Below are 109,538 nucleotides of genomic sequence, written 5' to 3'. Positions count from 1 at the left end.
CCGGTGATGCCGAGATCGTTGGCCAGCGTGTAGACTTCCTTGACGGCATCGTCCTGGGTATTTTCCGCCATCTTCTTGCGCAGATCGGCCTCGGGAACGCCGAGGCCCGTGGCAACGGCCATGGCCGTCTCTTCATTGGCACGGTCCTCGCCGCCGAGCAGGGCGCGGTGGAAATCACCGTATTTTTCCGGCGCGATCGCGCGGAATGCCGTGCTGACCTTATGGGCGGCCATCGAATCCGGTCCGAGGATCGGCAGTTCCTTGAGGACGAAGCGGACGTTCTTGTCCTTTTCCAAAATGGTTTCCATGTCCGACAGGGCGCGTTTGCAATAGCCGCAATTGTAGTCATAGAACTCGACGATGGTCACATCGCCTTTGGGGTTTCCCAGCGTCACGTCATAGGGCGACTGGAAGATCGCCTTTTCATTGTCGGTAATGGCGGCCTGCGCCTGCGCCGATTGTTCGTCGGCCTGCTTCTGCTTTAGCGCCTTTTGGGCTTCCAGCAGGATTTCCGGATTGGCGACGAGGTATTCCTTGATGAAATCGCCGATTTCCTGCTTCTGCTTGGCATCGAGCGCGTATGCGGGCGAAATGGCGGCACCCGCTGTCAAAAGGATGAGCGAAGCGGCGATGATCTTGCGGGCGTTGAATGCCATGATGGTCCTCGTTGTCTTTCGTTGCTGCAGTCTGTCGTTCAAGTGCTAAGGCTGCGTCAACAGGCTTGTTTGAAGGACAACAGAATATCCTTGCCGACCATAGGGCGGCGCGGTGCCAAACGAAACCGCAAAATCGGCGGAAATGCGGCGTTCGTGCACTTGTGAAGCCCTTTGCGATCAGGCACATGCCTGTCACGTCAAAAATATCGAGGATGTGCCGTTGAAGCCCCTTTCCGTTCGCAGCGCCGTCGAGCCCTTCCATGCCATGGACGTTCTGGCCGAAGCCACCAAGCGGCGCGAAGCCGGCTATCCGGTGATCTCGATGGCTGTGGGCCAGCCGAGCCATCCTGCACCGGAGGCGGCTCTCAAGGCCGCCCGGTCGGCGCTTGACCACGGCCGCCTCGGCTATACCGACGCACTCGGAACTGCGTCCCTCAGGATCGCGATCGCCCGGCACTATCGCACACGCTATGGCGTCGAGATCGATCCCAGGCGCGTTGCCGTGACGACGGGGTCGTCGGCCGGTTTCAATCTGGCATTTCTCGCGCTGTTTGATCCCGGCGATTGCGTTGCCATTGCCCGGCCCGGCTATCCCGCTTATCGCAACATTCTTTCAGCCCTCGGCCTGACGGTCGTCGAGGTCGAGGCGGACGCCGAAAGCGGTTTCACGCTGACGCCGCAAAGCCTGGAAGCTGCCGCTGTCAAAGCGGGCAGGCGGCTCGACGGCGTTCTGCTCGCAAGCCCCGCCAACCCGACCGGCACAGTCACGGGACGGGCAGGGCTGAAGGCGCTCGCCGATTATTGCCACGCCAACGATATCGCCTTCATCTCGGATGAAATCTACCACGGGCTGACATTTGCCGGCGACGAGACAACGGCGCTTGCCGTGACCGATGAAGCCGTGATCATCAATTCGTTCTCGAAATATTATTGCATGACCGGCTGGCGGATCGGCTGGATGGTGCTGCCGGAAGACCAGGTGCGGGCTTTCGAGCGGATCGCCCAGAGCCTCTATATCTCGCCGCCGGAACTGTCGCAGATCGCCGCAGAAGCAGCGCTCGGCTGCGAGGCGGAGCTGGATGTCTACAAGGCGTCCTATGCCGCCAATCGCGACCTTCTGCTCAAGCGTCTGCCCGAAATCGGCTTCACCATCGCCTCGCCGATGGACGGCGCCTTCTATGCCTATGCCGATGTCAGCCGCTTCACCAATGACAGCATGGATTTCGCCCGCACGATGCTGGCGCAGATCAATGTCGCGGCCACACCGGGGCTCGATTTCGACCCGCTTGAAGGACATCGCATGATGCGGTTTTCCTATGCCGGCGCGCCGGACGACATAGCCGAGGCGATGGATCGCATTGCCCGTTGGCTTGCGTGATCCTGTAACGATTTTAGGACGTTAACAGGTTTTCCAGATTCAGTTCGTCACAACCTCGAATCAGCTTGGCAACGGGACCGGCGACGCTTTCATGCGCGCCCGGCGGACGCGCATGGCTTGATCGCATGCCAAATTCCCTGGCTCTAGCGGCAGATTCGGATTGTCTCGACGACCGGGTTGCCGTCCGCATCCGTCTTGCGGACCGTCTTGACCACACAGACCGGTGCAAAGGCGGTGTCATAGCGTCCGTAGTAGAAGTCGTTATAGCGCTGGCGGCTCTTGCCGTCGGCCTGTGATGTTGCAAGCGAAATCGTGGGAATGGCGACGAGCGCGGCGGCGGTAAGGAAAGGCCGCATGTTTGCCTCCTCTGGTTCACGCCGGACAAGCCCATCCCGTCCGGCTGCGCACACTCTGCAGCTGTCGCGATATTTTCACAGTTCCTCATGGAACAAGGCCGCAAAAACGAAAAAACCGGCCAATCGCTTGGCCGGTTTTTTCATGTCTCAAGTATCAGAAGCGGCTCAGAAGAAGCCGCGCTTCTGCCACCAGCCGCCCTTCTTGGGCTTGGCCGGATCGGCGTCGCCATCGTCCTTCTTGACGGTGGACGACTTGACCACCGGCTCGCTGGCAATCGTGTCGATGTCGCGATTGGCGCGCACCGGCTTCGTGTCGTCGAGCTTGGTTTCCTCAAGATCCGCAGCCGCTTCTTCGACGGCCGGTTCCTCGGCGGGAACAACCGCTTCCGGCTGTGCTTCGACGGCAGCCTGGGCGTCCGCATCGGCGGTCGTAACAGGTGCAGCCTCGGCAGGGGCCTCTTCGACGGCGGCAACGGCCTTCTTGCGGCTGCGCTTCGGCTTGGCCGGCTTCACATCTTCCTCGGCAGCAACCGGGGCTTCGGTGATATCGTCAGCAGCAACTTCCGAAACAATGGCTTCAATCGAAACCTCAGCAGCAGCCTCGGCCTCCGGCGCGTCGGCTGCGGCATCTTCACCAGCGCTTTCGCCGTCGGCTGCAAGGTTTTCACCCTCTGCCTCGTCCGGACGATTGCGGCGGCCGCCACGCTTGCCACGGCGGCGGCGCTTGCGCTTCTGGCGTTCTTCTTCGCTCAGGCCCGCGTCCTGTGCATCGTCGGAACCAGCCTGTGCTGCAACGTCCTCGGCCTCGTCCTCGTCGCCATCCTCATCGGAGGCATCGTCGGAACGGACACCGGCTTCAGCACCCTGTTCGCTACCCGGACGGCCACCGCGCCGGCGCCGGCGGCGCTTGCGCTTGCGGTTGCCCTGTTCGTCACTCTGTTCGGCAGGTGCGCGTTCGCTGCGCTCGGTCCGCTCAGTACGTTCCGGCTTGGCGTCCGCCACAACCTCTTCTTCGTCCTCGATATCCTCTTCGATAACGATATCGTCGTCCTCATCGATTTCCGGCTCGAATTGGATGATCTGCTCGATCTTGACCGGGTTCTCGACGGCTTCGCCGCGATCGATGGCGAAATGCTGGGCGCCGACATGGGCGTCCGCTTCGATGATGATCTGGACGCCAAAGCGTTCTTCATAATCGATGATCGTGCCGCGCTTGTGGTTGAGAAGGTAGAGCGCGATATCCGGTGTCGTGCGCACGGTGATGTTGTGCGTGGTGTTCTTCAACAGGTATTCTTCGACGCCGCGCAGCACATGCAGGGCGACAGAAGACTGCGAGCGCACATGGCCCGTGCCGTTGCAATGCGAGCAGATCTGCATCGTCGATTCGAGAACCGAGGCGCGGATACGCTGGCGCGACATTTCGAGCAGGCCGAAATGCGAGATGCGGCCGACCTGGATGCGGGCGCGGTCGTTCTTGAGGTGATCCTTCAAGCGCTTTTCAACCGAACGGTTGTTGCGCTTTTCTTCCATGTCGATGAAGTCGACGACCACGAGACCGGCAAGGTCGCGCAGGCGCAACTGGCGGGCAACTTCTTCGGCCGCTTCCAGGTTGGTCTGGAGTGCGGTGTCTTCGATCGAGTGTTCGCGGGTCGAACGGCCCGAGTTGACGTCGATGGCAACAAGCGCTTCGGTCTGGTTGATGATGATGTAGCCGCCGGACTTCAGCGTCACCTGCGGTACCAGCATCCGGTCGAGCTGGGCTTCGATGCCCGAGCGCGAGAAGATCGGGTGCACGTCGCGGTAAGGCTGAACCACCTTGGCGTGGCTCGGCATCAGCATCTTCATGAAGCCCTTGGCTTCCTTGTAGCCTTCCTCGCCGGCAACGATGATCTCGCTGATATCCTTGTTGTAAAGGTCGCGGATCGAGCGCTTGATCAGGGAGCCTTCCTCATAAACGAGGCAAGGGGCCGTGGAAGACAGTGTCAGCGTGCGAACATTTTCCCACAGGCGCATCAGGTATTCGAAGTCGCGCTTGACTTCGACCTTGGTGCGGTTGGCACCGGCGGTGCGCAGGATGACGCCCATGCCCTGCGGCACGTCGAGCGCGCGGGCAATTTCCTTCAGGCGCTTGCGGTCAGGCAGGTTGGTGATCTTGCGGGAGATACCGCCGCCACGCGCCGTGTTCGGCATCAGGACCGAATAGCGGCCGGCGAGCGAAAGGTACGTGGTGAGCGCTGCACCCTTGTTGCCGCGTTCTTCCTTGGCCACCTGCACCAGCAGGATCTGCCGGCGCTTGATGACTTCCTGGATGCGGTACTGCTTGCGCGGACGGCGGTTGACCTGCCGGTCCGGCACTTCTTCCATCGCATCTTCGGCGCCGACGGATTCGATGACTTCCTTTTCTTCATGATGACCATCGTCATCATCGTCGTCATCATTGTTGCGGCGTCCGCCGCGTGTGTCTTCGGAAATGCTGTCGGTATCGACCATGGCGGCCATTTCGCCGCTATTGCCTTCGTCGCTGTCCGTATCTGTGGCAGCTTCAGCGGCTGCAGCCTTCTTGGTGCGGCGCGGACGCTTGGCCTTTGCTTTCGGCTTTTCGTCCGCCTCGGCAACGAGATCCGGAGTGGTTGCGGGTTCCAGCGTCTCGACAGCGTCTTCGGCAGTCTCGATCACTTCGACCACGGTTTCTTCCGTGGTCTCTACCGTTTCCTCATCCGAATCGGGACCGAGATCCGTGCCGGTCTCGACATGCTCGATGTCGTCGTCACGGCGCGCCTCTTCAGCTTCCTGCCGCAACAGCGCCTGCCGGTCGGCCAGCGGGATCTGGTAGTAGTCGGGATGAATTTCGGCGAAGGCCAGGAAGCCGTGGCGGTTGCCGCCGTAATCGACGAAGGCGGCCTGCAGCGACGGCTCGACGCGTGTCACTTTCGCAAGATAGATATTGCCGCGGATCTGTTTCTTGTGTTCGGATTCGAAGTCGAATTCTTCTATGCGGTTTCCGCGTACGACAACGACGCGCGTCTCTTCAGCGTGAGACGCATCGATAAGCATTTTCTCTGCCATGTAGGTGGTGCTCCTCGGCGCACCCTGGAAACGGCAGGAAAATAGCGTCCCGGAGGAGACTTTCCATGCAGCTCAGGTTTTTCGCCGGATGTGAATGTTCCTGTAAGGTAGGGGAGATGGTCCAACAGCCAGACGGCAGCCGGAACTAGTCTGTTCCGGGGCCTGTTTACTTCTGACCGATACTGCTGGGACAACGTTAATGACCAAACAAGAATGCCAATGTAGTAGGCCTTGACGGCCCGATGAATGTGCCCGGTCACGGGCCTGCGGTGATCGTCACCATAAACGCTCCGGCCACCGCCGGAATTTCTCGATTCAGCATGCTAAGACAAAGTGGAGCGACGGCGGATGAAGCGCGACTGCTTGTGCGAGACGTGATCTGCGTTGAAGCGGTTTTACCCGTCCCGATCACGCTCTGGCGCCAAGGCTTAAAAAACCCTTTGGCTGCCGGTCGTCGATTCTATCCCGTCAACACTTTCTCCCTGAAAGGCTTTTATGTTTTCTATGTCACAATGGCAAGGGAAAAGCCGAAACCGCCATAATATTGATTGATTCGCTTGTCGGGGTGTGTACTGCCGGGTCGTCGCTTTCGTGCCGCTTGGCCGCGCCCTGGAGACGCTGTAATAGCGTGGGAAGAGGGTGGTTCGCACATCGGAAAATGCCGGAAAGCAAGGTTTGGTTAACCATATCGCGTCATGGATGGTACAGGCAAACACACATGCTGCAGGCTCTGTGCCGGAATGAGACGTCGCGGCCAGATCGCGGAAGACGTCGTGACAGTCTTTTTCGGATGTGTGCAATGAAGGAAAAGCGGATTTGATCCTGTCAGCGATGATACGACGGTGCCTGCTCGGCCTCATGCTTGTTTCTGCAGCCTCTGCCGTGCATGCAGCCGATGAGCCATTGCTTGCCTATAACGCCCGCATTGCCGGCGACGATGCCCGCACGCGGGTTGTGATCGATTTCGACCGCAAGCCGATTTTTCTCGTCCACTACCTCGCCAATCCGCCCCGTGTCATCGTTGATCTGCCGGAAACCTCCTTCGGCCTGAAGCCGGAAGACCTGAAGGCGCGCGGCCTGTTCACCGAGATCCGCTACGGCGCCATGGGGCCTGGAAGTGCCCGCGTGGTGCTGACGGCAACCAAGCCTGTTGCGGTCACCGTCGCCGATGTGAAGGCGGACGAGGAGGGCAGGGGGTTTCGCCTTGTGCTCGATGCGGAACGGGTGAGCGCGGAACGGTTTTCCAGCTTGATGGAAGATCAGAAATGGACTGGCACCGTCGCCACCGCAAAGACCGACCGGCTGGTCGAGCCGGCGGCACCCGGCGCCTTTGTCGTTGCTGTCGATGCAGGCCATGGCGGTATCGATACCGGCGCCATCGGCAGCGAGACGAAGATGGAAGAAAAGAGCGTCACGCTTGCCTTCGCCGCCCAGCTTGTCGAGACGCTCAACAAGGAAAAAGGCGTGAAGGCCTTCCTGACGCGTGACAAGGATGAGTTTCTCTCGCTGCCGGAACGCGTCCAGGTCGCCCGCCAGCACAGCGCCAACCTGTTCATCTCCATCCATGCCGATACGCTGAAGCAGCGCGATATTCGCGGCGCAACCGTCTATACCATCTCCGACAAGGCCTCCGATCACCTGGCAGCCAACCTTGCCGCCCGCGAAAACCTCTCGGACGAGATCGCCGGCGTCACCTTCAAGAGCGAACCGGCCGAGGTCGCCGATATCCTGATCGATCTGACGCGCCGCGAAACGCAGGCGTTTTCCGTCAATCTGGCCCGCTCCGTCGTGTCGTCCTTCGAGGGGCAGATCAACCTGATCAACAATCCCCACCGCTATGCCGGGTTCCGCGTTCTGCAGGCGCCGGATGTGCCGTCGATCCTTCTGGAACTCGGATTTCTCTCCAACAAGGAAGACGAAAAGCTCCTCGTCGATCCCGTTTGGCGCGCCAAGGTTTCCGGTCTACTGGCCGTCGCCCTGCGCAGCTATCGCGGCGAGGCAGTGGCAAATGGCGGCTGACCCCCGGTGGAACGGGGTTTGATTCACTGGAATTCCGTGATTTGATCAGCAAATAACATCTGTTGTGATTTGTGTCGCCGGGGTAACAGCGATATGCTTTTCAACGGGATGACCTATGTTTAATCGGCGATAAGCCCTATTTTGCTCACAATCCGGTCGCTATCGGAAAGCCTGAATTGCGCGGCAGGTGATCTTCAAGAGAATCGCCAGCCGTAAACATGCAACGTCGGGAGCGTGACCGTCATCCGGAGCGCGTTCATTCGTTGTTTCATACGCTGGCGTGATTGCATTCGGACAAGGTGCGGGTTAGGCCCACCTCCAACATGTGCATCCGCATAGATAAACGATAACTGGATACCGGTACCTGGCTGATGATCAGACTGATTGGATATTTCTTCGGCATTGGCGCATTCATGGTGCTCGGCGTTGCCGCAGCGGCTGCCATTTATCTTGGCCATGTGACCAAGGACCTGCCAGATTATGAGGTCTTGAACAGCTACGCGCCGCCGGTAACGACGCGCGTGCATGCCGGCAACGGCGCGCTGATGGCCGAATATGCCCGCGAGCGCCGCCTCTATCTGCCGATCCAGGCCATTCCGGACCGTGTCAAGGCGGCCTTCATTTCGGCCGAAGACAAGAATTTCTACCAGCATCCCGGCGTCGATATCACGGGTCTCGGCCGCGCCATCTTCGTCAACCTGCAGAATTTCGGTTCCGGCCGCCGCCCGGTCGGCGCCTCGACGATCACCCAGCAGGTGGCCAAGAACTTCCTCCTGTCCGCCGACCAGACGATCGACCGCAAGGTCAAGGAAGCGATCCTGTCCTTCCGCATCGAGCAGGCCTACAGCAAGGACCGCATTCTCGAACTGTATCTCAACGAGATTTTCTTCGGCCTGAATTCCTACGGGATCGCGGGCGCAGCACTCACCTATTTCGACAAATCCGTGACCGAACTGACGATCGCCGAGACGGCCTATCTTGCCGCATTGCCGAAGGGTCCGGCAAACTATCATCCGTTCCGCAGGGCCGAAGCGGCCATCGAGCGCCGCAACTGGGTAATCGACCGCATGGTCGAGAATGGCTATGTCGCCAAGAGCGATGGCGAGGAAGCCAAGAAGCAGCCGCTCGGCGTCAGCGTCCGCCGTGGCGGTTCGCATCTGTTTGCCTCCGATTATTTCGCTGAGGAAGTCCGCCGCCAGATCATCCAGCGCTATGGCGACAATGCTCTCTACGAAGGCGGCCTGTCGGTTCGCACGTCGCTCGACCCGCGCATTCAGGTGGAAGCGCGCCGCGCGCTGCAGAACGCGCTGGTGTCCTATGACGAGCGCCGCGGGTTCCATGGTCCGATGAAGTCGATCGAGATCGGTGGCGACTGGGGCGAGCCGCTGGGCAAGCTGAATGCGCTGTCGGATGTTCCCGAGTGGAAACTGGCTGTTGTCCTGTCGGTTGATGGCAATGGCGCCGATATCGGCATCCAGCCGGACAAGGATGCAGGCGGCAAGGTCGGCGCCGATCGCGTCACCGGCCGTATCAGCGCCAAGAATATGCAATGGGCCTACCGTTCATCGACCGGCGATCGCAAGACGGCCCGGTCTCCGGAAGGTGTCGTTGGGCCGGGCGATGTCGTCTATGTCGAACCGACCGATGCAGCCGGCGAGTTTCGCCTGCGCCAGCCGCCGAAAGTGCAGGGCGGCCTTGTCGCCATGGACCCGCATACGGGCCGCGTTCTGGCCATGGCCGGTGGCTTCTCCTATGGCCAGTCGGAATTCAACCGGGCAACGCAGGCCATGCGCCAGCCGGGATCGTCCTTCAAGCCCTTCGTCTACGCGGCAGCGCTCGACAACGGCTATACGCCGGCGTCGGTCATCCTCGATGCGCCGTTCGAACTCGTCACCGGCGGCCAGGTCTGGCGTCCGGAAAACTACGGCGGCGGTTCGGCCGGTCCTTCGACGCTGCGGCTCGGCATCGAAAAGTCCCGTAACCTGATGACCGTCCGGCTCGCCAACGATATGGGCATGAACCTCGTTGCCGAATATGCCGAACGTTTCGGCATCTATGACAAGATGCTGCCGGTTCTCGCCATGTCGCTCGGCTCGGGCGAAACGACCGTGCTGCGCATGGTCTCGGCCTATTCGGTGCTCGCCAATGGCGGCAAGCAGATCAAGCCGTCGATGATCGACCGTATCCAGGACCGGTACGGCAAGACGATTTTCCGTCATGAAGAGCGCACCTGCGACAATTGCAATGCTGCCGATTGGGAAGACCAGGAAGAGCCGGTGCTCACCGACAACCGCGAGCAGGTGCTTGACCCGATGACCGCCTACCAGATCACCTCGATGATGGAAGGCGTGGTTACGCGCGGAACCGCGGCCGGCAAGATCAAGCTCGACCGCCCGGTTGCCGGCAAGACCGGCACGACCAATGACGAAAAGGATGCCTGGTTCGTTGGCTATACGCCGGACATGGTGGCAGGCCTCTATCTCGGCTTCGACAGTCCGGCACCGCTTGGCCGTGGCGGCACGGGCGGCAGTCTTGCAGCACCGGTCTTCAACGATTTCATGCAGGCGGCCATTGTCGGCACGCGCCCGAGCAAGTTCGTGGTTCCGGAGGGCATGAGCCTCATCCCCGTCAACCGCAAGACCGGCATGGCGGCGGCCGATGGCGATCCCGACACGATCATTGAGGCTTTCAAGCCCGGCACCGGCCCGGCCGAGACCTTCTCGGTCATCGGTGGCGCCGATCAATATATCCCGCCGGAAGAAATCCTGAAGGCATCGCCGCAGGCAAACGACGCCATCAACCGTGGCTCCAGCGGACTGTTTTAACCCCATCCTTCCCCTTTGCTGACGCCTGCCGGTCTTTACATAACCGGCAGGCGTCGCTATTCACGGCGCACATTCCATAAAGAGCGCAAGAAGCAGGATCATGCGGACCGAAATCGAGAATATTGTCGACGAAATCAAGCAGGCCATAAGCCTGCTGAGGAGGCATCTTTGACTGGGATCAGGCGGTAAGACGGCTGGACTGGTTGAACAACAAATCCGAGGACCCAAACCTCTGGAACGATGCGGCCGAAGCGCAGAAACTGATGCGGGAACGCCAGCATCTCGATGACGGCATCACCAGCGTGCGCGCTTTCGAGCAGCAGATGCAGGATGCGATCGATCTCATCGAACTGGGTGAGGAAGAGGGCGACGGCGATATTGTCAAGGAAGCCGAGGACGCCTTGCGGGTCCTGCGCACCGAGGCCGCCCGCCGCCAGGTAGAAGCGATGCTGTCCGGCGAGGCCGACAGCAACGACACCTATCTCGAAGTCCATTCCGGCGCCGGCGGCACAGAGAGCCAGGACTGGGCCAATATCCTCTTGCGCATGTACACGCGCTGGGCGGAACGCCAGGGCTACAAGGTCGAACTGCTCGAAGTTCACGACGGCGAAGAAGCCGGCATCAAGTCGGCGACCCTTCTGGTCAAAGGACACAATGCGTATGGCTGGCTGAAGACCGAATCGGGCGTTCACCGCCTGGTGCGCATCTCGCCTTTCGACAGCAACGCGCGCCGCCACACCTCGTTCTCGTCAATCTGGGTCTATCCCGTCATCGACGATTCCATCCAGATCGATATCAACGAGAGCGATTGCCGCATCGACACCTACCGGTCGTCGGGCGCCGGCGGTCAGCACGTCAACACCACCGATTCGGCCGTGCGCATCACGCATATGCCGTCCGGCATCGTCGTGCAGTGCCAGCAGGAGCGCTCGCAGCACAAGAACAAGGCCAAGGCCTGGGACATGCTGCGCGCCCGTCTTTACGAAGCCGAACTGAAGAAGCGCGAAGACGCCGCCAATGCCGAGGCGGCCTCCAAGAGCGATATCGGCTGGGGCCACCAGATCCGCTCCTACGTGCTGCAGCCCTACCAGCTGGTCAAGGACCTGCGCACCGGCGTTGCAAGCACCGCACCCGACGATGTGCTCGACGGCGACCTCAACGAGTTCATGGAAGCCGCACTCGCCCACCGCGTCAACGGCGGCGCCGATGCCGTGGTCGATGATCTGGCGTAAGCCGGGTTTTCCATCGTGTAAAAATCAGAAAAGCCGGGCGCAAACCATCGCCCGGCTTTTCTTTTTGATCTGTAAGGATCAGTTGGTTGCGCGCTCGACCTTGATATCACCGACATCGTCGATCAGCACCGTCCAGCTCTCCGGTTCGCTCGCCGCCGGGTCCGTCTTCAGATAGACCGTGGCAAACAGTCCCGGCTGGGCGGCAAGGCCGTCCGATGTATCCGGCCTGATATCGGTGACATAGGCTTTCATCGCGGAAAATTCCTCAAGCTCTGCCGACGAAACCACTTTCGGACCGGACGCATCCAGCGACACCTGCTGCAGAAAGATGTGGGCGTTACCCTCCGGCTGGCGCACCGCAACCAACTTGTAATAGCCACGCTGGGCCGCAGGCGCGGCTTCAGGCTGATTGCCCGGCGCCGTGCCTGCCTGTTGATCGGGGACGCCGAGCGGATCGCCGCTTTCCTCCCAGAACCCGGTGCTGGTCACGAAAATGATGTTGGCAGGCATCAGCACGGTCTCGTCTGCGCGGGCAGGCGATCCCGCAGCCAGAGGCAGCGCCAGAGCAAGGGCAGCCAGGCAGCAAAGGGAAAGCGGGGCTGCGCGCCGTCTATCTTGCCGGGGCGAAAGCACGCTGGAGCGTTGAATGGGGAGCATCGTGAGGCCTTCGGTAAACGCGTGTAACAGCTGGATGCTCTGGTGCCCCGATCCGTTGCAGGCTTCAAGGCACATACAACTCTGCCACAGTTTCAGGCGGGAATCGATTCGAAATCAAGGCATTGCAGCGGGGAGCGAAAACCCTGCCTGAGAAACCGAGACGTACTTCAGTTTGAAAACTGTTCTGCAAGAATGCGGTCCGACCAGGAATAATCCGGGTCCGAAAGGATGTGCGCCGTCTTGTTTTCCGATTCGGCGATGCGAACCTTCACCACTGACTTGACCTCGATATGATCGGCGACCGCGTTGACCGGGCGTTTTTCCGGCTCGAGAATTTCGATATCGACGGTCACTTTATTGGGGAGCAGCGCACCACGCCAGCGCCTCGGCCGGAAGGGGCTGACCGGCGTTAGCGCCAGAAGCGGAGCCTCAAGCGGCAGGATCGGGCCATGCGCGGACAGATTATAGGCCGTCGATCCGGCCGGCGTGGAGAGCAGCACCCCGTCGCAGATCAGTTCCTCCAGCCGCACCCGGTCATCGACGACCACGCGCAGCTTCGCCGCCTGATAGGATTGGCGGAAAAGATAGACTTCGTTGATCGCCAGCGCCCTAAAACTGTTGCCGTCCGTGTCGACCGTCTGCATCTCCAGCGGCCGGAATGTGTTCTCGACCGCTTCTGCCAGGCGTTTGTGCAGGTTTTCGGTGCTGTAGCGGTTCATCAGAAAGCCGATCGAGCCACGGTTCATGCCGTAGATCAGCTTGCCGGAATTCATCGTCTTGTGCAGCGTCTGCAACATGAACCCGTCGCCGCCGAGTGCCACGATCACATCGGCCCCGTCCGGATCTTCCTGGCCGTAAAGCGCAATCAACTCCGCCGCCGCCGCCTGGGCTTCATCGGTTGCGGAAGCGGCAAAGGCGATGGTTTTAAACGTGCGAGCCATGAAATGCCTGTCTGCTTTAGGAAAAAGGACCGTTACATACGCAAAGGCCCCGAATATGCATCATCTCCATGTCCGGCAGAAGACGCCGCTGGACGGGATGCAAAGACACATCATGCACAAAAGCCCATGCCTTGAAAGGAAAGAGTGAAGGTCATTCCCGCCAGCGCTCCGGGACATCACGCACCATCATCGAATATGGCCGGCTGATAACCGGCGCGCCGTGATTCGCGCGGCAATTCGGGTTGATTCTCAATGGGATTGCAAAGGGTTTTGGGGCCATAAACGCATCTGGCACCACCAATTGGCAAGCCAGCAAAACATCCAGTAAATCTGGATTGTGTCGAGGAAAAATGGTGCCCCCACCAGGACTCGAACCCGGGACCCCCTGATTACAAATCAGGTGCTCTACCAACTGAGCTATAAGGGCAGCACTTGCGGCAGGGAGTTACCATATTCTGATCGCGTGTAAAGCAAAAATGCGATTGTGCGGCTGCTTTTTCGTGGAGACGGCGGCTGCATAGGCGCGGAGCGTTATTCTGCGGCTTCGAGCATGGCTGCCGGCGGGTCGATTTCGGTGCAGCGCGACATGGCGCTTGGCAGGTGGTCGGCAATGAAATCGATGAGGGCGCGGACCGAGGGCAGCATGCCGTGGCGCGAGGTGAACACCAGATGCGCAATGGTGGTGTTCGAGCACCAGTCCGGCAGCACCGGCATCAGAACCCCGGTGCGGATGCCCCGGTTGCAGAGATGATCGGGAAGAAGGGCGATGCCGATGCCCTCGATGGCGGCCCGCTCCAGAATGCCGAAATCGCCGCAACCGATCACCGGCTGATGGGCGATGTCGCGTTTCGTTCCGTCGGTATGGTTCAATTGCCAAGTATCAGTCAGATGCTGTTCGTTCATCGACAGCGTCGGCAGGGTACCGAGCGTATCGATCGTCACATTGCCGATCCGCGCCATCAAGGCGGGGCTTGCGACGAGAAACTGGCGGGCCTCGCCGAGCTTGCGCACGATCAGATTGTTGTCGGTATCCAGCTGGTCGCGGGCCCGCAGCGCAACGTCGATGCGCTCCTCGACCAGATCGATCCGCCGGTTGGTCGCGGTGATCAGCAGGCGCACGCCGGGATAGCGGCGGTGAAAGGCCGGCAGGATATGGCCGACAATCGGCGCAAAACCGATCGGGCACGCCAGCCGCACGACGCCGGTAGGCTCGCTCTTGGCGGCGGCGACCACGGCTTCGGCGGCCTCGACGCCCGACAGGATCGTCTCGCAGCGCTCGTAGAAGGCCTGGCCGATATCGGTGACCCGCAGCTTGCGGGTGGACCGTTCGAGCAGGCGCACATCCAGCTGCTGCTCCAGCCGGGCGACATGCTTGCTGAGCTTGGATTTCGGAATATTGAGGACACGGGCGGCGGAGGAAAAGCCCTTGTGTTTCACCACGGCGGCAAAGAGCGCGAGATCGTTCAGGTCCTGCATGTCACACCTTCATGTCCATTAAGGATTGGTTCCATTGTTTCTATCAGGAAACGGCTTGTCGAAAAAGGGGCGGCTTATCGGCCGATTGTTTTAAATTCATATGTGATGCACCCAAACGCCACGCAAGCACACACAAGCCATAAGGTGCCCGCCATGAACATTCTGCATCTCGACTCCGGCATTCTCGGAGACCATTCCGTGTCGCGCCGCCTGACGGCATCGATCGTCGCGCGCATCAAGGCCGAACGCCCCGGCGATAGCGTCACCTACCGCGATCTGGCCGCCGCGCCGCTCGCCCATCTCAACGGCTCGCACCTGATGGCGGCATCCGCCAATCCGGAGGGCCTGGATGCCACGCTTGTGTCCGAGCTGGATGCCGGCCGCGCCTCGCTCAACGAGTTTCTCGCTGCCGATGTCGTCGTCATCGGTGCGCCGATGTACAATTTTGCCATTCCGAGCCAGCTGAAGACCTGGATCGACCGTATCCTGGTTGCCGGAACGACGTTCCGCTACACCGAAGCCGGCGTTGAAGGTCTGGCCAAGGGCAAGAAGATCATCGTCGCCTCGACCCGTGGCGGCCATTATTCCGGCGCGTCCCCGATCAGCGCCATGGACCACCAGGAAACCTATCTCTCCACCGTGTTCGGTTTCATCGGCATCACCAATGTCGAATTCGTGCGCGCCGAAGGCCTGGCCATCAGCCCCGATTCCAAGGAAGCGGCCATCACGGAAGCGGAAAAGGCCATTGCCGGCCGCGGCCATTTCGATATCGCTGCGTAACCATCCGCTTCGCTTGCTTCAATGAAAAGCCGGGTACACGCTGCCCGGCTTTTCCGCGTCCCGCCGCTTCAGCGCGGACTGGACACGTCTGCCCCGAGCGGATAGAGCCCGGGTGACACGGCGCAAGCCGGAAAAAGAGAGATGGGAATGACAGATGACGGATGTCCGCGACAGCAACGGCACGATCCTGAATGATGGGGACAATGTTACCCTGATCAAGGATCTCAAGGTCAAGGGCACGTCGGAGACCCTGAAGCGCGGCACGATGATCAAGGGTATCCAGCTGACCGGCAATCCCGACGAGGTCGATTGCCGCCATGCCAAGATCAAGGGGCTGGTGCTGCGCACGGAATTCCTGAAAAAGGCCTGATTCCGGGATCGGCTGACCGTCATAAATCCGATAACCGGCATGCCGGGGTGGGACTCGACGCTCTAAATTTTTGTATTACACTCTGCTTATGAAAACCGTTTCGGCATCGCGGATGATTGCGGTTGTTTCGGTCCTTGCCGGACTGATGCCGGCTGTGTCTCTCGCCGCACCGCCGGATGCCGCCTGCACCTGCCGCAACCGGGAGGGCTCCAAGCTCGAACTCGGCCAGACCGCCTGTATCCGGGTTGGCGATGCCGCCTATCTGGCGCGCTGCGAAAAAGAACTCAATGTCACCACATGGCGAAAGCTTCGGGACGGGTGCCCCGAAGCGCGCTCATCTGTTGCTCTCAAGCCGTTGACAAACGAGCGGATCAGGCTTTCGCCAGATGGCTTCGCGCGGCATACATGGCGATCGCGGCGGCATTGGAGACATTCAGCGACTTGATCGCGCCGGGCATGTCGAGGCGGGCCAGTGCGCTGACCGTCTGGCGCGTCTTCTGCCGCAAGCCTTTGCCCTCGGCCCCCAGAACAAGTGCGATCTTTGCGCCCGACAGCGTCTCTTCCAGTGGCGCCGGACCTTCCGAATCAAGCCCGATCGAGACGAAGCCGAGCTTGTGCAGCTCTTCCAGTGCGTCGGCAAGATTGGTGATCTGGATGTAGGGGATCATTTCGAGGGCGCCGGAAGCGGACTTGGCCATGACGCCCGATTCGGTGGGGCTGTGACGCTGCGTGGTGATCAGCGCGCCGGCATTGAAGGCGACGGCGGAGCGCATGATGGCGCCGACATTGTGCGGATCGGTCACCTGGTCGATGACGAGGATCAGCGGGCTGTCATTGAGCGCCGAAAGCCGGCGCACGGGCAGGGGGACCGTTTCCAGCATCGCACCCTGATGGATGGCGTCAGGCCCGAGGATCTTGTCGAGGTCCTGCGGCGTGACGATCTCGACTGGAAATCCGAGCTCTTCGACCGGGCCGGTTTCAAGCCTGACCAGCGCGTTCTGGGTCACCGAAAGCTTGGTGATCTTGCGCTCGGGATTGTCGAGGGCGGCGCGCACCGTGTGGATGCCGTAGAGCAGCACCTGATCAGGCGCCAGTTGCGGTGCCTTCCAGTCGGGTGCGGCACTCCTCTTGCGCTTGTCCTGCACGGGCGTTGGAATTTCGCCGCGCTCGCGTTTGCCATCGCGATGGGCGCGGCGAAGAGTGGCGTAATGGGTGTCTTTGGCGTTCTTGTCGCCCGGATTATCTTTGCTCATGCCCGTCTTATACTGACGATGCGGTTCGCGTGGAACCGTTTTTCGCGAAATCGGCGGCTCACGATCTTTATCGCGATTTTCCCAACTTTTTCTGAGGCGCCGTGTTGACAGGATGAAACGGGGCCGTCATATACCCGGCGCAGATTGAGGCGACGGCTTGCCCCGGCAAACAACACCTTGATCTGCAAAGCTTGGTCGCTTGATCCCGACAGAATAATGGAGGGATGCCCGAGTGGTTAAAGGGGACGGACTGTAAATCCGTTGGCTCAGCCTACGTTGGTTCAAATCCAACTCCCTCCACCATTCTGTCACACGGATCTTGACCCGCGGGTATAGCTCAATGGTAGAGCAGCAGCCTTCCAAGCTGAATACGCGGGTTCGATTCCCGCTACCCGCTCCATCAAAATGCCTCCCCCATTCACTTCGCCTGTTGTGCTGCTTTAACAAAGTTCCGCAAATTGTTGATTTGCGTCCGCTTCCACGTTTGATGCCGACGCCATTGGAATTGTGCGGGGTCGTCCCTACATAGGCATCATCAAGGCCTCAAGGGCTTGACAGCGCGCAAAATAATTAAGTCTTGCGCATTCCGCCTGAAACCCTTAAACGCCTCCCCAAACCGGCGCCGCCGGTATGGTGCATTCTCATTGATCACAGGAAACTTGACCCCATGGCAAAGAGCAAATTTGAGCGCAATAAGCCGCACGTTAACATTGGCACGATCGGCCACGTCGACCATGGCAAGACGTCGCTGACGGCAGCGATCACGAAGTATTTCGGCGAATACAAGGCGTATGACCAGATCGACGCAGCGCCGGAAGAAAAGGCCCGCGGCATCACCATCTCGACGGCGCACGTCGAATATGAAACGCCTGCCCGTCACTACGCCCACGTCGACTGCCCCGGCCACGCCGACTACGTCAAGAACATGATCACCGGTGCTGCCCAGATGGACGGCGCGATCCTGGTTTGCTCGGCTGCCGACGGCCCGATGCCGCAGACCCGCGAGCACATCCTGCTTGCCCGTCAGGTTGGCGTTCCGGCGATCGTCGTGTTCTTGAACAAGGTCGACCAGGTCGACGACGCTGAACTGCTCGAGCTCGTTGAGCTGGAAGTTCGCGAACTGCTGTCGATGTACGACTTCCCCGGCGACGACATCCCGATCATCAAGGGTTCGGCTCTGGCCGCTCTTGACGATTCCGACAAGAAGATCGGCGAAGACGCTATCCGCGAGCTGATGGCTGCTGTTGACGCCTACATCCCGACGCCTGAGCGTCCGATCAACATGCCGTTCCTGATGCCGATCGAAGACGTATTCTCGATCTCGGGCCGTGGTACGGTTGTGACCGGCCGCGTCGAGCGTGGTATCGTCAAGGTTGGCGAAGAAGTCGAAATCGTCGGCATCCGCGCCACATCCAAGACGACCGTGACCGGCGTTGAAATGTTCCGCAAGCTGCTCGATCAGGGCCAGGCCGGCGACAACATCGGTGCTCTCGTTCGCGGCGTTACCCGTGACGGCGTTGAGCGTGGCCAGATTCTCTGCAAGCCGGGTTCGGTCAAGCCGCACAAGAAGTTCATGGCTGAAGCCTACATCCTGACGAAGGAAGAAGGCGGCCGTCATACACCGTTCTTCACCAACTACCGTCCGCAGTTCTACTTCCGTACAACGGACGTGACCGGCATCGTGTCGCTTCCGGAAGGCACGGAAATGGTTATGCCTGGCGACAACGTCACCGTTGCCGTTGAGCTGATCGTTCCGATCGCGATGGAAGAAAAGCTGCGCTTCGCGATCCGCGAAGGCGGCCGCACCGTCGGCGCCGGTATCGTAGCGTCGATCGTCGAGTAATCGACGATAGCGAAGATGCCGAAAGCTGCCGACGGCAGCAAAGTTGGTGCAAATGGCGCGCAAGCGCGATTTGCACGCGGCGCCGGCATCGTAGCGTCGATCGTCGAGTAATCGACGATAGCGAAGATGCCGAAAGCTGCCGACGGCAGCAAAGTTGGTGCAAATGGCGCGCAAGCGCGATTTGCACGCGGCGCCGGCATCGTCGCGTCTATTCTACGATTTGAATTGAAAAGGGCCTCGCCGGAAACGGCGGGGCCTTTTTGCGGTGCGGCCAGTGCGCAAACCGGCTGAGGCGTAACCCTATTGCGCGGATAACGCGGCAACGGTCAGGCGGGGGACGGCCGGACTTTTGGCATGCCTGTCCGAACCGAAATCCTGTTGCGGCGTTGTCAGGGGCGGGGCATACGGGTCGGCAGAGGAATTGCCGGTGTCCGTTGAGGCGGCACCCGCGCGGAGGATATCATGAAGAAGCGAATTCTGTTCACCGGCGGTGCGGGCAAGGCCGGGCGGCATGCGGTGCCCTATCTGGTTGCGGCTGGATACGAGGTGCACAATATCGATCTGACGCCGCTGGAAAGCCCCGACGTGACCAATCTCATTGCCGATATCACCGATAGCGGACAGATGTTCAACGTCATGTCGATGCACCGGGATTTTCCGGATCTCGAACACGGGCAGGGGCCGCAGCCTTTCGATGCGGTGGTGCATTTTGCCGCCGTGCCGCGCATCCTGATCAAGCCGGATAACGAGACCTTCCGCATCAACACGATGGGCACATACAATGTCATCGAGGCGGCGGTGAAGTCCGGCATCCGCAAGATCATCGTTGCGTCCAGCGAGACGACCTATGGCGTCTGCTTTGCCGAAGGTCACCGCGATTTCCACCAGTTTCCGCTGGATGAAGACTATGATGTCAATCCGATGGATTCCTATGGGCTCTCCAAGGTGGTGAACGAGAAGACGGCGCGTGCCTTTGCCGAGCGGTCTGGCGCCGATATCTATGCGCTGCGAATCGGCAATGTCATCGAACCGCATGAATACGAAAACTTTCCGGCCTATTTCGCCAATCCGGAAATCCGCAAGCGCATTGCCTGGAGCTATATCGATGCGCGCGATCTCGGTCAGATCGTCAAGCTCTGCATCGAGAAGGATGGGCTGGGCTTCCAGGTCTTCAATGCGGCCAACGACACCGTGTCGGCCAACACGCCGTCCAGGGAACTGGCGGCCCGCTATTTTCCGGATGTGCCGTTTACACGGGAAATCAGCGCCTACGAGGGGCTGCTTTCCAACCGGAAGATCCGCGAAGTGCTCGGCTTCAAGGAAGACCATGACTGGCGCAAATATGTGGCGCTGTGAACCGCAGATATCGATGCGGGAAAAACGTGCCCGGATGCGGAATTCTTTCTTTTTTCGCGCAAAGGCGCTTGTCAATTCCGGCCAAACTGAATAATAACCCGCTGACTTCATGTGGCGCTTTGCTTTTGGCACAAGCACCGGTGATGTAGGGGTATAGCTCAGTTGGTAGAGCGGCGGTCTCCAAAACCGCAGGTCGTAAGTTCGAGCCTTACTGCCCCTGCCATTCATTTCGGCGCATTTTCTGCCGCAAAGAGCTGGTACACTATACAGGGAGAGGGCTTGCCTTTTCCGGCTAATTTCGCAAAAAGACCGTTGACCTCTTGTGATTTATAGAATCGGTCTTTATGTAGGGTTCAAACAGACACGCGGCGCGTGGGGCTGATCGTCAGCTTTACGGGCCGTTAAGGCGTGAGCATTCAATGGCATCCAAAACAAATCCATTTACGTTTCTGCAGCAGGTACGTGCTGAGACGGCGAAAGTCACATGGCCTTCACGGCGCGAGACGATGATCTCGACGCTGATGGTATTCGTCATGGTGTTCTTTGCGGCTATCTTCTTTTTTGCTGCGGACCAACTGATGGGCTGGCTGATTGGCCTCGTCCTGAATGCTGGCGTTTGAACGGTTGGGGATGAATATGGCAGCGCGTTGGTACATCGTTCACGCCTACTCGAATTTCGAGAAGAAGGTGGCTGAATCGATCGAGGAGAAAGCCAAACAGAAGGGCCTGAGCCATCTGTTTGAAAAGATTCTCGTTCCGACCGAAAAGGTCGTCGAAGTTCGCCGTGGCCGCAAGGTCGATGCCGAGCGCAAGTTTTTCCCAGGTTACGTGCTGGTGCGCGCCAACCTGACGGATGAGGCCTATCACCTCATCAAGAATACACCCAAGGTCACGGGTTTCCTCGGTTCCGACAACAAGCCGGTTCCGATCCCTGACTTTGAAGCAGAGCGCATTCTCGGCCAGGTTCAGGATGGTGTCGATCGTCCCAAGCCCTCGATCTCGTTTGAGGTCGGCGAGCAGGTGCGTGTTTCCGACGGTCCGTTTGCGTCGTTCAACGGTATCGTGCAGGACGTTGACGAGGAGCGGTCGCGCCTCAAGGTTGAAGTGTCCATCTTCGGCCGCGCAACGCCTGTAGATCTTGAGTACGCTCAGGTCGAGAAAGTCTGATTTCTGAAGGCTGCAGCGCCGGATTCATTCGGTCGCGCGGCTTTCTTTTGGTTTTGCCGGATCATGCATCCGGCAAATGCGGGGTTAACCCGCAAAGCGCGTGGAAGGACACCGGTCTTAGCCGGACCGGTCAAGTCCGCACCACGCAACCGCAGCCGCCGTTCTTTCAAGAGGGACGGCATGAGAAGCCGGGAAACCGGTTGTAACGTTTCCGGGTCCGGTTCGCATATTGGCGGGCAGGGACACCGGGAAAACCATAAAGGCAGAGAGAAATGGCTAAGAAAGTTGCAGGCCAGCTCAAGCTTCAGGTCAAGGCAGGATCGGCAAACCCGTCCCCGCCAATCGGCCCGGCGCTTGGTCAGCGTGGCGTAAACATCATGGAATTCTGCAAGGCGTTCAATGCCGCCACGCAGGAACTGGAAAAGGGCATGCCGATCCCGGTCGTCATCACCTACTACCAGGACAAGTCCTTCACCTTCATCATGAAGCAGCCGCCAGTCAGCTACTTCCTGAAGAAGGAAGCAAAGCTGACATCCGGTTCCAAGACGCCTGGCAAGGGCGCCAAGGCCGGTACCCTCACCAAGGATCAGGTTCGCAAGATCGCTGAAGCCAAGATGAAGGATCTGAACGCGGCTGATATCGAAGGCGCAATGGCAATGGTTGAGGGCTCGGCCCGCTCCATGGGCCTGGAAGTGGCAGGTTGAGACCATGACAAAGATTGCAAAGCGCGTACAGAAGACCCGCGAAGGCATTGATCCGACGAAGCTCGTTGCTTTGTCCGAAGCCATCACCCTGGTGAAGGCTCGCGCCATCGCCAAGTTCGACGAGACCATCGAAGTTGCGATGAACCTCGGCGTTGACCCGCGCCACGCCGACCAGATGGTCCGCGGCGTTGTCAACCTGCCGAACGGCACAGGCCGCGACGTTCGCGTTGCCGTGTTCGCACGTGGCGCCAAGGCTGATGAAGCCAAGGCTGCTGGCGCAGACATCGTCGGCGCGGAAGACCTGGTCGATATCGTTCAGAGCGGCAAGATCGATTTCGATCGCTGCATCGCCACTCCGGACATGATGCCGCTCGTCGGCCGTCTCGGCAAGGTCCTCGGCCCGCGCGGCATGATGCCGAACCCGAAGGTCGGAACCGTCACCATGGACGTCGCCGGTGCTGTCAAGGCATCGAAGGGCGGCGCTGTCGAGTTCCGCGTCGAAAAGGCCGGTATCGTTCACGCCGGCATCGGCAAGGCATCGTTTGATGCTGCTGCTCTTGAAGAAAACATCCGCGCTTTCGCTGATGCGGTCATCAAGGCAAAGCCGGCTGGCGCCAAGGGCAACTACGTCAAGCGTGTCGCGATTTCCTCGACCATGGGTCCGGGCGTCAAGATCGATCCGTCGACGGTTAGCGCAGCTTAAAATTTATCCGGACTTTTGTCCGGTCACAGATTTCCGGCTCTTTGGAGCCGGAAATTCCGGGATCAAACCCGGAACTCCTGTCCGAGATTGCAGGTGGTTATCCCTTAATCACTTAAGCCTGCATGAGATGGGTGAGTCCCGAATTTCATTTGACGCACGCAAGTGTGGAAATTCGGTTCGAACCTCGGCTTGCCTTGTGCCGGACCCGGTTAAACGGGAACGCGCAGGGGACAGGATCCTCGAGCGTCGCTTGGGATCAGCTTTGATCCCTTGTGGCAAAGGCAAACCGACTGGTCCCGTATTTTACGGTCCAGTCAACTGGAGATAGGCAGTGGAAAGAGCGGAAAAACGCGAATTCGTCACGGAGCTGAACGAGTCCTTCAAGGGCGCCGGTTCGGTTGTCGTGGCCCACTATGCTGGTGTCACAGTCGCACAGATGAACGACTTCCGTTCGAAGATGCGCGCTGCTGGCGGCACCGTCAAAGTCGCGAAGAACCGCCTGGCCAAGATCGCCCTTCAGGGTACGGAAGCCGAAGGGATGTCCAATCTCTTCAAGGGTCAGACGCTGGTAGCATTCAGCGCCGACCCGATCACGGCTCCAAAGGTTCTCATGGACTTCGCCAAGACCAACGACAAGATCGTTGTTCTGGGTGGCGCCATGGGCGCAACCACGCTGTCCGCGGATGCAGTCAAGTCGCTTGCGACCCTGCCGTCGCTGGACGAGCTGCGTGCAAAGCTGCTGGGTATGATTCAGACCCCGGCAACGCGTATCGCATCGGTTGTTGCAGCACCGGCAAGCCAGCTTGCCCGCGTGTTCGCGGCCTACGCCAAGAAGGACGAAGAAGCCGCATAAGGCGGTTTTTCGTTGTTGTATCAAACCAAGTTCGAACCGAATAAAAGGAACTAAAAAATGGCTGATCTCTCTAAGATCGTTGAAGACCTCTCCTCGTTGACCGTTCTGGAAGCTGCAGAACTGTCGAAGCTTCTTGAAGAAAAGTGGGGCGTTTCCGCTGCTGCACCGGTCGCTGTTGCTGCTGCCGGCGGCGCTGGCGCTGCTGCTGCTGTTGAAGAAGAAAAGACCGAGTTCGACGTCATCCTCGCAGATGCCGGCGCAAACAAGATCAACGTCATCAAGGAAGTCCGCGCGATCACAGGCCTCGGCCTGAAGGAAGCCAAGGACCTCGTTGAAGCCGCTCCGAAGGCTGTCAAGGAAGGCGTTTCCAAGGCTGAAGCCGCTGATCTCAAGAAGAAGCTCGAAGACGCTGGCGCCAAGGTTGACGTCAAGTAATTCTGCTTGTTTTTAAAGGGGAGGTGGCCGTGAAAATGGCCGCCTCTCTTTGACCGCTTTCTGAACATATTACCCAAAAGCCCATTGAAAACGGCTTTTGGGTAATGGGTTCTTCAAGAGGATAGTCCCGAACCAGGAACAGCACAGCAATCCGCGCTGAGCGTTTTTGGGGGTTGGACGAGATTGAACAACCCATTGATTGACGGGATCGACTGGCCATCGGTTCCCGTCCGTTGCAGGCCCGGATGCAAAATTTGAAGGAGCGACGATGGCTCAGACCCTTTCTTTCAATGGTCGTAGGCGCGTACGCAAGTTTTTTGGTAAAATTCCCGAAGTCGCAGAAATGCCGAACCTCATCGAGGTTCAAAAGGCATCCTACGACCAGTTCCTCATGGTTGACGAGCCGCAGGGCGGCCGTCCAGATGAGGGTCTCCAGTCTGTTTTCAAGTCGGTTTTCCCGATCACCGATTTCTCCGGCGCTTCCATGCTCGAATTCGTGTCCTACGAGTTCGAACAGCCGAAGTTCGACGTTGAAGAATGCCGTCAGCGCGATCTGACCTACGCAGCGCCGCTGAAGGTGACGCTGCGCCTGATCGTGTTCGATATTGATGAGGATACGGGCGCCAAGTCCATCAAGGACATCAAGGAACAGAACGTTTACATGGGCGACATGCCGCTCATGACCAATAACGGGACGTTCATCGTCAACGGCACGGAACGCGTTATCGTTTCGCAGATGCACCGTTCGCCGGGCGTGTTCTTCGACCATGACAAGGGCAAGAGCCATTCCTCGGGCAAGCTTCTGTTTGCTGCCCGTGTCATCCCGTATCGCGGTTCCTGGCTCGACATCGAATTCGATGCCAAGGACGTTGTGCACGCCCGTATCGACCGCCGCCGCAAGATCCCGGTGACGTCGCTTCTGATGGCGCTCGGCATGGACGGTGAGGAAATCCTCGAGACCTTCTACACGAAGTCGCTCTATCAGCGCGACGGCAAGGGCTGGCGGATTCCGTTCCAGCCGGACGTTCTCAAGGGCCAGAAGGCTCTGTCCGACCTGATCGACGCCGACACCGGCGAAGTGGTCGTTGAATCCGGCAAGAAGCTGACGCCGCGCCTGTTGAAGACGCTGACGGAAAAGGGCCTCAAGGCCATCAAGGCGACCGACGACGAACTCTACGGCAACTTCCTTGCCGAAGATCTGGTCAATCCGACGACGGGGGAAATCTTCCTCGAAGCAGGCGATGAAATCGACGAGAAGACGCTGGGCGTCATCCTGACGGCTGGCTTCGACGAAATCCCGATCCTCGATATCGACCATATCAATGTCGGCGCCTACATCCGCAACACGCTTTCGGTCGACAAGAACGAAAACCGTCAGGATGCGCTGTTCGACATCTACCGCGTCATGCGTCCCGGCGAGCCGCCGACCATGGATTCGGCTGAAGCCATGTTCAACACGCTGTTCTTCGATGCGGAGCGTTACGACCTCTCGGCCGTTGGCCGCGTCAAGATGAACATGCGTCTGGATGTGGATGCTGCCGATACCGTTCGTATCCTGCGCAAGGAAGACATCCTGGCTGTCGTCCGGATGCTCGTTGACCTGCGCGACGGCAAGGGCGAAATCGACGATATCGACAACCTTGGCAACCGCCGTGTGCGCTCCGTCGGCGAACTGATGGAAAATCAGTACCGCCTCGGCTTGCTGCGCATGGAGCGTGCGATCAAGGAACGCATGTCGTCGATCGAAATCGACACCGTCATGCCGCAGGACCTGATCAACGCCAAGCCGGCTGCCGCCGCTGTTCGCGAGTTCTTCGGTTCCTCGCAGCTGTCGCAGTTCATGGACCAGGTCAATCCGCTGTCGGAAATCACCCACAAGCGCCGTCTTTCGGCTCTTGGACCGGGCGGTCTGACGCGCGAACGCGCAGGCTTCGAAGTCCGCGACGTTCACCCGACCCATTACGGCCGTATCTGCCCGATCGAAACGCCGGAAGGCCCGAACATCGGTCTGATCAACTCGCTGGCGACCTTTGCCCGCGTCAACAAGTACGGCTTCATCGAAAGCCCTTACCGTAAGATCATCGACGGTAAGGTGACCAAGGATGTCGTCTATCTGTCGGCGATGGAAGAGGCCAAGTATCACGTGGCGCAGGCCAACTCCGAACTTAACGAGGACCAGTCCTTCGTCGAGGAATTCGTTGTTTGCCGTCACGCTGGCGACGTTATGCTCGCACCGCGCGACATCGTGAACCTGATGGACGTTTCGCCAAAGCAGCTCGTGTCTGTGGCGGCAGCGCTCATCCCGTTCCTGGAAAACGACGACGCCAACCGCGCGCTCATGGGCTCCAACATGCAGCGTCAGGCCGTGCCTCTGCTGCGTGCGGAAGCCCCGTTCGTCGGAACCGGCATGGAACCGATCGTTGCCCGCGATTCCGGCGCTGCTATTGCAGCCCGCCGTGGCGGCGTGGTCGACCAGGTCGACGCGACCCGTATCGTTATCCGTGCGACGGAAGATCTCCAGGCCGGCAAGTCCGGCGTTGACATCTACCGCCTGCAGAAGTTCCAGCGTTCCAACCAGAACACCTGCGTCAACCAGCGCCCGCTGGTCACCGTCGGTGACATTCTGAACAAGGGCGACATCATCGCTGACGGTCCTTCGACCGATCTCGGTGACCTGGCTCTCGGCCGCAACGCGCTTGTCGCGTTCATGCCGTGGAACGGCTACAACTACGAGGACTCGATCCTTCTGTCCGAGCGCATCGTTCGCGATGACGTGTTCACCTCCATCCACATCGAAGAATTCGAAGTGATGGCGCGCGACACCAAGCTTGGTCCGGAAGAAATCACCCGCGATATTCCAAACGTTTCGGAAGAAGCGCTGAAGAACCTCGACGAAGCCGGTATCGTCTATATCGGTGCGGAAGTGGCTCCTGGCGACATTCTGGTCGGCAAGATCACGCCGAAGGGCGAAAGCCCGATGACGCCGGAAGAAAAGCTTCTGCGCGCCATCTTCGGTGAAAAGGCCTCCGACGTTCGCGACACCTCCATGCGCATGCCTCCGGGCACCTTCGGCACCATCGTCGAAGTGCGCGTCTTCAACCGCCATGGCGTGGAAAAAGACGAGCGTGCGATGGCGATCGAGCGGGAAGAGATCGAGCGTCTTGCCAAGGACCGCGACGACGAACAGGCGATCCTCGATCGCAACGTCTACTCGCGTCTCCTCGACATGCTGCGCGGTCAGGTCGCCGTTGCCGGCCCCAAGGGCTTCAAGAAGGGCACCGAGCTTTCCAACGCCGTCATCTCCGAATATCCCCGCTCGCAGTGGTGGATGTTTGCGACGGAAGACGAAAAGGCTCAGGGCGAAGTCGAAGCTCTGCGTGGCCAGTACGACGAATCCAAGTCGCTGCTTGAGCATCGCTTCATGGACAAGGTCGAAAAGGTCCAGCGCGGCGATGAAATGCCTCCGGGCGTCATGAAGATGGTCAAGGTCTTCGTCGCTGTGAAGCGCAAGATCCAGCCAGGCGACAAGATGGCCGGCCGTCACGGCAACAAGGGTGTGGTTTCACGCATCGTGCCGATCGAAGACATGCCGTTCCTGGAAGACGGTACGCATGTTGACGTCGTCTTGAACCCGCTCGGCGTGCCCTCGCGCATGAACGTCGGCCAGATCCTGGAAACCCATCTGGGTTGGGCCTGCGCCGGCATGGGCAAGAAGATCGGTGCCATGCTCGATGCCTACAAGGCAGGGTCCGAGATCCAGCCGCTGCGCGATGTCATCGACAGCGTCATCGGTTCCGGTCCGAAGGGCGAGCCGATCAAGGACTATGACGACGAATCGATCGTCCGTCTGGCCGAGCAGACCCGCCGCGGCGTGTCGATCGCAACGCCGGTCTTTGACGGTGCTGTCGAAGCCGACGTCAACGAGATGCTGGAACAGGCAGGCCTGAAGGTCACCGGTCAATCGACGCTCTATGATGGCCGTACAGGCGATCAGTTCGACCGCCAGGTCACGGTTGGCTACATCTACATGCTGAAGCTGAACCACCTTGTGGACGACAAGATCCACGCCCGTTCGATCGGTCCTTACTCGCTCGTCACCCAGCAGCCGCTCGGTGGTAAGGCGCAGTTCGGCGGTCAGCGCTTCGGGGAAATGGAAGTCTGGGCTCTGGAAGCTTACGGCGCCGCCTACACCCTGCAGGAAATGCTGACGGTGAAGTCCGACGACGTGGCCGGGCGTACCAAGGTCTATGAGGCGATCGTCCGTGGCGACGACACTTTCGAGGCGGGTATTCCCGAGAGCTTCAACGTTCTCGTCAAGGAAATGCGCTCGTTGGGTCTCTCCGTCGAACTGGAGAATTCCAAGCTCGACGAACTCAATGCGGCAAACCAGCAGCTGCCGGACGCGGCCGAGTAAACATCAAGGTGCGTGCCGCTTGAAAAGGCGGCGCGCACCGTTTCCACCCGGTCTCGCGTTGATGAGACAGGGTAGGAAATGCGGCCGCATTTTATGCGGTTTTATCCGTTTCGTGCAGAAAGCCGGCGCCCGGGATTGCCGTGCTCTCTGCCAAGCTCAGGGCGATAGCCCATAAAGGAGATAGGCATGAACCAAGAGGTCATGAACCTTTTCAATCCGCAGGTGCCTGCGCAGACCTTCGATTCCATCCGGATTTCGATTGCGTCGCCGGAGAAGATTCTCTCCTGGTCCTACGGTGAGATCAAGAAGCCGGAAACCATCAACTACCGTACGTTCAAGCCGGAACGCGACGGCCTGTTCTGCGCGCGCATCTTTGGCCCGATCAAGGACTATGAGTGCCTGTGCGGCAAGTACAAGCGTATGAAGTACAAGGGCATCATCTGCGAAAAGTGCGGCGTCGAAGTGACGTTGTCGCGCGTTCGCCGTGAGCGCATGGGCCATATCGAGCTTGCAGCTCCCGTCGCCCATATCTGGTTCCTGAAGTCCCTGCCGAGCCGCATCGCAACGCTGCTCGACATGACGCTGAAGGATATCGAGCGCGTCCTCTATTTCGAAAACTACATCGTCACCGAGCCGGGCCTGACTTCCCTCAAGGAAAATCAGCTTCTCTCGGAAGAGGAATACATGATCGCCGTCGACGAGTTCGGCGAAGATCAGTTCACAGCGATGATCGGTGCTGAAGCCATCTACGAGATGCTGGCTTCGATGAACCTCGAGAAGATCGCCGGCGATCTGCGCGCGGAAATGGCTGATACCACGTCCGAGCTGAAGCAGAAGAAGCTGATGAAGCGCCTGAAGATCGTCGAGAACTTCATGGAATCCGGCAACCGCCCGGAATGGATGATCATGAAGGTCGTTCCCGTGATCCCGCCGGACCTGCGTCCGCTGGTTCCGCTGGATGGCGGCCGTTTCGCGACGTCCGACCTCAACGATCTCTATCGCCGCGTCATCAACCGGAACAACCGTTTGAAGCGCCTGATCGAGCTGCGTGCGCCTGGCATTATTATCCGCAATGAAAAGCGCATGCTGCAGGAATCCGTTGACGCCCTGTTCGACAACGGCCGCCGTGGCCGCGTCATCACCGGTGCCAACAAGCGTCCGCTGAAGTCGCTGTCCGACATGCTCAAGGGCAAGCAGGGCCGCTTCCGTCAGAACCTTCTCGGCAAGCGCGTCGACTATTCCGGCCGTTCGGTCATCGTGACCGGTCCGGAACTGAAGCTGCACCAGTGCGGCCTGCCGAAGAAAATGGCGCTCGAACTGTTCAAGCCGTTCATCTACGCCCGCCTCGACGCCAAGGGTTATTCCTCGACCGTCAAGCAGGCCAAGAAGCTGGTTGAAAAGGAAAAGCCGGAAGTCTGGGATATCCTCGACGAGGTCATCCGCGAGCATCCGGTTCTCCTGAACCGTGCGCCGACGCTCCACCGCCTGGGCATCCAGGCCTTCGAACCGACCCTGGTCGAAGGCAAGGCTATCCAGCTGCATCCGCTCGTCTGCACGGCCTTCAACGCCGACTTCGACGGTGACCAGATGGCCGTTCACGTTCCGCTGTCGCTGGAAGCGCAGCTGGAAGCCCGCGTCCTGATGATGTCGACCAACAACATCCTGCACCCGGCAAACGGCGCACCGATCATCGTTCCCTCGCAGGACATGGTTCTGGGTCTCTACTATCTGTCGATCCTGAACCAGAACGAGCCGGGCGAAGGCATGGCCTTCTCCGATCTCGGCGAGTTGCATCACGCGCTTGAAACCAAGTCGGTGACGCTGCATGCCAAGATCCGTGGCCGCTTCAAGACCGTCGATGCCGAAGGCAAGCCGGTTTCGAAGATCTATGAAACCACGCCTGGCCGTATGCTCATCGGCGAACTTCTGCCGAAGAACGCCAACGTGCCGTTCGACGTCTGCAACCAGGAACTGACCAAGAAGAACATCTCCAAGATGATCGACACGGTCTACCGTCACTGCGGCCAGAAGGACACGGTCATTTTCTGCGACCGTATCATGCAGCTCGGCTTTGCCCATGCCTGCCGCGCCGGCATTTCGTTCGGCAAGGACGACATGGTCATTCCGGATACCAAGGCCAAGATCGTCGGTGACACCGAAAGCCTGGTGAAGGAATACGAACAGCAGTACAATGACGGCCTGATCACCCAGGGCGAAAAGTACAACAAGGTTGTCGACGCCTGGGGCAAGGCAACCGACAAGGTCGCCGAAGACATGATGGCCCGCATTAAGGCTGTCGAGTTCGACGATAACGGCCGTCAAAAGCCGATGAACGCCATCTACATGATGTCGCACTCCGGCGCCCGTGGTTCTCCGAACCAGATGCGTCAGCTGGGCGGCATGCGCGGCCTGATGGCCAAGCCGTCGGGTGAAATCATCGAGACGCCGATCATCTCGAACTTCAAGGAAGGCCTGACCGTTAACGAGTACTTCAACTCGACCCACGGTGCCCGTAAGGGTCTCGCAGACACCGCCTTGAAGACGGCCAACTCCGGTTACCTGACACGCCGTCTCGTTGACGTCGCGCAGGATTGCATCGTCAACTCGGTGGATTGCGGTACCGAAACCGGCCTCACCATGACCGCCATCGTCGATGCCGGTCAGGTCGTTGCCTCCATCGGTGCCCGTGTTCTCGGCCGAACGGCTCTCGACCATATCGATCACCCGATCACCGGTGACCGTATCGTCGATGCCGGCCGGATGATCCTCGAGGCCGATGTCGTCGAAATCGAAAAGGCTGGCATCCAGTCGATCCGTATTCGCTCGGCACTGACCTGCGAAATCCAGACCGGTGTCTGCGGCGTCTGCTACGGCCGTGACCTTGCCCGCGGTACCCCTGTCAACATGGGTGAAGCGGTCGGCGTTATCGCTGCGCAGTCGATCGGTGAACCGGGCACGCAGCTTACCATGCGTACGTTCCACTTGGGTGGCACGGCAACTGTGGTGGACAGCTCGTTCCTGGAAGCGTCGTATGAAGGTACGATCCAGATCAAGAACCGCAACATGCTGCGCAACTCGGAAAATGTTCTCGTCGCAATGGGCCGTAACATGGCGGTCCAGATCCTCGACGAACGTGGTGTCGAGCGTTCCTCGCAGCGTGTCGCCTATGGTTCGAAGATCTTCGTCGATGACGGTGACAAGGTAAAGCGCGGCCAGCGTCTGGCCGAGTGGGACCCCTACACACGCCCGATGATGACGGAAGTCGAAGGTACGGTTCATTTCGAAGATATCGTCGATGGTATCTCCGTTCTGGAAGCGACCGACGAAGCGACCGGCATCACCAAGCGTCAGGTTATCGATTGGCGTTCAACGCCGCGCGGTATCGACCTGAAGCCGGCAATCGTCATCAAGGACAAGAACGGCGCAGTCATGAAGCTGTCGCGTGGTGGCGACGCCCGCTTCATGCTTTCGGTCGATGCCATTCTGTCGGTCGAGCCGGGCACCAAGGTCTCCCAGGGTGACGTGCTTGCCCGTTCGCCGCTGGAAAGCGCCAAGACGAAGGACATCACCGGTGGTCTGCCGCGCGTTGCCGAACTCTTCGAAGCGCGCCGTCCGAAGGATCACGCGATCATCGCCGAAATCGATGGTACGATCCGGTTTGGCCGCGACTACAAGAACAAGCGCCGCGTGCTGATCGAGCCTGCGGAAGACGGTGTGGAGCCGGTCGAGTACCTGATCCCGAAGGGCAAGCCCTTCCATCTTCAGGATGGCGACTATATCGAAAAGGGTGACTACATCCTCGACGGTAACCCGGCACCGCACGACATCCTGGCGATCAAGGGCGTGGAGGCACTCGCTTCCTACCTGGTGAACGAAATCCAGGAAGTCTACCGTCTGCAGGGCGTTGTGATCAACGACAAGCACATCGAGGTGATCGTTCGCCAGATGCTGCAGAAGGTGGAAGTCACCGACGCCGGTGACAGTACCTATATCGTTGGCGACAGTGTCGACCGTATCGAACTGGAAGATGTCAACGATCAGCTGATCGAACAGGGCAAGAAGCCGGCTTACGGCGATCCGGTCCTGCTCGGCATCACCAAGGCATCGCTGCAGACACCGTCCTTCATCTCGGCCGCATCCTTCCAGGAAACGACCAAGGTGCTGACGGAAGCTGCGATCGCCGGCAAGACCGACGGTCTGCAGGGTCTGAAGGAAAATGTCATCGTCGGCCGCTTGATCCCGGCCGGTACCGGTGGCACGATGACCCAGATCCGCCGCATTGCGACCGCGCGCGACGAGATGATCCTCGAAGAGCGCCGCAAGGGAACGGGTGCAGATTCTGCTACACCGATGCTTGCCGACATGGCAGCCAAGGAAGAAGCAGCAGCCGAATAAGGCTGAAGAGGCGAGGGCGGTTCTGCCGCCCCCGTCCTGCCACTGATTTGGCCTGCTCTTGAATTGGCCTCCCATAGAAAAAGCCGCCCGGATCGATCCGGGCGGCTTTTTGCATTGTGTTTTCAGCCAGGTTTACCCTGTCAGCCGTGTTCAGCCGAACTTGATGATCGCCACTTCGCCGCTAAGCGCTCCCTGGTAGGCGGAGGCATGCGGCTCGTCGTTGGGCACATCGGTCAGCGTGCCGATCTGGTCGAGGTCGGCTTCCAGGAAACCTTCTTCGGCGAGCGCGTTCAAGGCTTCGCGCACGGCGGTGTCGTCATCGGGTGCGCGCAGCATCACGTGGATATCGACGCCTTCTTCATCGCCATCCTTCTCATAGGCCTTGCCGATGATGATGAAGATCATCGGTCCGTCGAGATTGTTGTCATTGTCGGGGATGGCAGTCATGGCTATTTCCTCTTTCGAAAGATAAGTGAAAACGACTTTACAGCGGATTGCAGCGGAGCGCGCCGGAAAAAACACCGCTCCACGACGAATCGTCACGGGCAGGGGAGGCGATTCCCGATGTGCCTTGCCCAATTGTGGAATTGCTTTATGATTCTTTAAGTTGAAGGGGACGCTCTGACGATTCCGGCCCGCGCCAGCCGCAGCCGGTAGCCGTTTGGCCGCAAAAGCCTTGTTTTGCAGGCATGTCAGCCTTGCCGGCCCAAGAATAATTGTTAACTCCCCTTGACGCGACACCCCGAAATCAGTACACCCCGCCCCATCGGAGCCTATGTGAGGCTGGCTGGTTCGGAACGTCTCGTTCTGGAGTTCGCCTCAAACAAGGTTCGAAACGCACGCTGAAGACCAAAATGCTGCACGCAAGACGCTGAAAATACTGGTGTCCTCTGCTTTTTGCGGGCCATCTGCCGAAAGGCGGATCGGTCCTCGTTTTGCGCATTTATAGCGTTCGAAACCGCCGGCGACGGCATTGATCCGCCCGCAAGGGTATTGAGACAGAATTTGTAAGGGATGGTTATATGCCTACCGTAAACCAGCTGATCCGCAAGCCGCGTCAGGCACAGGTAAAGCGCAACAAGGTTCCTGCCCTGCAGGAAAACCCGCAGAAGCGTGGCGTTTGCACACGCGTTTACACGACGACCCCGAAGAAGCCGAACTCGGCTCTGCGTAAGGTTGCCAAGATCCGCCTCACCAACGGCTTCGAAGTCATCGGCTACATTCCGGGCGAAGGTCACAACCTTCAGGAACACTCCGTGGTCATGATCCGCGGCGGCCGCGTCAAGGACTTGCCGGGCGTTCGCTACCACATCATCCGTGGCGTTCTCGATACCCAGGGTGTCAAGAACCGTAAGCAGCGCCGTTCGAAGTATGGTGCAAAGCGTCCGAAGTAATTCGGGTTCCACAATTTAAGGCGCTGCGCGAGGTTCTCCGCGTGTTAAGGCGCCCGTTCAAAGTTGAGAGACAAAAGTATGTCACGTCGTCATAGTGCAGAAAAGCGCGAGATCAATCCGGACCCGAAGTTCGGCGATCTGGTCGTCACCAAGTTCATGAATGCTATCATGCTTCATGGTAAGAAGTCGGTTGCTGAAAACATCGTTTACGGTGCGTTCGATCTGGTCCAGGGCAAGCTGAAGCAGGAGCCGGTCACCGTGTTCCATTCCGCTCTCGACAACATCGCTCCGCACGTCGAAGTTCGTTCGCGCCGCGTCGGTGGTGCAACCTACCAGGTTCCGGTCGATGTCCGTCCCGAGCGCCGTCAGGCTCTTGCCATCCGCTGGCTGATCGCTGCTGCCCGCAAGCGCAACGAAACCACCATGATCGATCGCCTCTGCGGCGAACTCATGGACGCTGCAAACAACCGTGGCAGTGCCGTGAAGAAGCGCGAAGACACGCACAAGATGGCTGACGCCAACCGTGCATTCTCGCATTATCGCTGGTAATCGACGTACAATTTTCGAAAGGCAGTCATTATGGCTCGCGAATATAAAATCGAAGACTACCGCAATTTTGGTATCATGGCGCATATCGACGCCGGCAAGACCACGACCACCGAGCGGATTCTCTACTACACCGGCAAGTCGCACAAGATCGGTGAAGTTCATGACGGCGCTGCCACCATGGACTGGATGGAGCAGGAGCAGGAACGCGGTATCACCATCACGTCCGCTGCCACGACGACCTACTGGAAGGGTCGCGATGGCAAGATGCGCCGCTTCAACATCATCGACACTCCCGGCCACGTTGACTTCACCATCGAAGTCGAGCGTTCGCTGCGCGTTCTCGACGGTGCGATCGCTCTGCTCGACGCCAATGCCGGTGTTGAGCCGCAGACGGAAACCGTCTGGCGTCAGGCTGAAAAGTACAACGTTCCGCGGATGATCTTCTGCAACAAGATGGACAAGACCGGCGCGGACTTCTACCGCTCGGTCGAGATGATCAAGACCCGTCTTGGTGCCATCGCTGTTGTCATGCAGCTGCCGATCGGCGCTGAAAGCGACTTCAAGGGTGTTATCGATCTGATCGAGATGAACGCGCTCATCTGGCGCGACGAATCGCTCGGCGCACAGTGGGACGTTGTCGAAATCCCGGATGACATGAAGGAAAAGGCGGACCAGTACCGCGAACTCCTCATCGAGACCGTTGTCGATATCGACGAAGTCGCCATGGAAAACTACTTGAACGGCGTCATGCCCGACAATGATCAGATCCGTGCACTGGTTCGCCGCGGCACTATCGACGTGAAGTTCCACCCGATGTTCTGCGGTACGGCCTTCAAGAACAAGGGCGTTCAGCCGTTGCTCGACGCCGTCTGCGATTACCTGCCGTCGCCGCTCGACATTCCGTCGATCAAGGGCATCGACGTCAAGACCGAAGCTGAAATCGAGCGTCATCCGTCCGATGAAGAGCCGCTTTCGATGCTTGCGTTCAAGATCATGAACGACCCCTTCGTCGGTTCGCTCACCTTCGCCCGCATCTATTCCGGCAAGCTCACCAAGGGCACGTCGGTCATGAACACGGTCAAGGAAAAGCGCGAACGCGTCGGCCGCATGCTGCAGATGCATTCCAACTCGCGTGAAGACATCGAAGAAGCCTTTGCCGGCGACATCGTGGCTCTCGCAGGCCTCAAGGAAACCACCACCGGCGACACGCTCTGCGATCCGCTGAACCAGGTTATCCTCGAGCGCATGGAATTCCCCGAGCCGGTCATCCAGATCGCCATCGAGCCGAAGACCAAGGGCGACCAGGAAAAGATGGGCCTCGCGCTCAACCGCCTGGCTGCTGAAGATCCTTCGTTCCGCGTCAAGACGGATGAAGAATCCGGTCAGACGATCATCGCCGGCATGGGTGAACTCCACCTCGACATTCTCGTCGACCGCATGCGCCGCGAATTCAAGGTTGAAGCCACCGTCGGCGCGCCGCAGGTTGCTTACCGTGAGTCGATCACGAAGCGTCACGAAGAAGACTACACGCACAAGAAGCAGTCCGGTGGTACCGGCCAGTTCGCGCGCGTCAAGATCATCTTCGAACCGAACGAAGAAGGCGACGACTTCAAGTTCGAATCCAAGATCGTTGGCGGCTCGATCCCGAAGGAATACATCCCCGGCGTCCAGAAGGGCATCGAAAGTGTCCTGTCTTCCGGTCCGCTGGCTGGCTTCCCGATGCTCGGCGTCAAGGCAACCCTGATCGACGGCGCATTCCATGACGTCGACTCCTCGGTCCTCGCCTTCGAAATCGCTTCGCGTGCCTGCTTCCGTGAAGCAGCCAAGAAGGCCGGCGCTCAGTTGCTTGAGCCGATGATGAAGGTCGAAGTCGTGACGCCGGAAGATTACGTCGGTGACGTTATCGGCGATCTGAACTCGCGTCGCGGTCAGATCCAGGGCCAGGAATCGCGCGGCATCGCCGTCGTGATCAATGCCAACGTGCCGCTGGCCAACATGTTCAAGTACGTGGACAACCTGCGCTCGATGAGCCAGGGCCGTGCACAGTACACGATGACCTTCGATCACTATGCGCCGGTTCCTTCGAACGTGGCACAGGAAATCCAGGCGAAGTACTCCGGTCAGAAGTGACCGGAGCCTACGCTAGCTGACAGAAACAAGAGAATACCCCCTCGGGGTTACAAAACGGAGAGCCGGAAATGGCAAAGAGCAAATTTGAGCGCAATAAGCCGCACGTTAACATTGGCACGATCGGCCACGTCGACCATGGCAAGACGTCGCTGACGGCAGCGATCACGAAGTATTTCGGCGAATACAAGGCGTATGACCAGATCGACGCAGCGCCGGAAGAAAAGGCCCGCGGCATCACCATCTCGACGGCGCACGTCGAATATGAAACGCCTGCCCGTCACTATGCCCACGTTGACTGCCCCGGCCACGCCGACTACGTCAAGAACATGATCACCGGTGCTGCGCAGATGGACGGCGCGATCCTGGTTTGCTCGGCTGCCGACGGCCCGATGCCGCAGACCCGCGAGCACATCCTGCTTGCCCGTCAGGTTGGCGTTCCGGCGATCGTCGTGTTCTTGAACAAGGTCGACCAGGTTGACGACGCTGAACTGCTCGAGCTCGTTGAGCTGGAAGTTCGCGAGCTGCTGTCGATGTACGACTTCCCGGGCGACGACATCCCGATCATCAAGGGTTCGGCTCTGGCCGCACTTGAAGATTCCGACAAGAAGATCGGCGAAGACGCGATCCGCGAGCTGATGGCTGCTGTTGACGCCTACATCCCGACGCCTGAGCGTCCGATCAACATGCCGTTCCTGATGCCAATCGAAGACGTATTCTCGATCTCGGGCCGTGGTACGGTTGTGACCGGCCGCGTCGAGCGTGGTATTGTCAAGGTTGGCGAAGAAGTCGAAATCGTCGGCATCCGCGCCACATCCAAGACGACCGTGACCGGCGTTGAAATGTTCCGCAAGCTGCTCGATCAGGGCCAGGCCGGCGACAACATCGGTGCTCTCGTTCGCGGCGTTACCCGTGACGGCGTTGAGCGTGGCCAGATCCTGTGCAAGCCGGGTTCGGTCAAGCCGCACAAGAAGTTCATGGCTGAAGCCTACATCCTGACGAAGGAAGAAGGCGGCCGTCATACACCGTTCTTCACCAACTACCGTCCGCAGTTCTACTTCCGCACGACGGACGTGACCGGCATCGTGTCGCTTCCGGAAGGCACGGAAATGGTTATGCCTGGCGACAACGTCACCGTTGCCGTTGAGCTGATCGTTCCGATCGCGATGGAAGAAAAGCTGCGCTTCGCGATCCGCGAAGGCGGCCGTACCGTCGGTGCTGGTATCGTAGCCTCGATCGTCGAGTAAGTTTTACTCGGTTGGAAAGCGGCACTTAGTGTGCCGCTTTCCTGAATATTTGCTGGTCGAAGCCTGCACCTGAAGGTGTATGCCTCTCGAATTGACGGAAGCGCGAAAAAACGTGCTTTCGTGGGCGTTCGGTCATTGTGTCGGACGCCGATTCCGTATATGTGGCGGGTCGAATTGCAGAAACGGACAGAGAGCGATTTGCTCTTTGGGCTCTTTGAAGCATCAGCACCCGGAAACGACTAACGAACTGCCTCATCTGTGGCATTCGCTAACAACAACAAGGATAACTCGAATGAACGGCCAGAATATCCGTATCCGCCTCAAGGCGTTTGATCACCGGATTCTTGATGCCTCCACGCGGGAAATCGTTTCGACGGCCAAGCGCACAGGCGCTTCGGTTCGTGGTCCGGTGCCGCTTCCTACCCGGATTGAAAAGTTTACTGTCAACCGCTCGCCCCACGTCGATAAGAAGAGCCGTGAACAGTTCGAGATGCGCACCCACAAGCGCCTTCTCGATATCGTCGATCCTACGCCCCAGACTGTTGACGCGCTGATGAAGCTCGACCTCGCTGCCGGCGTAGACGTGGAAATCAAGCTTTAAAAACAAGGAAGGTACGTGGATTTCGGTCCAACGGCTTCCAAAAACGGGCGACCCCAATCTTGCGGCCATAGGGCCGGGTGATGAGGGGAGACCTTAAACCAGAGATGCAACGGGGTCTTCTCCGTGGCTAACTCTTAAGAGGAATGAACCAATGCGTTCAGGTGTGATTGCACAGAAGATTGGGATGACCCGCGTCTATAACGACGCTGGTGAGCACATCCCAGTTACAGTATTGCGGATGGAAAACGTACAAGTTGTTGCCCATCGCACAGAAGACAAGAATGGCTACACCGCAGTTCAGCTCGGTGCTGGCCAGGCTAAAGTCAAGAACACGAGCAAGCCGTTGCGTGGCCAGTTCGCTGCCGCCAGCGTAGAGCCGAAGGCCAAGGTAGTTGAATTCCGCGTTTCGTCGGACAATCTGATCGACGTCGGCGCTGAGCTCACTGCAAACCATTTCGTCGCCGGCCAGCTGGTCGACGTTACCGGTACATCTGCCGGTAAGGGTTTTGCCGGTGCCATGAAGCGCCATAACTTCGGCGGTCTGCGTGCAACGCACGGCGTGTCCGTCTCGCACCGTTCGCATGGTTCGACTGGTTCCAACCAGGATCCGGGCCGCGTCTGGAAGGGTAAGCGCATGGCTGGCCACATGGGTCAGACACGCATCACCACCCAGAACCTGGAAGTGGTCTCCACCGATGAAGACCGCGGTCTGATCCTCGTCAAGGGCGCCGTACCCGGCTCCAAGGGCGCATGGATCGTCGTTCGCGACGCCATCAAGTCCGGCACTCCGGCTGACGCTCCGCGTCCTGCCGCTGTGCGCGCAGCCAAGTAAGGGGGCCAGATCATGGATCTCAACGTCACCACACTCGAGGGCAAAGAGGCCGGTAAGGTTTCCCTGTCCGACGCGATTTTCGGCCTCGAGCCGCGCGAAGATATCATTGCCCGCGTCGTTCGCTGGCAGCTTGCCAAGAAGCAGCAGGGTACGCACAAGGCCAAGGGTCGTGCAGAAATCGCACGCACCGGCGCCAAGATGTTCAAGCAGAAGGGTACGGGCCGCGCTCGTCACCATTCGGCTCGTGCTCCGCAGTTCCGCGGCGGTGGTAAGGCTCACGGCCCGGTTGTTCGCAGCCACGCCCATGACCTGCCCAAGAAGGTACGTGCTCTCGGCCTGCGCCATGCGCTGTCTGCCAAGCTGCGTGCCGAAGAGCTGATCATCGTTGACAGCCTGGTTGCAACCGAAGCCAAGACGAAGGTGCTGACCGGCGCATTCGCAACGCTCGGCCTGACCAACGTGCTGTTCATCGGCGGCGCCGAACTCGACAGCAATTTCAAGCTCGCAGCTCAGAACATCCCGAATGTGGACGTTCTGCCGGTGCAGGGCATCAACGTTTATGACATTCTGCGCCGCGGCAAGCTCGTCCTGTCCAAAGCAGCAGTTGAAGCTCTTGAGGAGCGGTTCAAATGACTGACCTTCGCCACTATGATGTGATCCTCGCTCCGTCGATCACCGAAAAGTCGTCGCTGGTTTCTGAACAGAACCAGGTCATCTTCAACGTCGCCAAGGGTGCGTCGAAGCCTGAAATCAAGGCTGCGATCGAAGCACTGTTCGGCGTCAAGGTTACGGCTGTGAACACGCTGGTCCGCAAGGGCAAGCTGAAGCGCTTCCGCGGCTTCGCGGGCCGGCAAAAGGACGTCAAGAAGGCTATCGTCACGCTCGCTGACGGTCAGACCATCGACGTCTCCACCGGACTCTGAGGAATAGAACAATGGCATTGAAAAGTTTCAATCCGACCACCCCGAGCCAGCGCCAGCTGGTCATCGTCGACCGGTCCGGCCTGCACAAGGGCAAGCCGGTCAAGTCGCTGACCGAAGGCCTGTCCTCCAAGGGCGGACGTAACAACACTGGCCGCATCACTGTGCGTTTCCAGGGCGGTGGTCACAAGCGTACCTACCGTCTGATCGACTTCAAGCGTCGCAAGTTCGACGTCGAAGGCACGGTTGCACGCCTCGAATACGACCCGAACCGCACGGCGTTCATCGCGCTGATCGACTATGCGGACGGCGAACAAGCCTATATCATCGCTCCGCAGCGCCTTGCTGCCGGCGACAAGGTGATCGCTTCGGAAAAGCAGGTTGACGTGAAGCCGGGCAACACCATGCCGCTTCAGTACATGCCGGTTGGTTCGATCGTTCACAACGTCGAGATGAAGCCGGGCAAGGGCGGTCAGATCGCTCGCTCTGCTGGCGCCTACGTTCAGCTGGTTGGCCGCGACCAGGGCATGGCGATCCTTCGCCTGTCGTCTGGCGAACAGCGCCTGGTGCACGGCTCCTGCCTTGCAACGGTCGGTGCAGTCTCCAATCCCGATCACGGCAACATCAACGACGGCAAGGCCGGTCGTTCGGTTTGGCGTGGCAAGCGTCCGCACGTTCGCGGCGTCGTCATGAACCCTGTTGACCATCCGCACGGCGGTGGTGAAGGCCGCACCTCGGGTGGCCGTCATCCAGTTTCGCCATGGGGTAAGCCCACCAAGGGCAAGCGTACGCGCTCGAACAAGTCGACCGACAAGTTCATCATGCGCTCGCGTCATCAGCGTAAGAAGTAAGAGAGGAAGTCTCCAATGACTCGTTCAGTATGGAAAGGTCCGTTTGTTGACGGCTATCTTCTCAAGAAGGCTGAGAAGGTTCGTGAAGGCGGCCGCAACGAAGTGATCAAGATGTGGAGCCGTCGCTCCACGATCCTGCCGCAGTTCGTCGGTCTCACGTTCGGCGTCTACAATGGCAGCAAGCATGTTCCGGTCAGTGTCAACGAAGACATGATCGGCCACAAGTTCGGTGAATTCTCTCCGACCCGGACCTATTACGGTCACGGTGCGGACAAGAAGGCAAAGAGGAAGTAATTATGGGCAAGGCAAAAGCCGAACGCCGGCTGAAGGATAACGAGGCGCAGGCAATCGCGCGCACGATCCGCGTCAGCCCCCAGAAGCTCAACCTGGTAGCTGCGATGATCCGCGGCAAGAAGGTCGACCGGGCTCTGGCCGAACTCGAGTTCTCGCGTAAGCGGATCTCGGACACTGTCAAGAAGACGTTGGAATCTGCGATCGCTAACGCAGAAAACAACCACGATCTCGACGTCGACAGCCTGATCGTTGCCGAAGCTTACGTTGGCAAGTCCATCGTCATGAAGCGTTTCCACGCTCGTGGCCGTGGCCGTGCATCGCGTATCGAAAAGCCTTTCGCGCATCTGACGATCGTTGTTCGCGAAGTCGAAGCTAAAGGGGAGGCCGCATAATGGGTCAGAAGATCAATCCAGTTGGCTTCCGCCTCGGCATCAACCGTACCTGGGATAGCCGTTGGTTCGCCGACAACGCAGAATACGGTCAGCTTCTTCACGAAGACCTGAAGATCCGTGCCTACGTTATGGAAGAGCTGAAGCAGGCCGGTATCGCCAAGGTGGTCATCGAGCGTCCGCACAAGAAGTGCCGCGTCACGATCCACTCGGCTCGCCCGGGCCTGATCATCGGCAAGAAGGGCGCAGACATCGAAAAGCTGCGCAAGAAGATCGGCGAGATGACCAAGTCGGAAACGCACCTCAACATCGTTGAAGTGCGCAAGCCGGAAGTTGACTCGACGCTCGTCGCCCAGTCGATCGCTCAGCAGCTCGAACGCCGCGTGGCTTTCCGCCGTGCGATGAAGCGTGCCGTTCAGTCCGCAATGCGTCTTGGCGCCGAAGGCATCAAGATCACCTGCGGTGGCCGTCTCGGCGGTGCTGAAATCGCGCGTACCGAATGGTATCGTGAAGGCCGCGTGCCGTTGCACACGCTTCGCGCCGACATCGACTACGGTGTGGCTGAAGCCAAGACCGCTTTCGGTATCTGCGGCATCAAGGTCTGGATCTTTAAGGGCGAAATCCTCGAACACGATCCGATGGCTTCCGAGCGTCGTTCGTCCGAGGCAGATGCCCAGGGCCCCAGCAGCAACAACCGTCGTCGCGAAAACGCGTAACAGTCGTTCCTGGCAGCTAATATCGGAGAATTAAAAAAATGTTGCAGCCAAAGCGCACTAAGTACCGCAAGCAGTTCAAGGGACGCATCAAGGGCGTTGCCAAGGGCGGTTCCGACCTTGCTTTCGGTGAATTCGGCCTGAAGTCTCAGGAGCCGAACCGCGTAAACGCACGCGAGATCGAAGCGGCCCGCCGCGCGATCACCCGTCACATGAAACGTGCCGGCCGCGTATGGATCCGCGTATTCCCAGACGTACCGGTCACGGCAAAGCCGACCGAAGTCCGCATGGGTAAAGGTAAGGGTTCGGTTGAATATTGGGCTTGCAAGGTCAAGCCCGGCCGAATGATGTTCGAAATCGACGGCGTCAGCGAAGAACTCGCCCGTGAGGCGCTTCGCCTTGGTGCTGCGAAACTCTCTGTCAAGACGCGCTTCGTTCAGCGCATTGCAGAGTAAGGAGTAAAGCCCAATGAAAGCCGATACCGTCCGCGCGCTCAGCGCCGATCAGCTCAACGAAGAGCTTGCCAAGCTGAAGAAAGAGCAGTTCAACCTGCGCTTCCAGAAGGCCACAGGCCAGCTCGAAAAGTCGTCGCGCATCAATGAAGTCCGCAAGGATATTGCGCGCGTCAAAACCATTGCCCGCCAGAAGGCGGCAGAAGCCAAGGCTTAAGGAACTAAGAATATGCCAAAACGCATTCTGCAGGGCACAGTCGTCAGCGACAAGAACGATAAGACCGTCGTGGTCCGTGTCGAACGTCGTTTCGCGCACCCGATCTTCCAGAAGACCGTTCGCCGGTCCAAGAAGTACAAGGCGCATGACGAGAACAACCAGTACAAGGTCGGCGATCAGGTTTCCATCGAGGAATGCGCGCCGATTTCCAAGGACAAGACCTGGACAGTGGTTACCGTTCAGGCCTAATTCTTAAGAGTTTCGCATCCGGCCCTTGCGTCGGCTGCGAAAATCTGTATGAAGCAGCGCAAGGACGCTCGACTACGAGCGTTCTTTTGCTTTGAGCGCACGGAAGGTCCTGTTTCAGGAAACCACCCTGGCAACGATCGATCCCGCGCGAGAACAGAAATTTAGAAGCTGGAACAGGGGGCCCTCAATCTGATGAGGTTGGCCCAACCGGTCCGGTCACAACAAGAAGGCGACCTGACATGATTCAGATGCAAACAAACCTCGACGTGGCGGATAATTCCGGCGCACGTCGTGTCATGTGCATCAAGGTGCTGGGCGGCTCCAAGCGCAAGTACGCTTCGGTCGGCGACATTATCGTCGTTTCGATCAAGGAAGCTATTCCGCGCGGCCGCGTCAAGAAGGGTGATGTGATGAAGGCGGTTGTCGTTCGCACAGCCAAGGACATCCGTCGTCCCGACGGCAGCGTCATCCGGTTCGATAACAACGCAGCTGTTCTTATCGACAACAAGAAAGAGCCGATCGGCACCCGTATCTTCGGACCGGTTCCGCGCGAACTTCGCGCCAAGAACCACATGAAGATCATCTCGCTGGCTCCAGAAGTACTGTAAGGAGCGATTGAGATGCAAAAGATTCGCAAGGGCGACAAAGTCGTCGTATTGACCGGCAAGGACAAGGGCCGTTCCGGAGAAGTTCTCCAGGTTCTGCCGAAGGAAGACCGGGCCGTTGTGCGTGGCGTGAACATGGTGAAGCGTCACCAGCGCCAGACCCAGGCCCAGGAAGCCGGTATCATCAACAAGGAAGCGTCGATTCATCTGTCGAATCTCGCGATCGCCGATCCGCAGGACGGCAAGCCGACCCGCGTCGGTTTCAAGATCGATGGCGACAAGAAGGTTCGCGTTGCAAAGCGTTCGGGAGTGTCGATCGATGGCTGACACCAAGAAGTATGAGCCGCGGCTCAAGACCGAATATGTCGAGCGTATCTCCAAGGCGATGCAGGAGAAGTTCTCCTACGCAAACGTCATGCAGATCCCGCGCCTCGACAAGATCGTGATCAACATGGGTGTTGGTGAATCGACGGCTGACTCGAAGAAGCCAACGGTTGCTGCAGCAGACCTCGCAGCGATTGCCGGCCAGAAGCCGGTCATCACCAAGGCCCGCACCTCCATCGCCGGCTTCAAGCTGCGCGAAGGCATGCCGATCGGCGCAAAGGTTACCCTGCGCGGCGTTCGCATGTACGAATTCCTGGACCGCCTGATCAACATCGCGCTGCCGCGCGTTCGAGATTTCCGCGGCCTGAATCCGAAGAGCTTTGACGGCCGTGGCAACTTCGCCATGGGTGTCAAGGAACACATTGTGTTCCCGGAGATCAACTACGACAAGGTTGATCAGATGTGGGGCATGGACATCATCGTTTGCACGACGGCAACGAACGACGACGAAGCACGCGCTCTGCTCACAGAGTTCAACTTCCCGTTTCGCCAGTAAGCCGTAACGACAAGCAGAAGGATTAAGTTGAATGGCGAAGACGAGCGCAATTGAAAAGAACAATCGCCGCCGTAAGTCGGTTGCCCAGGATGCGTCCAAGCGCGCAGCCCTGAAGGCCACCATCATGAACCAGTCTCTTCCGATCGAAGAGCGTTTCAAGGCTACTCTGAAGCTGGCCAGCCTCCCGCGTGACGGCTCCAAGACCCGCGTTCGCAACCGTTGCGAAGTGACAGGTCGTCCGCGCGCATATTATCGCAAACTCAAGATGTCGCGTATTGCGCTTCGTGAACTTGGCAATTTCGGCAAGGTGCCGGGCATTGTTAAGTCGAGCTGGTAAGGAGACGGGTACATGGCAATGACTGATCCGCTGGGCGATATGCTCACACGTATCCGCAACGGTGCTGCCCGCCGCAAGTCGAGCGTTTCCACGCCGGCTTCCAAGCTGCGCGCACGCGTTCTGGATGTCCTTCAGGCTGAAGGCTACATCCGCGGGTATTCGGAAACCGAATTTGGTAACGGCAAGGCCGAGATCAACATCGAACTGAAATACTATGAAGGTGCGTCGGTGATCCGTGAGATCGGCCGCGTATCCAAGCCGGGCCGCCGGGTTTATGTCTCGGTCAAGTCCATTCCGCAGGTCGCGAACGGTCTCGGTATCACTATCCTTTCGACTCCGAAGGGTGTGATGGCCGATCATCAGGCACGCGAACAGAACGTTGGTGGCGAGGTTCTCTGCTCCGTATTCTAATACGGTTGCAGTGATCTCCATAACGGACAGACAGGTTTGAAATATGTCTCGTATCGGTAAAAAGCCCGTTCCGGTTCCTGCAGGTGTCACGGCCACGGTTAATGGCCAGACAGTGACTGCAAAGGGCCCGAAAGGCGAACTCTTCTTCGTTGCTAACGACGAAGTCGTCGTAAAGCTGGAAGACAACAACGCGGTGTCGGTGACCCCGGTTGACCAGTCCAAGGATGCACGGTCCAAGTGGGGCATGTCCCGCACGATGATCGAAAACATCTTCAAGGGCGTCAAGGACGGTTACGAGCGCAAGCTCGAAATCAACGGCGTCGGTTACCGCGCGTCGCTTCAGGGCAAGAACCTGCAGCTGGCACTCGGTTTCAGCCACGACGTGGTCTATCAGACTCCGGAAGGCATCTCGATTGCTGTGCCCAAGCCGACGGAAATCGTCGTCACCGGCATCAACAAGCAGCAGGTCGGCCAGGTCGCGGCGGAAATCCGCGAATACCGTGGCCCCGAGCCCTACAAGGGCAAGGGCGTCAAGTATGCTGGCGAGCGGATTGTCCGCAAAGAAGGCAAGAAGAAGTAAGGATCACGCGAAATGGCTACAAGGAAAGATACACTTGTGCGCCGCGCCAGCCGCGTGCGCCGTCAAGTCAAGGCAGTGGCCAATGGCCGTCTGCGCCTGTCCGTTCATCGCTCGTCGAAGAACATCTACGCACAGGTTATCGATGATGTTGCTGGCAAGACCGTTGCGTCTGCCTCGACACTCGACACGGATCTGCGTCCGTCTCTCAAGACGGGTGCTGACACGGCAGCAGCTGCTGCCGTTGGCAAGCTCCTCGCAGAGCGCGCCTCGAAGGCTGGTGTCAAGGACGTTGTCTTTGACCGTGGCGCCTTCATCTATCACGGCCGCGTCAAGGCGCTCGCCGAGGCAGCCCGCGAGGGTGGCCTGAACTTCTAAAGATGATATCCGCCTGGGCTTGCCTGGGCGGATCATCGAACCGCTTTTTATAAAGCGCGTCGCTTCCGCTCCCTCGAAGGGGCGGGGCGACTTTTTGTCAATCTGCCGATTGCACCCGGAAAAGAAAAAGGAAAAGGACAATGGCACAAGAAAAAAGAGGTTCTCGCGACGATCGCCAGAACCGCGAGGAGCGCGACAGCGAATTCGTTGACAAGCTCGTAGCAATCAACCGCGTCGCAAAAGTCGTCAAGGGCGGCCGCCGTTTCGGCTTTGCTGCGCTCGTCGTCGTCGGCGACCAGAAGGGCCGCGTTGGCTTCGGCCATGGCAAGGCACGTGAAGTGCCGGAAGCCATCCGCAAGGCCACCGAAGCTGCCAAGCGCGAACTGATCTTCGTTCCGCTGCGCTCGGGCCGCACGCTTCATCACGACGTTCATGGCCGTCACGGCGCAGGCAAGGTTCTGCTGCGTGCCGCCAAGGCCGGTACCGGTATCATCGCCGGTGGCCCGATGCGCGCCGTTTTCGAAACGCTCGGCATGCACGACGTTGTTGCGAAGTCGACTGGTTCTTCCAACCCGTACAACATGATTCGCGCCACGTTCGACGCCCTGAAGAGCCAGATGCACCCGAAGGATATCGCAGCTCAGCGCGGCATGAAATATGCCACTCTGCAGAGCCGCCGCGTATCCGCCGGCGTTGCTTCCGAAGAATAAGGGAGCCTGAACAATGGCTAAGAAAGAAGTTGCAAAGAAGACGGTTGCGGTCGAACAGATCGGCAGCCCCATTCGCCGCCCAGCCGTACAGCGTGCAACGCTGATCGGTCTCGGTCTCAACAAGATGCACCGGGTCAGCGTTCTGGAAGACACTCCTTCCGTTCGCGGCATGATCCGGGCCGTCCAGCACCTCGTTCGCGTCGTCGACGAGAAGTGAGGGGGATACCATCATGAAACTGAATGAAATCAAAGACAACGAAGGTTCGACCAAGAACCGCAAGCGTCTCGGCCGTGGTATCGGTTCCGGATCCGGCAAGACTGCCGGCCGCGGTGTCAAGGGTCAGAAGGCCCGTTCCGGCGTCGCCATCAATGGCTTCGAAGGCGGCCAGATGCCAATCTACCGCCGTCTGCCAAAGCGCGGCTTCAACAACATCTTCCGTTCGGATTTTGTTGTCGTGTCGCTCGGTCGCATCCAGACTGCCATCGACGCCAAGAAGCTTGATGTTTCCAAGGCCATCGATGCTGCTGCTCTGACAGCTGCCGGCGTGATCCGCCGCGCCAAGGATGGCGTCCGCGTTCTCGCCGACGGTGAACTGACGGCAAAGGTAACGATCGAAGTTGCCGGCGCTTCCAAGCCTGCGATCGAAAAGATCGAAAAGGCTGGCGGTTCGATCAAGCTGCTTTCGGGCGCTGCTGAATAATTAGTTGCTGATGAACCGCCCGGGGTGCTTCACACCGGGCGGTTTTGCTCCCATATGAGAGCCTCACGGATTGCACGGCCGGATTCGTCCGGCGCAGCAGAATATTGATCGGGAACCACGGTGAGGCACGTGATTGCAGTTGCAGTCGTTTCCAAACCGGTTTTCATAAAAAGAAGATAGCTTTTCCGGATCTGACCGGGTTTTCCCCGCGGGTTCGAACTGGCTACGCGGAGAATTGCATGGCTTCTGCAGCGGAACAGCTCGCCTCCAACCTGAATTTTGCGACTTTCGCAAAAGCCGAAGATCTGAAACGCCGCCTCTGGTTCACCCTTGGCGCGCTTCTCGTCTATCGCCTTGGCACCTATATTCCGCTGCCAGGCTTGAACCCGGAAGCTTTTGCACAGGCTTTTGCCGGCCAGAGCGGCGGCATTCTCGGCCTTTTTAACATGTTTTCGGGCGGCGCCGTCGAGCGCATGGCGATCTTCGCCCTCGGCATCATGCCTTATATTTCCGCCTCCATCATCGTTCAGCTGATGACCTCCGTGGTTCCGTCGCTGGAGCAGCTGAAGAAGGAAGGCGAGCAGGGCCGCAAGGTCATCAACCAGTACACCCGCTACGGCACGGTGCTGCTCGGCACGCTGCAGGCCTACGGCATTGCGGTCGGTCTTGAGAGCGGCAACGGCCTGGTCGTCGATGCCGGCTGGTTCTTCCGTATTTCCACCGTGATTTCGCTGCTCGGCGGCACAATGTTCCTGATGTGGCTCGGCGAGCAGATCACCTCGCGCGGCATCGGCAACGGTATCTCGCTGATCATCTTTGCCGGTATCGTCGCGCATCTGCCCACAGCTTTGGCCGGCACGCTTGAACTGGGACGCACCGGCGCCCTGTCGACGCCGCTGATTCTTGCCATCATCGTCATGGTCGTTGCCGTGATCGCGCTGATCGTCTTCGTCGAGCGCGCGCAGCGCCGGTTGCTGATCCAGTATCCAAAGCGGCAAGTCGGCAATAAGATGTTCCAGGGCGACACCTCGCATCTGCCGCTTAAGCTCAACACAGCCGGCGTCATCCCCGCGATCTTTGCATCCTCGCTGCTGCTTCTGCCGGCAACGCTTGCAGGCTTTGCCAACAGCACGGCGCTGCCGAGCTGGGCAACGACCATCGTTGCAGCCCTTGGCCACGGCAAACCGCTCTACATGGTGCTCTATGGCGGCATGATCGCGTTCTTTGCCTTCTTCTACACGGCCATCGTTTTCAATCCGAAGGACACGGCCGACAATCTGAAGAAGCATGGCGGCTTCATCCTCGGCATCCGGCCGGGCGAACGCACTGCGGAATATATCGATTACGTGCTCACGCGCATCACCGTGCTTGGCGCGATCTACCTGATGTTCGTCTGCATTCTGCCCGAAGTCGTAATCGCGCAGACCGGCGTGCCGTTCTACCTTGGTGGTACGTCGCTTTTGATTGTTGTCAGCGTTACCCTTGATACTGTAGCACAGGTGCAGGGTCACCTGATTGCCCAGCAGTATGAGGGGCTGATCAAGAAATCAAAGCTGCGTGGAGGAAAGAGGGGCCGATGAGACTCATATTCTTGGGACCGCCGGGAGCAGGCAAGGGAACACAGGCGAAGCTTCTGACGGAAAAATACGGTATTCCGCAGCTTTCCACAGGCGATATGCTGCGGGCCGCCGTTCAGGCGCAGACGGATGTTGGCAAGCGTGCCAAGGCTGTCATGGATGCCGGACAGCTGGTCTCCGACGAGATCGTCAACGAGATCGTCTCCGACCGGATCGATTCGGCCGACTGTGCGAATGGGTTCATCCTGGATGGCTATCCGCGCACCGTTCCGCAGGCTGTTGCGCTGGGCAAGATGCTCGCAGGCAAGGGGCTGCGTCTCGATTCGGTCATCGAATTGAAGGTGGATGAAGATGCGCTTGTACGGCGCATCGAGAATCGCGTAGCAGAAACCATTGCCGCAGGCGGCAATGTTCGCTCCGACGATAATCCGGAAGCATTCAAGAAGCGTCTTGTCGAATATCGCGAGAAGACGGCGCCTTTGTCGCAGCACTATGCTGTCACGGGCGAGTTGAAGACAGTTGATGGAATGGCGCCGGTCGAGACCGTCACCTCTCAGATCAATGCAATTCTGGCATCGGCTTCCGCCGACGCCTAAAAGGTAGTTCTTGAAAAAGGACTGCCGGGGAGTTGACTTTTGCGGTCGATTCCTTCAAAGACCGCGCTAACTCGCAGCATGCTAGGGATCGGCGCGGATTTCAAGACGAAGTCCGGGCGCGATTCTTTTGACGTGTTCCGAACAGAACTTTCACAGCCGGCCTCTTCAAGGGGCTGCATAACGAAGCACCTATTGCCGGATGGCAACTGGAAGCAAGGAGAACAGGCGTGGCACGTATCGCTGGCGTCAACATCCCGACGAGCAAGCGCGTAGTAATCGCGCTTCGTTACATTCACGGGATCGGAGCGAAATTCGCACAGGAAATCGTCGAAAAGGTCGGTATCCCGGCTGAACGTCGTGTGCACCAACTGACGGATGCTGAAGTTCTTCAGATCCGCGAAACGATCGACCGCGATTATCAGGTTGAAGGCGACCTGCGTCGCGAGACCTCGATGAACATCAAGCGTCTGATGGACCTGGGCTGCTACCGCGGTCTGCGTCATCGCCGTTCGCTGCCTGTTCGCGGTCAGCGCACGCACACCAATGCCCGCACCCGCAAGGGCCCGGCAAAGGCGATTGCAGGCAAGAAGAAGTAATTTCCCTGAAATGGGAAATGCAGAGGCTGGCGCTCGGCGCCGGCCTCTTTTGTGGTTTCGGAAGGGCGCTCCAAGCGTCCCTCCGGTGGAGCTGCTGGCATTACGGCAGTGACGATATCGCCGCGCAGACCGGGTTTTTCCGGTCGCGCATGACTTGAAAATTCAGGGCAGGGGTTCTCCTCCGCCCGGTGGAGCCGCTGGTACTACGGCGGTGCAGAGATCAACGAAAGGTATACCATGGCCAAGGAAGCCACACGCGTTCGCCGTCGCGAGCGGAAAAACATTTCTACGGGCGTTGCCCACGTCAATTCGTCGTTCAACAACACGATGATCACCATCACCGACGCACAGGGCAACGCGATTGCCTGGTCTTCGGCTGGTTCGAAGGGCTTCAAGGGTTCGCGTAAGTCGACCCCGTTCGCAGCCCAGATGGCTGCTGAAGATGCGGCCAAGAAGGCCCAGGAACACGGCATGAAGACCCTTGAGGTCGAAGTTTGTGGTCCGGGTTCCGGCCGTGAATCGGCTCTGCGTGCACTTCAGGCTGCTGGCTTCATGATCACCTCGATCCGTGACGTCACGCCGATCCCGCACAATGGTTGCCGCCCGCGCAAGAAGCGCCGCGTTTAAGTCTACGCATTCATCCAGCCGGTGAGGGGGAAATCTCTCCCGGCGCTTCAAGGCTCGGTTGCCACGATTGGATGGTGGCAACGAACGGAAGGCAAAACATATGATTCAGAAAAACTGGCAGGAACTGATCAAGCCGAACAAGGTTGAGTTCTCCTCGACCGGCCGCACCAAGGTAAGCCTTGTTGCCGAGCCGCTCGAGCGTGGCTTTGGCCTGACGCTCGGCAACGCGCTTCGCCGCGTTCTTCTGTCGTCGCTTCGCGGCGCTGCGGTGACCGCAGTGCAGATCGACGGCGTCCTGCACGAGTTCTCCTCGATCCCGGGTGTCCGGGAAGACGTGACGGACATCGTGCTCAACATCAAGGAAATCGCCATCAAGATGGATGGCGACGACGCAAAGCGCATGGTTGTGCGCAAGCAGGGTCCGGGCGTTGTTACCGCCGGTGACATCCAGACGGTTGGTGATATTGAAATCCTCAACCCGAACCATGTGATCTGCACCCTCGACGAGGGCGCCGAGATCCGCATGGAGTTCACCGTCAACAACGGCAAGGGCTACGTGCCTGCAGACCGCAACCGTTCGGAAGATGCACCGATCGGCCTCATCCCGGTCGACAGCCTGTATTCGCCGGTTAAGAAAGTGTCCTACAAGGTGGAAAACACCCGTGAAGGCCAGGTTCTCGACTACGACAAGCTGTCGATGCAGATCGAGACCGATGGTTCCGTCACCGGTGAAGATGCAGTCGCTTTCGCGGCCCGCATCCTTCAGGACCAGCTCGGCGTTTTCGTCAACTTCGACGAACCGCAGAAGGAAGCCGAAGAAGAAGCCGTGACAGAACTGGCGTTCAACCCGGCATTGCTCAAGAAGGTCGACGAACTGGAACTTTCGGTCCGTTCGGCCAACTGCCTGAAGAACGACAACATCGTCTATATCGGCGACCTTATTCAGAAGACCGAAGCCGAAATGCTTCGCACTCCGAACTTTGGCCGCAAGTCGCTGAACGAAATCAAGGAAGTTCTCGCTTCCATGGGCCTGCACCTCGGTATGGAAGTACCGGCATGGCCGCCCGAGAACATCGAAGATCTCGCCAAGCGTTACGAAGACCAGTATTAACAATAAAAAAGGCAGGTTTTGACTGCCTTTCCCCGTCAAACAGCAGGCAGATGTCTGCATGTGCCAGGAAACGGCAGGCCCATACGAAAAAGGGAACCTGCAATTAAAGGAGAATAGCAATGCGCCATGGTGTAGCCGGCCGCAAGCTGAATAGAACTGCAAGCCACCGTAAGGCAATGTTTGCCAATATGGCTGCTTCGCTCATCGAACATGAGCAGATCATCACGACCTTGCCGAAGGCAAAGGAAATCCGTCCGATCGTCGAGAAGCTCGTCACGCTCGGCAAGAAGGGTGACCTTCATGCCCGCCGCCAGGCCATCTCGCAGATCCGCGACGTTGCTGTCGTCGGCAAGCTGTTCGATGCCATCGCAACACGTTACGCAACCCGCAATGGCGGCTACCTGCGCATCATGAAGGCTGGTTACCGTCACGGCGACAATGCGGCTCTGGCCGTCATTGAATTCGTCGATCGCGACACCTCGGCCAAGGGCGCCAAGGACATCGCACGCGTTGCTGCCGAAGCAGAAGCTGCAGACGCCGCTTAATCGGTTTGCAGACTGAGATTTGAAAAAGGCCGGGTGCGCAAGCGCCCGGCCTTTTGCTGTGCGGCGTTATGGCGAAGGCTTGCCCCGCTGTTCCCGCAGCATCTCCAGGACACGGGCGAGAAAGGGTCGAACGGCTTCCCCGATCAGAAAAAAGTCCGCGTTCGACGCGGCCCAGAGATCTTCCAGTTGCTGGTCTGTCGCATTCGCGTTCAGCCAGTAGTCCAGAAAATTGTCGAGATCGTCAGCCGTGTCCGCGAACTGGTGGAGAACGTGACCGATCCCGAAGTCGATGATGTCATCGTGAGAGCGGAAGATAAGCGGGTCATGAATCATGGCTCTGGTGAACGCCCGGAAGCCGGGGGATTTGGCAACGAATTCTCGCATAAACTACCCCCATTCGAGTTTTTATTCGCGAATAAGTTGTATCAGGTTGAGGGCGTTGTGGCAATTCGGATCGGCTGTCGTTTCAAGTTCAGGCTTCGGCCTTTCTAACAGCCGCCGCCTTTGCTTTTTGGCAGCCGGCGTCCTATCTCTGTGTCCGCGAGATTTGATTTGATGGGACTGTTTTACATGCCGCGTTTTCTCTATTCGTTCGTTGCCTTAAGTGCTGTCGGCGCTCTGGCTGCAGGTCTGGTCTTTACAGGAAAACCGGGGGAGCCCGGCGGTTCTGAGGTATCCTTGGTTTCTTCCGCGCAGGCGCAGCAGGCTGATACGCAAAAAGCCGTTCCGCAAAGCAAGACGGAAATGCAGCTGTCCTTTTCGCCGCTGGTCAAGCAGACGGCCAATGCCGTCGTGAACGTCTATGCGGAAAAGACCGTCCAGAGCCGCTCGCCGTTCGCCGATGATCCGTTCTTTGAACAGTTCTTCGGCCAGCGCATGCCCAACCGGTCGGAAAAGCAGTCTTCGCTCGGTTCCGGCGTGATCGTCGGGAAAAACGGCATCGTCGTCACCAATTATCACGTCATTACCGATGCCGATAACATCAAGATCGCGCTGGCCGATGGCCGCGAATTCGAGACCAGCGTGATGCTGAAGGACGAGCGGCTTGATCTGGCGGTTCTGAAGGTCAAGTCGGATGGTCCGTTCGAGACCGTGCCGCTGGGGGATTCCGATGCGGTGGAAGTCGGCGACCTCGTCCTGGCGATCGGCAATCCCTTCGGTGTCGGCCAGACCGTCACCAGCGGTATCGTGTCGGCGCTCGCCCGCAACCAGGTGCTGTCAGGCGATTTCGGCTTCTTCATCCAGACGGACGCAGCGATCAATCCCGGCAATTCCGGCGGCGGCCTTATCGATATGAACGGCCAGCTGATCGGCATCAACACAGCGATCTTTTCGCGCGGCGGCGGTTCCAACGGTGTGGGCTTTGCCATTCCGGCCAATCTGGTCAAGGTCTTCGTCGCGTCGGCTGAAGGCGGCAATGGCAGCTTTACCCGGCCGTTCATCGGTGCCAGCTTCGAGCCGGTGACATCGGAAGTCGCCGATGCGCTGGGACTTGACCGGGCACGCGGCGCGCTGGTGAGTTCCGTCATCGAGGGCGGACCAGCGGAAAAGGCCGGCATCAAGCCCGGCCAGGTCATCATCGCCGTCAATGGCATTGCCGTCGAGCATCCCGATGCGCTGGGTTACCGCCTCACCACCGTCGGCATCGGCCATATTGCCCGCGTCACCATCAGCGAAAACGGCAAGGAGCGCGATATCGAGCTGGCGCTTGCCGAAGCGCCGGAGACATCGCCGCGCGACGAACGCCTGATCGAGGGCCGCAATCCCTTCTCGGGCGCTGTGGTCGGCAATCTGTCGCCGCGTCTCGCCGACGAGCTGCGGATGCCGGCGGCGTCGCAGGGTGTTGTGATCACGCAGATCAACCGCGGATCGCCCGCTGCCCGCGTCGGCTTCCGGCCGAAGGACATCATCGTCGCCGTCAATGGCACGCCGGTCGATAAATCCACCACGCTGGAAACCATTGCCAAGGAAGACCCGTCGCTGTGGCGCGTCGAAATCGAGCGCGACGGCCAGCGCATCCGCCAGTTCTTCCGGTAATCGTTTTGCCGGGCGAACCCAGGAACCAAAATGACCCGAAACGGCCACGACCGGCTGTTTCGGGTGGAGGACGTGCCCGTGACATTGTTCGATGAGGCTACCCACCGGCCGCTTGCCGACGCTCTTCGTCCCGAAACCCTGGCGGAGGTGATTGGCCAGGATCATCTTCTCGCGGAAAACGGGCCGATTGCGCGCATGCTGGCGGGGGGCACTGTCGGCTCGTTCATCCTCTGGGGCCCGCCCGGCGTCGGCAAGACGACGATCGCGCGCCTGGTCGCCACATCCGCCAAGATGGAGTTCGTCCAGCTGTCGGCCGTCATGTCCGGCATTGCCGATCTGCGCAAGGTTTTCGACACGGCAAAAAACAACCGCACCATCGGCCGCCAGACCATCCTCTTCGTTGACGAGCTGCATCGCTTCAATCGCAGCACCCAGGATGCCCTTCTGCCGCATGTGGAAAACGGCACGGTCATCCTGATCGGCGCGACGACGGAGAACCCGAGCTTCAGCCTGGTGGCGGCCTTGCTGTCACGGCTGAAGGTGTTCACTCTCAATCCCTTCGATGCCGCCTCTTCCGAGCTGCTGTTGGCGCGGGTGGAGAATTTCGTTGGCAAGCGCCTGCCGCTGACGGAGGACGCGCGCGCCGCGCTGATCAACATGGCCGACGGGGACGGGCGCTATCTCGTCGGTCTGGCCGATGATGTCCTGTCGCTCGGTGAAGAGGATGATCTCGACATTGGACGGCTGTCCAAAGCGCTGCAGAAGCGCATGCCGGTCTATGACAAGGCGCAGGATGGCCACTACAATCTGTTGAGCTGTTTCCACAAAAGCCTGCGGGGCAGCGATGTCGATGCGGCGCTCTATTGGGGCGCACGCATGGTGGATGCGGGGGAGGACCCGACGACGCTGTTCCGGCGGCTTGCCTGCGCCGCCAGCGAGGATGTCGGCATGGCCGATCCCAACGCGATGCCGCAGGTGATTGCCGCCTGGACGGCGTTTGAGCGCATCGGCTGGCCGGAGGGCCGGCTGTTTATCGCGCAGGCCATCGTTTATGTAGCGACGGCGCCGAAATCAAACGCAAGCTACCGCTCCTTCGACGCAGCCCTTGAGATGGCGCGCGAGACCGGTTCCATCCCGCCGCCGAAAAGCATCCTCAATGCACCGACCAAGCTGATGAAGGACCTCGGTTATCACGAGGGTTACAAATACGACCACGATTATCCGGATGCCTTTTCCGGCCAGGAGTTCTTTCCAGAAGAGCTGCGCAGCAAGGACACGCGCTTCTACAAGCCTCAGGAACGCGGTTTCGAGCGCGAGACGCTGAAGCGGCTGGAATTCTGGCAGCGCCTGAAGCGGGAGCGCCCGGTCAAGAAATAGCTAGAGCCTCTACGATCAGCTATTCCGGTATCTTAAAAAACGCCTCGAGCCGGTAGCCGTCGGGATCGATGATAAACCCGGCGTAATAGAACTGGCTATATTCAGGCCGCAGTCCCGGCAACCCGTTGTCTTCGCCGCCGTTGGAAATGCCTGCCGCATGGAAGGCATCGACTGAGGCAGAATCGGGCGCGATAAAGCAGAAGTGCAGGCCGGAGTTTCTATCGGCCGGCACGGGGCTTTGAACTTTTGCAATCCACAGGCTGATCCGGTCGGATCCATAACCAAGCACGGTGTCCGTCTTCGACAGCCGCTCGTAACCAAGGGGTGCCAGCACGGCGTCATAAAAGCGAAGCGAACGGTCGAGATCTTTGACGCCAATCGACACATGGTCAAACATTGCGGACGACTCCTGTTTCGCCTCCATCTTCCCTGTTCGCCGTCATCCGCACAAGCGCAAACCGCGACAGAGCTGCAATTCTATCGCGTGATCATATGTCCGTGCGGCGAATAGCTGCCATGCGCGCCGGGCTCTTGCCACCGCCAAATCCGGATGGCATAAGGTGCCTATGCAGACGGCTGCACGGGATCGGATCGACACCCGAACATCCGCGAGGACGGCCTCGCTCCTTAAGATGGAGTACACTATGGCCTGGATTATCCTTTTCCTCGCAGGCATTCTCGAAATCGGCTGGGCCATCGGCCTGAAATATACCGAAGGCTTCACCAAGCTCGTACCGACGCTTCTGACCGGAACCGCAATGGTCGCCAGCATCGTGCTGCTGGGCATCGCCGTGCGCACCTTGCCGCTCGGCACGGCCTATGCCGTCTGGACCGGCATCGGCACGGTTGGCACCGTCATTCTGGGCATCGTGCTGTTTGCCGAGCCTGCGACCGCGATGCGCCTCGGCTGCATCGCGCTGATCATCACCGGCATTGCCGGGCTGAAACTGACCGCCTGAAAATTCAAACGCTGAATTGAAAACACCCCCGTGCAGGGCGCTGCACGGGGGTGTTTCTGTATAGGCCGTTTGGTGTGGAAATCAGCGCAGCGCGTCGAGCGTCGATGTTGCCGCCTGCATGTCCCGCCAGCGGTTTTCCCGCCGCTGGAAAGCTTCGTCATCGGTGCCCCAATGCTCGATCTGCCAATCCTCGTCGATATGAGCGAGTGCCCAGGCTTCCTGCGCCGAAAGCCGTTTTTCGGCAAAGGCGATTGCGAGGAGGGCGGAGCCGGTCAGCGTGGTGATCGTGTGCAGGCAGGCCAGACCGAGCGGCGTGGCATAGGCCCGCAACGCCTCGGCAACACCGTTGATGGCGGCACGCGGCTGCAACTGATGCACGATGCCTTCGATCAGGATGAACCGAGCGCCCAGCGCTTCCGCAGCCCAGGTGATCACCGGGTCCCATTGTTCGGACTGGCGGGCGGCCAAACCTTCGGGTTCGCCGGCGCGGTAACAGAGAAGATCGGTTCCGGCAAAGTTGAGGATGTCATCGAAGACGGCGCGGATATCCTTTGAAACACCATCGATCGCCGTATTGGCAAGCCGGGTGATCGGCATGGTCGCCGGGTCGATCTCGTCCTTCTGAGCATCCCATTCGGCAGCCAGCAGGCTGGCTGCAGCCGGCGTCGGCACCGTCAGATGGCGTTTGGCCGGCGTCCTCACCGGGCGCCCGTCAAGAAGAATGGCATGGCCGCCATCTTCCGCAGGCCCGATGCTGACGGTTTTGTAGAAACGCTTCGGCAGCGGCTTGTGCATCTGGATCTGCGCGCGGCGCACGGGATCCGGGTCGCTCAAGGCGCCATGCAAGTCGTCGCGGATATCAGGCATGATGTGTCTCCATCCATTCCAGAATGTCATGCGGGGTGCGGGCAATGAAATCGGCGCCGGCCTCGATTAGCTCGGGAACACTCGCATAGCCCCAGGCAACGCCGATGGCGGATGCGCCGGCGCTCTTGGCCATCTGCATATCGTAAATCGCATCACCGATGACGACGGTATCCTTCGCGTCAATACCGGCCTCGCTACAGCATTCCGTCACCATGGCCGGATGCGGCTTGGAGGGGCAGTCATCAGCCGTGCGTGAAACGAAGAAAGTCTTTTCATAACCGTGGCTTGCGCAGATCTGATCAAGTCCACGCCGCGACTTTCCCGTAACGGCACCCAGAAGCAGTTTGTCGCGGCGCATCAGGTCGGCGAGCAACGGCGCGATGCCGTCAAACAGCGGTTCGCGAAAATTCATCTCCTCGCGCACGCCGCCATAAATCTTCTTGTAATGCGCGGTCATCGCCAAGGCGCGATCATCGACATGCGGCTGGTGCATCAGCCGGGCAATGGCGATATCCAGCGTCAGGCCGATAATGCTCTTGGTGGCATCCAGCGAAACACATTCCAGGCCGAAATCCGCAAAGGTGCGGGCCATGACCTCGTGGATGAGCCCGGCGCTATCAACCAGGGTTCCGTCGCAATCGAAGAGAGCAAGTTTCATCAGTCGTCGGCTTCCTCGGCACTGGCCATGTCGAAGCCGATCAGGTTCCAGCTCTGCACCATATGCTGCGGCATCGGCGCGGTCACGATCAGGCGCCCGCCATCGGGATGCGGCACGTCGATACGCCGGGCATGCAGATGCAGCTTGTTTTGCACGCCGCCCGGAAAAGCCCAATTGAACTCGGCGCCGAAATATTTCGGGTCGCCGATGATCGGGTGGCCGATATGGGCGGCATGGACGCGCAGCTGGTGGGTGCGGCCGGTATAGGGCTCCATCTCCAGCCAGGTCAGGTTCTGGCCTGCGGTTTCGATGGTGCGGTAGTAGGAAACCGCATGATCGGCGCCGTCCTCGCCATGCTTGGCGATGCGCATGCGGTCGCCGTCCGGCGTCTGTTCCTTGACCAGCCAGGTCGAGATCTTGTCTTCCCGCTTGCGCGGCACGCCCTTGACCAGCGCCCAATAGGTTTTCTTGGTATCGCGCTCGCGAAAGGCAGCCGTCAGCTTCTGGGCGGCACCGCGGGTGCGGGCAATGACCAGAACACCGGATGTGTCGCGGTCGAGCCGGTGCACCAGGCGTGGCTTTTCGCCCCTGGGGCTCGTCCAGGCTTCCAGCATGTCGTCGATATGGCGGTTGATGCCCGAGCCGCCCTGAACGGCGATCCCCGGCGGCTTGTTGAGAACGATCACCTTGGCGTCTTCATGCAGGAGCATGCGCGACAGGAGTTCGTGGTCGGAGGCATGACGAAGGTCGCGGCCGGCGATCGGGCCTGTGCGTGTCTTCGGGGCCACTTCCATCGGCGGAATGCGCACGACCTGACCAGGCTGGACGCGCATGTCCGATTTGACCCGGCCGCCATCGACACGCACTTGGCCGGAGCGCAGCAGTTTCTGCAGCGGACCAAAGCCCAGGCCCGGATAATGGACCTTGAACCAGCGATCGAGCCGCATGCCCGCCTCGTCGGATTGGACCTGCTTGTGTTCAATACCCGCCATTTTATTCTACCTGCATCCAATTGCCATAGCGCCCCGGCAATGGTGCCGACCGGAAATCCGTGCGCAAACTGATATGACAGAGCAGGCCGGTCCCGATCGGACGCATGGCGCTCTGAGAGGTCCCTTTAGACCATTGCGCGCATAAGGGCCAGCCCGGCAAACACCGCGAAAGCCGAAAGAAGCACGCTGGAAGCCACATAAATCAAGGCCGTGACCGGTTCGCCGCGTTCCAGAAGCGTCATCGCGTCAAGCGAGAAGGCGGAAAAGGTCGTGTAGCCACCGAGAATGCCGGTGATCAGGAACACCCGCATCTCCGCGGACGCGCCGAATTTGCGGGCGATCGCCTCGGCAAGGACGCCGATCAGAAAGGATCCGGTAATGTTGACCGTCAGCGTGCCCCACGGAAATGCCGGGCCGAAGCTGCGCAGCGTCCACAGCCCGACGAGATAACGCAGAACCGAACCAACGGCGCCACCGGCGGCAACGAGCAAGATATGTGTCATGAACACTGCCTTAGCCGAAACCGGCGGCGCGGAAAAGATGGCCGCCCATTCTGGTGCAGTTGAAACGGCGCCCGTATCCCTGGCTGTTCGCCGGAAAACCAATTTTTAACACGCGAATTCTAAAATGCCCGTCTCTGGCCAGGCTGTTTCAAGCGGACATGCAATGACAAAACAGAAGTTCAGCTTCACCCACTACGATCTCAAGCAGCAGCGCGCAGGCGTGACCGTCGAGATTACGCTGTCGGCGGTCGCCAATGTCCGGCTGATGACGCCGAACAATTTCCAGCTTTACACCGAAACGCTGAAACACCAGTTCGTCGGCGGCGTGGCGCGCAAATCACCGATCCGGCTCACCATCCCGCAATCCAGTCACTGGCATCTGGTGGTCGATATGGAAGGTCATCACGGCCACTGCGAATCCAGCATCCGCATCGTGGAACCCGCCGCACGGCCAAGGTTTCAGTCGGCCTCTTAAGGCAGGTTCGTCTATTCAAAGAAAGAGGACGTATCGACATCCACTGAGTCGATTTTCGCAGTTTCCTGGTCAAAATGTCCGTTAACATATGCTGGAAAAGACTCGCTGGATGACAGAGAATCGGCGCCGTCGCCATAATTGAGCTTCACGTAGACTGTTGCGACGACCTGAAATTTCCCGTCGCCTGACTCGAAAGTGCCTTCCGGAACCGCTTCCAAGCCGTCAAATTCAGTCCGTTCTGACAAGCCGTCCAATTCGCTCCAATTGGGATCGCTCGCAAAATCATACTGGCCGACAGCCTTTATGACTTCCGCCTTTCGCTCAGGGTTTTCGAACCTGTTGAGTTCAAATATATCTGGCGTTACCCTATTTGCCGAACTGTTCATTATCTGACCGCACCCAATCCTACGCCAGCCGCATATTGCCAACTCAATCTAGCACATAATCCGTCCAGGCCTCCCATAATTCGCTGATGGTCAATTCCGAAGGAAAACAGCCGTCTTTGAAAGAAGCTGCGCACATCCCGTGGAATATCGAAGCTTATCTGACCGCTGGGAAGCCACGGACTGTCCGGCTGATGATGACAGCTGAATATTCCGCTTTGAGACACGATCCGAACGGTAATGGAGCGTGGAAGCAGGAAACCCGTCTGCGAAATTGCGAGCGGCTCTTTGTGATAGCCGGTATCGATGATCTGATCCGATGATACCCGGGTGGCTATAACAGTTGCATCCCGATCAAGCGGCGCAGAGGTCGTCGCGAAATAGGCGGCAACCAGAGGGTTGGATGTCCAGTCGAGCAATCGTGTCGGCATTCCGTGATGCTGCGCCAGCGCAATCAAGTCCCAGCGGTTCAATTCCTGATGCCCTAAAAATTCTGTTGCGCGGCGCGCAAATATCTCGAGCAAAGCAGTTTCGTCTATCAGCCGGTATTTGCTTTTCCTGCCAATGCTTGGCTGGAGCTTATAACTGACATCCGGATGTCCCCGATACACCCATCGGGAGTCAGCATGTTGCGTTGTCCATGTCAGAAAATCTTGCCAGACGTCCTGCTGTCTTTTGCGGCGCTCTTTTTGATTTTCAGACACTTCGCGGCTCCGGTTTCGAGATTTAAATTCGATACGGAAGCCGCGTTTGTCAATATTATATTCAACCTAGACGTTCAGCATGCCATTTCAGGTGGTCGTCCATGAAGGACGAGATGAAATAGTAGGAATGGTCGTAGCGTTCGTGCAGGCGCAAAGTGAGCCCGATGCCGGTGTCTTTGATGGCCTCCTCGAACAGCCATGGCCGCAGGCCATTTTCCAGGAAGGTGTCGGCCTTGCCCTGATCGATCAGGAATTCCGGGAAGCGCGCCCCATCCTTCACCAGGGCACAGGCATCGTATTGACGCCAGTTCGCCTTGTCCTCGCCAAGATATTTCTCGAAGGCGCCGATCGACCAGTCGGCTGTCGATGGCTCGACGATCGGCGCGAAGGCCGAGCAGCTCTTGAACCGGCCAGGGTTCTTCAGCGCGATGGTCATGGCGCCATGGCCGCCCATCGAATGGCCGAAAATGCCCTGGCGGGCCATGTCGATGCGGAAGTGCTGGGCAACGAAGGCCGGCAGTTCCTCGGTGATGTAGGTGTACATCTGGTAGTTTTCGGCCCAGGGCGCTTCCGTCGCATCGAGGTAGAAGCCAGCGCCCTTGCCCATCTGCCAGTTGGTCAGTTCGTCAGGCACATCGCTGCCGCGCGGGCTGGTGTCGGGGCAGACGATGATCAGGCCCAGTTCTGCCGCCATCCGGCGGTATTCGCCTTTTTCCATGACATTGGCATGAGTGCAGGTCAGGCCGGAGAGATACCAGGCGACCGGGCAGGGCGTGGTGATCGCTTGGGGCGGAATGAAGACCGCAAAGGTCATCTCAACCCCGCAGGATTGTGAATCATGCGAAAAGACGCCCTGCATGCCGCCAAAGGCGGTGTTTTGCGAAAGGACTTTCAAGCTGTGCTCCCTTGAAGCTGAAACGCACCGGCGCGGTTTGCGCCCATTGCGTCACGGTTTTGCGCGATGCGCTTTAGGCCAGCGACACCGCCGCATTGACTGCGGCCGCCACCAGCACGGTGTTGAAGAAGAACGAGACGACGGCATGCAGGAGATTGATCTTGCGCATGGCGGTCGTGGTGATGGCGATATCCGAGGTCTGCGCCGTCATGCCGATGACGAAGGCGAAATAAAGGAAATCGTAGCCTCCGGGTTCTTGGGTGCTTGGAAAATCCAGGCCGCGTTCGTCGCTCTCCGCCGCCTGCAGGCTCCAGTAACTGTGGGCATAGTGCATCGCCGCCATCGTATGGATCGTCAGCCAGCCCAGCGTCACCGACGAAAATGCCAGAACGAGTTCCAGCGCCGTCTCCTTGGCGCCGGCATTGAGCGCCATGAACAGCGAGACGAGCGAGAGCGCCGCCGTTGCCAGCGTCACCGCAAAGATGATGATGGCCGGTTCGTCGTTACGGGCCGCGTGATGTTTCAAATAGGCGCCGGTCAGCCTGTGCATACGGGCGCCGATCATCACGAGATAGACGAGGAAGAAGACCACCGCAGCCAGATTGACCGCCAAAGCGGGTATCGCAAACAGGCAGACCGCAAATGTCACCGCAGCACAGATGCCGCCGGCGTAAAATGGCGTGTGGCGGCGATGCGTGATTTTTGTCTCCGGCATGCTCATGAGGGATCCCGATCTCTTATCAGCGTTGTTTGACGCGGCGGCAAAGCCGGTCGAGCGTTTCGAGAAAGGCCGAGCGGTCGCGCGGCGAGAAGGCGGCATTGTAGCCCTTGCTTTCGCCGGTCTCGCGCAAATGCGCGCCGAGATCCCGCATGGCCGTCGCCATGCCGATATTGGCCTTGTCGAAAATGCGGCCCGTCGGTCCCGTCACCTGTGCCCCGGCGGCAACGCAGCGCCCGGCGAGCGGCACATCGGCGGTGATCACGATGTCGCCGTCGCGTGCCCGCTCGGCGATCCAGTCATCGGCGGCGTCGAAACCGGCGGATACGATGACATTGCGCACCATCGGGTCACGCGAGGGCCTGAGGCCGGAATTGGCGACCAGCACCACCGGCAACCCATGGCGCTCGGCCACCTTCAGGATCTCCGCCTTGACCGGGCAGGCGTCGGCATCGACATAGATGGTGCTGGCTGGCTGGAGGATGTCTGGCTGGGTTATATCTGGCATGGCTGCTCGTACCACTTCATTCTTGTCATGGCATGTCATGGCCGGGCGGCCGGGCTGCTCATCGGCTTCATCGCCTCGCCGGCCGGTGCCTTCGGCCGTTCCAGCGACCGGGAGCGACCGGTGGGAACCCAGGTTTCCGTCGAAATCGTCTCGCCATCTCCGTATGCCCAATGCCCTTTCCAGGAACCATCCGGCTGCAGATCATATTGCGAAATTCCAAAACCGCTGCCGTTACCGTAGCCGATGGTGATCATATCGTCATCCACCGAGGCAACACCCGTGGTTGCCGCATTCCCCCGCCTGCCGCCGATGCCCACACCGGTCGAGCTCATCCCTGCAATCGTCCATTCCACCGAATAGGTTTCGCCGGTGCGGCGGACGGCGACGGTTCCCTGATATTCGCCGCCATCATCGGGATTGATGCCGGTCACGTCATAGGTCCCAACGGGATCGGCGAGCGCCGGTCTGGAAAGGGCAGGGATGGAAACGGCGGCGGCCAGCAAGAGACCGGCAATGCCAAAACTGCGCCTGTTCATTCTGCCCTCACGCTTTCGTCTGCGAAACCAGCTCTGGTTTTTGTCTTCGAACGCATAGCGGTCCGGCAGTTCGAAATCCAGAACCATGTGGCGCTGCAAACAATTCCTGGACGGACAGACCTTGGAAAAGCCAAACGCCGCGCCTTCAAAAGACGCGGCGCCCAATTTTGTGACCGAAACGATCCAAAAATCGTGGTTGCTGTTTGCTGTTAGTAGATCACCACGCTGCGGATGCTTTCGCCCGCATGCATCAGGTCAAAACCCTTGTTGATATCCTGAAGCGGCATCGTGTGGGTGATCATCGGGTCGATCTGGATCTTGCCTTCCATGTACCATTCGACGATCTTCGGTACATCGGTGCGGCCGCGCGCGCCGCCAAAGGCGGTGCCCATCCAGTTGCGGCCGGTGACCAGCTGGAACGGACGCGTGGAGATTTCCTGGCCCGCACCTGCAACGCCGATGATGACCGACTTGCCCCAGCCGCGATGCGAACTTTCCAGCGCCTGGCGCATCACCTTGGTATTGCCGGTGCAGTCGAACGTGTAGTCGGCGCCGCCGATCGTGTCGCCATTACGCTTGGTCAGGTTGACGAGATAGGGAACGATGTCGTCGCCGACTTCCTTCGGATTGACGAAATGCGTCATGCCGAATTTCTCGCCCCAGGCCTTGCGGTCGTTGTTGATATCGACGCCGATGATCATGTCGGCACCGGCAAGGCGCAGGCCCTGCAGAACGTTGAGGCCAATGCCGCCGAGACCGAAGACGATCGCCGTCGAGCCGACCTCGACCTTGGCCGTGTTGATGACGGCGCCGATGCCGGTGGTCACGCCGCAGCCGATATAGCAGATCTTGTCGAACGGCGCGTCCGGGTTGACCTTGGCGAGCGCGATCTCTGGCAGAACGGTGAAATTGGCGAAGGTCGAGCAGCCCATATAGTGGAAGATCTTGTCCTTGCCGATCGAAAAACGGCTGGTACCATCCGGCATCAGGCCCTGTCCCTGGGTGGAGCGGATCGAGGTGCACAGGTTGGTCTTGCGCGACAGGCAGGAATAACATTCGCGGCATTCCGGCGTGTAGAGCGGAATGACGTGATCGCCTTTTTTCAGCGAGGTGACGCCCGGGCCGACATCGACGACGATACCGGCACCCTCATGGCCAAGAATGGCCGGAAACAGGCCTTCCGGGTCGGCGCCCGACAGCGTGAATTCGTCGGTATGGCAGATGCCGGTCGCCTTGACCTCGACCAGCACTTCGCCGGCGCGCGGGCCGTCGAGCTGGACCGTCATGATTTCGAGTGGCTTGCCTGCCTGCACGGCAACGGCGGCGCGTACGTCCATTGTTGTTCTCCCTCGTCTGAATTTGCGGCACAATTGCAGAGTGGCCGGTGGCGCTCAAGCCGGAATCGGCTGAGAATCGATGTTGAAATCCTACATGTCCTGTAGGACGCGGTTGATCTCCATCTCAAGAGCGGAGATCGCCTTTCCCGTCTGCTCGTGCAGTTTCTTCACTTGCGCCAGCTGATCGCGCAACTGTCCGGAGACGGTATTGGACAGTTCGTCCTTCGGCGCTTCGCCGATCCCGGCGATCAGCCAGGCCGGTGTGACCCCCAGCACGCCGGCCAGCATGAACAGCCGGTTGGTGCGCGGTTCGGAGCGGTCGCGCTCCCAGGCCGAAATCGTATCGCCGCGAACGCCGAGCTGGTTGGCAAGGTCCTTGACCGAGAGGTTCATCGCATCGCGCGCCCGCCAGATGCGGCCCCCCAACGTGTCGTTGTCGCTTGGCCTGCGCAACATTGCCAGGGCGGTTTCCGTCGATAGACGCATCGGTCTCTCCTTTTTGCCTTTGGGGCTTGGGTGGGTCGAGTTCCGGGGCGGCCGCGATTGCGGTCGAAGACTTCACTGTTGCAATTTATAGAACCTGCTGCGAAATTGGACACCCTTCCACGTCAAAAATACCGCCAAAAGCGTCTTCTGTGCGCGTCCTTTTCCGGACGGCGCCCACAATCGGATATCTCCCGTGACCCCATCTTCGCCGAGTGCCGTAGCACCCACGCATACCGTTATGCAGGGACTTGCCATCATGCTGGGAGCGATGATCATCCTGCCCTGCATGGACGCGATCGCCAAATATATGGCGGTCTATCAGGGCATGTCGCCGGCGCAGGTGACCTTCTACCGGTTCTTCTTCCAGGTGGTTTCCGTGCTGCCGGTGCTTCTATCGACCGGTGGCCTGCGCGCGCTCAAACCCCAGCGGCTCTGGTTCAACCTGTTGCGCGGCGTGCTCCTCGCCGCTGCGGCCTTGCTGTTTTTCATCTCGGTCAAATACATGCCGCTTGCGGACGTCTTCGCCATCTATTTCGTCGAACCGTTTATCCTCACCTGCCTTTCGGCCCTGATCCTGCACGAAAAGGTCGGCTGGCGGCGCTGGCTCGCCATCTTCGTCGGGTTCGGCGGCGCCATGATCGTCATCCAGCCGAGTTTTGAGATTTTTGGGCTGAAATCCCTGCTGCCGGTCTTCTGCGCCTTCCTGTTTGCCTGCTATCTGCTGCTCAACAGGGTGGTTGGAAATGCCGATACACCCCTGACGATGCAGACCATTGCCGGCATCGGCGGCTCGCTGTTCATGGTTGCCGCCATCGCCGTCGGCTATACTGCGGATTCGGTGGATTTTATTCCGTCGCTGCCGCATTCCACGCTGGGCTGGGTTCTGGTCATCGCGCTCGGCACCATTTCCGGCTACGGCCATCTGATGGTGGTCAAGGCGTTTCAGGCGGCGCCGGTATCGCTTCTGGCGCCGTTCCATTATCTGGAGATCATCACCGGCACGGTACTGGGCTTCCTGATTTTCAGCGAATTCCCGACACTGTCGAAATGGCTGGGCATCGCCATCATCATCGGCTCGGGCCTGTTCATGATCTGGCGTGAACGCCGGGCCGGATTAATGCTCAAAATGGAGTGAATCCATCAAGTCTCTGCTAACAAACATTCTTTCCGGATTGGCAACTGAAGCCGTCTAGGTTCACTCCAGTTTCATGATGAAACGGGAGAGGAAACGATGGATGACCGTCGTCTTTCTTGTCCGGCATGTTCCATCGCCGGGAAGACATGGCTGATGCTCGGTTCAATCGCCGTTTCGCATCGGCTGTGTCTTTTCTCCAGGGATTATCGCGTCGCAAGAGGCGGTAATCCCTCTGGCGATCCGCGGCAGCCTCCCGTACGATTTTTCACGCTCCATCGCCCGCCGTCCGGCTGGCGATCAAGGGAAAGGCGCCTATGGCCACGCATGCACCGGCGATCGCGCTTCTTGTCATTAATGTCGGGCTTCTCTGGCTTCTTCTCGCTTTTCCCGTGGGTGTGCGGACCATACGGGTCAGCCGGACGTTTCATGCCAGCCGGGACAAGATCTGGAACGCCATCTTTCCGCTGGGCCAGTCGGCAGACTGGCACCATTCGGTTTTGACCAGCCAAAGCTTTGCGGACGCACCCGACCGGGTGCAGCAGACCTATACCCATCTCGACCGGCACGGCGAACCGATCGTCCGCACGTTGCAGATCATGCAATCGCTCTCCGGTACTGAGTACACAGCACGCGTGCTGGAAGACAGCGCCCTTGACGCCGCCTTCTGGACGGATTTCTCCGAGCGCCGTTGTCTTGGCGGGGACGGAGATGTGATGCACCTGACGATCGAGCAGACCGACCGCTATCGTGGCCTTGCCTTTCTGATCTTCCGCTTCTTTTCCCTGCGGCGCGAGATGAAATCCCTGCAGCAATGGCTCGACACCGGCGAGAGCAAACCGGCGCGCGCCGTCTTCGAGCATCCATTGGTCCAATGCGGATTGGCGGTTTTATCGACGCTGCTCTTGTGGCCGTTCTTTGGTCTCACCCGTGGCGGACTGATGTTATCGACGCTTTTGACGCTGGTCATCGTGCTGCACGAATTGGGGCATCTGGCTGCCTATCGCGCGTTTGGCCACAGGAAGGTGCGAATGATCTTCGTGCCGCTGTTAGGCGGCATTGCCATCGGCGGCCGGCCCTATAATTCGCTCTTCGAGGTTGCCACCTGCGCGCTGATGGGGGCGGGCCTGTCGGCCTTCCTCATCCCCGCCGCCATCATCCTGCACAAGGCAGCCGGCCATGGCACGTTCGGCTCGGGAACGGCGGTGCTGATCTTCCTGCTGATCCTCGGGGCGTTCAACCTGCTCAATCTGTTGCCGATGAACCGCTTCGATGGCGGCCAGGTCCTGCGCCAGGTTTTCCGCTCCCGCAGCGGGCGGATGGTGGGAAGCTTCCTCATCACCCTGATCATTGCCGCTGTCGGCTGGCGGGTCGGCCTGTCGGCGCCGGCCCTTCTGGCGGGGCTTGCCGTATTTGCCCTGTTGAGCATGATGGGCAGCACCGGCGTCAAGCCGCGCCACCGCCTGGACGAGATGACAGGCAGCCAACGGATCCTCAGCGGCCTGGGGCTCTACTCCGCCGTGGCGCTGCACGGCTACGCCGTCGTCTATGCGACGGACCGGTTGTTTTCCTGGTCGCAGGGCTGACAGCCGAGATCATTGACCGCCGGGCCGAAAATAGTCTCGAAGGCCTGGCGAAGCTTGATGTCGACATCGGTCATCATCACCGGCATGCCGAGATCGACCAGGCTGGTGACGCCATAGCCACGAATGCCGCACGGTACGATACCGTCGAAATGGTCCAGTTCCGGATCGACATTCAGCGACATGCCGTGAAAGCTCACCCACCGGCGAAGGCGGATGCCGATCGCGGCGATCTTGTCTTCTGCCATCGAACCGTCGGGCAGGCTCGGCCGGTCGGGACGCCGCACCCAGACGCCGACCCGGTCCTCGCGCCGCTCACCCCTGACATTCATGCTGGCAAGCGTCTCGATGACCAGGCTCTCGATCGCTGCGACAAAGGCGCGGACATCCTGCTTGCGCCGCTTCAGATCAAGCATGACGTAAACTACGCGCTGCCCTGGACCATGATAGGTATATTCGCCGCCGCGGCCGGTCTGAAACACCGGAAAACGGCCGGGCATCACGAGATCGGCGGCATCAGCGCTGGTGCCGGCGGTGTAGAGCGGCGGGTGTTCGACCAGCCAGACCAGTTCATCGGCCTCGCCGGCGGCAATGGCTGCTGCCTCACGCTCCATCGTTTCGACGGCGTCCGCATAATCGACCGGGGAGGGCGCGATTCTCCACCGCACCGGCGGACAGCCTTCGGCTGCAAAGAAGGTTTTCTCCAGATTTTCGCGCTGCATGGTCCAAGCAATCCCGTTGATTTACTTTTCTAAATGGTACGTCAAAGGCCAAGAGTCCAGCATTCTCAGGCACGCGCCAACCAGCCTGTTGAAATAGTTGATCCCGCCGTCAACTTTCTGTCATCCTGCCCTTGTGCACCCCAAATGCTTTTGCTACATGCAGCCCCGCCGGAGCAATTCGGCATCTACCACGATGCGGTCGTGGCGGAATTGGTAGACGCGCAGCGTTGAGGTCGCTGTGGGGCAACCCGTGGAAGTTCGAGTCTTCTCGACCGCACCAAGAACCCGGCTTTATGCCGGGTTTTTTGTTGTTTCACAGCAATTTCACAATTGGGCCTCTCCCACGAGGAACTCGTCGCTGTAGGTTGAGACAAGTGGCGACTGAAAAGTCCGATAGTCTAGCTAGGCGTTCAAAAAGGATGTTTGCACGATGGGTTTGACCGCCGATTGATAAAGCGTGAAGGTCAAGCATTTAGCGGGTGTACGCCCGAGCCCCTCGTTCTCAGTGAGACAAAATAAGCCCGGTTGGTTTAAATGCTTTCAGATAGATTTTGATGTTGGGGTTTGCCGCATTAGTTGTAGATTTCGCGTTTAAGAATCGGCATTATTCTCAGCGCCTCTGTTACCAAGTCCTGAGTACTAAACTCTTCACCCCAAAATATTATATCGCGCGATTTAGGATCAAAAATCCGAAACTTGTCGATCGGCTGATTTGTTAAAAAAGATTCTTTGCTTCCAAAATTTTTGTCCACATAGTTCTTATTTTCAGATTCCCTCCACCATTTGTCAATGCGCTCGTCCATATGCTCGAAGTTGTTTCGCATCGTTACTTGCCTAAGAGGGGAACCATCCGATATGCCAATACTCGCACGCAGCAGTGCACGGTCATTTGCTTTTTTTCCTCTTTGCCCCCACAGCATTTTAGAAATATTTGCGCCTGCGTTGAGTAAATTTTGCAGAAAATACATTGTTTGATCGACGTCCATGTTCGCGAGGCCCGCATCAATGCCTTTGGCCGAAGCCAAAAGATATTTGCACTGATCTAGGACTTGCATTTGAAATATACGTAGCAAGTGTTTGTCCATCCATTATCTCCTGTACTAATCTATAAACCTATTTAGGGTGGAGTTGTGGGCTTTTCCTGGTTGAAAAATTGTTGTTTTCTCCAGCTTATCCTTGTGTTTTCTCCTGCTTTGCAAAGCGCTTGACCGCCCGCTCGCGCTTCAGCCGCGACAATCGCTGAAGCCAGAAAATGCCGTCGAGTTGATCGATCTCGTGCTGGAGGCAGATGGACAGGAGGCCTGAGGCTTCCTCTTCCTTCACCTCGCCAGCCAAGGTCTGATAGCGCACCCGCACGCTGTTTGGACGCGTCACGTCTTCGCTGATACCGGGCATCGAGACGCTGCCTTCCGCATGCGAAATCATCTCAGTGGACGACCAGATGATCGCCGGATTGACGTAGGTCTTCACGCCGGATTGAGCGTCAAGCTCAATGACTGTCAGGCGCTGCAGCACGCCGATATGCGGCGCCGTGACGCCGATGCCGGGCGCGGCCCGCATCGTGTCGAGAAGATCTGCCGCAAGAGCCGCCAGCGCGTCGTCGAATTCCACAACCGCTGCGGCGGGCAGGGCGAGCTGCGGATCGGGAAAACGCAGGATCGGTCGTCTGGACAAGGGCTGGCTCCATTGTATTTGCTCGCTCAGAGCTAAACATTTCACATGATTTTGCAACAGCTTGCGCAAAAACGCGGGTACGATCGGATTGGCGGCCCATAGGGTGGTGGACCTCATCCGTTTGTTGGGTTAGCAGGACAGTGCGGTTCGCTTTTCCAGCGCGCCGCAGTCACCAGTCTGAGACATTGCCTTCCTGCTCCCGTCCGGTTCAGCCGGCGTCTTGGATGGCTGCAATTCTTTTGAGGGCGGGCAGATGAGCAGTACCGGCGAGCAGGACAAAGACCGCAATCCCCCCGAAGCCGATGTTTATGACGGCTCGGATATCTACGCCGAAGACGGCTCGGTGCGCTCCGACTATCTGATGCATGTCGGTGCTGCCATTGCCGACCGCGATCTTCTCTATCTGCGCCAGCACGTTGCGCGGCTGCATGCATCGGAAATGGGCGACCTGCTCGAGGCAATCCAGCAGGATCAGCGCCGGGCGCTGGTGTCGTTGCTCGGCGACGATTTCGACCTGTCGGCCCTGACCGAGGTGGACGAGGCGATCCGTCTCGATATCGTCGAGCATCTGCCCAACGAGCAGATCGCCGCAGCCCTTGGCGAAATGGATTCCGACGACGCCGTCTACATTCTGGAAGACCTCGACCAGGAGGACCAGGAAGAAATCCTGTCGAAGCTGCCTTTTACCGAACGGGTGCGATTGAGGCGGTCGCTCGATTATCCCGAAAGCACGGCCGGACGCCGCATGCAGACGGAATTCGTCGCGGTGCCGCCATTCTGGACGGTCGGCCAGACCATCGACTACATGCGCGAAGACGAAAATCTTCCCGAGAGCTTTACCCAGATCTTTGTTATCGACCCGACCTTCAAGCTGCTCGGCGCGCTTGATCTCGACCGGGTGCTGCGCACCAAGCGCTCCGTCAAGATCGAGACCATCATGCGCGAGACCAACCATCCGGTGCCGGCCGAGATGGACCAGGAAGAGGCAGCCCAGCTTTTCGAGCAGTACGACCTTCTTTCGGCCGCTGTGGTCGATGAGAACAACCGCCTGGTCGGCGTGCTGACCATCGACGACGTGGTCGACGTCATCCAGGAAGAAGCCGAAGAAGACTTGATGCGCCTTGGCGGCGTCGGCGATGAAGAACTGTCCGATTCGATCGTCAGCACGTCGCGCTCGCGCGTCCCATGGCTGATGGTCAATCTGTTCACCGCCTTTCTGGCCGCCTCGGTCATCGGCCTGTTCGAGGCGACGATCCAGCAGATCGTGGCGCTGGCCGTGCTGATGCCGATCGTCGCCGGCATGGGCGGCAATGCGGGTTCGCAGACCATGACGGTCACGGTACGCGCGCTGGCCACCCGCGACCTCGATATTCACAATGCCTGGCGAGTCGTGCGCCGCGAGGCGGGGGTGGGGCTCTTCAATGGCATGCTGTTCGGCGTCCTGATCGGCATCGTCGCCGGAGCCTGGTTTCAGGACTACAATATCGGCGGTATCATTGCCGCCGCCATGCTGATCAACATGATCGCTGCAGCGCTCGCCGGCATCATGATCCCGTTGCTGCTTGACCGTTTCGGGGCCGATCCCGCTGTATCCTCGGCCGTTTTCGTCACGACAGTCACCGATGTCACCGGTTTTCTTGCCTTTCTCGGGCTTGCAACCTGGTGGTTCCGGGTCAGTTGACATCCGGCGAAAGTTTGACTTTTACGTCAAAGTCAATCAAACTGCCCTTTCGCATCGTGATGGCCTCGATTCCGGCCTGTTGACCGGTGCAACACTTCAACCGCAGGCGCATGATCAGGCACATTCCGCCTGATTTTGAACATTGCGGCGCAAGGCGAGGCAGGCGTGAACAAGTACTATACCATTACCGAGCTGACACGGGAATTCGGCGTTTCGACCCGCACGCTGCGCTTCTATGAGGATGAGGGGCTGATCCACCCGGAGCGGCGCGGCAGGACACGGCTGTTCCGCTCGGCAGATCGCCGCCTGATCATGGAAATCCTGCGTGGCCGCCGTATCGGCTTCACCATCGCCGAGATCCGCGAAATCATCCAGGTCTACCGCGACCCGCCGGGCGAGGCCGGACAGCTGCGCCTGCTGATGAAGCGTGTCGAAGAAAAGCGCGACGAACTCAACCAGAAGCGCAAGGATATCGAGGAAACGCTGGAAGAACTCGGCAATGTCGAGGAAGCATGCCTCACCCGTCTGGCTGAAATCGGCGTCGGTACCTGAGCCACCTTTACAGTCTTTTCTTGAGCGTCACCCGCCGCCACTGACGAACTGCGGCTGTTGAGTGCTCAGCGGCCCGGCGCAACGGGATCTGATCCCTGTCCGCTGTCCTGTGACTGAAGGGTGCATTGCCCGGCGATAAGCGACACGCGCGCGTCGTTGACATCGATCTTGCCCTGGTTCAGCGGTTCAAACAGATTTTCTTCCATCAGCTTGTCAAGCGTGCAGCTGCAAAATGTGGTGCAGATCGCAGCACTTTCCTGTAGGCTGCAGGAGGCCACGCAGTTGTTTTGATAGGTGACGAGCGGATCGGGCTTGGCCGCCGGAAAGCCCAGCGAATAGGCATAGACCAGCGCAAACAACAGCGGCTGGTGAACGAGATAGATGATCAGGCTGTGACGGCCGGCTGCCGTGAGCGCCCTTTTCCAGCGCGCGCTGCCATCGCTGCGCAGTTTTTCAAACCATCCGAAGTTCATGGCGATGCGCGCGATGGCGATCCCGGCAAGAAACGGTGCGAGCCAGGGAAGCAACGGCACGTAATCGTTGGAGCGCGGCACTGTTTCCGACAGTCCCACCCACCAGAGCGCCGGTGCGTCGAAAAAGGATGAGCGCAGATAGAATGGTGCGGCGAAGGCGCAGGCGGCGGCAACGAGCGTAACGACCGCAGGCAGGCGCAGGAAGACAAGGCCGATCAGGCTGGCTGCGGCAATCGAATGCAGGATGCCGAAGAAGATGAAACTGTCCGGAAAGGCAAACCAGGTGGCGATGGTGATGACCAGGGCTGCAGCCGCGATCTTGGCAAAGCGGATGGCGAAGGGCCGGGCCTTGAAGACCGGATAATGGCCAAGCACAAGCCCGACACCCGCCAGAAACAGAAAGCTGCTGGCAATCATCCGCGCAGAGATCTTGAAACCGCCGGTACCGACCGTGCCCGCATCGAGATAGCCGAAATATTCGAGATCCCAGGAAAAGTGATAGGTCGCCATGGCGATCAGCGCGATGCCGCGCAGCGTGTCGATTGCCCATATCCGGCCACGTGGGGCTGCGGCTGCCGGATGTGTGGCGCCGTTGTCGGTTTCGGTGGCTGTGTTGATATTCGGCATCACTCTATCTTTTCTGAACAGGCGGCATCTTGGACCAGCAGGCTTGGCGCAACGCATTATGGGTGTGCCTGCCCGAGATTGGCTTCCTCAAGACTTTCAGGGGTTTGTGTCGTCAAGAAGGGCTTCGCGCGCCTCCGAATAGAATTGCCGCCGCGTCAGCACGAAGATGACGAAGACGGTCAGCGCCATGAAGACGTAGGGGCTGATGAACCAGCCGAGATAGCCGATCGACAGAAAGACGCTGCGCAATCCGGCATTGAAATGCTTGGCGGCGAGAATGTTCATCTTGGCAGCGCGCCCGGCGGCGCGTTCGGCTCGGGGGCGATCCTGCAGAATATCCGACATCATCGGAATGCCGCCGACGAGAATGGAGCAGTAGTTGAACAGACGGTAGGACCAGGCGAACTTGAAGAAAGCATAGGCAAACAGGCAGGCCAAGCCGCCGACCTTCAGCTCGAACGCCGTGCGCCCACCATGAAACACATAGGGCAGATCGCCCATGATCGCTTCAACCCGGTCCGTGGCGCCCAGAAGCGCGAAACAGCCGCCCAGCGCAAAGATCGTCGTGGACGCGAAAAAGGCGGTGCCGGCCTGCAGTCCGGCGACGATCTGGGTGTCGATCATCTTCAGGTCGCGGTTGAGTGAATTCAGCAGCCAGCGCCGCCGGTTCTCCATCATCAGCCGCGTCAGGCTAATGCGCTTGAGATGCACCTTGCCGTCCGTGGCCCAGTTGTAACCGGTCCACAGCAATGCAAAGACCGCCAATGCGATATAGTCTGTCAGTGTCATGCCTCGTTTTTGGCATGGTTTGCTAAAATTGCAAGGCATGGTGAAAGTTTAACCCACCCCTTGAAATCCATGGGCGGGCATGGCGACTTATGAGTGAGGAATCGTGCTACAGCCACCCGGCGGCCACCCGTGTCGCATGCGCAGGAGCAGATGTCGGTTGATCGCCTGATGACGGGCGCAGGATGGCCTAGTTTCGATGCAATGATCGTGGTCCGGCAGCCTTGTCCGGTCTTCACAAGCCCTGGGGCGGAGTTCGCATGTTTCTTTCGGTTTTTGACGTTTTCAAGATTGGCATCGGCCCCTCCAGCTCGCATACGATGGGACCGATGTCGGCGGCCAACCGCTTTCTCGACCTCATTCTCTCCAGCGACTGGCCACGCCCGGCCAATGCCGCGGTCGCGTCGATCAAGTCCAGCCTGCACGGATCGCTGGCCTTTACCGGCATCGGCCATGGAACGGGCAGGGCGGTGATCCTCGGCCTGATGGGCGAACGCCCGGACCGCGTCGATCCCGACCGGATGGATCCGATCATCGATGAAGTCGAACGCACCGGACGCATCACGCCCCCCGGGCACCCCGCTTACGAATTCCAGCCGAAGACCGATCTTGTCTTCGACAAGAAGGTTCCGCTGCCCGGTCACGCTAACGGCATGTCCTTCTCCGCCTTCGACAAGGACGGACGCCTGCTGTTGAAGCGCGTCTATTATTCCATCGGCGGCGGCTTCGTCGTCACCGATACGGAACTGGAAGCCCTGAAGGCGAGCAAGACCAAGCCCGGTGGCGTCAAGGTGCCCTATCCCTTCTCGAGCGCAAAGCAGATGCTCGACATGGCGCGCCATTCCGGCCTGTCGATTGCCCAGATGAAGCGGGCCAACGAGGAATGTTCGGTATCGGCCGAAGAGCTCGACGAGGGGCTCGACAAGATCTGGGCCGCGATGAAGAGTTGCATCGACCGTGGCCTGAACGGCTCGGGCATTCTTCCCGGTGGCCTGAAGGTCCGCCGCCGCGCCGGCATGATCCATGACAAGCTGCAGGACGAATGGCGTTCCAACAAGATCAATCCCTTGCTCGCCAACGATTGGCTGAGTGTCTATGCCATGGCGGTAAACGAGGAAAATGCGGCCGGCGGCCGCGTCGTCACCTCGCCGACCAATGGCGCCGCCGGCGTCGTTCCCGCAACCATCCGTTACTACCTGCATTTTCATGAGGATGCCGATCATCACGGCATTCGCGATTATCTGCTGACGGCGGCGGCGATCGGCGGCATCATCAAGTTCAATGCCTCGATTTCCGGTGCCGAGGTCGGCTGTCAGGGCGAAGTCGGTTCGGCATCTGCCATGGCGGCAGCGGGTCTTGCGGCCGTCATGGGCGGCACGCCGGAGCAGATCGAAAATGCTGCCGAAATCGCGCTGGAACATCATCTCGGCATGACCTGCGATCCGATCGCCGGTCTTGTCCAGGTTCCGTGCATCGAACGCAATGCGCTCGGCGCCGTCAAGGCGGTCACGGCGGCCTCCCTGGCGCTCAAGGGCGACGGTCAGCACTTCGTGCCGCTCGACGCCTGCATCGAGACGATGCGCCAGACCGGCTTCGATATGCATGACAAGTACAAGGAAACCTCGACGGGCGGGCTCGCCGTCAACGTCGTGGAGTGCTGACACCAACCCAGCTGTGGAGCGGCCGGACAACAGGCTTGACCGCGACCGCTCTGCGGGTGTTCAACTCCGGCCATGGCCTTGCATCTCATCAAGCTCTGCGTTGGAGCAGAATCGATTGACGACCTTCGTGAATGGGTGTCGCGCAAAGCGCTGACGGCTGTTGCCGCCGGTCTGGAGCCGCATTCCTATCATACGACGCGGATGGTCCCCAAGCGCGTCGAGGAACTGCTGCAGGGCGGATCGCTCTACTGGGTGATCAAGGGGCAGGTGCAGGCCCGCCAGCGGCTGACCGGCATCGAAACCTTCACCGACGGCGAAGGCATCGGCCGCTGCAATCTGATTTTGGGCCCGGAAGTCATCGAGACCACCTATCAGCCGCGCCGCGCTTTTCAGGGCTGGCGCTATCTGCAGGACAATGAAGCCCCGCGCGACCTGTCGGCGCTTGGCGCTGGTACGGCGGAAATGCCGCTGGAACTGCGCCGCGAACTGGCCGAACTCGGCCTTCTCTAAACATGATTGTAACTACGAAAAAAGCCCGGCATGACCGGGCTTTTCTCATTGTCATATGTCGCTGTTAGCGGAGCCGCAGCCGGATCGGGTAGCGCCCGGAAGGCGAGGTCACATGCACATGGATCTGTGCATCCGGCTGTGTCGAGCGCCATGCACGGGCCCCATGCGTCAGAAGCAGCGTCACCAGATCCTTGGTCTTCGAGCGCGGGCGGCTGCCGAGTTCGGCGATCCGCATTGCCGCTTCATGCAAGGGGTGCAGGCCAGAACGCGGCGACTTGCGCTTCTTGTCCGGCGCGGGCGTCATGCCCGGTCCATTCTCATTCATTCCCATAACTGACCTCGTTACGCAAAACCAAATCCGAGGAGGATCACCGGCAAACGCAACACGCCGCTGATCGAAACTGTTGTCATGCCGTTTTTTACTGGGCGCTTGCCCAGCAGGCAAAGCCCTTGCTTTTCAGAGACTTGCAAGCGGAAAGAGCCTTGTTCTGGTCGGAGAAGCCGCCAAAGCGCGCCCGGTAGAGATGGCCGTCGCCGCTGGCAAAAGCGACCGTGAAGGGCGTTGCACCGCGCAGCGCCTTGCCGCCCTTGTCCTTGGCATTTGCAAGGAGTGCTGCTGCCTGGCCCTTGTCCGGCGTGGCACCGATCTGGATGACCCAGCCGGCTGGCGCCGTGTCGGCAATATCTGCGGCCTGCTTGGCAACGGAATTGGTGATCTGGTTGTCCACATCAGCAGCCGGGGCCGGTGCTGCCTTGGCAAGCTTCTGGCTCTGCGCTTCCAGCGTGTTCGGCTGGGCATTCTGGCGCAGCAGCGGATTGGCGCTGGCCTTGACCGGTGCCGCATAGGCAACTTCGATGCTCTTGGTGGTTTCGCCGCTATAGCGGAAATCCGGAACCGGGCCGTTGCTCGGCAGGTTGAAGCTGCCGCCTGTCGCAGCCACAATGGTTTCTGCCGGACGTTCTTCAGCCTGGACCATGGTCGGCGCATCGGCCGTCTCGGCCACGAGATTGCCACCGCCACGGCGCGAAGCCGATGGCATATATTTGGCAACGAGTGCACGCATCTGCGCATCGCGGGCACCACCGGACTTGCCGCCCATGACGACGCCGACGATGCTGCGGCCGTCGGCCTGGGCCGAGGTTACGAGGTTGAAGCCCGCAGCCCGGGTATAGCCGGTCTTGATGCCATCGACGCCGCGCACATTGCCGAGCAGACGGTTGTGATTGCCGATCGTCTGTTTGCCGAAACGGAAGCTGCGGGTGGAGAAATACGAATAATATTGCGGGAAATGCTGGCGAAGCGCCATGCCAAGCCGGGCCTGGTCGCGTGCCGTGGTCATCTGCGCATCGTTCGGCAAGCCGTTGGCGTTGCGGTAGGTGGTGCGGGTCATGCCGAGCGCGCGCGCCTTGTTGGTCATGATGCGGCCAAAGCGTTCTTCGGAGCCGCCGAGCAGTTCGCCAAGGGCGGTCGACGAATCATTGGCGGAGCGCGTGACCATGGACAGGATGGCCTGTTCCACGGTGATCGCATTGCCGGAACGTACGCCAAGCTTCGATGGCGGCTCGGCGGATGCATTCTTGGAGAAGGTGACGGGCGTGTCCTTCCTGATCTTGCCGGCTTCCAGCGCCTCGAAGGTCAGGTAGAGCGTCATCATCTTGGTCAGCGATGCCGGATAGCGCAAACTGTCGGCATTCTCGCTGTAAAGAACCTTGCCGGTCTTTGCATCGACGACGATGCCCGCATATTCTGCAGCGGAGGCGACGGAGACCGCAGTGAATGTGGCGGTCAGCGATATCAGCAGGACCCGGCATGCCTTCTTGAAAAATAGGACAGACGGAGCGGAGCCGTTGAATATGGTTTGGGGCACTTCACTACTCTTCATTCTATTTTCACAGATGTCGTCCGGGCGAGGCCTCCAGAAACGACTGTTCTCGAAACACTAGCGGGATAGCGTTACCAATCGGTTTATGATGAATGATTGGTTTCTGCTGTTGGACAGTTCTTTTGCATTTCGGTACAGGCGTCAAAACCGGATGGCGCCGCGAAACGGGTTCGCGGTGAGCGGCCGGTCAGGGGATCAGGCTCTTGTTCAGGAATGCCTCAACGGCGGTGTCGATGGCCTGCCATTGTGGCAGCAATTGGCTGGAAAACCGGTAAAGCACAACAAGATCACGGCCAATGTGGATATCGCGCTGGCAATCGGCGCTGGTGGAGAACGCAGGCGTTGCCGGCATCATGCAGCGCACCGCATACGGTGTGCCGCCATCCCGGTTCGCGGTGAAGAAGACTTCCTCGCCGTAACCCGAATTTTGTTTCATTTCATGCCGCACCAGTCCCGCCGGGCCGGGCAGGAGCTTGCCGCTGAAAAGATGCTGGTAGATCGGCTCGATCCGCCCCGACATGTCGCGCGACATCGTACTCTGCGAAATATCGAGGAAAAGCAGTGCGCCGGGCTGGCTGACATCGTTGAACAGCGCCCGCGTCTCGTCCGTATAGCCCTGCATTCCCGGCCAGGTGAGGTAGAGATCGACCCGTTCGGCGCGCCCGGTTTCGCGTTGCTGCTCGAAGCGGATGACATTGGCGGAAAACCGCAGATGATCCTGGCCGATGAGGATATCGGTGGGTTCCGTGCTGGTCGTGTGCCCCGCCAGCGCCAGGTTTTCTCCGTACCAGCGGCCGGCAAGGCTGATCGTTGCCGTCAAGGCTGCCATGCTCACGGCCACAACCGTCAACATGCAGATGAAACGCGAGGAGATCAGCGGAGCGTGATCGTCAGGACCGGCGGTTGCTGCATGGACTGTCATCGATGGTTCGCGGTCTTCGTGTCGTTGACGGAGTGTATCGCTAAAGGCGTTGCCTGTGCCGGGATGGAACAGGCGCTGGTTCACGGATTTTCAAGCTTGAGACGTGAAGACAAGCTCGCCCAACATGGTTAATTTTCGGTGAATATTGCCAGAATCACGTTCGGTTGCTGCCGGCAACCGCTGAATCGCGCGCAATAGAAAAAGGCCGGTTCCGGGGACAGCGGAACCGGCCTGCAGGGCCTTGGTCTGGGACGGGGACTGACCGAAGCCCTTTCATACGGCAGCCGGGCATCCTGAGCCGGGTTGCGTATGTCTGGTCTTGGCTCGCCCTATTGGCTGACGCTGCCGACAGCCACGGTACGGCCGTCCTGAAGCTTTACCCAACGGCCGGAATGCTGTTCCGACTGACGCTTGAGATAGGTATATTCGGTATCCGACCAGAGCAGGACCTTGTTGCGCATATTGTCGAGAACGAAATCGCCGCGATCGGTGCGCACGGTCAAAACGGCATGACCTTCGCCGCTCGGCTGCAGCACGACGGTGATCAGAAGGTCGGATGGCGAAAAGCCGGCCTGCATCAGGCGCTTGCGCTTCAAGAGCACATAGTCTTCGCAATCGCCGACTTTGTCGGGATAGGCCCAGTGCTCTTCGACGCCGTAGATTTCCTTGTCGGTCATCGGCGTCACGGATTCGTTGACGTCGTAATTGACCTCGAGAATTGTCTTCCAGCCGTCGCGGGTCAGCGTCAACGGGGCGCCACTGCCCGGGTTGGCGCGGCATTCCTGCGGCAGGCTGCGGCAGAATTCATAGTGGCCAACCGGCGGGTTGGTGCTGCCGCCGGTGATCATGTTCGCGGGCAGGGCAAACGCCGACTGTACCGCCGCTGCGGAAACAAACGCGCCGATCAGGCCAGCTTTCAGAAATGTCTTCAGGACAGTTTTCATTGTCATGCTTGTCTCCCCGTTCTGGAGTGACAATGACACCGAGTTTTTTATTGCTCGCGAAAATCGGAAGTAAAATAAAGTACAAAACAAATTGAAATAAGTAGAAAACTCAAACTAAACTTGAATAAAGTTTGAGTTGTTATTGATGCAAATTTATCTAAAATTTGAGCCTTTCCCGCCATGGAACAGCCGCCGTTAACCCTTGCAAAACCATCCATCCCGCCGGAAATGCAGCATATTCTGTTGCGAAAGCGGTGCTCTGGCGGATGTTTTCCAGACGCGGCCGGGAGAGCCGGGCTGCTGGAAAAGAAGAGTGTCTTTGCTGGTTTAGACTTGATTTACCAAAGCAGTGACCGTTTCCCGCCGCAATGTGCTGGAAATCCCGAAAAAATTATTTTTATTCTGGCACGGAAAATCATGGCGGGATCGTGATTTTGCCAAAACAATGCGGCTGTACGCAATCACCTGTACCATATTGGGGCGCCGCCCGGCGCGCCGACAAGGAGCAAATGGGGGACAGTCTTGCTTGCTGCATGAGCCGGCTTATGTCCTCATTATCCCGGCAGACCGGAATTGAGGATGCCCGCAATAGCAGGAGACAAAATGCGATGAGTGAACTCTCGGATATCTACACGGGCTACATTGCCTGTCTCAACAGCCAGGATTGGCCGAACCTCGGGCACTATGTCGGTGAGGATGCCTGCCATAACGGCCGCCGCATTGGCCTTGCCGGGTATCGCAGCATGCTTGAGGGCAATTATCGCGATATTCCCGACCTTAAGTTCAATATCGAGATCTTGGTCGCCGATCCGCCCTTTGTCGCAAGCCGGCTGCTGTTTGACTGCACGCCGCTGGCAATGTTCATGGATCTGCCCATCAACGGCCGGCGGATCACCTTCACCGAAAATGTGTTCTACGAGTTTCGAGACGGCAAGATTGCCAATGTCTGGTCCGTAATCGACAAAAGCGCGATTGAAGCGCAGCTCTGATCGCAAGCGTTGCGGGCCTCAATGCTGCGGCATAGACTGCGGCAAGCTTTGGTCTGCACGGTAAATCCAAGTGGAGGCATGAAATCCATGACGCCATCCGAAAATATCGACGCGCTGATTGCCGGTCTCACCGATTGGCGCGGCGCAACGCTTGCCAGCCTGCGCAAGACGATCCTCGCTGCCGATCCGGATATTGCCGAAGAGTGGAAGTGGATGGGAAGCCCGGTCTGGTGCTGCGAGGGCAACATGATTGTCGGCAATGCCCACAAGGAAAAGGTGAAGCTGACCTTCTCGCATGGCGCAAGCCTAGCCGATCCCGAAAAGCTCTTCAACAACGGCTTTGGCGGCAAGGTGTGGCGGTCGATCGATGTTTTCGAGGGCGACACGATCGATGCACGCGCACTGAAAGAGCTGGTCGCTTCGGCGGTCGCATATAACCGGGGCAAGAAGACGAAAAAACAGGCCTGAAACTTCGGCCGGACAATTCTGCTGCGGCGCTACAGAAACTCGCGCAACGCCTCGCGCGACTGAATTCCGAGAAATTCGATCGCCACGCCCTCCTGGAAATGACGCACCACACGGCCTTTCATGCTGCCAAGCAGGATGGCGGTCCCGAGCGGCAGGCGGGTCTCCATATCGACGGCAGCTCCCGACAGGGAGAGGTCGATGATCCGGCAGACATATTTGCTGCCGTCGTCGAGCGTGATTTCCGTGCGGGTCTTGCGTGGGGCAAGACGGTCGTGGCGCCGGTCTTCCGGCAGGCCCAGCTCGTGCTTGTTGGCAATCCAGGTCAGCTGGGCGGCAAGCTTTTCGCGCTTGCGGTCGGTGGCATTGATCTGGATGACGAAGGCATTGTCGGCAAGCCGCGACACCGTGCCCTCGAGGCGGCCGACATGATCGACATAGGCGATGATGCGTTCGCCGGTCCGCGGCCGGGCCTCGGAGGTGAAGAGCACGTCGCCGGGTGACATATCGATGGCGGTGCATTCGAATTCGTCGTGATTGGCAAGCATCAGGCGGCCCGTCAGATTCACCGAAACGCGCTGAAAAGCGCCTTCGTTGTGAGGCTTTGTTCCGGCCGTCTGTGATTGTTGAAACGAATACATGATCACACTTGTGCGATGTCCACCCAGCCCACAGCTTTACCCTGTTCCAGTTAATAGAAGGTTTTTTTGCTCCTTTGCATTTGAGGTGTATTAATCATTGCGGCCACCCTCGAAGACGCGCAGGTGCAGAACCCGGCGGATGGCGCCAGCAATCCCCTGATCGCCCATTGTGGAATGGCCCGCGTGCTGGCGGGGTGCGGGCAGGGGCTTTTCGGGTCTCGACTGCATGAACAGGTTGGTTTTTTCGATGTCGAGAACGCGAATGCCGTCGAGATCGAGATAATTGACCGGCGTCGCCTCCAGCCAGAGCGGTCTCGAATGCGGCACCAGCGCTCCGATGATCCGGTCCACCACGCCATCGGGGGAGCGCAGCGGCAGGAGGATGATTTCGGTCGGCAACCGGTCGGCGGTGCCGGCAAGCGACGATGCCGACAGCACGACCGGCGTCTTTTCCGTCATTACATTGTCGGCGATGCGGGCGAGGCGGCCGGTTTGGCTGGCAAGCCAGAGTGCGTCGAATGTCGAGCCGCGCAGCTCGCGCGCGAACAGTGAACAGATGCGCGTGCCGGCGAGCCGGAAACGGATATCACCGCGCGGCGTTTTTTCCAGGATGAACAGGTCTGACAGGATGTTGCGAATCTGGCCGGGCTCAATCTGGCTGCGCGACGGCACATCTCGATGGCCGCGCAACGCGTCCCAATAGGCATAGATCTCGATAGCGGTCTTGCTGCGCATGCTCTCATTCCATTCGAAACATATCTGTGCCGGTCTGGCACATCTGGCGGGAAAAACATGGCCCGCAGGGATATCAGTGCGATTTCCGTGCCAGCGCGATATTAAGGTTAATGTTTGGTTTCGATTGAAAGCGTCCGGCTCCGGTGGCATGGAAGCGCATCACTTCACGAAGGGTTTGCCTTCGGCACACTGACTTGCGGGCCTCAAGGTTTTTGGGGGGCTCAACGGCCGTTCAGTTCCTGACTGGACGGCCTTTTTTTCGCCTGCAAACGGTCATGCCCATTACAAATCCTTTTGATTTGATCGGCTCCGCCAGCCGTGCGAACAAGTGCCGCGCATCTCACCGCTTTTGACGCAGCCATGAATCGTATAGAGCGGGGCGTTAAGAGGCCGGTGACGATATGCCGGCGAAAGGAATTGTGAGCAGGATGACCGACCAAACCGACGGTGCGACGCCGCCGCAGGCCAATGAAGCAGATGCTGCAACGCGGGTCAGCGAACCGGCGTTCAACCTGCCGGCAGGTCTTGTCGCCATGCTGGCGCTTCTGGTCGTCATCCATGCCGTACGCACCTATCTTCTGTCCGCGCCCCTCGACAGCGAGGTGATCTTGAACTTCGCCTTCTGGCCGGCGCGTTATGATCATCCGCTCGCCGATCAGACGCTCGCCTGGCTCTGGAGCCCCTTGACCTATTCCTTGCTGCACGGCTCGTGGGAACACCTGATTTTCAACGGGTTCTGGATGGTGGCCTTCGGCGCGCCGGTGATACGCCGAATCGGCCTCATACGGTTCATGCTGTTCTGGTGCCTGTCGGCGGTTGCCGCTGTCGCCCTGCATGTGGCGTTCCATTGGGGCGAGACGATCTTCGTCGTCGGTGCCTCCGGCGTGGTTGCCGGTTTGATGGGGGCTGCAGCCCGCTTCGTCTTTTCCCCAAGCGGCCGCATCAGCCGCCAGTTTGCGCATCTCAACCGCCGCCTGACCGTCGGCGAGGCGCTGTCGAACCGCTCGGTCGTGGTGTTCACCGGCATCTGGTTCCTCACCAATTTCCTGATCGGCCTTGGCGTCTTTGCCTTTGGCGGAGCGGGCGGCATCGCCTGGGAAGCGCATATTGGCGGCTTCCTGTTCGGCTTTCTGCTGTTTGGCCTTTTCGACCCCCCGCAAGTGAGCACGGCGCGCGGCTGATCGCCTTTCAAAGATCGGCGATCTCACCGAGAACGCTTGATTTTCCACAGTCTGTGGCGCACCATTCGCGTCCAGCATGAAACCGTGAGGAGAGCGGTTTGGTGCCAATGGGCAGATAAAGCGGCAGGAATGATGTCTGTCTTGCGAATTGGTCCTAAACCGCAGCGCGAGAAGCGCGTGGCGGTTCGCCAATATCCCGGTCAGATTCAAGGTCGCTGAAACGGGAGGGTTTGAATGTCTGTTAAAGCCATACTGAATGAAAAAGGCCGTCAGGTCGTGACGGTCGATCCGCAGGCGAAAGTGCGCCAGGCGGTGGCCTTGCTGAGTGAAAATCGCATCGGTGCCGTCATCATCGTCAAGCCCGGCGACGAGATCGCCGGTATCTTGACGGAGCGCGACGTGGTGGCCGCCATGGCCAAATTCGGGGCCGACTGTCTGGATAAGACCGTATCGGACGTCATGTGGTCGAAAGTGTATAGCTGCACCGAGGAGATGAGCATCGACGGCATCATGGAAATCATGAACAATATGCGCGCCCGCCATCTTCCCGTCGAAACCAACGGACGCCTGGTGGGCATCGTCTCGATCGGTGACGCGGTTCGCCATCATATCCGGGCGATCGAGCATGAGGCCGAACAGATCAAGGCCTATATCGCCGGCTGAGGCATCCACGGAACATGACAATGCCGCGCACCCGAACCGGGCCGCGCGGCATCATTGTTTGCAGCGATCTCTATCGCAGCATCACATCCTGAAGGCGCTGCAGCTCGCTGAGCTTCGACTTGGTCTCGTAATAGCCGCGATCGATCGCTTCTCCGGCCCGGTGAAATTCCGACAGGCCGATATCGTTGAGCTTGGGATGCAGCGCCAGATCCGGCGGATCGCCGGCAAGCCGCGCCCGCGAAATGCGATCCTGGATGATGTTGAAGGCCTGCACCATCACACTGGTCATGCCCAGCCGCCCGGCCTGGCCTTCCGGTTGTTTCGCCACAGCGGGCTGTTCGACGGCACGGCTTCCCGCATTGTGCTTGATCACGGCGGAGCGGCCATAAAGGTCATAGTTAAGGTTGACGGCAACGACCAGCTGCTGCTCGTGGGCGCGGCAGACCGAGACCGGCACCGGATTGACCAGCGCGCCATCCATCAGCGTGCGGTTGTTGCATTTGACCGGTTCGAAGATGCCCGGCAGGGCGTAGGAGGCGCGGATGGCGGTGATCAGCGATCCCTGGCCGATCCAGACCTCATGGCCGGAATTGACCTCGGTTGCGACGGCCACAAATGTGCGGTCGAGATCTTCGATCGCCATGTCCTGCAGATGTTCCTGCATGCGCTTGGTCAGGCGCAGGCCGCCAAACAGCCCGCCGCCACCGATGGCGAAATCCAGCAATCCGGCGATGCGGCGCATGGTGAGCGAGCGGGCGAATGTTTCGAGTTCGTCGAGCTTTCCAGCCAGATAGCAGCCTCCGACCAGCGCGCCGATCGAGGTTCCGGCGATCATCCCGACTTCGATGCCTTCTTCATCCAGCGCTTTCAACACGCCGATATGCGCCCAGCCGCGCGCGGCACCGCCGCCAAGTGCCAGCGCGATCTTGGATTTCGGCGGCTTGATCTGTTCGGGTGGGGAAGACACCAGGGCGTGGGAAGGGCCGCCGGGTGCGGAAGCGTCTGCGGTGATACCGCTGCGATTGAATGTCCAGTTCAACATCCGGCACCTCCATGCCGCAGAACACACTGTTACAGGCCGTCACGTCTCGCATTACTGCTTTGCAAGTGCATGCCGTACATACTCAATCTACAGGAGGGCGTTGCGGCCGGGTGTTCCCTGCGGAACGCATCCTCGTTGTCAAGATTACGCTCCCAGTCTGGTTGCGAAATCGTGAATCCAGTCAAGAAGCTGAGCCAAAAAGCGTCAGATGATTAATTTTTGCCGTAGACATCGCCCGGATGGAAATGAATTTCGGTATCAATGATGTTAAGTGACGTGACGCCGTCCTTGACGCCAACGGACCGGTAAAAACACGAGCGCCGGCCGGTGTGGCAGGTTGCGTCATGGCCGGCGACACGGACTTTCAGCCATAAAGCATCCTGATCGCAGTCGGTGCGAATTTCTTCGACTGTCTGCAGGTTACCGGAGGTCTCGCCCTTTTTCCAGAGGCTCTTTCGCGAACGGCTGTAATAGTGGGCGATACCGGTCTCGATCGTCAGCGCCAAGGCCTGCGCGTTCATATGCGCCACCATCAGCAGCGTGCCGTCGCCGGCATCGGTGACGACGGCGGTGATCAGTCCATTGCTGTCGAAACGGGGCGTGAAAGCGGAACCGGATTCCAGTTCCGCCTTGTCGGTGGACGGGCGGTCAAATTCAAGGGTCATCGGAAGGGCTCCGGTTGACGGAGCTTACTTGAAGCCCCGCAGCATGGTCATGAAGCGGGCCTGTTCGGCGGGCTCGTTCTTGAAGATACCGGTAAAGGTGGTGGTCAATGTCGTCGAGCCCTGCTTCTGGACGCCACGCATCGCCATGCACATATGTTCGGCTTCGATCATTACGGCCACGCCGCGCGGCTGCAGCGTATCGTCGATCGCCTTGGCAATCTGCGCCGTCATGGTTTCCTGCGTCTGCAGACGTCGGCCGAAGATATCGACAACGCGCGCGATCTTCGACAGGCCAAGTACCTTGCCATCGGGCAGATAGGCGACATGCGCCTTGCCGATGATCGGAACCATGTGATGTTCGCAATGCGAGAAGAACGGGATATCCTTGACGAGCACGATGTCGTCATAGCCGCCAACTTCCTCGAAGGTGCGGCCCAGAACGTCTTCGGCAGCCAGGTCATAGCCGGAAAAAAGTTCCTTATAGGCCTTGGCGACGCGGGCAGGGGTATCGAGAAGCCCTTCGCGGGCCGGATCGTCGCCTGCCCAGCGCAGGAGAACGCGAACGGCGTCCTCGGCTTCCTTCTGGCTCGGCCGTCCATCGGTGGCGGTCACGGCAGGAAAATTCTTGACTATGGCGTCCATAATGGCCTCTTGGCGTAACAAGCGTTACGTGACGTTTATCTTTTCGGACAACTCGCCATTGGCCATTGACCTGACGATTGCAGGCCTGGTTTCCGTCGGCGGGCTCCGGGGCTTTTTGATTTGCAGAGGTTAAGGGCTCTGGATCATCCGGCACGGTTTCCCAAACAACAGGCGACTGTTCGCTCTTGCGAACCTGTCGCCCCCACACGACATAGCATATAATATGCCGGGACACATGTGAAAGAGGCGCAGATGGAGACACTGTGTTTTTTTCTGAGATACGATAGAAAATCATGCGCCGTTTGCCTGAAAACGCGCAAAAACAAGCGGATCGCGCCGAATGATGGACGAAATCTATAATAGCAGGATTTTGGAATTTGCCGGCAATATCCCCGAAACTGGTAGGCTTGCCGACCCGGACGCCGAGGCCAGCGCCCATTCCAAGCTGTGTGGTTCGAAGGTGAGGATCACCCTGAAAATGGACGGCGATACCGTCACCGGCTTCGCTCATGAGGTAAAGGCCTGTGCGCTTGGACAAGCCTCGTCCTCGATCATGGCCCGCCATGTCGTCGGCGCCACATCTGCGGAAATCCGCCAGGCGCGCGAAGACATGCTGGCCATGCTGAAGGCGGACGGGGAGGGGCCATCGGGCCGTTTCGAAGACATGCGCTTCCTTAAACCGGTTCGGGATTACAAGGCACGCCACGCCTCGACCATGCTGACCTTCGATGCCGTCGTCGATGCGGTCGGCCAGGTCGAAGCCAAACGCCCGGTCAAGGCTGCCGGCTGACATGTGCGGCGAACCGGGATGCGGGCACCATGAGGCGGACGGCGCCAGACGGCCCTATCGAGGCCGCAACTATGCGGGTCCGTTTCGCAAGACGCCGGGACGCCTGTTCGGCATGGCCTTCATCCGGCTCTACCAGCTGACGCTGTCCGGCTTCATCGGCAATTCCTGCCGCCATATCCCTACCTGTTCCGAATATGGCTACGAGGCGATTGCCCGCCACGGCTTCTGGCCCGGCGGCTGGATGGTGCTGTTCCGCTTCCTGCGCTGCGGCCCCGGCGGCACGAGCGGGCTCGACCCGGTGCCGGAGAAACTGCCACCATCGAAACATTGGTATATGCCTTGGCGGTATTGGCGCCCGGCGTCGCAATGACTGTTTATGTCGCTTTGCTCCACAGCATCGTCCTTGCACCCGGTCGCCGCGTGGTGATGTCGGAGCTTCGGGCGATGGCCGAAGGTCTCGGCTTTCGCGATGCGCGCACGCTGGTATCGACCGGAAACCTGGTCTTCGAGGCACAAAGCGAACCGGTCGGGGTGATCGAGGCGCAGCTGGAAGAGGGGTTTCGCGCACGTTACGGAAAACATGTCGATATCATTGTGCGCGATGCACCGGGTTGGCTGGCACTTGCGGCGGGCAACCCTTTTCCCCCGGTAAACGATGCCGAAGCGAAAAATATCGTCGTCCGGGTGATGCGCTCGCCACTCTCCAGCGATATGCCAGCCAATATTGAGCGCGGCGGCGGCGAACAAGTCGCAGTTGTTAATGGCGATCTCTGGATCCGTTTCCCTGGCCCGCCGAGCGAGTCAAAACTGCTCTCGGCATTGACCACCAAACGCCTTGGCCCCGGCACATTTCGCAATTGGAATACGGTGCGTGGCCTGACGGATATGATCGAAGCCTGATCAAGGCTGTTCTTTACTCCGTCACGAAAACGCTCTATCACCCGCGCGTCAATTTGCCGGCCGCGCCGGTTATCAACACCACCCGCATTCGTTGGCGGGACTGGACAAGGAAGAACACATGTCTGACGCTGTTTCCCTTACATTTCCCGATGGTTCTGTCCGCGGTTTTGCCGCTGGCACAACGGGTCGTGAGGTCGCCGAATCGATTTCCAAGTCGCTTGCAAAGAAGGCCATCGCGATTGCGCTGGATGGCGAGTTGCGCGACCTGTCGGATCCCGTCGTCACCGGCACGCTCGAGATCGTCACCCGCGAAGATGCCCGCGCTCTGGAGCTGATCCGCCACGACACGGCTCACGTGATGGCCGAAGCCGTGCAGGAATTGTGGCCGGGCACGCAGGTCACCATCGGCCCGGTGATAGAGAACGGTTTCTATTACGACTTTGCCAAGAATGAACCGTTTACGCCTGACGATCTGCCGAAGATCGAAAAGCGGATGAAGGAAATCATCCAGCGCAACAAGCCTTTTACCAAGGAAATCTGGCCGCGCGACAAGGCGCGTCAGGTCTTTGCCGACAAGGGCGAGAATTATAAGGTCGAGCTGGTCGATGCGATCTCTGCGGATCAGGACCTGAAGATCTACTATCAGGGCGACTGGTTCGATCTCTGCCGTGGGCCGCACATGGCCTCCACCGGCCAGATCGGCAATGCCTTCAAACTGATGCGGGTGGCCGGTGCCTATTGGCGCGGTGATTCAAACAACCCGATGCTGACGCGCATCTACGGCACGGCCTGGCGCACCCAGGAAGAGCTCGACCAGTATCTGCATATTCTGGCCGAAGCCGAAAAGCGCGACCACCGCCGGCTGGGCCGGGAGATGGACCTGTTCCATTTCCAGGAAGAAGGCCCGGGCGTTGTCTTCTGGCATGGCAAAGGCTGGCGCATCTTCCAGACGCTGGTCGCCTATATGCGCCGCCGTCTGGCCGGCACCTATCAGGAGGTCAATGCACCGCAGGTGCTCGACAAGTCATTGTGGGAAACCTCCGGCCACTGGGGCTGGTACCGCGACAACATGTTCAAGGTGACTGTCGCCGGTGACGAAACCGACGACGAGCGCGTCTTTGCGCTCAAACCGATGAACTGCCCCGGCCATATCCAGATTTTCAAGCATGGCCTGAAATCCTATCGCGAACTGCCGATCCGGCTTGCCGAATTCGGCAATGTTCATCGCTACGAGCCTTCGGGCGCGCTGCATGGCCTGATGCGCGTGCGCGGCTTCACGCAGGATGACGCGCATGTGTTCTGCACCGACGAGCAGATGGCGGCCGAATGCTTGCGCATCAACGATCTCATCCTGTCGGTCTATCAGGACTTCGGTTTCCAGGAAGTCGTGGTCAAGCTCTCGACCCGTCCGGAAAAACGCGTCGGCGACGATGCGCTCTGGGATCGTGCCGAAAGCGTCATGATGGACGTCTTGAAGACGATCGAGGCGCAGTCGGAAGGCCGCATCAAGACCGGTATCCTGCCGGGCGAGGGCGCTTTTTACGGTCCGAAGTTCGAATATACGCTGAAGGACGCGATCGGCCGTGAATGGCAGTGCGGCACGACGCAGGTCGATTTCAACCTGCCGGAACGCTTCGGTGCCTTCTATATCGACAGCAATTCGGAAAAGACCCAGCCGGTGATGATCCACCGCGCCATCTGCGGCTCGATGGAGCGCTTCCTCGGTATCCTCATCGAGAACTTCGCCGGCCATATGCCGCTGTGGATTTCGCCGCTGCAGGTGGTCGTCGCCACCATCACCTCGGAAGCCGATGATTACGGCCGTGAAGTTGCGGAACTGCTGCGCGATGCCGGTCTCGAGGTCGAGACCGACTTCCGCAACGAGAAGATCAACTACAAGGTTCGCGAGCATTCGGTGACCAAGGTGCCTGTCATCATCGTCTGCGGCATGCGCGAGGCGGAAGAGCGTACGGTCAATATCCGCAGGCTCGGCTCGCAGGCGCAGACGCCGATGACGCTAGATGAGGCCATCGCCTCTCTGGTCCTGGAAGCAACACCGCCGGACGTGAAGCGCAAGGCCGAGCGCCGCAGCAAGGCCAAGGCCTGATCAGGGCTGAAAGTCTGTATGATCTCATCGGGAAGGTGCGGCAGGGCCGCACCTTCAGTCTCCTGTCAGAAAACTGTAACATTCGCAGACTATCCGGTTTATGCGTGATGGGTGGAATAAGAGCCGCCGCTGAACGCAGTCCGGCAAAACCGAAATACCTGTGCTGCGTCCCTTCCGGACGCACCTTTTCTTGGAACGGGGAACAACGTGCAGTTCAAAGAGCTGTCTTATGCCAACGAGAACGATCGACGGCTGAAACGTTGGTTTATCCGCTCCATGGAGGGGCTTGCCGGGCGCAATCGCTACGCCAAGCTCTACAATCAATGGCGCCATAATATTGTCGGCAAGAGCGACCGGATTTTCGGCGAAATGCTGGATCTCATTAATGTGCGCGTCCGCGTCCAGGGCGAATGGCCGCCGCGCCATCTGCCTGATACGCCCGTGGTCATCGTCGCCAACCATCCCTTCGGCATCGGCGATGGCATTGCGGTCCTGTCGCTTGCCGAACAGTTGGGCCGTCCCTTCAGGGTTTTGATCAACAACGAGCTGTTGAAAGTGCCGGAAATGGCGCCCTATTCGCTGCCGATCTCGTTTGAAGAAACCAAGGAGGCGTTAGCGATCAACATGCAGACGCGCCACGAGGCCGTGCGGCTGTTGAAAGAGGGCGTCACGCTGATCGTCTTTCCGGCCGGTGGGGTCGCAACCGCGAGAAAGGGATTTGGCCGGGCCGAAGACCTGCCGTGGAAAATGTTTCCGGCCAAGCTGATCCAGGCGGCCAAGGCCAGCGTTATCCCGATCTATTTCGAAGGCCAGAACGGCCGGTTGTTTCACCTGGCCAGCAAGGTTTCGCTGACCCTGCGCATTTCACTGTTGATCCGCGAGTTCCGCAGGTTATCGGGTACGACCATCTCGTCGCGCATCGGCCAGTTGATTGCCTGGGAGGAACTGAGCGCCATTGCCGACCGCAAGGATATCCTGACGCGCATCTATGACGGCGTGTTCTGCATGGCGCCGCCGCGCAAGCCGTTTCTGAAGAGAGCTGCGTCTTAGACTCAGCTGATCGGCTCAGTCCTGCGCGTCCGATGCGCCGGATGCGGGCTGCGCCGATTTGTCGTTCAGCAGCACCTCGACATCGGTATTGACGCCGGCCTTGACGGTAAAGTCGCGCTGGAAAATCTTCTCGTTGTTGCGCGCCACCGCCGAATAGCCGCCCTCGGCCAGAACCAGTGTCGGAAACGCGCCGACGCTTTCGCTGACCACGTCGCCCGATGAGGTGAGGATCGACCAGGCGGTATCGGCGATCGCTTCGCCGCCGGGCTCGGAGACGAGCTTCAGCGTCAGTTTGGCGGCGCGGTGCTGGATCGTCGCCTCCGTCAGCTTGCCGGCCTCCACCTGGATATCGGCGCGAATGACGGCATTGACCGAGCCATAGTTGGACACGACATGATAGGTGCCGGTATTCAAACGCACGACGGTGTTCGGCTTGACGTCGGCGACCACGAGCGCGCGTTCGCCGTCTTCCTTCGCATCGGCCGAAAAGATCGAGAAACTCAGCTCGCCCGGCGGAATACGCACGTCGCTGCCCGATACTGCATTCAGCATGACGCCGCCGGCATCAAGAACCAGCACCTGCTTTTCCATCGGGCCGGCATCCGCCACCCTGATCTTGCGGGTCGCGCCAGCACGCCCGAAGGCGACATTGACGAAATATTCACCCGGAATGAGCTGAAACGCCGCCGAGCCGCCTTCCGAGGTCGCCACCAGCGGCAGCTTGCCATCGGAGCCGGGAATGGGGCTGAAAACCCGCCAGGTCAGGCCCTGTTCGACAGACTTGCCCTTCTCGGTCAGATGCGCCTCGAGCGCGATATCCTTTGCGGTCGGCCCTTGCGTTGCGGCATCCGGGATCATCGGGTTGAAGCTGTTGAGCTTCGGCATCTTCTTGGCTGGCGCGGAGATTGCCGGAAACGCCTTGAAGGGGTCGGCAAGCTCCTGCGCCTGCGGCGCACCGGTGGCTGCTGTCGCAAGAACGAGCGCTATGGAGACAGTGCGAACGGGACCGGCCTTGATGCGCATGGGGTGGTTGACATCCTGAGTGTGTGGCTCCACTTGAAACGCCGATATGGCATTTTCGTGGCTGCCTTCGGGGGAGCGGCGGCGTGCGGTGGCAAACTACTGGAAATGGACGGCGATGAAAACTGAAATCAGTCTGCGTGATTATCTGGCAACCCGCCGGTCTATTCCGGCCTTTCAGATGGGCGGACCGGGACCGGGCACGGCTGAAATCGAGGAGATGCTGAAACTGGCCTCGCGCGTGCCCGATCACGGCAAGTTGGCGCCCTGGCGTTTCATCGTCTATCGCGGCGAGGAGCGGGTGCGGCTGAGCACCGAGCTGGCGAAAATGGCGCTCGCCGCCAAGCCCGATCTGTCAGACGAGATGATCAAGGTGGAAAATACCCGCCTGACCCGCGCGCCGGTGGTCATTGCCGTGGTCAGCAAGGCGGCTCCGCATTTTAAGGTGCCCGAATGGGAACAGGTCATGTCGGCGGGCGCCGTCTGCCTCAATCTGCTGATGGCAGCCAATGCGCTCGGCTTTTGCTCGAACTGGCTGACCGAATGGTATGCGTTCGATGAAAAGGCCTATCCGCTGCTGGGCGTTCAGCCGGGCGAAAGGGTCGCCGGCTTCATTCACATCGGCACGCCGCAGGTTCCGCCAACCGAGCGCCCGCGTCCGGAGCTTGCAGACATCGTCACCTGGGTTGGCGAGGACGGCTGATGTTTTACGCGGCCGCACAAAACGCGCATGGCCTGGCCCATGATCCATTCAAGGCCATCGTCTCGCCGCGCCCGATCGGCTGGATCGGATCGCGGGCGGAAGCTGGCAGTCTCAATCTGGCGCCCTATTCCTTCTTCAACGCCATCAGCGATACGCCGAAGATGGTGATGTTCTCGTCGTCCGGCCGCAAGGACTCGCTGCGCAATATCGAGGAAACCCGCGAATTCACCGCCAATTTCGTCAGCTTCGATATTCGCGACGCCATGAACCTCACCTCGGCCCCGGTGCCCCATGGCGAAAGCGAATTTGCGCTCGCCGGATTGACGCCCGTCGAAGGAGAATTCGTGCGCGCGCCCTTCGTTGCCGAGGCCTATGCGGCGCTGGAATGCAAGGTGACGGACATATTCCAGCCGAAGACGCTTGATGGAACCCTGTCCGAAAACCACGTGGTCATCGGCCAGGTCGTAGGCATCCATATCCGCGACGAGGCTGTTCGTGACGGCCGTTTCGATATGGCCAAGGTACGGCCGGTCGGGCGTATGGGATATATGGATTATTGCGACGCCGGGGATGTCTTCGAATTGTTGCGGCCGAGACGCTAGGGCAGGTGCCTTACGCTCCGGCAAGCGCTTCAAGCTGCGCGGCGTTGCGCGCGACGACCCCGGAAAAACCATCGGCAAGCGCAATCTCGCGCATCGTCTGCGGATCATCCGCCTGCTCTTCAAGCAATTCGTAACAGGCAATGCCCGCCTGCGCCGCCTTGATGACGGCCGTTGCCCGCGCAAGAAGCAGCGGTGCACCGGCCCGTGATGCCGCCCCATTGTATGCTTGGCTTGCCGTAGCCCGTGTCATGCCTTGCCCATCGAAAATGATCGCTTTCAGCCGCTGCGAGACGTCCTTGAAGGACGTTGCCGAGAGAATGAACGCGGTATCCTCGCCAAGCTCGGCTACCAGTGCCACCGCGCCTGCCTCTATCCCGTGGCTGGCCTCGGCGACCCGCAGCATGACGTCGAATTTCTGGATATCGGCGGCCCCGTTGCAGCCGGAAAGCACAAAACCCTGCGGCCGCAGCGCCACCAGCCGCTCGATTGCAGCTTGTCCCGCCTCGTCATCCGGCCTGCCGACGCGAAACAGCGTTGCGCCCGCTTGCGGCTGCCTCTGCGCAAGGATCGCCTGCGCTGCGTCCGATGCAGCCTGCGCTGCGCCTAGTCGTCCCGTAAGCCAATCCTTCCGGATATCGATGATCACCGTCGCCGCCGCGCAGGCATCGATCATCGGCGACAGCACATCCGGTGCCGCGCAGAGGATCGGCAGCGTCATTTCAAAGCGGTTAACGGACATGGTGAACCAATCTTAAACCTTTGATCGCTAACGTAGGAAGCACCGTGATTGTGGCTGGTTGGTGTGTAGTGAGGCGTCGGTGATCATTCAAGCATTTCTTCGTTGGGTCGAGACCGCAAAAACCGGCGATCGGGTCCGGGCAGCCCAGGCGTTGGGCCGCGCTTACGTTGCGGCGGACATGAATACGCTTGACGAGCATGCCGCCGAAATGGCGATGACCTTTCTGCTGGACGATCCCTCGCCAAAAGTCCGCCTGGCGCTGGCCGAAGCCGTTGCAGATTGCGGCCGCATTCCCCGTTCGATCATCCTGTCTCTGGCCGAAGACCAGCCCGAAACAGCCTATGCCGTCATTTCCCGCTCTCCCGTGCTCAACGATATGGACCTTGTCGATCTCGCTGCCAAGGGAACGCCGGAAACCCGTGCGGTGATTGCCGCCCGCCAGGCCATGTCGCGGCCGGTTGCTGCGGCGATCGCCGAAATCGGCGGCGAAGAGGAAGTCCTGATCCTGCTCGAAAACAACCAGGCGAGCTTCTCCTGCCGGACGTTGAAGCGCCTGAGCGACCGTCTCGGCCATCTCTGGTCGGTTCGCAACCGGCTGCTCGACCGTGACGATCTGCCAGCCGATGCGCGCCACGCGCTGGTGGAGAAGGTTGGAGCGGCATTGTCCGGCTTTGGTCTCGTGCAGGCTGCGATCGGCGAACGCCGGGTCGAGCGGATCACCCGCGAAGCCTGCGATAAAGCCGCCGTTGGCATGGCTGGCGCTGCCGGTCCCGATCAGATCCCCAATCTCGTCGAGCATCTCCGGGTCACGGGACGTCTGACCCCGGCCTTTCTGCTCAACGCCCTGTGTTCCGGCAAGGTCGATTTCTTCGCAAGTGCTATCGTCAACCTGACCGCCGTGTCCAACAAGCGGGTGCGCTCGATCCTGTCGGATGGCCGCATACACGCTATTCGCGCTCTGTTCGAAAGCGCCGGCCTTGGCCGCGATGTCAGCGCGCTGTTTGCCGAGGCGGTGCTGATCTGGCGCAAGGAAAACCGGGCTGGTTCGCCGGCGGTGACGGCAACGATCTCGGCGGCCCTGTTGGCGAAATTGCGCGGCAGAAGCCATATTTCGGAGGCATCCGGCAGCCTTGCCGATCTCATCGAAAAGCTGACCATCGCCGAGCAGCGCCAGACGGCGCGCGACTATGCGCAATTGGCGGCGCGGCAAGCGGCCTGAACACCACGCGCGCTCCATCCCCAACCTTTCCGAACGCTGTGCCTTTGACACGGTTGATGAAACGCACCATGTAACCTGTGGCAGCGGCGGATAAGGGGTATGGCGATGAATAATGATAGGGCAGGACTGGTCGCCGTGACCGGCATAGGCGGCTTTCTCGGCCGTCATGTCGCCGCGCAACTGTTGAAGGCGGGCTACGAGGTGCGCGGAACCCTGCGGTCGATGAAAAAGGCCGATGCCATTGAGGCAGCGATCCGCTCGGCCGATGGTGCGGCTCAAGGCAAGCTCTCCTTCGTCACCGCCGATCTCACCGCCGATGCCGGATGGGACGCCGCCTTCACGGGCGCCGCTTACGTCGTCCATACCGCATCTCCCTTTCCATCGCATGTGCCGAAGAACGAGGATGACCTGATCCGTCCAGCCCGAGAGGGAACATTGCGGGTGCTGCGGGCGGCAAAGGCAGCCAGCGTTCGCCGCGTGGTTTTGACATCGTCGATCGCCGCCATCAGCTACGGGCCGGGCAGGGCGCCCTTTTCGGAAAAGGATTGGACCGATCCGGATGGCCCTCTGGCGACGCCCTATTACAAGTCGAAGACGCTGGCCGAGCGCGCCGCCTGGGATTTTGCCCTCGAAAACAGCCTTGAGCTTGCCGTCGTCAACCCCGGAATGATCCTCGGGCCCATCCTGGGCACGGAAACCGGCACGTCGGTGGGCCTCGTGCAGAACCTGATGAAGGGCCGCTACCCCGCCATGCCGGACTTCCGCGTGCCTGTTGTTGACGTTCGCGATGCGGCAGAAGCGCATGTGCTGGCCTTGACCGTCCCGCAGGCTGCCGGCGAGCGGTTCATCATTGCCGGCGAGGCATTGTCGATCGAGGATATCGTTACGGTGCTGAAGCGGGATTTTCCGGCCTATGGCAAGAAACTGCCAAGGTTCGTGCTGCCGAACTGGCTTGCCGGACTTGCAGCGTATTTCGATCCCGGTCTGAAACTGATCGCCGGCGAGCTCGGCCGCGACGCGCGCATATCGAACGAAAAGGCCAAACGCGTGCTCGGATGGAAACCCCGGCCGGAGGCTGAGGCCGTGCGCGCCAGCGCCGAAAGCCTGATCGCAGCCGGGCTGGTATAGGCCAGTCCTTCACCTACCGGCTAAATTTGCGCGCCACCCAGGAATAGCCGTCCTCGATATAATGGACGGGTTTCGTCACGGCGTTGCGCAGCGTCGATCCATCGGGAAGGGCGCCCGTCACCATGGCCAGCGTCCGGCGCGGCAGGCTTGGCCTTTGCTGCTCGGCTCCGGGCGGCGTGGGCACCGGATGGGCGGTGACCGTGTGTGCCTGATCGAGCGCCGACGGTGTGGCCGTGCCAGGGGCCGGGTCCTTGGCCGTGGCCATCGTGTCGCCTGATGTTTCGCAGACGGCGACGATGACCGGATAGTTGGCGTTGGAGAATTTCGGCAATTGCTTCTGCGATTCCGCATCGCATGTCGCAATCGTCTGCCAGGTGCCGCTGACCGTCGAAACGTAGTGGCATTGGCTGACACTGTCGTCGCAGCCGAGAATTGTCATGACGATCAAGGCAGGAACCATCGCGAATATGTCTCCAAAAACGGGGGAGGTACCGCTCCTTGCATGAAGCGATTCTCGGTCCGCAGATCTTAAAAGCCCGTTTGCTCCGGAAGTAAGGCGAAGCCGGAAAAGTTGGAAACAATTTGTTTCCACGCGCCTTGGCGGCGCGATGGCAGGAAGGGGCGAAATTTGGCGTCTGTCGTTTTCTCAAGCCTGCTCTTAGTGTCAACTGGCAAGGGTATGACTCGACCTGTGAAGGAACAACGCCAAGTGACTCCAACCATTGAAAAAGAATCGCCACGCCAGCCGGGCGTTCTCGACCTGCTCCACCAATCCGACGTTTACGCGCAGTCACTCTATCCGCCCGAAAGCAATCACCTGGTCGATGTCTCGACGCTGGAAAAGCCCTCAGTCTCCTTCTTCGTCGCCCGTCATGAGGGCGATATTGTCGGCTGTTGCGCGCTGGTGGATGCCGGCGATGGCAGCGCCGAGATCAAGCGCATGTTCGTCGATCCAAAGGCCCGTGGCCTGAAGATCGGCCGCAAACTGCTGGAGCATCTGGAACGTCATGGCCGTGAAACCGGGCTGTCGGCGATCCGGCTCGAAACCGGCATCTATCAGCCGGAAGCCATCGGCCTCTATAAGTCGGCAGGCTATGTTGAGACCGGCCCGTTCGGTTCCTACCAGCTGGATCCGCTGAGCATTTTCATGGAAAAGACAATCGTTTGACGCGCATTTGAGAGCGTGAAAACCGTTTCCGCTCCATGGCTTGGAGCGGAAACATGACTCAATTCGACAGCGTGTTGAATCGTTTCGCGAGCGCTTTGATCAGATGTCCAGATTATCCGCAAACACCGCGCGTTCCTGAATGAAGCGAAAGCGGGCGTCGGCCTTGGTGCCCATCAGGTTATCGACGGCTTCGCGCGTGCCTTCGAAATCCACCTCGTCGATGGCGACCTTCAGCAGCGTGCGCTTGGAAGGATCCATCGTGGTTTCCTTCAACTGCGCCGGCATCATTTCGCCCAGACCCTTGAAGCGGCCGATTTCGATCTTGCCGCGGCCGTTGAATTCCGTCTCGACCAGTTCCACCCGGTGCGCGTCGTCGCGGGCATAAAGCGTCTTTGCCCCTTGGGTAATGCGGTAAAGCGGCGGAACGGCGAGATAGAGATGGCCGCCCCGGACGAGTTCGGGCATTTCCTGATAGAAGAAGGTGATCAGCAGCGAGGCGATATGGGCGCCGTCGACATCGGCATCGGTCATGACGATGACGCGCTCGTAGCGCAGGTCTTCCTCGCGGTATTTGCTGCGCGTGCCGCAGCCGAGCGCCTGCACGAGATCGCTGATCTGCTGGTTGGCGCCGAGTTTTTCGCGGCCGGCGCTGGCGACGTTGAGGATCTTGCCGCGCAGCGGCAGGATCGCCTGGTTGGAGCGGTTGCGCGCCTGCTTGGCCGAACCTCCAGCCGAATCGCCTTCGACGATGAACAGTTCGGCGCCTTCTGCCGAATTCTGCGAGCAGTCGGCAAGCTTGCCCGGCAGGCGCAGCTTGCGCACCGCCGATTTGCGGGTGACCTCTTTTTCCTTGCGGCGGCGCACTCGTTCGTCGGCGCGCTCGATCACCCATTCGAGAAGCTTGTGGGCTTCCTGCGGATTGTCGGCCAGAAAGTGGTCGAACGGGTCGCGCAGGGCGTTCTCGACGATACGCTGCGCTTCGACGGTCGCCAGCTTGTCCTTGGTCTGGCCGACGAATTCCGGTTCGCGGATGAAGACAGACAGCATGCCGGCCGCCGAAATCATCACGTCTTCGGTGGTGACGATCGCCGCGCGCTTGTTCTGCGTCAGCTCGGCATAGGCCTTCAGGCCCTTGGTGAGCGCGATGCGGAAGCCCGCCTCATGCGTGCCGCCTTCGGGCGTGGGAATGGTGTTGCAATAGGAGTGCACGATGCTGTCGCCACCGTACCAGGTGACCGCCCATTCGAGCGCACCGTGGCCGCCGGTCTTTTCCGTCTTGCCGGCAAAGATTTCGCGGGTGACGGTGAATTCCTTGCCCATGGTCGCCTGAAGATAATCCTTCAGGCCGCCGGGGAAGTGGAACACAGCCTTTTCCGGCGTTTCCGTGCCCTCGATCAGCGCCGGATCGCAGGACCAGCGGATTTCGACGCCGCCGAACAGATAGGCCTTGGAGCGCGCCATGCGGAAAAGCCGGGCCGGGTCGAATTTGGCATGCGATCCGAAGATTTCCGGATCGGGATGAAATTTGACCTTGGTGCCGCGCCGGTTCTGGACGTCGCCCAGCTCCTCCAGCCCGCCCTGCGGAATGCCGCGTGAGAAGCGCTGGCGGTAGAGCTTGCGGTTGCGGGCGACCTCGACTTCGAGAATGTCGGAGAGCGCGTTGACGACCGAGACGCCGACGCCGTGCAGACCGCCTGAGGTCTCGTAGACCTTGCTGTCAAACTTGCCGCCCGCATGCAGAATGGTCATGATCACTTCGAGCGTCGATTTGCCCGGAAATTTCGGATGGTTCTCGACCGGGATGCCGCGGCCGTTATCGGTGACGGACAGGCAGCCTTCGGCATCGAGATGCACGTCGATGAAATTGGCATGGCCCGCCACCGCCTCGTCCATCGAGTTGTCGATGACTTCGGCAAACAGATGGTGCAGCGCCTTTTCGTCGGTGCCGCCAATATACATGCCCGGACGCCGGCGCACCGGCTCCAGCCCCTCGAGCACTTCGATGGCGGATGCGTTATAATCGCCGGTATCGGCCTTCAGCGCCGTCGAAGCGCCACCGCGCTGCTCTGCAACGGGAGCTGCTGCAGGTTTGGCGGCAACCGGCTTCGGCACGACGGGATCCGTCGCGGGCTTGGGCACCAGGGGCAATGCTGAAAAGAGATCGTTGCTGTCGGTCATAGTCTGTTTTGATGTCTTTCCGTGGTGGCGGCTTCAGGCCTGGGAAGGGCTGCGGACTGAGCCGTCATGAATGTCTGCACGAATCGCCGGAATTCTGCCAAATTCCTGGCGCGAAAGCGACCTTGCCAGCCCTGTGGCGCGGGCCGCAAGCGCTCCATCGCCGATCACGCCTTCAATAGCCGCAACTGTTGCTTTGCGGAAGCTCCGATGGCAAGGCTTGGATCAAAAGAGGAACATTCCGGATGCACCTGTCCACAGCTCATTTGATCCATCGCGTCTTTTTCACCTGCATAGCCGCCATCGCGCTTGCGGTCCCGGCTAGGGCAGCACCGCTGAAACCCTATAAGGACGCGCTGTTTTCCTATGGCACCGTGCTTGAAACAGCCGATGGTGGCGATTACCGCGTCGTCGATTATCAGGAAATGCGCGATATCAATGGCCGCGACCAGGATCCGGAACGGCGGGCAAAGCGCGCCTACGTCTCGCTTAGTGTCAAGAGCGCACAGGCGAACGAGACGCTGGCCGTCGGATCAAGGCCGCTCGATGTCACGCGCGCCGGTTCTGCCAGCGGCGCCGCATTCACCGTCATCTTCATCCACGGCCGGGGCGGAGACCGGCGGCTCGGTGCCAATGACTGGTCGTTCGGTGGCAATTTCAACCGCCTGAAGAACCTCGCCGTCGATAATGGCGGTGTCTATTACGCCCCGAGCGTCCGCTCTTTCGACGATGCCGGCGTGGCCGATATTGCCGGGCTGATTGCCTATGCGCGCCAGCAATCGCCGGGCCGCCCGGTGGTCCTTGCCTGCGCCTCGATGGGCAGCTTCATCTGCTGGGGCATCACGCGCGACAGGCAGGCGGTTGCATCCCTGAAAGGCATGATGATCATGGGCGGTCCGGCGGATCCCGCCTTTATGAAGAGTGCGGCTTACAAGAGAAAACTGCCGGTCTTCTTCAGCCATGGCAGTGCCGACAGCGTCTATCCGTCAGCCGATCAGATCGCGCTTTACCGGTCGTTGAAAGCGGCGAAATATCCGAGCCGCATGGTTCTGTTTCAAACCGGCTCGCATGGAACGCCGGTGCGCATGACGGACTGGCGCGATGCGCTAAACTGGATCGGGCTGGATTGAGGATGGGAAATATATCCGGGATTCATTAACCAACGCAGCAATTTGAAACGCTGCCTCAAGCGCTGTTTGCTATTTGGAAAGCTGATCGTGGGACTGTTCCGGGCATATATTCTCGGGGTTTGATCTTATGGATGCTCGAACTGAAACGCAGCATATTCCGCTGTGCGTCGATCTTGATGGAACGTTGCTTGCTGCAGACACGCTCTGGGAGGGCGTGGCCATCATTCTCCTGCGCAATCCGTTGATGTTGTTTGCCGTTCTTTTCTGGATGTCGAAGGGCAAGGCGCGCCTGAAATACGAGGTCGCGGCGCGCTCCGGACGCAAGGCTGCCGATTGGCCTTACCGCGAGGCCGTGCTGAAGCGCCTGACGCGCGAGCGCGAAACCGGCCGCCAGATCATCCTCGTCACCGGGGCCGCCGAAAGCGTGGCACTTGGGATTGCCGCCCATACCGGCGCGTTTTCCTCGGTCCTCCACAGCACAACGGATATCAACCTTACCAGCCGCCGCAAGCGCGAGACGCTGATCGAAAAGTTCGGCGAGGGCGGTTTCGACTATATGGGCAACAGCCGCGATGACGTTCCGGTCTTTGATGCCGCGCGCAAGGCGATTGTGGTTGCGCCGGATGCAGCCGCTGAAAAGTGGCGCCGGGCCCATGATGCCGAACGGCTCGATCTTGGCAAGACATCCCGTTTTGCCGCGCTCAAATCGATCCGCGTGCATCAATGGGCCAAGAACGTTTTGATCGGCGTGCCGATGGTCCTCAACCACGACATCCTGCAGATGGATGCGGTGGTCAATGTCATCCTGGCCTTCTTCGCCTTCAGTTTCCTGGCCTCCGCCGTCTACGTGGTCAACGATCTCTCCGATCTCACCAATGACCGGCGCCATCCCAAGAAGCGCAACCGGCCGTTGGCCAGCGGCCAGATGTCGGTGCCGATGGGCATGGTGATTGCGCTCTGCCTTCTGTTTGCCTCGCTGTCGCTGACGGCTGTGCTGCCCTATGATTTCGCTCTTGTGCTCGGGTTTTACGCCCTGGCGACGACGGCCTATACATTCGTGCTCAAGCGCAAGCTGCTGGTCGATGTCTTCACGCTGGCCGGGCTATACACGGTCCGCATTATCGCGGGCTCGGCTGCCACCGGCACCGAGCTGTCTTTCTGGCTTCTGTCGTTTTCCATCTTCTTTTTCCTCAGCCTGGCGCTGGTCAAGCGCTATGTCGAGCTCGACGAATATGACGGGCGTGATGGAAACCAGGTGCCTGGACGCGGCTATCTGGCCGTCGATTTCGAAATGGTCGGGCAGGCCGGCGTCTCCTCGGCTTTCGCCTCGGCGCTGGTTCTGGCGCTCTATATTCACAGCAAGGAAATGCAGGAGATGTACACGCTGGACTGGGCGCTCTGGCCGCTTTGCCCGCTCGTCCTCTACATGCTCCTGCGCATCTGGATGCTGGCCCGCCGCGGCATGCTGCATGAGGATCCGGTGGTGTTCATCATGCGCGACTGGCGCAGCCTCGTGACCATGACCATCGGCGCCGGCTTCGTGCTCGCCGGTGCAATGGGAACGCCATGACATCGACAGGATTTGACAGCTGGGGCCGGATCGATCGCCGCGCCCGGCAGTCCGTATCGCCCGATGCCTATGAGAACCTCAGGGAAAGTGCGGCCCCCGGCGCATTCCTGCCGTTCGGCAACGGCCGGTCCTATGGCGATAGCTGCCATAACGACCAGGGCAAACTGATCGAGAGCCGGGTGCGCACCCGCATCCTTGGATTTGACCCGGGAACCGGAATCATCTCCTGCGACGCCGGCGTTACCCTCCATTCCATCCTTGAGACGGCGATCCCGCACCGGTTCTTCCTGCCGGTCACGCCGGGAACCGCGTCGGTCACCGTTGCCGGTGCCGTCGCCAACGACGTCCACGGCAAGAATCACCACGCACGCGGCACGTTCGGCCGGCATGTGCGCGGCCTGACATTGCTGCGATCGAACGGGGAAATGCTCGCATGCTCGCCGGCGGAAAACCGCGAGCTGTTTTATGCCACCATCGCCGGCATGGGTCTGACGGGGCTGATCCTGTCGGTCGATCTGCAGCTGATGAAGGTGCCATCCGCCCATATCCAGCAGCACGCCATCCGCTTCGACACCCTCGCCGACTATTTCGGCATGGTCGAAACCGTCGATGCCGAACATGAATATTCCGTGGCCTGGATCGATCAGCTGGCGGCCGGCGAGCGGGCGGGCAGGGGCGTGCTTCTGGCCGGCGATCACGCCGATGCATCCTGCGAATTTCCGGACATGCCGCGTGCACGGCGATTGTCGGTGCCGATCGCGCCGCCGTTCAATCTTCTGAACACGGTGACGCTAAAGGCGTTCAACGAGCTCTATTTCCGCAAGGAAAAACGCGGCGAAACGGTCAAGACCGTCAAATGGCCCGGCTACTTCCATCCGCTGGATGCGATCGGCAACTGGAACCGGCTCTATGGACCGAAGGGTCTTTACCAGCACCAGAGCGTCTATCCGTCGGCGGACGCCCCGTATCTGACGCCACGCCTGCTGGAGACCGCCCGCAAGGCGGGTCACGCTTCTTTTTTGACCGTCTTGAAGAAGTTCGGCGGTGAGACATCGGGCGGACTTTTATCCTTCCCGAGGCCCGGTTTTACGCTGACTTTGGATTTCGCCAATCAGGGTGAAGAGACCCTTAAGCTTCTCAACCGCCTTGATGCCATGGTTGTAGAGGCCGGCGGCGCCATCAATCCCTACAAGGATGCGCGGATGAGCCCGCAAACCTTTGATTTCTCGTTCCCGCGCTGGCGCGAACTGGAAGAATTGCGCGATCCGGCCATGGTTTCCAACTTCTGGAAGCGCACGGCTCTTTCCTTGCCGGGTTGAAAACAGGCTTTGCCGAAATGGGAATAGGAACAATTTGAATTAAATAAACGCCCGAATTTCACGGAATATACGGCTCTTAGCTGTAAGTATCCGGACGGGAACAGGGGACATCGACATGAAGTATATCGTATTCATTCTCTTCACCGTACTGACCAACGCTGCCGCACAAGTCCTGCTGAAACAGGGCATGCTGTCGCTGGGACCGTTGAGCTTCACGGCTGATACTTTCATTGCCCGTATTTTCCAGGTGGTGTTCAACCCCTGGGTCTTCGCCGGACTTGCCACATTCGTCATTTCGATGGTGTCGCATCTTTACGTCCTGTCGAAGGTGGAACTTTCCTTCGCCTATCCATTTCTCAGCCTTGCCTATGTGGCGGTGGCCGTCTTTGCCTATTTCGTCTTCCACGAGGATCTGAACGCCTGGCGCATCGCCGGCATCGGCTTCATCTGCGTCGGAACCATTCTCATTGCCCAATCCGGCCTGTCAGGGGCAGGTATGTCTTCGCATGAAGACCAGTCATCGCTTGAAGCTGCGGGCGCCAAAACAGCAAAAATCGGGAGCGCATCATGAAACATATCATTTTCGGCGGTGACGGCTTCGTCGGCCGCCATCTCGCAGAACGTCTGGTCCAGGACGGTGAAGAGGTCCTCGTCGCCGATATCGCCAAGTCCGACCTGCCGCATTACGCCCGTGCCCGTTTCGTCCATTGCGACGTGACCAATGCGGACGACGTGATGAAGGTCGAGATCGGCCCGGACGACATGGTTTACAACATGGCGGCCAAGATGCTGTCGCCGTTGCAGGTGCGCTCCAAGCGCTGGCAGTTCTTCTGGCCGGTCAATTATTACGGCGCTGAAAACATCATGAAGGCGACGGCAAAGTCCGGCGCCAACCGGATGGTGCAGTTCACCACCGACATGATCTACGGCCACACGATCATGTCGCCGCAGACCGAGGCGCATCCGGCAAAACCGCTGGGCGAATACGGCAAGTCGAAATGGGCAACCGAGCAGCTCGCCGCCGAATGGCGCAAGCAGGGCATGAATATCTCGATTTTCCGCCCGCGCCTCATTATCGGCCCCGGCCGTCTCGGTATTCTGGAAAAACTGTTCAAGCTGATCGACGCCAATCTGCCGGTGCCGATGATCGGCTCGGGCAAGAACCCCTACCAGTTCATCTCGGTTTTCGATTGCGCCGAGGCTGCGCGTCTTGCCTGGAAGGGCGGCGTGCCGAACGAGGCTTACAATCTCGGCTCCGACAATCCGCCGTCGGTGAAGAAGCTGCTGGGCGACCTGATCGTCCATGCCGGATCGAAATCGTTCCTGCTGCCGACGCCCGCCTTTGCGGTCAAGGCGACGCTCGCCGCCTTCGATTTCGTCAACCTGCCGATCATGGACCCGGAACAGTATCTGATCGCCGACGAAATGTGCATCCGCGAAACCGGCAAGCTCAAGAAGGAGCTGGGCTGGAAGGCCGAGTACAATGACGGCGACATGCTGATCGCGGCCTACGACGAATATCGCGCCAAGAAGGCCGGCAAGGCTTTCGCACACACATCCGCCGTACCGGCCGAATGAACCAGGGGATCACGACAATGCTCGACAAAACGCAACGTGTCGCCATCGACGCACCCGCTCTTTCCGGCGGTATCAACAAGCCCGACCTGCTGACAGTTGCACAGGCCAAGGATATGAGCGTCGCCGATATGACTGCTCTGTTCAAGGATCACCTGAACCCGGGTCAGCTGCATTTCATGAAACTGCTTGGTTTCAACAAGATCAAGATCGAAACGGCCGAGGGCATGTATTATGTCGATCAGAATGGCCGGAAGATTCTCGACTTTTTCGGCGGTTTCGGTTCGCTGGCGCTCGGCCATAACCATCAGCGCCTGATATCCGCGCGAAAGCAGTTCCAGGACGAAAACCGCCACGAGATCGCCATCGCCTTCATGTCGCAATATGCGGCGGCTCTCGCCAAGAACCTCGCTGCGATTGCCCCTGGCGACCTTGACATGGTGTTCCTCGGCTCCTCCGGCTCGGAGGCCATGGAAGCTGCCATCAAGCTGGCCGAACGCGTCGCCGGCCCGAAGCGGCCGCGTGTCGTTTATGCCGAGAACTCCTTCCACGGCAAGACGCGCGGCGTGCTGTCGATCACCGACGGTCCGCTGTATCGCGGCGATTTCAAGTTGCTCGACAACAACGTCAAGATTCCGTTCGGGGAGATCGACGCGATCCGCCACGCTTTCGAGAGCGATCCGACGATCGGCGTTCTGGTGCTGGAAACCATTCAGGGTGGTGGCGGCATCAACATCGCACCGCCGGAGTTCTGGCAGGAGGTTCGCGCGCTCTGCAACAAGCATGGCGTCATCTGGGTGGCCGATGAGGTGCAGTGCGGCGTCGGCCGCTCGGGCCGCTTCTTCGCCTTCGAATATGCCAACGTCGTGCCTGATATCACGGCGGTCGCCAAGTCGCTCGGAGGCGGCAAGACGGCCATGGCTGCCATGATCGCCCGCCGCGAAATCTATATGAAAGCCTATGGGACGCCGAAGACGGCGATGATCCACGCCCATGCCACGTTCGGCGGTATCGGCGAGGCCTGCATCACGGCTATCGAGACCTTGAATGTACTTTACGACGAGGATCTGATCGAGAATGCCGCTGTGCAGGGCGAGTACCTGCTTGAGCGCCTGACCGCGCTGAAGGACAAGTATCCGAAGATCATCAAGGATGTGCGCGGGCAGGGCCTGATGGTCGGTCTCGAATTCCAGGATTTCAGCCAGACGCTCCCGATGGTTCTGCGGCCGGTGGTTGCGGTGCTGGATGACAAGCTGAAGGGATCGTTGTCAGGTTTCATCGGTGCGCTTCTGCTGCGTGACTACGATACGCTGGTGGCCTTCACCGAATATAACCGCAACGTCATCCGCCTGCTGCCACCGCTGATCTGC

The 109,538-nt window shown here is 59.5% G+C and carries 119 protein-coding genes and 5 tRNA genes (2 of these 124 cut by a window edge); 83 read left to right on the top strand and 41 right to left on the bottom strand.

From position 1 onward, the window contains the following. Positions 1 to 656, bottom strand: the 5' portion of a protein-coding gene (locus PYR65_RS14980) for a DsbA family protein (protein WP_060641169.1). 109 nt of this gene lie to the left of the window's left edge; the window shows 656 of its 765 coding nt (coding positions 1-656); it begins with the start codon at positions 654 to 656; the stop codon falls past the left edge of the window. A 265-nt stretch (positions 657 to 921) separates the two neighbouring features. On the opposite strand from PYR65_RS14980, the gene PYR65_RS14975 reads away from it, so the two are divergent. Further along, positions 922 to 2,034, top strand: a complete 1,113-nt coding sequence (locus PYR65_RS14975) for a pyridoxal phosphate-dependent aminotransferase (RefSeq protein ID WP_407951331.1) — start codon at positions 922 to 924, stop codon at positions 2,032 to 2,034. 143 nt (positions 2,035 to 2,177) lie between these two features. On the opposite strand, the gene PYR65_RS14970 is transcribed toward PYR65_RS14975, so the two are convergent. Together PYR65_RS14970 and PYR65_RS14965 are read right to left on the bottom strand one after the other, a co-directional pair. Continuing rightward, positions 2,178 to 2,390 (bottom strand): hypothetical protein, encoded by a 213-nt coding sequence (locus tag PYR65_RS14970; RefSeq protein WP_276118540.1) that lies wholly within the window; start codon positions 2,388 to 2,390, stop codon positions 2,178 to 2,180. Between the two features lie 165 nt (positions 2,391 to 2,555). Beyond that, positions 2,556 to 5,456 carry an Rne/Rng family ribonuclease gene (locus PYR65_RS14965; RefSeq protein WP_276118539.1) on the bottom strand — a complete coding sequence of 967 codons (2,901 nt, stop codon included), beginning with the start codon at positions 5,454 to 5,456 and terminating at the stop codon, positions 2,556 to 2,558. A gap of 242 nt (positions 5,457 to 5,698) precedes the next feature. Here PYR65_RS14965 and PYR65_RS14960 point away from each other — a divergent pair, with 242 nt between their 5' ends. The 4 genes from PYR65_RS14960 to prfB all read left to right on the top strand — a co-directional run bounded on the left by PYR65_RS14960 (position 5,699) and on the right by prfB (position 11,532). Beyond that, positions 5,699 to 5,998 carry a hypothetical protein gene (locus PYR65_RS14960; RefSeq protein ID WP_156383399.1) on the top strand — a complete coding sequence of 100 codons (300 nt, stop codon included), beginning with the start codon at positions 5,699 to 5,701 and terminating at the stop codon, positions 5,996 to 5,998. Positions 5,999 to 6,314: 316 nt separating this feature from the next. Further along, complete coding sequence (locus tag PYR65_RS14955) at positions 6,315 to 7,475, top strand: N-acetylmuramoyl-L-alanine amidase (protein WP_276121068.1); 1,161 nt, start codon at positions 6,315 to 6,317, stop codon at positions 7,473 to 7,475. A gap of 371 nt (positions 7,476 to 7,846) precedes the next feature. Further along, positions 7,847 to 10,300 carry a penicillin-binding protein 1A gene (locus tag PYR65_RS14950; protein WP_060641166.1) on the top strand — a complete coding sequence of 818 codons (2,454 nt, stop codon included), beginning with the start codon at positions 7,847 to 7,849 and terminating at the stop codon, positions 10,298 to 10,300. 100 nt (positions 10,301 to 10,400) lie between these two features. After that, positions 10,401 to 11,532 (top strand): peptide chain release factor 2 gene (prfB, locus tag PYR65_RS14945; protein WP_276118538.1). Its coding sequence is split into 2 segments (ribosomal slippage): positions 10,401 to 10,469 and positions 10,471 to 11,532, totalling 1,131 coding nucleotides; the frame shifts between segments, so codons are not numbered across the junction. Positions 11,533 to 11,610: 78 nt separating this feature from the next. On the opposite strand, the gene PYR65_RS14940 is transcribed toward prfB, so the two are convergent. The 4 genes from PYR65_RS14940 to PYR65_RS14925 form a co-directional block, all read right to left on the bottom strand. Then, on the bottom strand, positions 11,611 to 12,189 hold the full coding sequence (locus PYR65_RS14940; RefSeq protein WP_276118537.1) for a hypothetical protein: 579 nt from the start codon (positions 12,187 to 12,189) through the stop codon (positions 11,611 to 11,613). A 167-nt stretch (positions 12,190 to 12,356) separates the two neighbouring features. After that, a complete protein-coding gene (locus PYR65_RS14935) occupies positions 12,357 to 13,130 on the bottom strand; it encodes an NAD kinase (RefSeq protein ID WP_276118536.1) in 774 nt (257 codons plus the stop codon). Positions 13,131 to 13,481: 351 nt separating this feature from the next. Further along, a tRNA-Thr gene (locus PYR65_RS14930) sits at positions 13,482 to 13,557 on the bottom strand. 104 nt (positions 13,558 to 13,661) lie between these two features. Next, on the bottom strand, positions 13,662 to 14,606 hold the full coding sequence (locus tag PYR65_RS14925; protein ID WP_060641163.1) for a LysR family transcriptional regulator: 945 nt from the start codon (positions 14,604 to 14,606) through the stop codon (positions 13,662 to 13,664). Between the two features lie 153 nt (positions 14,607 to 14,759). Here PYR65_RS14925 and PYR65_RS14920 point away from each other — a divergent pair, with 153 nt between their 5' ends. Together PYR65_RS14920 and PYR65_RS14915 are read left to right on the top strand one after the other, a co-directional pair. Beyond that, the gene (locus tag PYR65_RS14920; protein WP_060641162.1) at positions 14,760 to 15,386 is read left to right on the top strand and encodes an FMN-dependent NADH-azoreductase; all 627 of its coding nucleotides are present in this window, start codon (positions 14,760 to 14,762) and stop codon (positions 15,384 to 15,386) included. 154 nt (positions 15,387 to 15,540) lie between these two features. Then, positions 15,541 to 15,756, top strand: a complete 216-nt coding sequence (locus tag PYR65_RS14915; RefSeq protein ID WP_060641161.1) for an alkylphosphonate utilization protein — start codon at positions 15,541 to 15,543, stop codon at positions 15,754 to 15,756. 371 nt (positions 15,757 to 16,127) lie between these two features. Here PYR65_RS14915 and PYR65_RS14905 read toward each other — a convergent pair whose 3' ends face one another. After that, positions 16,128 to 17,009, bottom strand: a complete 882-nt coding sequence (locus PYR65_RS14905) for a TrmH family RNA methyltransferase (protein ID WP_276118534.1) — start codon at positions 17,007 to 17,009, stop codon at positions 16,128 to 16,130. Between the two features lie 218 nt (positions 17,010 to 17,227). Here PYR65_RS14905 and PYR65_RS14900 point away from each other — a divergent pair. The 13 genes from PYR65_RS14900 (at position 17,228) to rpoC (ending at position 32,879) form a co-directional block, all read left to right on the top strand. Then, a tRNA-Tyr gene (locus PYR65_RS14900) sits at positions 17,228 to 17,312 on the top strand. Positions 17,313 to 17,335: 23 nt separating this feature from the next. Then, a tRNA-Gly gene (locus PYR65_RS14895) sits at positions 17,336 to 17,409 on the top strand. Positions 17,410 to 17,676: 267 nt separating this feature from the next. Next, positions 17,677 to 18,852: an elongation factor Tu gene (gene tuf, locus PYR65_RS14890; RefSeq protein ID WP_276118533.1), complete on the top strand. Its 1,176-nt coding sequence runs from the start codon at positions 17,677 to 17,679 to the stop codon at positions 18,850 to 18,852. A gap of 462 nt (positions 18,853 to 19,314) precedes the next feature. Beyond that, on the top strand, positions 19,315 to 20,208 hold the full coding sequence (locus PYR65_RS14885; RefSeq protein WP_276118532.1) for an NAD-dependent epimerase/dehydratase family protein: 894 nt from the start codon (positions 19,315 to 19,317) through the stop codon (positions 20,206 to 20,208). Positions 20,209 to 20,355: 147 nt separating this feature from the next. After that, a tRNA-Trp gene (locus PYR65_RS14880) sits at positions 20,356 to 20,431 on the top strand. A gap of 196 nt (positions 20,432 to 20,627) precedes the next feature. Beyond that, entirely contained in the window at positions 20,628 to 20,828 is a 201-nt protein-coding gene (gene secE / locus PYR65_RS14875) for a preprotein translocase subunit SecE (protein ID WP_037103350.1), read from the top strand. A gap of 16 nt (positions 20,829 to 20,844) precedes the next feature. Continuing rightward, entirely contained in the window at positions 20,845 to 21,375 is a 531-nt protein-coding gene (gene nusG, locus PYR65_RS14870; protein WP_060505015.1) for a transcription termination/antitermination protein NusG, read from the top strand. Between the two features lie 272 nt (positions 21,376 to 21,647). Further along, on the top strand, positions 21,648 to 22,079 hold the full coding sequence (rplK, locus tag PYR65_RS14865) for a 50S ribosomal protein L11 (protein WP_060636274.1): 432 nt from the start codon (positions 21,648 to 21,650) through the stop codon (positions 22,077 to 22,079). 4 nt (positions 22,080 to 22,083) lie between these two features. Beyond that, positions 22,084 to 22,782, top strand: coding sequence for a 50S ribosomal protein L1 (rplA, locus tag PYR65_RS14860; protein WP_060636273.1), 699 nt, complete (start codon positions 22,084 to 22,086; stop codon positions 22,780 to 22,782). Positions 22,783 to 23,113: 331 nt separating this feature from the next. Continuing rightward, positions 23,114 to 23,635, top strand: a complete 522-nt coding sequence (gene rplJ / locus PYR65_RS14855) for a 50S ribosomal protein L10 (RefSeq protein ID WP_037103356.1) — start codon at positions 23,114 to 23,116, stop codon at positions 23,633 to 23,635. Between the two features lie 57 nt (positions 23,636 to 23,692). Further along, on the top strand, positions 23,693 to 24,070 hold the full coding sequence (rplL, locus tag PYR65_RS14850) for a 50S ribosomal protein L7/L12 (protein WP_060636272.1): 378 nt from the start codon (positions 23,693 to 23,695) through the stop codon (positions 24,068 to 24,070). Between the two features lie 268 nt (positions 24,071 to 24,338). Beyond that, complete coding sequence (gene rpoB / locus PYR65_RS14845) at positions 24,339 to 28,484, top strand: DNA-directed RNA polymerase subunit beta (protein WP_060636271.1); 4,146 nt, start codon at positions 24,339 to 24,341, stop codon at positions 28,482 to 28,484. Between the two features lie 186 nt (positions 28,485 to 28,670). Further along, a complete protein-coding gene (gene rpoC / locus PYR65_RS14840; RefSeq protein WP_276118531.1) occupies positions 28,671 to 32,879 on the top strand; it encodes a DNA-directed RNA polymerase subunit beta' in 4,209 nt (1,402 codons plus the stop codon). Positions 32,880 to 33,029: 150 nt separating this feature from the next. Here rpoC and PYR65_RS14835 read toward each other — a convergent pair whose 3' ends face one another. Then, positions 33,030 to 33,326 (bottom strand): hypothetical protein, encoded by a 297-nt coding sequence (locus PYR65_RS14835; RefSeq protein ID WP_060636269.1) that lies wholly within the window; start codon positions 33,324 to 33,326, stop codon positions 33,030 to 33,032. A gap of 575 nt (positions 33,327 to 33,901) precedes the next feature. On the opposite strand from PYR65_RS14835, the gene rpsL reads away from it, so the two are divergent. The 31 genes from rpsL to rplQ all read left to right on the top strand — a co-directional run bounded on the left by rpsL (position 33,902) and on the right by rplQ (position 53,365). After that, entirely contained in the window at positions 33,902 to 34,273 is a 372-nt protein-coding gene (gene rpsL / locus PYR65_RS14830; protein WP_003507760.1) for a 30S ribosomal protein S12, read from the top strand. 78 nt (positions 34,274 to 34,351) lie between these two features. Then, on the top strand, positions 34,352 to 34,822 hold the full coding sequence (gene rpsG / locus PYR65_RS14825) for a 30S ribosomal protein S7 (protein WP_037133877.1): 471 nt from the start codon (positions 34,352 to 34,354) through the stop codon (positions 34,820 to 34,822). A gap of 30 nt (positions 34,823 to 34,852) precedes the next feature. Further along, positions 34,853 to 36,952, top strand: a complete 2,100-nt coding sequence (gene fusA / locus PYR65_RS14820; protein ID WP_060636268.1) for an elongation factor G — start codon at positions 34,853 to 34,855, stop codon at positions 36,950 to 36,952. Positions 36,953 to 37,020: 68 nt separating this feature from the next. Beyond that, positions 37,021 to 38,196 carry an elongation factor Tu gene (gene tuf / locus PYR65_RS14815; protein ID WP_276118530.1) on the top strand — a complete coding sequence of 392 codons (1,176 nt, stop codon included), beginning with the start codon at positions 37,021 to 37,023 and terminating at the stop codon, positions 38,194 to 38,196. A gap of 292 nt (positions 38,197 to 38,488) precedes the next feature. Further along, positions 38,489 to 38,797, top strand: coding sequence for a 30S ribosomal protein S10 (gene rpsJ / locus PYR65_RS14810; protein ID WP_003507767.1), 309 nt, complete (start codon positions 38,489 to 38,491; stop codon positions 38,795 to 38,797). Between the two features lie 151 nt (positions 38,798 to 38,948). Further along, positions 38,949 to 39,629, top strand: coding sequence for a 50S ribosomal protein L3 (gene rplC / locus PYR65_RS14805; protein ID WP_060638397.1), 681 nt, complete (start codon positions 38,949 to 38,951; stop codon positions 39,627 to 39,629). A gap of 12 nt (positions 39,630 to 39,641) precedes the next feature. After that, positions 39,642 to 40,262 (top strand): 50S ribosomal protein L4, encoded by a 621-nt coding sequence (gene rplD, locus PYR65_RS14800; protein ID WP_060638396.1) that lies wholly within the window; start codon positions 39,642 to 39,644, stop codon positions 40,260 to 40,262. Continuing rightward, positions 40,259 to 40,552, top strand: a complete 294-nt coding sequence (locus PYR65_RS14795; RefSeq protein WP_060638395.1) for a 50S ribosomal protein L23 — start codon at positions 40,259 to 40,261, stop codon at positions 40,550 to 40,552. The genes rplD and PYR65_RS14795 overlap by 4 nt, the downstream gene beginning before the upstream one ends. Positions 40,553 to 40,563: 11 nt before the next feature. Then, on the top strand, positions 40,564 to 41,400 hold the full coding sequence (gene rplB / locus PYR65_RS14790) for a 50S ribosomal protein L2 (RefSeq protein WP_060638394.1): 837 nt from the start codon (positions 40,564 to 40,566) through the stop codon (positions 41,398 to 41,400). Between the two features lie 15 nt (positions 41,401 to 41,415). Further along, positions 41,416 to 41,694 carry a 30S ribosomal protein S19 gene (rpsS, locus tag PYR65_RS14785; RefSeq protein ID WP_037100590.1) on the top strand — a complete coding sequence of 93 codons (279 nt, stop codon included), beginning with the start codon at positions 41,416 to 41,418 and terminating at the stop codon, positions 41,692 to 41,694. Between the two features lie 2 nt (positions 41,695 to 41,696). Further along, positions 41,697 to 42,086 (top strand): 50S ribosomal protein L22, encoded by a 390-nt coding sequence (gene rplV, locus PYR65_RS14780; RefSeq protein ID WP_018328280.1) that lies wholly within the window; start codon positions 41,697 to 41,699, stop codon positions 42,084 to 42,086. Continuing rightward, on the top strand, positions 42,086 to 42,799 hold the full coding sequence (gene rpsC / locus PYR65_RS14775; protein WP_037100592.1) for a 30S ribosomal protein S3: 714 nt from the start codon (positions 42,086 to 42,088) through the stop codon (positions 42,797 to 42,799). Before rplV ends, rpsC begins: the two co-directional genes overlap by 1 nt. A gap of 38 nt (positions 42,800 to 42,837) precedes the next feature. Continuing rightward, a complete protein-coding gene (gene rplP / locus PYR65_RS14770) occupies positions 42,838 to 43,251 on the top strand; it encodes a 50S ribosomal protein L16 (protein WP_018239489.1) in 414 nt (137 codons plus the stop codon). Positions 43,252 to 43,264: 13 nt separating this feature from the next. Continuing rightward, the gene (rpmC, locus tag PYR65_RS14765; protein ID WP_037100598.1) at positions 43,265 to 43,465 is read left to right on the top strand and encodes a 50S ribosomal protein L29; all 201 of its coding nucleotides are present in this window, start codon (positions 43,265 to 43,267) and stop codon (positions 43,463 to 43,465) included. A gap of 12 nt (positions 43,466 to 43,477) precedes the next feature. Beyond that, positions 43,478 to 43,714, top strand: a complete 237-nt coding sequence (gene rpsQ / locus PYR65_RS14760) for a 30S ribosomal protein S17 (RefSeq protein ID WP_060638393.1) — start codon at positions 43,478 to 43,480, stop codon at positions 43,712 to 43,714. Positions 43,715 to 43,953: 239 nt separating this feature from the next. Continuing rightward, positions 43,954 to 44,322 carry a 50S ribosomal protein L14 gene (gene rplN / locus PYR65_RS14755; protein WP_018328276.1) on the top strand — a complete coding sequence of 123 codons (369 nt, stop codon included), beginning with the start codon at positions 43,954 to 43,956 and terminating at the stop codon, positions 44,320 to 44,322. Positions 44,323 to 44,334: 12 nt separating this feature from the next. After that, positions 44,335 to 44,646, top strand: coding sequence for a 50S ribosomal protein L24 (gene rplX, locus PYR65_RS14750; RefSeq protein WP_060638392.1), 312 nt, complete (start codon positions 44,335 to 44,337; stop codon positions 44,644 to 44,646). After that, complete coding sequence (gene rplE / locus PYR65_RS14745) at positions 44,639 to 45,199, top strand: 50S ribosomal protein L5 (protein WP_060638391.1); 561 nt, start codon at positions 44,639 to 44,641, stop codon at positions 45,197 to 45,199. The genes rplX and rplE overlap by 8 nt, the downstream gene beginning before the upstream one ends. 31 nt (positions 45,200 to 45,230) lie before the next feature. Beyond that, the gene (rpsN, locus tag PYR65_RS14740; RefSeq protein ID WP_037100611.1) at positions 45,231 to 45,536 is read left to right on the top strand and encodes a 30S ribosomal protein S14; all 306 of its coding nucleotides are present in this window, start codon (positions 45,231 to 45,233) and stop codon (positions 45,534 to 45,536) included. Positions 45,537 to 45,548: 12 nt separating this feature from the next. Then, the gene (rpsH, locus tag PYR65_RS14735) at positions 45,549 to 45,947 is read left to right on the top strand and encodes a 30S ribosomal protein S8 (RefSeq protein WP_056335736.1); all 399 of its coding nucleotides are present in this window, start codon (positions 45,549 to 45,551) and stop codon (positions 45,945 to 45,947) included. 43 nt (positions 45,948 to 45,990) lie between these two features. Beyond that, entirely contained in the window at positions 45,991 to 46,527 is a 537-nt protein-coding gene (gene rplF, locus PYR65_RS14730) for a 50S ribosomal protein L6 (protein ID WP_060638390.1), read from the top strand. 12 nt (positions 46,528 to 46,539) lie between these two features. Continuing rightward, a complete protein-coding gene (gene rplR / locus PYR65_RS14725; RefSeq protein WP_037100619.1) occupies positions 46,540 to 46,902 on the top strand; it encodes a 50S ribosomal protein L18 in 363 nt (120 codons plus the stop codon). 140 nt (positions 46,903 to 47,042) lie between these two features. Beyond that, positions 47,043 to 47,612: a 30S ribosomal protein S5 gene (gene rpsE, locus PYR65_RS14720; protein ID WP_060505083.1), complete on the top strand. Its 570-nt coding sequence runs from the start codon at positions 47,043 to 47,045 to the stop codon at positions 47,610 to 47,612. Between the two features lie 13 nt (positions 47,613 to 47,625). Then, positions 47,626 to 47,829: a 50S ribosomal protein L30 gene (gene rpmD, locus PYR65_RS14715; RefSeq protein WP_037100625.1), complete on the top strand. Its 204-nt coding sequence runs from the start codon at positions 47,626 to 47,628 to the stop codon at positions 47,827 to 47,829. Between the two features lie 13 nt (positions 47,830 to 47,842). Next, the gene (gene rplO / locus PYR65_RS14710; RefSeq protein WP_060638389.1) at positions 47,843 to 48,313 is read left to right on the top strand and encodes a 50S ribosomal protein L15; all 471 of its coding nucleotides are present in this window, start codon (positions 47,843 to 47,845) and stop codon (positions 48,311 to 48,313) included. Between the two features lie 239 nt (positions 48,314 to 48,552). Continuing rightward, entirely contained in the window at positions 48,553 to 49,893 is a 1,341-nt protein-coding gene (gene secY / locus PYR65_RS14705; RefSeq protein WP_060638388.1) for a preprotein translocase subunit SecY, read from the top strand. Continuing rightward, on the top strand, positions 49,890 to 50,486 hold the full coding sequence (locus tag PYR65_RS14700; protein WP_060638387.1) for an adenylate kinase: 597 nt from the start codon (positions 49,890 to 49,892) through the stop codon (positions 50,484 to 50,486). Before secY ends, PYR65_RS14700 begins: the two co-directional genes overlap by 4 nt. A 227-nt stretch (positions 50,487 to 50,713) precedes the next feature. Continuing rightward, complete coding sequence (rpsM, locus tag PYR65_RS14695; RefSeq protein ID WP_037100637.1) at positions 50,714 to 51,082, top strand: 30S ribosomal protein S13; 369 nt, start codon at positions 50,714 to 50,716, stop codon at positions 51,080 to 51,082. 237 nt (positions 51,083 to 51,319) lie between these two features. Continuing rightward, complete coding sequence (gene rpsK, locus PYR65_RS14690; protein WP_018328263.1) at positions 51,320 to 51,709, top strand: 30S ribosomal protein S11; 390 nt, start codon at positions 51,320 to 51,322, stop codon at positions 51,707 to 51,709. A gap of 100 nt (positions 51,710 to 51,809) precedes the next feature. Further along, positions 51,810 to 52,820, top strand: a complete 1,011-nt coding sequence (locus PYR65_RS14685) for a DNA-directed RNA polymerase subunit alpha (RefSeq protein WP_060638418.1) — start codon at positions 51,810 to 51,812, stop codon at positions 52,818 to 52,820. Positions 52,821 to 52,939: 119 nt separating this feature from the next. Continuing rightward, positions 52,940 to 53,365, top strand: a complete 426-nt coding sequence (gene rplQ / locus PYR65_RS14680; RefSeq protein ID WP_060638386.1) for a 50S ribosomal protein L17 — start codon at positions 52,940 to 52,942, stop codon at positions 53,363 to 53,365. 66 nt (positions 53,366 to 53,431) lie between these two features. Here the strand turns inward: rplQ and PYR65_RS14675 are convergent, their stop codons facing one another. Continuing rightward, positions 53,432 to 53,749 (bottom strand): hypothetical protein, encoded by a 318-nt coding sequence (locus tag PYR65_RS14675; protein ID WP_276118529.1) that lies wholly within the window; start codon positions 53,747 to 53,749, stop codon positions 53,432 to 53,434. 360 nt (positions 53,750 to 54,109) lie between these two features. On the opposite strand from PYR65_RS14675, the gene PYR65_RS14670 reads away from it, so the two are divergent. After that, positions 54,110 to 55,402, top strand: coding sequence for a DegQ family serine endoprotease (locus PYR65_RS14670; protein ID WP_407951330.1), 1,293 nt, complete (start codon positions 54,110 to 54,112; stop codon positions 55,400 to 55,402). 30 nt (positions 55,403 to 55,432) lie between these two features. Next, a complete protein-coding gene (locus PYR65_RS14665; protein ID WP_276118527.1) occupies positions 55,433 to 56,779 on the top strand; it encodes a replication-associated recombination protein A in 1,347 nt (448 codons plus the stop codon). Between the two features lie 19 nt (positions 56,780 to 56,798). Here PYR65_RS14665 and PYR65_RS14660 read toward each other — a convergent pair whose 3' ends face one another. After that, positions 56,799 to 57,176 carry a VOC family protein gene (locus PYR65_RS14660; RefSeq protein ID WP_276121067.1) on the bottom strand — a complete coding sequence of 126 codons (378 nt, stop codon included), beginning with the start codon at positions 57,174 to 57,176 and terminating at the stop codon, positions 56,799 to 56,801. A 247-nt stretch (positions 57,177 to 57,423) separates the two neighbouring features. Between PYR65_RS14660 and sugE the strand changes: the two genes are divergently transcribed. Further along, the gene (sugE, locus tag PYR65_RS14655; RefSeq protein ID WP_060638383.1) at positions 57,424 to 57,738 is read left to right on the top strand and encodes a quaternary ammonium compound efflux SMR transporter SugE; all 315 of its coding nucleotides are present in this window, start codon (positions 57,424 to 57,426) and stop codon (positions 57,736 to 57,738) included. 81 nt (positions 57,739 to 57,819) lie between these two features. On the opposite strand, the gene PYR65_RS14650 is transcribed toward sugE, so the two are convergent. From PYR65_RS14650 to crcB, 4 genes are all read right to left on the bottom strand, one after another. After that, positions 57,820 to 58,605 (bottom strand): ATP12 family chaperone protein, encoded by a 786-nt coding sequence (locus tag PYR65_RS14650; protein WP_276118526.1) that lies wholly within the window; start codon positions 58,603 to 58,605, stop codon positions 57,820 to 57,822. Then, positions 58,598 to 59,263: an HAD-IA family hydrolase gene (locus tag PYR65_RS14645; RefSeq protein ID WP_276118525.1), complete on the bottom strand. Its 666-nt coding sequence runs from the start codon at positions 59,261 to 59,263 to the stop codon at positions 58,598 to 58,600. Before PYR65_RS14645 ends, PYR65_RS14650 begins: the two co-directional genes overlap by 8 nt. Beyond that, complete coding sequence (locus tag PYR65_RS14640; protein ID WP_276118524.1) at positions 59,263 to 60,255, bottom strand: RluA family pseudouridine synthase; 993 nt, start codon at positions 60,253 to 60,255, stop codon at positions 59,263 to 59,265. The genes PYR65_RS14645 and PYR65_RS14640 overlap by 1 nt, the downstream gene beginning before the upstream one ends. A 125-nt stretch (positions 60,256 to 60,380) precedes the next feature. Next, complete coding sequence (crcB, locus tag PYR65_RS14635) at positions 60,381 to 60,758, bottom strand: fluoride efflux transporter CrcB (protein ID WP_276118523.1); 378 nt, start codon at positions 60,756 to 60,758, stop codon at positions 60,381 to 60,383. 163 nt (positions 60,759 to 60,921) lie between these two features. On the opposite strand from crcB, the gene PYR65_RS14630 reads away from it, so the two are divergent. Then, positions 60,922 to 61,233 (top strand): DUF1883 domain-containing protein, encoded by a 312-nt coding sequence (locus PYR65_RS14630; protein WP_276118522.1) that lies wholly within the window; start codon positions 60,922 to 60,924, stop codon positions 61,231 to 61,233. Between the two features lie 11 nt (positions 61,234 to 61,244). Here the strand turns inward: PYR65_RS14630 and PYR65_RS14625 are convergent, their stop codons facing one another. From PYR65_RS14625 to PYR65_RS14590, 8 genes are all read right to left on the bottom strand, one after another. Next, complete coding sequence (locus PYR65_RS14625; protein WP_276118521.1) at positions 61,245 to 61,619, bottom strand: pPIWI-associating nuclease domain-containing protein; 375 nt, start codon at positions 61,617 to 61,619, stop codon at positions 61,245 to 61,247. After that, entirely contained in the window at positions 61,619 to 62,320 is a 702-nt protein-coding gene (locus PYR65_RS14620) for an FRG domain-containing protein (protein ID WP_276118520.1), read from the bottom strand. Before PYR65_RS14620 ends, PYR65_RS14625 begins: the two co-directional genes overlap by 1 nt. 61 nt (positions 62,321 to 62,381) lie before the next feature. Next, the gene (gene fghA / locus PYR65_RS14615; RefSeq protein ID WP_276118519.1) at positions 62,382 to 63,215 is read right to left on the bottom strand and encodes an S-formylglutathione hydrolase; all 834 of its coding nucleotides are present in this window, start codon (positions 63,213 to 63,215) and stop codon (positions 62,382 to 62,384) included. A gap of 73 nt (positions 63,216 to 63,288) precedes the next feature. Beyond that, the gene (locus PYR65_RS14610) at positions 63,289 to 63,936 is read right to left on the bottom strand and encodes a DUF1345 domain-containing protein (RefSeq protein WP_276118518.1); all 648 of its coding nucleotides are present in this window, start codon (positions 63,934 to 63,936) and stop codon (positions 63,289 to 63,291) included. Positions 63,937 to 63,955: 19 nt separating this feature from the next. Continuing rightward, positions 63,956 to 64,441 carry a YaiI/YqxD family protein gene (locus PYR65_RS14605; protein WP_276118517.1) on the bottom strand — a complete coding sequence of 162 codons (486 nt, stop codon included), beginning with the start codon at positions 64,439 to 64,441 and terminating at the stop codon, positions 63,956 to 63,958. Between the two features lie 35 nt (positions 64,442 to 64,476). Then, positions 64,477 to 65,064 (bottom strand): hypothetical protein, encoded by a 588-nt coding sequence (locus PYR65_RS14600; protein WP_276118516.1) that lies wholly within the window; start codon positions 65,062 to 65,064, stop codon positions 64,477 to 64,479. A 122-nt stretch (positions 65,065 to 65,186) separates the two neighbouring features. Beyond that, on the bottom strand, positions 65,187 to 66,314 hold the full coding sequence (locus tag PYR65_RS14595; protein WP_060638372.1) for an S-(hydroxymethyl)glutathione dehydrogenase/class III alcohol dehydrogenase: 1,128 nt from the start codon (positions 66,312 to 66,314) through the stop codon (positions 65,187 to 65,189). A 90-nt stretch (positions 66,315 to 66,404) separates the two neighbouring features. Continuing rightward, positions 66,405 to 66,800 carry a helix-turn-helix domain-containing protein gene (locus tag PYR65_RS14590; protein ID WP_060638371.1) on the bottom strand — a complete coding sequence of 132 codons (396 nt, stop codon included), beginning with the start codon at positions 66,798 to 66,800 and terminating at the stop codon, positions 66,405 to 66,407. Positions 66,801 to 67,038: 238 nt separating this feature from the next. Here PYR65_RS14590 and PYR65_RS14585 point away from each other — a divergent pair, with 238 nt between their 5' ends. Both PYR65_RS14585 and PYR65_RS14580 read left to right on the top strand, forming a co-directional pair. Next, entirely contained in the window at positions 67,039 to 67,935 is an 897-nt protein-coding gene (locus tag PYR65_RS14585; RefSeq protein WP_276121066.1) for a DMT family transporter, read from the top strand. A 314-nt stretch (positions 67,936 to 68,249) separates the two neighbouring features. After that, positions 68,250 to 69,518, top strand: a complete 1,269-nt coding sequence (locus PYR65_RS14580; protein ID WP_276118515.1) for a zinc metalloprotease — start codon at positions 68,250 to 68,252, stop codon at positions 69,516 to 69,518. Here PYR65_RS14580 and lipB read toward each other — a convergent pair. Beyond that, on the bottom strand, positions 69,479 to 70,237 hold the full coding sequence (lipB, locus tag PYR65_RS14575; RefSeq protein ID WP_276118514.1) for a lipoyl(octanoyl) transferase LipB: 759 nt from the start codon (positions 70,235 to 70,237) through the stop codon (positions 69,479 to 69,481). The two genes, PYR65_RS14580 and lipB, sit on opposite strands and share 40 nt — an antisense overlap. Positions 70,238 to 70,432: 195 nt before the next feature. On the opposite strand from lipB, the gene PYR65_RS14570 reads away from it, so the two are divergent. After that, positions 70,433 to 70,517 (top strand) — tRNA-Leu (locus PYR65_RS14570). Positions 70,518 to 70,809: 292 nt separating this feature from the next. Here PYR65_RS14570 and PYR65_RS14565 read toward each other — a convergent pair. Both PYR65_RS14565 and PYR65_RS14560 read right to left on the bottom strand, forming a co-directional pair. Next, positions 70,810 to 71,322, bottom strand: a complete 513-nt coding sequence (locus tag PYR65_RS14565; protein ID WP_276118513.1) for a hypothetical protein — start codon at positions 71,320 to 71,322, stop codon at positions 70,810 to 70,812. Between the two features lie 85 nt (positions 71,323 to 71,407). After that, positions 71,408 to 71,911 (bottom strand): peptide deformylase, encoded by a 504-nt coding sequence (locus PYR65_RS14560; RefSeq protein WP_276118512.1) that lies wholly within the window; start codon positions 71,909 to 71,911, stop codon positions 71,408 to 71,410. 253 nt (positions 71,912 to 72,164) lie between these two features. On the opposite strand from PYR65_RS14560, the gene mgtE reads away from it, so the two are divergent. After that, on the top strand, positions 72,165 to 73,592 hold the full coding sequence (mgtE, locus tag PYR65_RS14555; RefSeq protein ID WP_060638366.1) for a magnesium transporter: 1,428 nt from the start codon (positions 72,165 to 72,167) through the stop codon (positions 73,590 to 73,592). Positions 73,593 to 73,757: 165 nt separating this feature from the next. Continuing rightward, entirely contained in the window at positions 73,758 to 74,144 is a 387-nt protein-coding gene (locus PYR65_RS14550) for a MerR family transcriptional regulator (protein ID WP_060638414.1), read from the top strand. Positions 74,145 to 74,209: 65 nt separating this feature from the next. Here PYR65_RS14550 and PYR65_RS14545 read toward each other — a convergent pair whose 3' ends face one another. Both PYR65_RS14545 and PYR65_RS14540 read right to left on the bottom strand, forming a co-directional pair. Then, positions 74,210 to 75,244 carry a DUF1624 domain-containing protein gene (locus PYR65_RS14545; RefSeq protein ID WP_276118511.1) on the bottom strand — a complete coding sequence of 345 codons (1,035 nt, stop codon included), beginning with the start codon at positions 75,242 to 75,244 and terminating at the stop codon, positions 74,210 to 74,212. A 96-nt stretch (positions 75,245 to 75,340) separates the two neighbouring features. Beyond that, positions 75,341 to 76,033: a DUF599 domain-containing protein gene (locus PYR65_RS14540; RefSeq protein WP_060638364.1), complete on the bottom strand. Its 693-nt coding sequence runs from the start codon at positions 76,031 to 76,033 to the stop codon at positions 75,341 to 75,343. 257 nt (positions 76,034 to 76,290) lie between these two features. Between PYR65_RS14540 and PYR65_RS14535 the strand changes: the two genes are divergently transcribed. After that, complete coding sequence (locus PYR65_RS14535; protein ID WP_276118510.1) at positions 76,291 to 77,691, top strand: L-serine ammonia-lyase; 1,401 nt, start codon at positions 76,291 to 76,293, stop codon at positions 77,689 to 77,691. A gap of 72 nt (positions 77,692 to 77,763) precedes the next feature. Continuing rightward, on the top strand, positions 77,764 to 78,201 hold the full coding sequence (locus PYR65_RS14530) for a DUF1489 family protein (protein ID WP_060638362.1): 438 nt from the start codon (positions 77,764 to 77,766) through the stop codon (positions 78,199 to 78,201). 64 nt (positions 78,202 to 78,265) lie between these two features. On the opposite strand, the gene PYR65_RS14525 is transcribed toward PYR65_RS14530, so the two are convergent. The 4 genes from PYR65_RS14525 to PYR65_RS14510 form a co-directional block, all read right to left on the bottom strand. Next, complete coding sequence (locus PYR65_RS14525) at positions 78,266 to 78,532, bottom strand: hypothetical protein (RefSeq protein WP_060638361.1); 267 nt, start codon at positions 78,530 to 78,532, stop codon at positions 78,266 to 78,268. Positions 78,533 to 78,620: 88 nt separating this feature from the next. Then, positions 78,621 to 80,084 (bottom strand): D-alanyl-D-alanine carboxypeptidase, encoded by a 1,464-nt coding sequence (locus tag PYR65_RS14520; RefSeq protein ID WP_276118509.1) that lies wholly within the window; start codon positions 80,082 to 80,084, stop codon positions 78,621 to 78,623. 187 nt (positions 80,085 to 80,271) lie between these two features. Then, positions 80,272 to 81,006, bottom strand: coding sequence for a hypothetical protein (locus PYR65_RS14515; RefSeq protein ID WP_276118508.1), 735 nt, complete (start codon positions 81,004 to 81,006; stop codon positions 80,272 to 80,274). A 329-nt stretch (positions 81,007 to 81,335) separates the two neighbouring features. Continuing rightward, positions 81,336 to 81,956 (bottom strand): transglutaminase-like cysteine peptidase, encoded by a 621-nt coding sequence (locus tag PYR65_RS14510; protein ID WP_407951239.1) that lies wholly within the window; start codon positions 81,954 to 81,956, stop codon positions 81,336 to 81,338. Positions 81,957 to 82,130: 174 nt separating this feature from the next. Between PYR65_RS14510 and PYR65_RS14505 the strand changes: the two genes are divergently transcribed. From PYR65_RS14505 to PYR65_RS14495, 3 genes are all read left to right on the top strand, one after another. Continuing rightward, positions 82,131 to 82,382 carry a hypothetical protein gene (locus PYR65_RS14505; RefSeq protein WP_276118507.1) on the top strand — a complete coding sequence of 84 codons (252 nt, stop codon included), beginning with the start codon at positions 82,131 to 82,133 and terminating at the stop codon, positions 82,380 to 82,382. Between the two features lie 176 nt (positions 82,383 to 82,558). After that, positions 82,559 to 82,939: an ester cyclase gene (locus PYR65_RS14500; RefSeq protein WP_276118506.1), complete on the top strand. Its 381-nt coding sequence runs from the start codon at positions 82,559 to 82,561 to the stop codon at positions 82,937 to 82,939. Positions 82,940 to 83,026: 87 nt separating this feature from the next. After that, positions 83,027 to 83,407 (top strand): DUF1801 domain-containing protein, encoded by a 381-nt coding sequence (locus tag PYR65_RS14495; protein ID WP_276118505.1) that lies wholly within the window; start codon positions 83,027 to 83,029, stop codon positions 83,405 to 83,407. A 29-nt stretch (positions 83,408 to 83,436) separates the two neighbouring features. Here the strand turns inward: PYR65_RS14495 and PYR65_RS14490 are convergent, their stop codons facing one another. Both PYR65_RS14490 and PYR65_RS14485 read right to left on the bottom strand, forming a co-directional pair. Beyond that, positions 83,437 to 84,045, bottom strand: coding sequence for a PilZ domain-containing protein (locus tag PYR65_RS14490; RefSeq protein ID WP_060638357.1), 609 nt, complete (start codon positions 84,043 to 84,045; stop codon positions 83,437 to 83,439). Between the two features lie 90 nt (positions 84,046 to 84,135). Further along, positions 84,136 to 84,780: a PAS domain-containing protein gene (locus tag PYR65_RS14485; RefSeq protein WP_276118504.1), complete on the bottom strand. Its 645-nt coding sequence runs from the start codon at positions 84,778 to 84,780 to the stop codon at positions 84,136 to 84,138. A 428-nt stretch (positions 84,781 to 85,208) separates the two neighbouring features. Between PYR65_RS14485 and PYR65_RS14480 the strand changes: the two genes are divergently transcribed. Both PYR65_RS14480 and PYR65_RS14475 read left to right on the top strand, forming a co-directional pair. Further along, positions 85,209 to 85,961 (top strand): rhomboid family intramembrane serine protease, encoded by a 753-nt coding sequence (locus PYR65_RS14480; RefSeq protein WP_276118503.1) that lies wholly within the window; start codon positions 85,209 to 85,211, stop codon positions 85,959 to 85,961. A 234-nt stretch (positions 85,962 to 86,195) separates the two neighbouring features. Continuing rightward, complete coding sequence (locus PYR65_RS14475) at positions 86,196 to 86,624, top strand: CBS domain-containing protein (RefSeq protein WP_276118502.1); 429 nt, start codon at positions 86,196 to 86,198, stop codon at positions 86,622 to 86,624. A 70-nt stretch (positions 86,625 to 86,694) separates the two neighbouring features. Here the strand turns inward: PYR65_RS14475 and PYR65_RS14470 are convergent, their stop codons facing one another. The 3 genes from PYR65_RS14470 to folE all read right to left on the bottom strand — a co-directional run bounded on the left by PYR65_RS14470 (position 86,695) and on the right by folE (position 88,973). Continuing rightward, positions 86,695 to 87,666, bottom strand: a complete 972-nt coding sequence (locus tag PYR65_RS14470; RefSeq protein ID WP_276118501.1) for a patatin-like phospholipase family protein — start codon at positions 87,664 to 87,666, stop codon at positions 86,695 to 86,697. Positions 87,667 to 87,878: 212 nt separating this feature from the next. After that, positions 87,879 to 88,331, bottom strand: a complete 453-nt coding sequence (gene hisI, locus PYR65_RS14465; protein ID WP_060638352.1) for a phosphoribosyl-AMP cyclohydrolase — start codon at positions 88,329 to 88,331, stop codon at positions 87,879 to 87,881. 24 nt (positions 88,332 to 88,355) lie between these two features. After that, the gene (gene folE, locus PYR65_RS14460) at positions 88,356 to 88,973 is read right to left on the bottom strand and encodes a GTP cyclohydrolase I FolE (RefSeq protein ID WP_060638351.1); all 618 of its coding nucleotides are present in this window, start codon (positions 88,971 to 88,973) and stop codon (positions 88,356 to 88,358) included. Positions 88,974 to 89,316: 343 nt separating this feature from the next. Here folE and PYR65_RS14455 point away from each other — a divergent pair, with 343 nt between their 5' ends. From PYR65_RS14455 to PYR65_RS14435, 5 genes are all read left to right on the top strand, one after another. Beyond that, positions 89,317 to 89,763 (top strand): iron-sulfur cluster assembly scaffold protein, encoded by a 447-nt coding sequence (locus tag PYR65_RS14455; protein ID WP_276121064.1) that lies wholly within the window; start codon positions 89,317 to 89,319, stop codon positions 89,761 to 89,763. A 1-nt stretch (position 89,764) separates the two neighbouring features. Continuing rightward, positions 89,765 to 90,133 carry a membrane protein insertion efficiency factor YidD gene (gene yidD / locus PYR65_RS14450; protein WP_276118500.1) on the top strand — a complete coding sequence of 123 codons (369 nt, stop codon included), beginning with the start codon at positions 89,765 to 89,767 and terminating at the stop codon, positions 90,131 to 90,133. Next, positions 90,130 to 90,663 carry a DUF1697 domain-containing protein gene (locus PYR65_RS14445; protein WP_276118499.1) on the top strand — a complete coding sequence of 178 codons (534 nt, stop codon included), beginning with the start codon at positions 90,130 to 90,132 and terminating at the stop codon, positions 90,661 to 90,663. The genes yidD and PYR65_RS14445 overlap by 4 nt, the downstream gene beginning before the upstream one ends. A 118-nt stretch (positions 90,664 to 90,781) precedes the next feature. Next, positions 90,782 to 92,770, top strand: coding sequence for a threonine--tRNA ligase (thrS, locus tag PYR65_RS14440; protein ID WP_276118498.1), 1,989 nt, complete (start codon positions 90,782 to 90,784; stop codon positions 92,768 to 92,770). Positions 92,771 to 92,977: 207 nt separating this feature from the next. Next, positions 92,978 to 93,820, top strand: a complete 843-nt coding sequence (locus tag PYR65_RS14435) for a lysophospholipid acyltransferase family protein (RefSeq protein ID WP_276118497.1) — start codon at positions 92,978 to 92,980, stop codon at positions 93,818 to 93,820. Between the two features lie 15 nt (positions 93,821 to 93,835). Here PYR65_RS14435 and PYR65_RS14430 read toward each other — a convergent pair whose 3' ends face one another. Beyond that, positions 93,836 to 94,843, bottom strand: coding sequence for a hypothetical protein (locus PYR65_RS14430; RefSeq protein WP_060638346.1), 1,008 nt, complete (start codon positions 94,841 to 94,843; stop codon positions 93,836 to 93,838). 115 nt (positions 94,844 to 94,958) lie between these two features. On the opposite strand from PYR65_RS14430, the gene PYR65_RS14425 reads away from it, so the two are divergent. Together PYR65_RS14425 and PYR65_RS14420 are read left to right on the top strand one after the other, a co-directional pair. Next, complete coding sequence (locus PYR65_RS14425) at positions 94,959 to 95,543, top strand: nitroreductase family protein (protein WP_276118496.1); 585 nt, start codon at positions 94,959 to 94,961, stop codon at positions 95,541 to 95,543. Continuing rightward, positions 95,543 to 96,145 (top strand): flavin reductase family protein, encoded by a 603-nt coding sequence (locus PYR65_RS14420; protein WP_276118495.1) that lies wholly within the window; start codon positions 95,543 to 95,545, stop codon positions 96,143 to 96,145. The genes PYR65_RS14425 and PYR65_RS14420 overlap by 1 nt, the downstream gene beginning before the upstream one ends. A gap of 10 nt (positions 96,146 to 96,155) precedes the next feature. On the opposite strand, the gene PYR65_RS14415 is transcribed toward PYR65_RS14420, so the two are convergent. Continuing rightward, a complete protein-coding gene (locus PYR65_RS14415) occupies positions 96,156 to 96,884 on the bottom strand; it encodes an aldolase/citrate lyase family protein (RefSeq protein ID WP_276118494.1) in 729 nt (242 codons plus the stop codon). A gap of 79 nt (positions 96,885 to 96,963) precedes the next feature. On the opposite strand from PYR65_RS14415, the gene PYR65_RS14410 reads away from it, so the two are divergent. Beyond that, entirely contained in the window at positions 96,964 to 98,103 is a 1,140-nt protein-coding gene (locus PYR65_RS14410) for a DUF2336 domain-containing protein (RefSeq protein WP_276118493.1), read from the top strand. Between the two features lie 99 nt (positions 98,104 to 98,202). Next, on the top strand, positions 98,203 to 99,231 hold the full coding sequence (locus PYR65_RS14405) for an SDR family oxidoreductase (RefSeq protein WP_276118492.1): 1,029 nt from the start codon (positions 98,203 to 98,205) through the stop codon (positions 99,229 to 99,231). A 13-nt stretch (positions 99,232 to 99,244) separates the two neighbouring features. Here the strand turns inward: PYR65_RS14405 and PYR65_RS14400 are convergent, their stop codons facing one another. Beyond that, on the bottom strand, positions 99,245 to 99,691 hold the full coding sequence (locus tag PYR65_RS14400) for a hypothetical protein (RefSeq protein WP_276118491.1): 447 nt from the start codon (positions 99,689 to 99,691) through the stop codon (positions 99,245 to 99,247). Positions 99,692 to 99,940: 249 nt separating this feature from the next. On the opposite strand from PYR65_RS14400, the gene PYR65_RS14395 reads away from it, so the two are divergent. After that, positions 99,941 to 100,399, top strand: a complete 459-nt coding sequence (locus tag PYR65_RS14395; protein ID WP_276118490.1) for a GNAT family N-acetyltransferase — start codon at positions 99,941 to 99,943, stop codon at positions 100,397 to 100,399. A 99-nt stretch (positions 100,400 to 100,498) separates the two neighbouring features. Here the strand turns inward: PYR65_RS14395 and parE are convergent, their stop codons facing one another. Next, positions 100,499 to 102,577 (bottom strand): DNA topoisomerase IV subunit B, encoded by a 2,079-nt coding sequence (gene parE, locus PYR65_RS14390; protein WP_276118489.1) that lies wholly within the window; start codon positions 102,575 to 102,577, stop codon positions 100,499 to 100,501. A gap of 242 nt (positions 102,578 to 102,819) precedes the next feature. Between parE and PYR65_RS14385 the strand changes: the two genes are divergently transcribed. From PYR65_RS14385 to PYR65_RS14360, 6 genes are all read left to right on the top strand, one after another. Continuing rightward, positions 102,820 to 103,704, top strand: coding sequence for an alpha/beta hydrolase family protein (locus tag PYR65_RS14385; RefSeq protein WP_276118488.1), 885 nt, complete (start codon positions 102,820 to 102,822; stop codon positions 103,702 to 103,704). A gap of 127 nt (positions 103,705 to 103,831) precedes the next feature. Next, complete coding sequence (locus PYR65_RS14380) at positions 103,832 to 105,274, top strand: UbiA family prenyltransferase (RefSeq protein ID WP_060638337.1); 1,443 nt, start codon at positions 103,832 to 103,834, stop codon at positions 105,272 to 105,274. Continuing rightward, the gene (locus PYR65_RS14375) at positions 105,271 to 106,593 is read left to right on the top strand and encodes an FAD-binding oxidoreductase (protein WP_276118487.1); all 1,323 of its coding nucleotides are present in this window, start codon (positions 105,271 to 105,273) and stop codon (positions 106,591 to 106,593) included. Before PYR65_RS14380 ends, PYR65_RS14375 begins: the two co-directional genes overlap by 4 nt. Before the next feature lie 115 nt (positions 106,594 to 106,708). Continuing rightward, a complete protein-coding gene (locus PYR65_RS14370; protein WP_276118486.1) occupies positions 106,709 to 107,164 on the top strand; it encodes an EamA family transporter in 456 nt (151 codons plus the stop codon). After that, on the top strand, positions 107,161 to 108,171 hold the full coding sequence (locus tag PYR65_RS14365; protein WP_276118485.1) for an NAD-dependent epimerase/dehydratase family protein: 1,011 nt from the start codon (positions 107,161 to 107,163) through the stop codon (positions 108,169 to 108,171). Before PYR65_RS14370 ends, PYR65_RS14365 begins: the two co-directional genes overlap by 4 nt. 17 nt (positions 108,172 to 108,188) lie before the next feature. After that, positions 108,189 to 109,538, top strand: the 5' portion of a protein-coding gene (locus tag PYR65_RS14360; RefSeq protein WP_156383156.1) for an aspartate aminotransferase family protein. The gene runs 102 nt beyond the window's last position; the window shows 1,350 of its 1,452 coding nt (coding positions 1-1,350); the start codon lies at positions 108,189 to 108,191; its stop codon lies beyond the right edge, outside the window.

Origin of the sequence: Pararhizobium qamdonense, assembly GCF_029277445.1 — a bacterium.
Taxonomy (GTDB): domain Bacteria; phylum Pseudomonadota; class Alphaproteobacteria; order Rhizobiales; family Rhizobiaceae; genus Pararhizobium; species Pararhizobium qamdonense.
Note: the sequence above shows the minus strand (reverse complement) of the source record. Positions and strands in the feature narration are given on the sequence as shown.

Excerpts from the sequence above, each read along its gene's own strand:
- PYR65_RS14975 (WP_407951331.1), top strand. The coding sequence starts at position 922 with ATGGACGTTCTGGCCGAAGCCACCAAGCGGCGCGAAGCCGGCTATCCG.
- PYR65_RS14970 (WP_276118540.1), bottom strand. The coding sequence starts at position 2,390 with ATGCGGCCTTTCCTTACCGCCGCCGCGCTCGTCGCCATTCCCACGATT.
- PYR65_RS14965 (WP_276118539.1), bottom strand. The coding sequence starts at position 5,456 with ATGGCAGAGAAAATGCTTATCGATGCGTCTCACGCTGAAGAGACGCGC.
- PYR65_RS14960 (WP_156383399.1), top strand. The coding sequence starts at position 5,699 with ATGAATGTGCCCGGTCACGGGCCTGCGGTGATCGTCACCATAAACGCT.
- PYR65_RS14955 (WP_276121068.1), top strand. The coding sequence starts at position 6,315 with ATGCTTGTTTCTGCAGCCTCTGCCGTGCATGCAGCCGATGAGCCATTG.
- PYR65_RS14950 (WP_060641166.1), top strand. The coding sequence starts at position 7,847 with ATGATCAGACTGATTGGATATTTCTTCGGCATTGGCGCATTCATGGTG.
- PYR65_RS14940 (WP_276118537.1), bottom strand. The coding sequence starts at position 12,189 with ATGCTCCCCATTCAACGCTCCAGCGTGCTTTCGCCCCGGCAAGATAGA.
- PYR65_RS14935 (WP_276118536.1), bottom strand. The coding sequence starts at position 13,130 with ATGGCTCGCACGTTTAAAACCATCGCCTTTGCCGCTTCCGCAACCGAT.
- PYR65_RS14925 (WP_060641163.1), bottom strand. The coding sequence starts at position 14,606 with ATGCAGGACCTGAACGATCTCGCGCTCTTTGCCGCCGTGGTGAAACAC.
- PYR65_RS14920 (WP_060641162.1), top strand. The coding sequence starts at position 14,760 with ATGAACATTCTGCATCTCGACTCCGGCATTCTCGGAGACCATTCCGTG.
- PYR65_RS14915 (WP_060641161.1), top strand. The coding sequence starts at position 15,541 with ATGACGGATGTCCGCGACAGCAACGGCACGATCCTGAATGATGGGGAC.
- PYR65_RS14905 (WP_276118534.1), bottom strand. The coding sequence starts at position 17,009 with ATGAGCAAAGATAATCCGGGCGACAAGAACGCCAAAGACACCCATTAC.
- tuf (WP_276118533.1), top strand. The coding sequence starts at position 17,677 with ATGGCAAAGAGCAAATTTGAGCGCAATAAGCCGCACGTTAACATTGGC.
- PYR65_RS14885 (WP_276118532.1), top strand. The coding sequence starts at position 19,315 with ATGAAGAAGCGAATTCTGTTCACCGGCGGTGCGGGCAAGGCCGGGCGG.
- secE (WP_037103350.1), top strand. The coding sequence starts at position 20,628 with ATGGCATCCAAAACAAATCCATTTACGTTTCTGCAGCAGGTACGTGCT.
- nusG (WP_060505015.1), top strand. The coding sequence starts at position 20,845 with ATGGCAGCGCGTTGGTACATCGTTCACGCCTACTCGAATTTCGAGAAG.
- rplK (WP_060636274.1), top strand. The coding sequence starts at position 21,648 with ATGGCTAAGAAAGTTGCAGGCCAGCTCAAGCTTCAGGTCAAGGCAGGA.
- rplA (WP_060636273.1), top strand. The coding sequence starts at position 22,084 with ATGACAAAGATTGCAAAGCGCGTACAGAAGACCCGCGAAGGCATTGAT.
- rplL (WP_060636272.1), top strand. The coding sequence starts at position 23,693 with ATGGCTGATCTCTCTAAGATCGTTGAAGACCTCTCCTCGTTGACCGTT.
- rpoB (WP_060636271.1), top strand. The coding sequence starts at position 24,339 with ATGGCTCAGACCCTTTCTTTCAATGGTCGTAGGCGCGTACGCAAGTTT.
- rpoC (WP_276118531.1), top strand. The coding sequence starts at position 28,671 with ATGAACCAAGAGGTCATGAACCTTTTCAATCCGCAGGTGCCTGCGCAG.
- PYR65_RS14835 (WP_060636269.1), bottom strand. The coding sequence starts at position 33,326 with ATGACTGCCATCCCCGACAATGACAACAATCTCGACGGACCGATGATC.
- rpsL (WP_003507760.1), top strand. The coding sequence starts at position 33,902 with ATGCCTACCGTAAACCAGCTGATCCGCAAGCCGCGTCAGGCACAGGTA.
- rpsG (WP_037133877.1), top strand. The coding sequence starts at position 34,352 with ATGTCACGTCGTCATAGTGCAGAAAAGCGCGAGATCAATCCGGACCCG.
- fusA (WP_060636268.1), top strand. The coding sequence starts at position 34,853 with ATGGCTCGCGAATATAAAATCGAAGACTACCGCAATTTTGGTATCATG.
- tuf (WP_276118530.1), top strand. The coding sequence starts at position 37,021 with ATGGCAAAGAGCAAATTTGAGCGCAATAAGCCGCACGTTAACATTGGC.
- rpsJ (WP_003507767.1), top strand. The coding sequence starts at position 38,489 with ATGAACGGCCAGAATATCCGTATCCGCCTCAAGGCGTTTGATCACCGG.
- rplC (WP_060638397.1), top strand. The coding sequence starts at position 38,949 with ATGCGTTCAGGTGTGATTGCACAGAAGATTGGGATGACCCGCGTCTAT.
- rplD (WP_060638396.1), top strand. The coding sequence starts at position 39,642 with ATGGATCTCAACGTCACCACACTCGAGGGCAAAGAGGCCGGTAAGGTT.
- PYR65_RS14795 (WP_060638395.1), top strand. The coding sequence starts at position 40,259 with ATGACTGACCTTCGCCACTATGATGTGATCCTCGCTCCGTCGATCACC.
- rplB (WP_060638394.1), top strand. The coding sequence starts at position 40,564 with ATGGCATTGAAAAGTTTCAATCCGACCACCCCGAGCCAGCGCCAGCTG.
- rpsS (WP_037100590.1), top strand. The coding sequence starts at position 41,416 with ATGACTCGTTCAGTATGGAAAGGTCCGTTTGTTGACGGCTATCTTCTC.
- rplV (WP_018328280.1), top strand. The coding sequence starts at position 41,697 with ATGGGCAAGGCAAAAGCCGAACGCCGGCTGAAGGATAACGAGGCGCAG.
- rpsC (WP_037100592.1), top strand. The coding sequence starts at position 42,086 with ATGGGTCAGAAGATCAATCCAGTTGGCTTCCGCCTCGGCATCAACCGT.
- rplP (WP_018239489.1), top strand. The coding sequence starts at position 42,838 with ATGTTGCAGCCAAAGCGCACTAAGTACCGCAAGCAGTTCAAGGGACGC.
- rpmC (WP_037100598.1), top strand. The coding sequence starts at position 43,265 with ATGAAAGCCGATACCGTCCGCGCGCTCAGCGCCGATCAGCTCAACGAA.
- rpsQ (WP_060638393.1), top strand. The coding sequence starts at position 43,478 with ATGCCAAAACGCATTCTGCAGGGCACAGTCGTCAGCGACAAGAACGAT.
- rplN (WP_018328276.1), top strand. The coding sequence starts at position 43,954 with ATGATTCAGATGCAAACAAACCTCGACGTGGCGGATAATTCCGGCGCA.
- rplX (WP_060638392.1), top strand. The coding sequence starts at position 44,335 with ATGCAAAAGATTCGCAAGGGCGACAAAGTCGTCGTATTGACCGGCAAG.
- rplE (WP_060638391.1), top strand. The coding sequence starts at position 44,639 with ATGGCTGACACCAAGAAGTATGAGCCGCGGCTCAAGACCGAATATGTC.
- rpsN (WP_037100611.1), top strand. The coding sequence starts at position 45,231 with ATGGCGAAGACGAGCGCAATTGAAAAGAACAATCGCCGCCGTAAGTCG.
- rpsH (WP_056335736.1), top strand. The coding sequence starts at position 45,549 with ATGGCAATGACTGATCCGCTGGGCGATATGCTCACACGTATCCGCAAC.
- rplF (WP_060638390.1), top strand. The coding sequence starts at position 45,991 with ATGTCTCGTATCGGTAAAAAGCCCGTTCCGGTTCCTGCAGGTGTCACG.
- rplR (WP_037100619.1), top strand. The coding sequence starts at position 46,540 with ATGGCTACAAGGAAAGATACACTTGTGCGCCGCGCCAGCCGCGTGCGC.
- rpsE (WP_060505083.1), top strand. The coding sequence starts at position 47,043 with ATGGCACAAGAAAAAAGAGGTTCTCGCGACGATCGCCAGAACCGCGAG.
- rpmD (WP_037100625.1), top strand. The coding sequence starts at position 47,626 with ATGGCTAAGAAAGAAGTTGCAAAGAAGACGGTTGCGGTCGAACAGATC.
- rplO (WP_060638389.1), top strand. The coding sequence starts at position 47,843 with ATGAAACTGAATGAAATCAAAGACAACGAAGGTTCGACCAAGAACCGC.
- secY (WP_060638388.1), top strand. The coding sequence starts at position 48,553 with ATGGCTTCTGCAGCGGAACAGCTCGCCTCCAACCTGAATTTTGCGACT.
- PYR65_RS14700 (WP_060638387.1), top strand. The coding sequence starts at position 49,890 with ATGAGACTCATATTCTTGGGACCGCCGGGAGCAGGCAAGGGAACACAG.
- rpsK (WP_018328263.1), top strand. The coding sequence starts at position 51,320 with ATGGCCAAGGAAGCCACACGCGTTCGCCGTCGCGAGCGGAAAAACATT.
- PYR65_RS14685 (WP_060638418.1), top strand. The coding sequence starts at position 51,810 with ATGATTCAGAAAAACTGGCAGGAACTGATCAAGCCGAACAAGGTTGAG.
- rplQ (WP_060638386.1), top strand. The coding sequence starts at position 52,940 with ATGCGCCATGGTGTAGCCGGCCGCAAGCTGAATAGAACTGCAAGCCAC.
- PYR65_RS14675 (WP_276118529.1), bottom strand. The coding sequence starts at position 53,749 with ATGCGAGAATTCGTTGCCAAATCCCCCGGCTTCCGGGCGTTCACCAGA.
- PYR65_RS14670 (WP_407951330.1), top strand. The coding sequence starts at position 54,110 with ATGCAGCTGTCCTTTTCGCCGCTGGTCAAGCAGACGGCCAATGCCGTC.
- PYR65_RS14665 (WP_276118527.1), top strand. The coding sequence starts at position 55,433 with ATGACCCGAAACGGCCACGACCGGCTGTTTCGGGTGGAGGACGTGCCC.
- PYR65_RS14660 (WP_276121067.1), bottom strand. The coding sequence starts at position 57,176 with ATGTTTGACCATGTGTCGATTGGCGTCAAAGATCTCGACCGTTCGCTT.
- sugE (WP_060638383.1), top strand. The coding sequence starts at position 57,424 with ATGGCCTGGATTATCCTTTTCCTCGCAGGCATTCTCGAAATCGGCTGG.
- PYR65_RS14650 (WP_276118526.1), bottom strand. The coding sequence starts at position 58,605 with ATGCCTGATATCCGCGACGACTTGCATGGCGCCTTGAGCGACCCGGAT.
- PYR65_RS14645 (WP_276118525.1), bottom strand. The coding sequence starts at position 59,263 with ATGAAACTTGCTCTCTTCGATTGCGACGGAACCCTGGTTGATAGCGCC.
- PYR65_RS14640 (WP_276118524.1), bottom strand. The coding sequence starts at position 60,255 with ATGGCGGGTATTGAACACAAGCAGGTCCAATCCGACGAGGCGGGCATG.
- crcB (WP_276118523.1), bottom strand. The coding sequence starts at position 60,758 with ATGACACATATCTTGCTCGTTGCCGCCGGTGGCGCCGTTGGTTCGGTT.
- PYR65_RS14630 (WP_276118522.1), top strand. The coding sequence starts at position 60,922 with ATGACAAAACAGAAGTTCAGCTTCACCCACTACGATCTCAAGCAGCAG.
- PYR65_RS14625 (WP_276118521.1), bottom strand. The coding sequence starts at position 61,619 with ATGAACAGTTCGGCAAATAGGGTAACGCCAGATATATTTGAACTCAAC.
- PYR65_RS14610 (WP_276118518.1), bottom strand. The coding sequence starts at position 63,936 with ATGAGCATGCCGGAGACAAAAATCACGCATCGCCGCCACACGCCATTT.
- PYR65_RS14605 (WP_276118517.1), bottom strand. The coding sequence starts at position 64,441 with ATGCCAGATATAACCCAGCCAGACATCCTCCAGCCAGCCAGCACCATC.
- PYR65_RS14600 (WP_276118516.1), bottom strand. The coding sequence starts at position 65,064 with ATGGTTCTGGATTTCGAACTGCCGGACCGCTATGCGTTCGAAGACAAA.
- PYR65_RS14595 (WP_060638372.1), bottom strand. The coding sequence starts at position 66,314 with ATGGACGTACGCGCCGCCGTTGCCGTGCAGGCAGGCAAGCCACTCGAA.
- PYR65_RS14590 (WP_060638371.1), bottom strand. The coding sequence starts at position 66,800 with ATGCGTCTATCGACGGAAACCGCCCTGGCAATGTTGCGCAGGCCAAGC.
- PYR65_RS14585 (WP_276121066.1), top strand. The coding sequence starts at position 67,039 with ATGCAGGGACTTGCCATCATGCTGGGAGCGATGATCATCCTGCCCTGC.
- PYR65_RS14580 (WP_276118515.1), top strand. The coding sequence starts at position 68,250 with ATGGCCACGCATGCACCGGCGATCGCGCTTCTTGTCATTAATGTCGGG.
- lipB (WP_276118514.1), bottom strand. The coding sequence starts at position 70,237 with ATGCAGCGCGAAAATCTGGAGAAAACCTTCTTTGCAGCCGAAGGCTGT.
- PYR65_RS14565 (WP_276118513.1), bottom strand. The coding sequence starts at position 71,322 with ATGGACAAACACTTGCTACGTATATTTCAAATGCAAGTCCTAGATCAG.
- mgtE (WP_060638366.1), top strand. The coding sequence starts at position 72,165 with ATGAGCAGTACCGGCGAGCAGGACAAAGACCGCAATCCCCCCGAAGCC.
- PYR65_RS14545 (WP_276118511.1), bottom strand. The coding sequence starts at position 75,244 with ATGCCGAATATCAACACAGCCACCGAAACCGACAACGGCGCCACACAT.
- PYR65_RS14540 (WP_060638364.1), bottom strand. The coding sequence starts at position 76,033 with ATGACACTGACAGACTATATCGCATTGGCGGTCTTTGCATTGCTGTGG.
- PYR65_RS14535 (WP_276118510.1), top strand. The coding sequence starts at position 76,291 with ATGTTTCTTTCGGTTTTTGACGTTTTCAAGATTGGCATCGGCCCCTCC.
- PYR65_RS14530 (WP_060638362.1), top strand. The coding sequence starts at position 77,764 with ATGGCCTTGCATCTCATCAAGCTCTGCGTTGGAGCAGAATCGATTGAC.
- PYR65_RS14525 (WP_060638361.1), bottom strand. The coding sequence starts at position 78,532 with ATGGGAATGAATGAGAATGGACCGGGCATGACGCCCGCGCCGGACAAG.
- PYR65_RS14520 (WP_276118509.1), bottom strand. The coding sequence starts at position 80,084 with ATGAAGAGTAGTGAAGTGCCCCAAACCATATTCAACGGCTCCGCTCCG.
- PYR65_RS14515 (WP_276118508.1), bottom strand. The coding sequence starts at position 81,006 with ATGACAGTCCATGCAGCAACCGCCGGTCCTGACGATCACGCTCCGCTG.
- PYR65_RS14510 (WP_407951239.1), bottom strand. The coding sequence starts at position 81,956 with ATGACAATGAAAACTGTCCTGAAGACATTTCTGAAAGCTGGCCTGATC.
- PYR65_RS14505 (WP_276118507.1), top strand. The coding sequence starts at position 82,131 with ATGGAACAGCCGCCGTTAACCCTTGCAAAACCATCCATCCCGCCGGAA.
- PYR65_RS14500 (WP_276118506.1), top strand. The coding sequence starts at position 82,559 with ATGAGTGAACTCTCGGATATCTACACGGGCTACATTGCCTGTCTCAAC.
- PYR65_RS14495 (WP_276118505.1), top strand. The coding sequence starts at position 83,027 with ATGACGCCATCCGAAAATATCGACGCGCTGATTGCCGGTCTCACCGAT.
- PYR65_RS14490 (WP_060638357.1), bottom strand. The coding sequence starts at position 84,045 with ATGTATTCGTTTCAACAATCACAGACGGCCGGAACAAAGCCTCACAAC.
- PYR65_RS14485 (WP_276118504.1), bottom strand. The coding sequence starts at position 84,780 with ATGCGCAGCAAGACCGCTATCGAGATCTATGCCTATTGGGACGCGTTG.
- PYR65_RS14480 (WP_276118503.1), top strand. The coding sequence starts at position 85,209 with ATGACCGACCAAACCGACGGTGCGACGCCGCCGCAGGCCAATGAAGCA.
- PYR65_RS14475 (WP_276118502.1), top strand. The coding sequence starts at position 86,196 with ATGTCTGTTAAAGCCATACTGAATGAAAAAGGCCGTCAGGTCGTGACG.
- PYR65_RS14470 (WP_276118501.1), bottom strand. The coding sequence starts at position 87,666 with ATGTTGAACTGGACATTCAATCGCAGCGGTATCACCGCAGACGCTTCC.
- hisI (WP_060638352.1), bottom strand. The coding sequence starts at position 88,331 with ATGACCCTTGAATTTGACCGCCCGTCCACCGACAAGGCGGAACTGGAA.
- folE (WP_060638351.1), bottom strand. The coding sequence starts at position 88,973 with ATGGACGCCATAGTCAAGAATTTTCCTGCCGTGACCGCCACCGATGGA.
- PYR65_RS14455 (WP_276121064.1), top strand. The coding sequence starts at position 89,317 with ATGGACGAAATCTATAATAGCAGGATTTTGGAATTTGCCGGCAATATC.
- yidD (WP_276118500.1), top strand. The coding sequence starts at position 89,765 with ATGTGCGGCGAACCGGGATGCGGGCACCATGAGGCGGACGGCGCCAGA.
- PYR65_RS14445 (WP_276118499.1), top strand. The coding sequence starts at position 90,130 with ATGACTGTTTATGTCGCTTTGCTCCACAGCATCGTCCTTGCACCCGGT.
- thrS (WP_276118498.1), top strand. The coding sequence starts at position 90,782 with ATGTCTGACGCTGTTTCCCTTACATTTCCCGATGGTTCTGTCCGCGGT.
- PYR65_RS14430 (WP_060638346.1), bottom strand. The coding sequence starts at position 94,843 with ATGCGCATCAAGGCCGGTCCCGTTCGCACTGTCTCCATAGCGCTCGTT.
- PYR65_RS14425 (WP_276118496.1), top strand. The coding sequence starts at position 94,959 with ATGAAAACTGAAATCAGTCTGCGTGATTATCTGGCAACCCGCCGGTCT.
- PYR65_RS14420 (WP_276118495.1), top strand. The coding sequence starts at position 95,543 with ATGTTTTACGCGGCCGCACAAAACGCGCATGGCCTGGCCCATGATCCA.
- PYR65_RS14415 (WP_276118494.1), bottom strand. The coding sequence starts at position 96,884 with ATGTCCGTTAACCGCTTTGAAATGACGCTGCCGATCCTCTGCGCGGCA.
- PYR65_RS14405 (WP_276118492.1), top strand. The coding sequence starts at position 98,203 with ATGGCGATGAATAATGATAGGGCAGGACTGGTCGCCGTGACCGGCATA.
- PYR65_RS14400 (WP_276118491.1), bottom strand. The coding sequence starts at position 99,691 with ATGGTTCCTGCCTTGATCGTCATGACAATTCTCGGCTGCGACGACAGT.
- parE (WP_276118489.1), bottom strand. The coding sequence starts at position 102,577 with ATGACCGACAGCAACGATCTCTTTTCAGCATTGCCCCTGGTGCCCAAG.
- PYR65_RS14385 (WP_276118488.1), top strand. The coding sequence starts at position 102,820 with ATGCACCTGTCCACAGCTCATTTGATCCATCGCGTCTTTTTCACCTGC.
- PYR65_RS14380 (WP_060638337.1), top strand. The coding sequence starts at position 103,832 with ATGGATGCTCGAACTGAAACGCAGCATATTCCGCTGTGCGTCGATCTT.
- PYR65_RS14375 (WP_276118487.1), top strand. The coding sequence starts at position 105,271 with ATGACATCGACAGGATTTGACAGCTGGGGCCGGATCGATCGCCGCGCC.
- PYR65_RS14370 (WP_276118486.1), top strand. The coding sequence starts at position 106,709 with ATGAAGTATATCGTATTCATTCTCTTCACCGTACTGACCAACGCTGCC.
- PYR65_RS14365 (WP_276118485.1), top strand. The coding sequence starts at position 107,161 with ATGAAACATATCATTTTCGGCGGTGACGGCTTCGTCGGCCGCCATCTC.